Annotated in this window: 74 protein-coding genes, 3 tRNA genes and 1 pseudogene (1 of these 78 cut by a window edge); 40 read left to right on the forward strand and 38 right to left on the reverse strand. The window is 66.1% G+C overall.

Annotated elements, in window-relative coordinates:
• Nucleotides 1-332, reverse strand: the 5' portion of a protein-coding gene (locus CHB69_RS15005; RefSeq protein ID WP_089216904.1) for a CBS domain-containing protein. 94 nt of this gene lie to the left of the window's left edge; the window shows 332 of its 426 coding nt (coding positions 1-332); it begins with the start codon at nt 330-332; its stop codon lies beyond the left edge, outside the window.
• A 124-nt stretch (nt 333-456) separates the two neighbouring features.
• On the opposite strand from CHB69_RS15005, the gene CHB69_RS15010 reads away from it, so the two are divergent.
• Together CHB69_RS15010 and CHB69_RS15015 are read left to right on the forward strand one after the other, a co-directional pair.
• Entirely contained in the window at nt 457-759 is a 303-nt protein-coding gene (locus CHB69_RS15010) for a hypothetical protein (RefSeq protein ID WP_089216905.1), read from the forward strand.
• On the forward strand, nt 756-1151 hold the full coding sequence (locus tag CHB69_RS15015) for an acyl-CoA thioesterase (protein WP_089216833.1): 396 nt from the start codon (nt 756-758) through the stop codon (nt 1149-1151). The genes CHB69_RS15010 and CHB69_RS15015 overlap by 4 nt, the downstream gene beginning before the upstream one ends.
• Here the strand turns inward: CHB69_RS15015 and CHB69_RS15020 are convergent.
• The 6 genes and pseudogenes from CHB69_RS15020 to hisS form a co-directional block, all read right to left on the reverse strand.
• Nucleotides 1148-2707: a DUF4139 domain-containing protein gene (locus CHB69_RS15020; protein WP_089216834.1), complete on the reverse strand. Its 1560-nt coding sequence runs from the start codon at nt 2705-2707 to the stop codon at nt 1148-1150. The genes CHB69_RS15015 and CHB69_RS15020 overlap by 4 nt on opposite strands.
• Before the next feature lie 11 nt (nt 2708-2718).
• Nucleotides 2719-4127: pseudogene (locus CHB69_RS15025) on the reverse strand (DUF4139 domain-containing protein).
• A 340-nt stretch (nt 4128-4467) separates the two neighbouring features.
• Entirely contained in the window at nt 4468-5232 is a 765-nt protein-coding gene (locus tag CHB69_RS15030; protein WP_089216835.1) for a DUF4167 domain-containing protein, read from the reverse strand.
• A 269-nt stretch (nt 5233-5501) separates the two neighbouring features.
• Complete coding sequence (gene prmC, locus CHB69_RS15035; protein ID WP_089216836.1) at nt 5502-6380, reverse strand: peptide chain release factor N(5)-glutamine methyltransferase; 879 nt, start codon at nt 6378-6380, stop codon at nt 5502-5504.
• Between the two features lie 36 nt (nt 6381-6416).
• Complete coding sequence (prfA, locus tag CHB69_RS15040; RefSeq protein ID WP_425442436.1) at nt 6417-7484, reverse strand: peptide chain release factor 1; 1068 nt, start codon at nt 7482-7484, stop codon at nt 6417-6419.
• A gap of 119 nt (nt 7485-7603) precedes the next feature.
• A complete protein-coding gene (gene hisS / locus CHB69_RS15045) occupies nt 7604-8860 on the reverse strand; it encodes a histidine--tRNA ligase (protein WP_089216838.1) in 1257 nt (418 codons plus the stop codon).
• A 95-nt stretch (nt 8861-8955) separates the two neighbouring features.
• On the opposite strand from hisS, the gene CHB69_RS15050 reads away from it, so the two are divergent.
• Both CHB69_RS15050 and ppa read left to right on the forward strand, forming a co-directional pair.
• Nucleotides 8956-10899 (forward strand): M61 family metallopeptidase, encoded by a 1944-nt coding sequence (locus CHB69_RS15050; RefSeq protein WP_089216839.1) that lies wholly within the window; start codon nt 8956-8958, stop codon nt 10897-10899.
• A gap of 122 nt (nt 10900-11021) precedes the next feature.
• The gene (ppa, locus tag CHB69_RS15055) at nt 11022-11558 is read left to right on the forward strand and encodes an inorganic diphosphatase (protein ID WP_089216840.1); all 537 of its coding nucleotides are present in this window, start codon (nt 11022-11024) and stop codon (nt 11556-11558) included.
• A gap of 173 nt (nt 11559-11731) precedes the next feature.
• Here ppa and CHB69_RS15060 read toward each other — a convergent pair whose 3' ends face one another.
• The 5 genes from CHB69_RS15060 to CHB69_RS20215 all read right to left on the reverse strand — a co-directional run bounded on the left by CHB69_RS15060 (nt 11732) and on the right by CHB69_RS20215 (nt 17934).
• Nucleotides 11732-13051 carry a mechanosensitive ion channel family protein gene (locus CHB69_RS15060; RefSeq protein WP_089216841.1) on the reverse strand — a complete coding sequence of 440 codons (1320 nt, stop codon included), beginning with the start codon at nt 13049-13051 and terminating at the stop codon, nt 11732-11734.
• Entirely contained in the window at nt 13048-14259 is a 1212-nt protein-coding gene (gene metC / locus CHB69_RS15065) for a cystathionine beta-lyase (protein ID WP_089216842.1), read from the reverse strand. Before metC ends, CHB69_RS15060 begins: the two co-directional genes overlap by 4 nt.
• A 25-nt stretch (nt 14260-14284) precedes the next feature.
• A complete protein-coding gene (gene chrA, locus CHB69_RS15070; RefSeq protein ID WP_089216843.1) occupies nt 14285-15613 on the reverse strand; it encodes a chromate efflux transporter in 1329 nt (442 codons plus the stop codon).
• Nucleotides 15614-15629: 16 nt separating this feature from the next.
• A complete protein-coding gene (sseA, locus tag CHB69_RS15075) occupies nt 15630-16472 on the reverse strand; it encodes a 3-mercaptopyruvate sulfurtransferase (RefSeq protein WP_089216844.1) in 843 nt (280 codons plus the stop codon).
• 190 nt (nt 16473-16662) lie between these two features.
• Complete coding sequence (locus CHB69_RS20215; RefSeq protein WP_245836848.1) at nt 16663-17934, reverse strand: hypothetical protein; 1272 nt, start codon at nt 17932-17934, stop codon at nt 16663-16665.
• Between the two features lie 132 nt (nt 17935-18066).
• Between CHB69_RS20215 and queF the strand changes: the two genes are divergently transcribed.
• Both queF and CHB69_RS15090 read left to right on the forward strand, forming a co-directional pair.
• On the forward strand, nt 18067-18537 hold the full coding sequence (gene queF, locus CHB69_RS15085) for a preQ(1) synthase (RefSeq protein WP_089216846.1): 471 nt from the start codon (nt 18067-18069) through the stop codon (nt 18535-18537).
• Nucleotides 18538-18605: 68 nt separating this feature from the next.
• Nucleotides 18606-19016: an acyl-CoA thioesterase gene (locus tag CHB69_RS15090; protein WP_089216847.1), complete on the forward strand. Its 411-nt coding sequence runs from the start codon at nt 18606-18608 to the stop codon at nt 19014-19016.
• Nucleotides 19017-19205: 189 nt separating this feature from the next.
• On the opposite strand, the gene CHB69_RS15095 is transcribed toward CHB69_RS15090, so the two are convergent.
• On the reverse strand, nt 19206-19439 hold the full coding sequence (locus CHB69_RS15095) for a hypothetical protein (RefSeq protein ID WP_089216848.1): 234 nt from the start codon (nt 19437-19439) through the stop codon (nt 19206-19208).
• A gap of 77 nt (nt 19440-19516) precedes the next feature.
• Nucleotides 19517-20794 (reverse strand): cytochrome P450, encoded by a 1278-nt coding sequence (locus CHB69_RS15100; protein ID WP_089216849.1) that lies wholly within the window; start codon nt 20792-20794, stop codon nt 19517-19519.
• 137 nt (nt 20795-20931) lie between these two features.
• Between CHB69_RS15100 and CHB69_RS15105 the strand changes: the two genes are divergently transcribed.
• Entirely contained in the window at nt 20932-23622 is a 2691-nt protein-coding gene (locus tag CHB69_RS15105) for a M1 family metallopeptidase (protein ID WP_089216850.1), read from the forward strand.
• Between the two features lie 198 nt (nt 23623-23820).
• On the opposite strand, the gene CHB69_RS15110 is transcribed toward CHB69_RS15105, so the two are convergent.
• The 6 genes from CHB69_RS15110 to hflK form a co-directional block, all read right to left on the reverse strand.
• Nucleotides 23821-24270: a hypothetical protein gene (locus CHB69_RS15110; protein WP_089216851.1), complete on the reverse strand. Its 450-nt coding sequence runs from the start codon at nt 24268-24270 to the stop codon at nt 23821-23823.
• 10 nt (nt 24271-24280) lie between these two features.
• On the reverse strand, nt 24281-25876 hold the full coding sequence (locus CHB69_RS15115) for a helicase HerA-like domain-containing protein (RefSeq protein ID WP_425442434.1): 1596 nt from the start codon (nt 25874-25876) through the stop codon (nt 24281-24283).
• Nucleotides 25877-26522: 646 nt separating this feature from the next.
• The gene (locus CHB69_RS15120; RefSeq protein ID WP_089216907.1) at nt 26523-26891 is read right to left on the reverse strand and encodes a VOC family protein; all 369 of its coding nucleotides are present in this window, start codon (nt 26889-26891) and stop codon (nt 26523-26525) included.
• 120 nt (nt 26892-27011) lie between these two features.
• On the reverse strand, nt 27012-28511 hold the full coding sequence (locus tag CHB69_RS15125; RefSeq protein ID WP_089216852.1) for a trypsin-like peptidase domain-containing protein: 1500 nt from the start codon (nt 28509-28511) through the stop codon (nt 27012-27014).
• A gap of 127 nt (nt 28512-28638) precedes the next feature.
• Nucleotides 28639-29490, reverse strand: a complete 852-nt coding sequence (gene hflC / locus CHB69_RS15130; protein WP_089216853.1) for a protease modulator HflC — start codon at nt 29488-29490, stop codon at nt 28639-28641.
• Nucleotides 29490-30635, reverse strand: a complete 1146-nt coding sequence (hflK, locus tag CHB69_RS15135) for a protease modulator HflK (protein ID WP_089216854.1) — start codon at nt 30633-30635, stop codon at nt 29490-29492. The genes hflC and hflK overlap by 1 nt, the downstream gene beginning before the upstream one ends.
• Before the next feature lie 91 nt (nt 30636-30726).
• Here hflK and CHB69_RS15140 point away from each other — a divergent pair, with 91 nt between their 5' ends.
• The 7 genes from CHB69_RS15140 (at nt 30727) to CHB69_RS15170 (ending at nt 38470) form a co-directional block, all read left to right on the forward strand.
• Nucleotides 30727-31704, forward strand: a complete 978-nt coding sequence (locus tag CHB69_RS15140; RefSeq protein WP_089216855.1) for a P-loop NTPase — start codon at nt 30727-30729, stop codon at nt 31702-31704.
• A complete protein-coding gene (locus CHB69_RS15145; RefSeq protein WP_089216856.1) occupies nt 31705-32127 on the forward strand; it encodes a CoA-binding protein in 423 nt (140 codons plus the stop codon).
• A 136-nt stretch (nt 32128-32263) separates the two neighbouring features.
• Nucleotides 32264-34552 (forward strand): xanthine dehydrogenase family protein molybdopterin-binding subunit, encoded by a 2289-nt coding sequence (locus CHB69_RS15150; protein ID WP_089216857.1) that lies wholly within the window; start codon nt 32264-32266, stop codon nt 34550-34552.
• A complete protein-coding gene (gene hemH, locus CHB69_RS15155; RefSeq protein WP_089216858.1) occupies nt 34549-35544 on the forward strand; it encodes a ferrochelatase in 996 nt (331 codons plus the stop codon). The genes CHB69_RS15150 and hemH overlap by 4 nt, the downstream gene beginning before the upstream one ends.
• 125 nt (nt 35545-35669) lie before the next feature.
• Nucleotides 35670-37232: a DUF1963 domain-containing protein gene (locus CHB69_RS15160; protein WP_089216859.1), complete on the forward strand. Its 1563-nt coding sequence runs from the start codon at nt 35670-35672 to the stop codon at nt 37230-37232.
• Between the two features lie 91 nt (nt 37233-37323).
• Entirely contained in the window at nt 37324-38046 is a 723-nt protein-coding gene (gene phbB, locus CHB69_RS15165; RefSeq protein ID WP_089216860.1) for an acetoacetyl-CoA reductase, read from the forward strand.
• A gap of 130 nt (nt 38047-38176) precedes the next feature.
• Nucleotides 38177-38470 carry a ribbon-helix-helix domain-containing protein gene (locus tag CHB69_RS15170; protein WP_089216861.1) on the forward strand — a complete coding sequence of 98 codons (294 nt, stop codon included), beginning with the start codon at nt 38177-38179 and terminating at the stop codon, nt 38468-38470.
• Nucleotides 38471-38647: 177 nt separating this feature from the next.
• Here the strand turns inward: CHB69_RS15170 and CHB69_RS15175 are convergent, their stop codons facing one another.
• From CHB69_RS15175 to CHB69_RS15185, 3 genes are all read right to left on the reverse strand, one after another.
• Entirely contained in the window at nt 38648-39505 is an 858-nt protein-coding gene (locus tag CHB69_RS15175; protein ID WP_089216862.1) for an ATP-grasp domain-containing protein, read from the reverse strand.
• Nucleotides 39505-44205 (reverse strand): NAD-glutamate dehydrogenase, encoded by a 4701-nt coding sequence (locus CHB69_RS15180; RefSeq protein ID WP_089216863.1) that lies wholly within the window; start codon nt 44203-44205, stop codon nt 39505-39507. The genes CHB69_RS15175 and CHB69_RS15180 overlap by 1 nt, the downstream gene beginning before the upstream one ends.
• Before the next feature lie 166 nt (nt 44206-44371).
• Nucleotides 44372-45745, reverse strand: a complete 1374-nt coding sequence (locus tag CHB69_RS15185; protein ID WP_089216864.1) for a hypothetical protein — start codon at nt 45743-45745, stop codon at nt 44372-44374.
• 176 nt (nt 45746-45921) lie between these two features.
• Between CHB69_RS15185 and CHB69_RS15190 the strand changes: the two genes are divergently transcribed.
• Both CHB69_RS15190 and CHB69_RS19815 read left to right on the forward strand, forming a co-directional pair.
• On the forward strand, nt 45922-46101 hold the full coding sequence (locus CHB69_RS15190) for a hypothetical protein (protein ID WP_089216865.1): 180 nt from the start codon (nt 45922-45924) through the stop codon (nt 46099-46101).
• 216 nt (nt 46102-46317) lie between these two features.
• Complete coding sequence (locus CHB69_RS19815) at nt 46318-47346, forward strand: transglutaminase-like cysteine peptidase (RefSeq protein WP_170935584.1); 1029 nt, start codon at nt 46318-46320, stop codon at nt 47344-47346.
• Here CHB69_RS19815 and CHB69_RS15200 read toward each other — a convergent pair.
• The 9 genes from CHB69_RS15200 to CHB69_RS15240 all read right to left on the reverse strand — a co-directional run bounded on the left by CHB69_RS15200 (nt 47292) and on the right by CHB69_RS15240 (nt 66219).
• Complete coding sequence (locus tag CHB69_RS15200) at nt 47292-48542, reverse strand: HlyD family type I secretion periplasmic adaptor subunit (RefSeq protein WP_089216867.1); 1251 nt, start codon at nt 48540-48542, stop codon at nt 47292-47294. The two genes, CHB69_RS19815 and CHB69_RS15200, sit on opposite strands and share 55 nt — an antisense overlap.
• Nucleotides 48543-48577: 35 nt before the next feature.
• A complete protein-coding gene (locus CHB69_RS15205) occupies nt 48578-49657 on the reverse strand; it encodes a cell wall hydrolase (protein WP_245836853.1) in 1080 nt (359 codons plus the stop codon).
• Nucleotides 49654-51801 carry a type I secretion system permease/ATPase gene (locus CHB69_RS15210; protein ID WP_089216869.1) on the reverse strand — a complete coding sequence of 716 codons (2148 nt, stop codon included), beginning with the start codon at nt 51799-51801 and terminating at the stop codon, nt 49654-49656. The genes CHB69_RS15205 and CHB69_RS15210 overlap by 4 nt, the downstream gene beginning before the upstream one ends.
• A gap of 44 nt (nt 51802-51845) precedes the next feature.
• On the reverse strand, nt 51846-53240 hold the full coding sequence (locus CHB69_RS15215; RefSeq protein ID WP_089216870.1) for a TolC family protein: 1395 nt from the start codon (nt 53238-53240) through the stop codon (nt 51846-51848).
• Nucleotides 53240-53917 carry an OmpA family protein gene (locus CHB69_RS15220; RefSeq protein ID WP_170935585.1) on the reverse strand — a complete coding sequence of 226 codons (678 nt, stop codon included), beginning with the start codon at nt 53915-53917 and terminating at the stop codon, nt 53240-53242. The genes CHB69_RS15215 and CHB69_RS15220 overlap by 1 nt, the downstream gene beginning before the upstream one ends.
• A 94-nt stretch (nt 53918-54011) precedes the next feature.
• Nucleotides 54012-62735 (reverse strand): VCBS domain-containing protein, encoded by an 8724-nt coding sequence (locus tag CHB69_RS15225; RefSeq protein ID WP_170935586.1) that lies wholly within the window; start codon nt 62733-62735, stop codon nt 54012-54014.
• Nucleotides 62736-63106: 371 nt separating this feature from the next.
• Nucleotides 63107-64342, reverse strand: coding sequence for an O-antigen ligase family protein (locus CHB69_RS15230; RefSeq protein ID WP_089216873.1), 1236 nt, complete (start codon nt 64340-64342; stop codon nt 63107-63109).
• Complete coding sequence (locus CHB69_RS15235) at nt 64299-65402, reverse strand: phosphatase PAP2 family protein (protein ID WP_141134008.1); 1104 nt, start codon at nt 65400-65402, stop codon at nt 64299-64301. The genes CHB69_RS15230 and CHB69_RS15235 overlap by 44 nt, the downstream gene beginning before the upstream one ends.
• A gap of 25 nt (nt 65403-65427) precedes the next feature.
• On the reverse strand, nt 65428-66219 hold the full coding sequence (locus tag CHB69_RS15240) for a DUF2569 family protein (RefSeq protein WP_212541940.1): 792 nt from the start codon (nt 66217-66219) through the stop codon (nt 65428-65430).
• 435 nt (nt 66220-66654) lie between these two features.
• Between CHB69_RS15240 and CHB69_RS15245 the strand changes: the two genes are divergently transcribed.
• From CHB69_RS15245 to CHB69_RS15320, 16 genes are all read left to right on the forward strand, one after another.
• On the forward strand, nt 66655-66855 hold the full coding sequence (locus CHB69_RS15245) for a Flp family type IVb pilin (protein ID WP_089216876.1): 201 nt from the start codon (nt 66655-66657) through the stop codon (nt 66853-66855).
• A gap of 95 nt (nt 66856-66950) precedes the next feature.
• Nucleotides 66951-67856 (forward strand): Flp pilus assembly protein CpaB, encoded by a 906-nt coding sequence (gene cpaB / locus CHB69_RS15250; RefSeq protein WP_170935587.1) that lies wholly within the window; start codon nt 66951-66953, stop codon nt 67854-67856.
• Nucleotides 67846-69327 carry a type II and III secretion system protein family protein gene (locus tag CHB69_RS15255; protein WP_245836855.1) on the forward strand — a complete coding sequence of 494 codons (1482 nt, stop codon included), beginning with the start codon at nt 67846-67848 and terminating at the stop codon, nt 69325-69327. The genes cpaB and CHB69_RS15255 overlap by 11 nt, the downstream gene beginning before the upstream one ends.
• Nucleotides 69317-69583, forward strand: a complete 267-nt coding sequence (locus CHB69_RS15260; RefSeq protein ID WP_089216879.1) for a hypothetical protein — start codon at nt 69317-69319, stop codon at nt 69581-69583. The genes CHB69_RS15255 and CHB69_RS15260 overlap by 11 nt, the downstream gene beginning before the upstream one ends.
• Before the next feature lie 27 nt (nt 69584-69610).
• Nucleotides 69611-71173 (forward strand): pilus assembly protein TadG-related protein, encoded by a 1563-nt coding sequence (locus CHB69_RS15265; RefSeq protein ID WP_089216880.1) that lies wholly within the window; start codon nt 69611-69613, stop codon nt 71171-71173.
• A 7-nt stretch (nt 71174-71180) separates the two neighbouring features.
• A complete protein-coding gene (locus CHB69_RS15270; RefSeq protein WP_089216881.1) occupies nt 71181-71690 on the forward strand; it encodes a TadE/TadG family type IV pilus assembly protein in 510 nt (169 codons plus the stop codon).
• Nucleotides 71687-72292 (forward strand): TadE/TadG family type IV pilus assembly protein, encoded by a 606-nt coding sequence (locus tag CHB69_RS15275; protein ID WP_089216882.1) that lies wholly within the window; start codon nt 71687-71689, stop codon nt 72290-72292. Before CHB69_RS15270 ends, CHB69_RS15275 begins: the two co-directional genes overlap by 4 nt.
• 117 nt (nt 72293-72409) lie before the next feature.
• A complete protein-coding gene (locus CHB69_RS15280) occupies nt 72410-73498 on the forward strand; it encodes a CpaE/TadZ family protein (protein ID WP_170935588.1) in 1089 nt (362 codons plus the stop codon).
• An 8-nt stretch (nt 73499-73506) separates the two neighbouring features.
• The gene (locus CHB69_RS15285) at nt 73507-74886 is read left to right on the forward strand and encodes a TadA family conjugal transfer-associated ATPase (RefSeq protein WP_089216884.1); all 1380 of its coding nucleotides are present in this window, start codon (nt 73507-73509) and stop codon (nt 74884-74886) included.
• A 31-nt stretch (nt 74887-74917) separates the two neighbouring features.
• Nucleotides 74918-75889, forward strand: coding sequence for a type II secretion system F family protein (locus CHB69_RS15290; RefSeq protein WP_245836857.1), 972 nt, complete (start codon nt 74918-74920; stop codon nt 75887-75889).
• A 1-nt stretch (nt 75890) separates the two neighbouring features.
• On the forward strand, nt 75891-76871 hold the full coding sequence (locus tag CHB69_RS15295) for a type II secretion system F family protein (RefSeq protein WP_089216886.1): 981 nt from the start codon (nt 75891-75893) through the stop codon (nt 76869-76871).
• Between the two features lies 1 nt (nt 76872).
• On the forward strand, nt 76873-77760 hold the full coding sequence (locus tag CHB69_RS15300; protein ID WP_089216887.1) for a tetratricopeptide repeat protein: 888 nt from the start codon (nt 76873-76875) through the stop codon (nt 77758-77760).
• Nucleotide 77761: 1 nt separating this feature from the next.
• Nucleotides 77762-78643, forward strand: coding sequence for a tetratricopeptide repeat protein (locus tag CHB69_RS15305; RefSeq protein ID WP_089216888.1), 882 nt, complete (start codon nt 77762-77764; stop codon nt 78641-78643).
• Nucleotides 78615-79133 carry an A24 family peptidase gene (locus CHB69_RS15310; RefSeq protein ID WP_170935589.1) on the forward strand — a complete coding sequence of 173 codons (519 nt, stop codon included), beginning with the start codon at nt 78615-78617 and terminating at the stop codon, nt 79131-79133. Before CHB69_RS15305 ends, CHB69_RS15310 begins: the two co-directional genes overlap by 29 nt.
• Before the next feature lie 56 nt (nt 79134-79189).
• A complete protein-coding gene (locus CHB69_RS15315; RefSeq protein ID WP_170935590.1) occupies nt 79190-79684 on the forward strand; it encodes a PilZ domain-containing protein in 495 nt (164 codons plus the stop codon).
• Nucleotides 79685-79972: 288 nt separating this feature from the next.
• Entirely contained in the window at nt 79973-80632 is a 660-nt protein-coding gene (locus CHB69_RS15320) for a helix-turn-helix transcriptional regulator (RefSeq protein ID WP_089216890.1), read from the forward strand.
• 189 nt (nt 80633-80821) lie between these two features.
• Here CHB69_RS15320 and CHB69_RS15325 read toward each other — a convergent pair.
• Nucleotides 80822-80895 (reverse strand) — tRNA-Cys (locus CHB69_RS15325).
• A gap of 255 nt (nt 80896-81150) precedes the next feature.
• On the opposite strand from CHB69_RS15325, the gene CHB69_RS15330 reads away from it, so the two are divergent.
• From CHB69_RS15330 to CHB69_RS15365, 8 genes are all read left to right on the forward strand, one after another.
• Complete coding sequence (locus CHB69_RS15330) at nt 81151-81813, forward strand: protein-L-isoaspartate O-methyltransferase family protein (RefSeq protein WP_089216891.1); 663 nt, start codon at nt 81151-81153, stop codon at nt 81811-81813.
• 42 nt (nt 81814-81855) lie between these two features.
• Nucleotides 81856-83364 (forward strand): TolC family outer membrane protein, encoded by a 1509-nt coding sequence (locus CHB69_RS15335; protein WP_089216892.1) that lies wholly within the window; start codon nt 81856-81858, stop codon nt 83362-83364.
• Nucleotides 83365-83440: 76 nt separating this feature from the next.
• Nucleotides 83441-83863 carry a DUF2497 domain-containing protein gene (locus CHB69_RS15340; RefSeq protein WP_089216893.1) on the forward strand — a complete coding sequence of 141 codons (423 nt, stop codon included), beginning with the start codon at nt 83441-83443 and terminating at the stop codon, nt 83861-83863.
• Nucleotides 83864-83981: 118 nt separating this feature from the next.
• Nucleotides 83982-84512, forward strand: a complete 531-nt coding sequence (locus CHB69_RS15345) for a PH domain-containing protein (protein ID WP_089216894.1) — start codon at nt 83982-83984, stop codon at nt 84510-84512.
• Nucleotides 84509-86044, forward strand: a complete 1536-nt coding sequence (locus CHB69_RS15350; RefSeq protein WP_089216895.1) for a PH domain-containing protein — start codon at nt 84509-84511, stop codon at nt 86042-86044. Before CHB69_RS15345 ends, CHB69_RS15350 begins: the two co-directional genes overlap by 4 nt.
• Complete coding sequence (gene recJ, locus CHB69_RS15355; protein WP_089216896.1) at nt 86041-87810, forward strand: single-stranded-DNA-specific exonuclease RecJ; 1770 nt, start codon at nt 86041-86043, stop codon at nt 87808-87810. Before CHB69_RS15350 ends, recJ begins: the two co-directional genes overlap by 4 nt.
• 92 nt (nt 87811-87902) lie before the next feature.
• A tRNA-Glu gene (locus tag CHB69_RS15360) sits at nt 87903-87978 on the forward strand.
• Nucleotides 87979-87994: 16 nt separating this feature from the next.
• Nucleotides 87995-88070, forward strand: a tRNA-Glu gene (locus tag CHB69_RS15365).
• 154 nt (nt 88071-88224) lie between these two features.
• On the opposite strand, the gene CHB69_RS15370 is transcribed toward CHB69_RS15365, so the two are convergent.
• The 5 genes from CHB69_RS15370 to CHB69_RS15390 form a co-directional block, all read right to left on the reverse strand.
• Entirely contained in the window at nt 88225-90267 is a 2043-nt protein-coding gene (locus tag CHB69_RS15370; protein WP_089216897.1) for a glycoside hydrolase family 97 protein, read from the reverse strand.
• Nucleotides 90268-90272: 5 nt separating this feature from the next.
• On the reverse strand, nt 90273-91913 hold the full coding sequence (locus CHB69_RS15375; RefSeq protein ID WP_089216898.1) for an alpha-amylase family glycosyl hydrolase: 1641 nt from the start codon (nt 91911-91913) through the stop codon (nt 90273-90275).
• A 1-nt stretch (nt 91914) separates the two neighbouring features.
• Nucleotides 91915-93726, reverse strand: coding sequence for an alpha-amylase family glycosyl hydrolase (locus CHB69_RS15380; RefSeq protein WP_089216899.1), 1812 nt, complete (start codon nt 93724-93726; stop codon nt 91915-91917).
• A complete protein-coding gene (locus CHB69_RS15385; protein WP_089216900.1) occupies nt 93723-95231 on the reverse strand; it encodes a tryptophan halogenase family protein in 1509 nt (502 codons plus the stop codon). Before CHB69_RS15385 ends, CHB69_RS15380 begins: the two co-directional genes overlap by 4 nt.
• A gap of 233 nt (nt 95232-95464) precedes the next feature.
• Nucleotides 95465-96637, reverse strand: a complete 1173-nt coding sequence (locus CHB69_RS15390) for a TonB-dependent receptor domain-containing protein (protein ID WP_089216901.1) — start codon at nt 96635-96637, stop codon at nt 95465-95467.
• Nucleotides 96638-96769: the final 132 nt, after the last annotated feature.

The following is a 96769-nucleotide window of genomic DNA, read 5'->3' on the forward strand; positions in this document are numbered from 1 at the left end:
AGCCGGTCGCCGTCGACCACCGGCAGGTGGCGGATTCGCTTCTGCGTCATCTGCGACAGCGCCGCTATGACCGCCATCGACGCCTCACAGGTGACGGGCGATTTGGTCATCACATCGTCGATTCGCCGATCGAGCGCCTCGGGCCCATAGGAAGAGGTCAGCCGGACGAGGTCGCGCTCCGAAAAAATGCCGAGGATCGAATCGCCATCGACCACGGGGACGGCGCCGATCCGGTGCTGCGCGAGCAGATCGACGACCGCGCGCACCGTATCGGTCGGCCGCGCCGAGATGATCGGCCCCGTGCGCCCCTGCAAAATCGCTGCAATCGTCATATCGTCCCGCTCCCTTCGCTTCTCCGGCTTTGAAGCCATATTATCACGATTCGCGGCGATGCCGAAGCGCGGGCGCCAGCTTTCGCGCTTGGCCTTGCCGCCGGCATCGTCCATGACGGCGCCGATGGTCAAGCGCTCCCCCCTCGACGACAAGGGCACCTCGCAAATCGCGTGGGCGCGCTATCGTCGGCTGATGCGCGGCATGACCATTGTGTCCTTCCTCGCGGTCGTCGGGGCGCTGTCCTGGCTGCGCTGGTCGCTGGGCGACGCGCTGACCATCCACATGATCATCGCGACCGCCGCGGGCATCGGCCTGTCGGTGATGCTCGGCGCGGCGCTGATGGGCCTCGTCTTTCTGTCGAGCGGCAGCGGCCACGACGAATCGATCGAGGATCCGTTCGAAGACGACCCGGATTTGAAGCCATGACCGACGCCGTTCACAACCTCCCCTCGCGCCCCGACCCCATCCTGCGCGTCGTGCCGCGCCCCGCCGACATCAACGCCAACGGCCATATCTTCGGCGGCTGGGTCTTGAGCCAGATGGACATTGCGGGCGGCATCGTCGCGGGGCGAATCGCGCAGGGACCGACCGCGACGGTAGCGATCGAGGCGATGGAATTCATCGCGCCGATCCTGCTCGGCGACATCATCTCGGTCTATGCGCATCTCGAAAAGCGCGGGCGCACCTCGATGGGCATCCGCATCGAAGTCATCGCGACGCGCGATCGCGGCGAGACCGAGGTGACGGTGACGCAGGGCCTGTTCACCTTCGTCGCGCTCGACGAGAATCACCGCCCGCGGCCGCTGCCGGCGGATTAATCCGCTCCCTTCACGCGATAGTCGAAGCTGCGGCTGCCGTTCGCCGGGACCGCGACGGCCCAGGTCGGCAGCCCGTCGCGGCGCGGCAGCTTGCGGATGCGCCTGTCGAGCCCCGCGGTGTCATGGACCTCGAATCCCATTTCGAAATCGACCGCGAAGGGATTGGCGTTGGTCACGGTCAGCCGATAGTCCGCCTCGCTGTTTTTCGGCGCGACGTAATTTTCGATGCTGACGCGCACCTGGCTGCTGTCGCCGATCACCAGATTGACCGTCTCGCCGACCGCATGATCGCGCAGCTCACCCTGGCCCGCGAGCAGCGATTCGCCCTGCACGGTTTCGAACACCGCCACCTCGCCGCTCGGCAGCGGCACGCCGAGCGCCGCCGTCTTCCTATTCTCCATCCGCAGCACGATCTCGGCCTCGCGCGCGCCATCTTCGCAGCTCAGACAAGCGCGCAGCCGGTAGATGCGGCGGAACGGCACCGCATCCTTGACCAGCAGCGCGACCTGCTTTTGCCCGTTCGCAGCGACGGTAACCGGAATCGGCACGCGATAGAGCTTGAGATCGCCGAGATTCTCCTGCGCCGCGACGACCGCTGCACGCGACGCCATCGCCCGGTTGCGCGAGCCCGTCACCACAAGCGTATCGGCCATTTCGAGCGCGGGCGCGGGTGCGGGCGCGGGCGGGGCCGGTGGGGGCGGCGGCGGCGGCGGCCGGCCATAGCGGCCGCTTCCCGTCGGGAAGCAGGACAGGCGCAGATAGGGTTGCGGCGGCGCTTCGACGAGATCATCGAAATCGCTTTCGACATTGAGCGTCCCCGCGATCGCCGAAAGCGACGCATCGGCAAAGCTTTCGCCATTGCTGTTCGCGACGGTCAGCCAGGCGAAGAGGTCGAGCGTGCGGCCGTCGGGTGCGACGCGCGCGACATAATTGCTCGCCCAGTCGAAGCCGGTCGCGAGATAGGTCAGCGTCACCGTCGCCCGCTGCGCCGCCGGGCTGCGCGTCGTCACCGACAGCGTCGGCTTCGCGGTGAGTCCCGCCGGCACGCCGTCGTAGACGAGCGATTCGGGAAGCCCCGTGCAACGCAGCGATTCGAACCCGGCGGGCGTCTGCAGCACCACCGCACCGCCCGGCCCCGAACGGATGATCGCGTCTTCCTCGGTGACCTTGCCCGTCGCGCCGTCGGTGCGGCGGAGGTGGACGCGGTTGCCAAGCGACCCGTCGAGCAGGCTCGCGGGCGATAGCAGCGCCGCGTCGCGATTCTTTTGCACCACCCCGCCGGGAAGTCCGGTCACGATCGCGCTCACCGCGACCATGCCTTCGGCGACGCCTTCGAAGCGCAGCCGCACATCGCCTGCGGGCAGGTCGATCGTGCGCGTTTCGGAAATCAGCGCGAAGCCCTGAAGCCAGCGCAAGCCGATGCCGCCGCCCTCACCGCGCTCGGGATCGCGGAAGATGCTGACCGACACCGAATCGGGCGCCGCCGAGGTCACCACCGGCTGCGCGGCAGCGGGCGACGCCGCCGCGAGCAGGAGCAGGGGCAACAGGCGGCGCATCGCCGGTCCGTTCAGTAGCGCGTTTCGAAGGTGGCGGTGACGGTCGCCTCGCCGTTCGCGGGCACCGTCACGCTCCACTGCGCTCCGTCGCTGTCGAGCCGTTTGCTCTTCATGCTTTCGGTGATGATTCGTGTCTCGTCCCAATACCAGTCGAGCCCGCGCTGGGTGAGGTCGAGCGTCACCGGCTCCGCGCGCGCATTGGTCAGGCGGTACGACATCGACGTGCGCCAGACCGTCGACGAGCGCCGTTCGCGCGACACGACCGTCGCCTGCACCTTGACGTCGAATGCCTCGCCGGTCGCAAGGCCGAGTTCGCTGCCCATCGGCGTGTGGCCGATCCGGTTCTCGCCGATGAATTGCGGGTCGCCGCGCAGGTCGCGCTGATAGAAGCGCACCGTCCCCGCGGGCAGTGCGTCGCCGAGCCCGCCGTCGGCGCTCGAGGTGAATTTGATCACGCTCGCCGCGCTCGCGGGCTCGGTCATCGTCTGGAAGCCGCCCAGCGTAAATTCATAGACTTTGCGCGCCGGCACCTTCGACACGTCGAGGAAGCTCACCTGCTTCGTCTGCGCATTGGCGATCGTCGTGCGCTCGGGCAGCGGATAGAGATAATAATCGCCGAGTTGTTCGCGCGGTGCGCTCTCGGTCCCGGCGCTGCGGATATTGGCCTGCGGCCGCGGGCGATAGCGCGGCGTCGCGCCGCTGCCCGAAGGCGTGCCCGCGACGAGCAGGGTGCGCGCGTTGTCGAAGGTCGTGCCGGTGTTGTTGGTCAGCGTGACCCAGCCCTGCACGTCGATCGTCCCCGCCTTTTCGTCGTAGAGCGAGACATAGTCGGCGGACCAGCCGAGCCCGCTGGTCAGATAGGAGAGCGTCGCGGGACGCGTGCCCGCGCGGTCGCTGTCGACGGTGATCGACAGGGTCGGCTTGGCGCGCAGGTTCGGCGGGATCTTGTCGAAAATCACCCGCACCGGCAGCCCGTCGTCGCGCAGCACTTCGATCCGCGATCCGATCTGCAGCACGACGCCGCCGTTGACCGCGAGCACTTTGGCGCGCTCGCTCGTCTGCGCACCGGTCGCGGGGTTGATCCGCAGCAGCGTGATCGTTTCGCCCACTGCCTTTTGTCCATCAGCGCGTTCGGCGAGAGCAGGTCGTAGTCGAAATTCTGTTCGACGATCGCGGTATCGTCGGCGGCGAAGGAAACGGTCTGCGGGCGGATCTGCGCCGAGACGTCGGGAAACTCCTGCCGCGAGCGGCCAGCGGGGATCGCGAGCCGGCGCACGTCCTGAACGAGCGACTGGCCGCCATTATAGATGGTGACCGACAACTCGCCCTGCGCATTGCCCGCGTCCTGCGCGGCGGCGGGACATGCCGCCACCGCGCCGATCAGCATGACCGGTGCGCAAATCCCTGCCAAAGCGCGCATATTCGCCCTCCCCGAAGCTGTGCTCAGGAAAGTCTAGCGATGGGACGCGGAAAAACCAGCCGAAATCGAATGGTTTATACCAAGGTGCGGTGATCACGACCTATGAGGACAGCATTCTGGCGGTTCCCGGCGAGGAACGCGCGAAGGTGCGATGCGGTGCATCGTGCCGAGGGCGTGACGAAGTCCGGGGGCCGCCAGAATGCTGCCCAAAGGGTTGTCGGTCCCGTCCGCTGGACGTCGTCGCAGCGTCGCGACGATGAACCACATCGCCGCTTCCGCTGCTCCTCGCCAGCAAACGGGACCGACAATCCTCATAGGTCGTGATCACCGCACCTTGGTATTATTCGGCGGCTTCGACCCCCGCCGGGCGTGCGACGGTGCGGCGGGTGCGGCGCGGCTTGGGCGCGGGCGTTTCTTCGCCCTCGTCGCCCTCGCCGCCTTCGACGCGGCCGATCGCGGGCGGCAGCGCAGCGCTGTCGATCCCCGCCGCGCCCTCGTCGCCGTCCTGGCTGCGCGCGCGGCGCGGACGGCGCGCAGGGCGCGGAGCGGCTTCGGCGTCGCCCGACGCTTCGGCGCCTTCCTTGTCGCCGTCGCCCGCGTCGCGATCCGAACGTCCGGAATCGCGCTCACGATTGTTGCGGCGCCCGCGGCCCTGCTGGCGATTGCCGCGCGAATCATCCTCGTCGCGATCGCGGTCGCGGCCGCCTTGCGAACGGTTGTCGCTCTCTTCGCGGTCGGTCTCGCTGTCGCTGTCCGTCTCGTCGTGGCCGTCGAAATCCTCGACCCCGCGCACTTCACGGCTGCGGTCATGGCTGCGATCCTGTCCGCCGTGACCCTGTTTTTCTTCCTGACGCGCGCGGAAGTCGCTGTGGACGCGGAAATAGTGGTCGGCGAACTGGAGATAATATTCGGTCTGGACGCGATCCCCGGCAAGCTGCGCGTCGCGCGCCATATTCTTGTATTTCTCGATCATCTGGACGGCGTTGCCGCGCGCCCGGCTGTCGATGCGGTTCGCCTGGTCGACGCCCCCGCGTCCGCCCGATTGCGACCGATTGTTGTTGCTGTTGTTGCGGCCGCGCCGGCGGCCGCTCTGCCGGTTGTTCATGTTCAACTGAAAACTTCCTGTCGAAAAGCTATGCCAAACCCCTTTTGGCCGATCGCGCCGCTTGCGCCGATCGCATCCCGCGTCACCGCGGGTTCTTGCCCTTCACCGCCTCTGCGAAACCATGTCCGCCGGGGCGCTTCGGTTGGGAAGCAGGTCCGCCAGCCCCCTGCGGTGCGTCGTTGCACCGTCGGTGGGACCCCCATCGGGCCTGTGGCTGCCACCTAACGCGCTTTGCGGTCGAAACCAAGCGATTTCTGTCGCAGGCTGGATCAAAGCGTCAGGATCAGGGCACGATCGCGCCCGCCGAGATCGCGGCGGCAATCCACCGCAAAGCCGGCGTTGCGGGCCAGAGCTGCTACCAACATATGCTGACTTGCCCCGATTTCAAGCACCGCCGCCCCGCCGGGCGCGAGGAGGCGCGGCAGGTCTGGGATGATGCGGCGATAGTCGGCGAGCCCGTCGCTGCCGGCGAAAAGCGCGCCCGCGGGCTCGTGCGCCGCGACGTCGGGCATCAGCGCTTCGGTATCGGCGATATAAGGCGGGTTGCAGAGGATGAGATCGAACGGCCCTTCGACCCCGCGCGCCCAGTCGCCGCGCCGGAAATCAGCGCGGTCCTGCATCGCCAGCGCCGCAGCATTGGCGCGCGCATAGCCGAGCGCCTCCTCGCTCGCATCGACCCCGAGCCCCGACGCGGCCGGCCACTCGGCAAGCGCGGCGAGGAGCAAGGTGCCGGGACCGGTGCCGAGGTCGAGGATGGTGCGCGGCGCGGCCGCCGCGAAATGCGCGATCGCCGCCTCGATCAGCGTCTCGCTGTCGGGCCGCGGGATCAGCGCGCCGGGGCCGACGGCGAGGCGGATCGTCCAGAAGTCGCGATAGCCGAGGATATAGGCGACGGGTTCGTGCGCCAGCCGCCGCGCGACCAGCGCCTCGAAGCCATCGGGCACGTCGAAGCGCGCGGGATCGAGCAGCAGCCGATCGCGCTCGACCCCCAGCGCATGCGCCATCAGCAGCTCGGCATCGAGCCGCGGCGTGCCGGATACGGCGGCGAGGCGCGCGGCGGCGTTGCGGAGGGCTGCGCTTGCCTCCCCCTCCCGCTTGCGGGAGGGGGCCGGGGGGTGGGCGCGGTCAGAGTCGTCGGATGCGGACATGCCCACCCCTAGCCCCTCCCCCATGCGGGAGGGGAATCAATTGTCACCCAGCCCCGCCAGCCGCTGCGCCTCGTCCTCGGCGATCAGCGCGTCGATCAGTTCGCCCATCTCGCCTTCCAAAATCTCGGGCAGGCGGTGGAGCGTCAGGTTGATGCGGTGGTCGGTGACGCGGCCTTGCGGGAAATTATAGGTGCGGATGCGTTCGGAGCGGTCGCCCGATCCGACCATCGCCTTGCGCGCCGAGGCTTCGGCATCGTGGCGCTTGGTGCGTTCGAGGTCGAACAGCCGCGACCGCAGCACCTGCATCGCCTTGGCTCTGTTCTTGTGCTGGCTGCGCTCGTCCTGCTGGATGACGACGAGGCCGGTCGGGATATGGGTGATGCGGATCGCGCTATCGGTCGTGTTGACATGCTGCCCGCCCGCGCCCGACGCGCGATAGATGTCGATCTTGAGGTCGCTGTCGTTGATCGCGACGTCGACCTCTTCGGCCTCGGGCAGCACCGCGACGGTCGCGGCGCTGGTGTGGATGCGCCCGCCGCTTTCGGTGACGGGAACGCGCTGGACGCGGTGAACGCCGCTTTCGAACTTCAGCTTGGCGAAGACCCCCTGCCCCTTCACCGAAGCGACGACTTCCTTATAGCCGCCGACCTCGGCCTCGTTCGCCGAGATGATCTCGACCTTCCACCCCTGCATGTCGGCGTAGCGGCTGTACATGCGGAGCAGGTCGCCCGCGAACAGCGCCGCTTCGTCACCGCCGGTCCCGGCGCGGATTTCGAGCATCGCGGCGCGCTCGTCGGCGACGTCCTTCGGCAGCAGCCCAACCGCAAGCGCATGTTCGGCGGCCGGCAGCGCTTCCTCGACCGCTTCGATCTCTTCCTCGGCCATCGCCTTCATCTCGGGATCACCGAGCATCTCCTTCAGCGACACCAGCTCGCCGCGCAGCCGGATCACCTCGCGCGCCGCCTTCGCGACGGGTTCGAGCTCGGCGAACTCCTTCGACGCCGCGACGAAATCGGCGGGCGCCATATCCCCCGTCGCCATCCGCGCCTGAAGGGCGGCGTGACGCTCGATGATCGCGTCGATCTGCTTTTCGGGGATGGTCACCATAGGGCCTTCTCTACTTCGTCATTCCCGCGAAAGCGGGAATCCAGCTGCAACGGCCGTTGACCAAGCGAAGCCGGAAACTGGATCCCCGCCTTCGCGGGGATGACGAAGAATAGACATCAGTGATCTGCCAGCGCACGAATGGTCGCGTCCGCGACGACCGTCAGTTCGCTGTCACCGCGCATATTGAAGTAGGAAGCACCATCGCGCGTCCCAACGGCAATCAACGCGCGCGCGGGTATCTTCCCCGCCTTGTCGAAACGTTTGCGTGGCGAACCGCTCGCAACGATTTCGGTCGCAAAGCCGCGACCGCGCAACGCTGCAAGCGTCCTCATTGCCAGTGCCAGCAGGCCATCATCCTCAACCGCAATCACGAAGTCGATGCGGTTGTCGATCACATCGTCCCCCAACAACATCGCCAGCCGCTCGATCCCCGCCGCCCAGCCGACCGCCGCGGTCGGCGGCCCGCCGAGCATCTCGATCAGCCCGTCGTAGCGCCCGCCGCCGATCACCGTGCCCTGCGCGCCGAGCCGGTCGGTGACGAATTCGAATGCGGTGTGGCGATAATAGTCGAGCCCGCGCACCAGCCGCGCGTTGCGCTGCCACGCGACCCCCGCGGCGTCCAGACCGGCCGTCACCGCGCCGAAGAAATCCTGCGCCTCGCCCGTCAGAAAGGCGTCGATGTCGGGCGCGCTGTCGGCGACCGGGCGGTCGCGCGGGTCTTTGCTGTCGAGGATGCGCAGCGGATTCTTGTCGAGCCGCGCGAGGCTGTCATCGGACAGATCGCTGCGATGCGCCTCGAAATGCTCGACGAGTGCACCGCGCCACGCATCGCGGCTTGCCGCATCGCCGAGCGTGTTGAGCGTCAGCGTCACGCCCTCGGCGATCCCGAGCTCCTTCAAAAGCTGATCGGCGAACACCAGCAGTTCCGCATCGGCGAGCGGGCTGTCGCTGCCGATCACTTCGGCGTCGAGCTGGTGGAACTGGCGATAGCGGCCCTTTTGCGGGCGCTCGTAGCGGAACAAAGGCCCGTGCGTCGCCACTTTCAGCGGCGCGAACTGCTGCCAGCCGTTCGTGATATAGGCGCGCGCTATCCCTGCGGTGAATTCGGGGCGCAAGGTGATCGATTCGCCGCCGCGATCCTCGAACGAATACATTTCCTTCGACACGACATCGGTGGTTTCGCCGAGCGAGCGCGCGAACACCGCGGTCGGCTCGATCACCGGCACCTCGATACGCTTGAAGCCATAGAGGCGGCGCACGCGCTCGAACGTCTCGACGACATGGGCGAAACGGTCGGCGAAATCGCCTAGCATGTCCTGCGTGCCGCGCACGGGCTGCGGCGTCGGGATTCTGGCGGGCTTGTCCTTGCTCATGGCGGCGGCGTCTAAAGGCTTTTCGACGAAACGCAAAGAGTGCTCGCAGAGCCCGCGCTGGACCTCGCCGCCATTTCAAGGCAGTAACGCGCACCATGAAAAACGCACCGTTCGTCGCGGCCGCCCTTCTCGCCGCGCCCCTCGCCCTTCTTCCCGCCGCCACCGACGCCCAGACCGGCAACAGCGCCCCCGGCCTGTCGGTGCAGCCGCACATCGTCCCGCTGCCCGCCGACAAGCCCTATCCGGGCACGATGGTGCTGAAGGTCGATGCAACCGATGTCGCGCGTGGCATTTTCCACGTCCGCCAGACGATTCCGGTCGCAAAAGGAGGCAAGCTGACCTTGCTCTATCCCGAATGGCTGCCGGGCAAGCACGCACCGCGCGGGGCGATCGCCGAACTCGCGGGCTTCAAGGCCAGCGCCGGCGGCAAGACGCTGCGCTGGACGCGCCAGCCCACCGACGTCTATGCCTTCGACATCGACGTGCCCGAGGGGGCGACGAGCATCGACGTCGCCTTCGATTTCCTGTCGCCGACGCGCAGCAGCGAAGGCCGCATCGTCGTCACCCCGGCGATGATGAATCTGCAATGGGAACAGGTGAGCCTTTATCCCGCGGGCACTTTCACGCGGCAGATTCCGGTGCAGCTCGACGTCACGCTGCCGCAGGGGTGGACCGGCGCCGCGGCGCTCGACGGGCTGAAGATCGCGGGCAATCGCTACAGCTATGCACCGACGAGCTATGAAACGCTGGTCGACAGCCCGATGTTCGCGGGGCGCTATTTCCGCAAATGGGATCTCGGCCACAATGTCACGCTCAACGTCGTTGCCGACGAGCCGCAATATCTGGAGGCGAAGCCCGACCAGATCGCGACCCATGCGGCGCTCGTCGGCGAGGCGGTTGCGCTGTTCGGGTCGCGTCCTTTCGACCATTATGACTTCCTGCTCGCACTGACCGACGAGCTCGGCGGCATCGGGCTCGAACATCATCGCAGCAGCGAGAACAGCAGCAAGACCGACTATTTCACCAAATGGGACGATGGCGAAGTGCTGCGCGGGCTGTTGCCGCACGAGCTGACGCACAGCTGGAACGGCAAATATCGCCGCCCCGCAAAGCTGTGGACCCCCGACTATCGCACCCCGATGCAGGACAATCTGCTGTGGGTCTATGAAGGCCAGACGAGCTATTGGGACATTGTCCTCGCCGCGCGGTCGGGGATGCAGTCGAAGGACATGGCGCTCGCGCAATGGGCGACGAGCGCGGCCTGGTATAGTGCGCAGCCGGGGCGCAGTTGGCGCTCGGTCGAGGATACGACGCTCGACCCCGTGATCGCCGCGCGCAAGCCCAGGCCTTTCCCGAGCTGGTCGCGCACCGAGGATTATTACAACGAAGGCTCGCTCGTCTGGCTCGAGGCCGACATGCTGATCAGGGACGCGACCGGCGGCAAGAAGAGCCTCGACGATTTCGCGAAACTCTTCTTCGGCGGGCGCGAGGGCGACTGGGGCGAGGTCGTCTATGACTTCGACGACGTCGCAGCGGCGCTGAACAAGGTTTATCTCTATGACTGGGCGGGCTTCCTGCGCACCCGGCTGCAACAACCGGGCGCGCCGCCGCCGGTCGGCGGGATCGAGAAGGCGGGTTACAGGCTGGTGTGGCGCGACACGCCGAACGCCTATGACAAGGGGCGCATGGCGCTGTCGAAAAGCTATGACCTTACCCATTCGCTGGGCCTGACGATCGACAAGGACGGCGTGGCGGGGGGCATATTGTGGGACGGCCCCGCCTTTCGCGCCGACATCGTCAATGGGACGAAGATCGTCGCGGTGGGCGGCGTCGCCTATAGCAAGGAACGGATCGAGGCGGCGATCAAGGCCGCGGCCGGCGACGGCAAGGCGCCGATCACGCTGCTCGTCGAGCGCGGCGGGCGCTATCGGACGGTCGAGATCGACTATCACGGCGGGCTGCGCTGGCCGTGGCTCGAAAAGGCCGGCAGCGGCCCCGACCAGTTCGACCGGCTGTTCGCGCCGAAACGGGCGCTCTGACGCCCGCCTCATTTGGTCGATTTCGGAGCCTCGCGCGCGCAAAAAGCGCCGCGGGGCTCTCGACTTTGTGCGGTGCAGCGCGCTAAGGGGCGCCGCGATTACAAAAACGAAGGATTTCTCCCATGCGCATCGACCTCATCCCCGCCGGCGACAGCCCGCCCGACAGCCTGAATGTGCTGATCGAGGTGCCGATCGGCGGCGAGCCGGTGAAATATGAGTTCGACAAGGCGTCGGGCGCGCTGTTCGTCGACCGCTTCCTCCACACGCCGATGCGCTATCCCGCCAATTACGGCTTCATCCCGCACACGCTGGGCGATGACGGCGATCCGCTCGACGCCCTTGTCGTCGCGCGCTCGCCCGTCGTCGCCGGCGCGGTGGTCAAGTGCCGTCCGATCGGCGTGCTCAAGATGGAGGATAATGCCGGCGGCGACGAAAAGCTGCTGTGCGTCCCCGTCAACACGACCTTCCCCTATTATGCCGAAGTCGCGAGCTATCAGGACATGCCGCCGATCGTGCTCCAGCAGATCGAGCATTTCTTCGCGCATTACAAGGATCTGGAGCCCGGCAAATGGGTGAAGCTCGGCGGCTGGGGCGATGTCGACGAGGCGAAGGCGATCATCGTCGCGGGAATCGAGCGCGCGAAGGCCAAGGGATTCTGATCGCTTTCGCTGGCCAGAGGCTGATCGTCTTTGGATGAGCCAGACGCGTCAAAGATTGTGTGTCCCCGCGAAGGCGGGGACCCATCTCCGGCCGGTGCAAGATCGGACCGTCGGGAGATGGGCTCCCGCCTTCGCGGGAGCACACGGATTTACTCAGTCACGACGATCATGTGCTAGGATTCTTTGGGCGCCCGCTTCGACCTTGCCGCGGCGGGCGTTTCCTTTGCCGGCGCCTCGGGCAGCGTGCGGACATGCACGTCGCGCTGCGGATAGGGGATGACGATCCCCGCCTCCTTGAACTTGTCCCAGATGCGCAGGAACACCTCGCCCTGGACATTGCCGAGCCCGCTTTCGGGATCGGCGATCCAGATCCGCAGCTCATGGTTCACGCTGCTCTCGCCGAATTCGGTGATCCAGCAAACCGGCGCGGGCGACTTGAGCACGCGGGGCGATTCGGCCGCGGCGTCGAGCATCAGCTGCTGTGCGAGACGCAGGTCGGCGTCATAGCTGACCCCGACCTTCATCCGCACACGCACGTCGCGGTTCGAATAGCTCCAATTCTCGACCCGCTCGGTCATCAGCAGCTCGTTGGGAACGAGGTGCTCCTTGCCGTCGCGGGTGATCACCGACACCGCGCGCACCCCGATCTTGTTCACCCGCCCGACCGAATCGGCGACGACGATCACATCGCCCGGCTTGATCGAACGGTCCATCAGCAGGATGATTCCGGCGATCAGATTGCCGAAGGTCTTTTGCAGGCCGAAGCCGACCGCGAGCCCGAGCGCGCCCGAAAAAACCGCAAAGGCGGTGAGGTCGATGCCGAGCAGGTCGATGCCGATGAAGAAGGCGGCGATGACGATGACGACGCTCGCGATTTTCTCGACGAGCAATTGCTGCGTCGCATCGAGGTCGCGGCCGCCGCGCACCACGCGCCGCACGACGCGGTTGCCGATTCGGACGAGCAGGAAAAGGACGAGGAAGGTCAGCGCGACGTTGATGAGCGTCAGCAGCGAGACATGCATCTTGCCCGCCGAAAAGCCGACACTGTCGAGCCGGTCCTGCAAGAGCGCCAGTCCGCCGACCGCATGCGAAAGCAGGGCGGCGAGCGCGGCCGCCGCAATCAGCAGCGCCGGCACCTCGCCCAATCCGACGCCGAGGACCAGATTGCGCACCGCCGCGGCCGCCGTGAAGGCGACAACCGTGCCGAGCAGCAGCCCGGCATAAGGGTCCCACGGCCACGCGCCCCATCCCACCGCCGCGAGCAGCAGCGCGGTGGCCCAGCCGAGGAGAGCGGGAACATGCGCGGTCAGCGGGCTCTGCGCCTGAATATCGCGGCCATGCAGCCAGTCGGCGACACGCGGACCGAGCCTGCGGCGCGCGACCCAGCCCGCGATCAGCGCGAGTCCCGCGATCATCGCCGCTATGCCGATTTCGGCAATTTGCGCCTCCTCGACGCGCGGAAAGCCCATGCGGACGAGCAGGTCGTCGATCATCCGCCGCCGCCCATCGCGGCAAAGCCGCGTTCGAGATCGGCGATCAGGTCGGCGGGGTCCTCGAGTCCGATCGACAGGCGGACGAGCGCGTCGGGATCGGTCCACGCCGTCGCGCTGCGAATCGCCTGCGGGTCGGCGGGCACCGCGAGGCTTTCATAGCCGCCCCAGCTGAAGCCCAGCCCGAAATGGGCGAGCGCGTCGATGAAACGCGCGCGCGCCGCATCGCCGGCGCCTTTCAGCGTGAAGCCGAACAATCCGCTCGCCCCCGAAAAATCGCGCGACCACAGCCTATGCCCTGCATCGCCTGGCAAACCGGGGTGGAGCACGCGCCCGACCTCGGGCCGCGCGGCGAGCCACTCCGCGACCGCGAGCGCGTTCACGCCGTGGCGCTGAAGCCGCACGTCGAGCGTTCGGAGGCCGCGCAGCATCAGCGCGCAGTCGTCGGGCGAAACCGCCTGGCCGAGCTGATAGGTCGCCTTGCGCAGCCGCGGCCACAGCGCCGGCGTCGCGGTGAGCGACCCCATCATCGCGTCCGAATGGCCGCCGACATATTTGGTGAGACTCATCATCGCCACGTCGACGCCATGCGCGAGCGCCGGGAACAGCAGCGGCGTTGCCCAGGTGTTGTCGAGCATCGTCACGACACCACGCTCGCGCGCAACCCGCGTGATCGCGGGAACGTCCTGCACCTCGAAGGTAAGGCTGCCCGGCGATTCCAGAAAGATCAGCTTCGTTTCGGGGCGGATCAAGTCGCCGATGCCCGCGCCGATCAGCGGATCATAAAAGCTCGTCTCGACCCCGAAGCGCTTCAGCATCCCGTCGCAGAACTGCCGCGTCGGTTCATAGGCCGTGTCGACCATCAGCAGGTGATCGCCCGGCGACAGCAGCGCGAGCAGGCCCGAGGTGATCGCCGCCACCCCCGAGGGATAAAGCAATGTCCCCTCCGCGCCCGGCTCCATTCCGGTCAGCGCGTCGGCGAGCGCCCACACCGTCGGCGTGCCGCGCCGCCCGTAATAGAGCTTGTCGTGCGTCGCGTGCCCGCGCGCCTTCATCTCGGCGATCGAGTCGTAAAGGATCGTCGAGGCGCGCCACACCGGCGGATTGACGACGCCGCCGCCGAGCCGCGGATCGCTCGTCCACTCGGTCCGCCGCCCTGCTCGCACCAGTTCCGTCGCGGGGCGGAAGCGTTCGTCTTTCCGATCGTTCATCGTGCCATTGTTAGCCGACCGCCGGTCAAAATCCAGTGCCGCCCGCGAACCCGAACAGGAAGCCGGCGGCCGAACAGACGGCGAGCAGCGGAATGATGCGGAGGCGCAGCCCGAACAACAGCACGGCCGCGAGCAGCGCGAGCGCCATCGCGCCGAGGTCGGCGCTCGCCATGACGGGAAGCTCCACCGAGGCCCAACCCCAGTCGAAGCGCCGCAATTCGCCGAACAAGGTGTGCAGCGCAAACCATAGCGACAGATTGGCGATGACGCCGACGACCGCGGCGGTGACCGCGGCGAGCGCGCCTTTGGGGCCCGCCGCGCGCTCGAGGCGGTCGATCCACGGCGCCAGCGCGAAGATCCACAGGAAACAAGGGACAAAGGTCACCCACAGCGTCAGCCCCGCGCCGAGCAGGCCCGCGACGAATGGCGTGAACGGCCCCGCGTCGCGCCAGGCCGCGATGAAGCCGACGAATTGGGTGACGAGAATCAGGGGACCCGGCGTGGTTTCGGCGAGCCCTAGCCCGTCGACCATCTCGGCAGGACGCATCCAGCCGAAACCCGCCACCGCTTCCTGCGCCATATAGGCCAGCGCCGCATAGGCTCCCCCGAAGCTGACCAGCGCAAGCCGCGAGAAAAAAGCCCCAATCTCCCACAGCACATGCCCGCTCCCCAGCGTCGCGAGGACGAGCAGCAGCGGCGCCGCCCACGCCGCGCCGCCGACGATCAGCGCCATCGCGCTCTGTCGCCATGCGCGCCGTGCCGAGACCGCCGGCATGGTTGCCGCCGCGGGCGCGAGGGCCAACCACGCGGGCCGCCAGCGCCCCGCCGCCCAGCCGGTGACGAGCGCGATCACGACGACGAGCGGAAAGGGCAGCGCGAAAAGCGCGATCGCGATGAAAGCGGCTACGGCGATCGCGCGCTGGAGCGGTGTCCGGAGCGCCCGGCGCGCGATGCGCAGCAGTGCCTGCACGACGATCGCAAGCACCGCCGCCTTGATGCCGAGAAAGAGCGCCGCGAACCAGCCGAGGCCCGCCGCCGCGACATAGAGCAGCGACAGGCCCAGCATGACGAGCGCACCGGGAATTATGAACAATAACCCGGCGGCCAGCCCGCCGCGCACCCCGTGCTGCCGCCAGCCGATCCAGGTCGCGAGTTGTTGCGCTTCCGGCCCCGGAAGCAGGGTGCAGAAATTGAGCGCGTGAAGGAAGGCCGGCTCGTCGATCCAACGGCGTTCGTCGACGAATTCGCGGTGCATCAGCGCGATTTGCCCGGCGGGGCCGCCGAAGCTGAGCAAGCCGATCCGCGCATAGACGCGAATCGCCTCGATCAGCGTCGGGGTGGGCGGCGCGGACATTGGCGCGCCGGGCGAATCAGGCTGCGCCGGTCGCTTTCGGCGTTGCGGGGTCGGCGCCCCATTCGCTCCAGCTGCCGTCATAGACCGCGACATCCTCCTTGCCGAGCAGATGCGCGCCAAAGGCAAGCACGGTCGCGGTCATGCCGCTGCCGCAGGTCGCGACGAGCGGCTGGCCCAAGTCGACGCCCGCGGCGTCGAACGCCGCCTTCAACTCGTCGCCGCGCTTCCAGGTGCCGTCGGCGTTGAAGAGATTGCCGTGCGGCAGGCTGCGCGAGCCGGGAATATGCCCGGGTGCGACGCCGGGGCGCAGATCGCGCTCCTCGCCGGTGAAGCGCGCCACCGGGCGCGCATCGACGACCTGTTCGCCTTCGAGCCCGAGATTTTCGAGCATCTGCTCCTTGGTGCGCACCGCCTTGGCGTCGCGCCACACGGTGAAGTGGCGGTGGCGGAGCGTCTGCTTGCCCATTTCGAGCGGGCGTCCTTCGGCCTTCCACTTGGCGAGCCCGCCATCGAGGAGCGCGACATCGTGCGCGCCGAACAGCTTCAAGAGCCACCAGGCGCGCGCCGCGCTTTTCAGCGGGCTGTCGTCGTAGATCACGATCCGGCTGCCGTCGCCGAGCCCGAGCGATTGCATGCGGCTGGCGAATTTCTCCGCCGGCGGCGCCATATTCTCGACCTCGCTCGACGCGTCGGTCAGCTCGGCAAGATCCATGAAAACGGCGCCCGGAATATGCCCGGCCTCATATTCGGCGCGCGCGTCGCGCCCCGCATCGGCCAGAAATTTCGTCGCATCGACGACCCGCAGGTCCGATGCCCCCAGTTCGCGTTCCAACCAGTCGGTCGAGACCAAGGCGTCCATGTCATGCTCCTGTTACGACCCGCGGGGAAGCTTCTATCCTCTTCCTCCGCCGGCCATCCTGCTATGGCTCATTCTCTGGGGAAGACGATCAGCCTATGCCCCCACCTGCGCTTTTTCAAGCGCGCGCGAAGCTCTGCCCCAGCCGATGCTGCACTGCAACGAAAAAGGGGCGGGATGGTGCCGCCGGCCGCTATTGGGTGCGCCGCGCCGCGGTCGCGCGCGCCGCCGGGCGATCGAGCGAATAGACGGGGCGGTCGAGCGGCAGCGGCGCGAGCCGGTCGCCCGCCCCCGCCGCCGGCGCGCGGCCGAGCACATAGGCGCCGGCGGTCTGGCCGAAAGCGTCGGCGTCGCCGTCCCAATGATAGGTGACGTCGAGCACGAGCACCGGAACGAGCGCCGGCTTGCCGCCGATCATCAGCGGCTCGATGCTGCCGCGCGGCAAGCTCGCTTCGCTGTTCAGCGTCTCGGTCGCGCCGGGGGCGATGTCCATGCCGTCGCGCAGCACGCTGCCCCCCGCGCCGTCGAAGAAGCGCGCGATCACCGCTTCCTGCATCGCCGATCCCTGGCCGAGCGCGATGCGCACCATCAGCCCCGTCGCGGCGAGCGGCCCGTCGTTCCTGAGTTCGATCGTGAAACCGACCGCGACATGCTCGGCGGTCACGCGAATCGCCCGCACGCCGAGCGCCATCGCGATCTGAGCGCGGCGTTCAGCCGCCGGGCGGGTGACGAGCGGCGACGCGGAGCGCGGCGCGGCGGCCGCCGGCTGCGGCGCGCGAGCCGGCGGCGGGGGCGGTGTGACGGCGCGCGGGGCGGCCGCGCGGACCGGCGCGCGCGGCGGCGCCCCGACGGGCTCGTCGGGCGCGTCGCCCGCGAGCGCGGGGCGGCGGCGCCAGTACCAGAAACCCGCACCTGCGGCGGCGAGCAGCGCGAGAGCCCACGCCCAGAGCGGGGTGCCGCCCCGGTCGGGCGCTCCGGCCGCGGGCGCGACGTCGACAGGCGGCGGAGCGGTTTGCGCATCGTTCGCCGGAGCGTCCACATCGGTCGGCGTTTGGACCGGCTTGGGGGCGGCGGGCGAGGTTTCGGGCGTAGCGGCGGTGGGCGCCTGCGCCGCACCGCGAACTGGAGCGGGCGTGGGCGTCGTGCGGCGTTCGGGCGCCGGGGTCGGCGCAGGCGTCGGGCTCGGGGTGGGCTGCGTCGGCACGATGCGCGGCGCCACCGGCGGCGGTGCCGGGGTCGGCGCGGGGGTCGGGATCCCACGCTGTTCGCCGGGCGCGAGCGGCGGCAGGCCGTTGTCGGCCGGACCCTGCACACCCGACGCGCGCCCGTCATTCTGTTGCGGCAAACGGAAGTCGATCGTTCGGCCGGTCGACGGCGCGGGGGCCGGGGTCGGCGCGGGTGTCTCGTCCTGCTGTGCCCGCGCCGCCAGCGGCGCGCCCGCCAGCACCAACGCCAGCAGCGGCATCGCCGCGAGTCCTCTCGTCCGACCCTGAAGTGTCTTCGTCATCTCTCGTCCAAGCGCCCGGCGCTCTCTTTCGCTGAATCCCGCCGGCCATCGACGGATGACAGCGGCCGCGCGCCGCACTAGACGGTTTCCATGAGTGATTCCAGCCATCCGCCGCTCGCGCCCAAACATCTCGGCCAGACGAGCGAACTTCCTGCCTCACCCGAGCTTGCCGCGCTCGACTATGTGCCCAATCCGCGCGCCGGCGAGCTTTACCTCGTGCGCTTCGCCGCGCCCGAATTCACCTCGCTGTGCCCGGTGACGGGGCAGCCCGATTTCGCGCATCTCGTGATCGACTATGCCCCCGGCAAAACGATCGTCGAATCGAAAAGCCTCAAGCTCTTCCTCGGCTCGTTCCGCAACCATGCGGGCTTTCACGAGGATTGCACCGTCGGCATCGGCCGCCGCCTGTTCGACGAGATGCAGCCCCAATGGCTGCGCATCGGCGGCTATTGGTATCCGCGCGGCGGCATCCCGATCGACGTCTTCTGGCAGTCGGGGCCGCCCCCCGCCGGGCTGTGGCTCCCCGACCAGGGCGTCGCGCCCTATCGCGGACGGGGCTGAGCGATATTTCTACAAATTTTGTCGAATTTCACCTTTTCGTCATGCAAAGCTGACACTAATGTCAGCTTATGACCGCAGCCGCGCACCCGCACGACCATGACATCACCGTCGGTCCCGACGCGATCGACTTCATGGGGCATGTCAACAACGCCCATTATCTGAGCTGGGTGCAGGACGCGGTGCTCGCGCACTGGCGCAAGATCGCGCCGCCCGAGGCGGTCGCCCAGCATCTGTGGGTCGCGCTTAAGCACGAGATCACCTATCGCCGCCCTGCCTTCCTTGACGACCGCGTGATCGCGACGGTGATTCTCGAGAAAGTCCAGGGCGCGCGCGCCTTTTACGAAACGATCATCAGGCGCGGCGAGGACGTGCTCGCCGAGGTCAAGTCGAGCTGGTGCTGCGTCGATGCCGAAACGCTCCGCCCCGCGCGGCTGGCGAGCGAGGTGGTGGCGCGCTTCTTCCCGAACGAGAAAATCTAGAGACTGTCCCGATCAGGAGACATCGTTTCTCACCAAGCTGAACGCCGCTGGCAAAAAAACGTGCATCCCCGTGAAGGTGGAGAAGCATCTCCGGCAGGCAGCAGGAAATGGACTCTCCCCCTTCGCGGGAACACTCGATTCTCAGATGGTGGGCGCTCCACCCTTCGAAGCGCCGCGACCGGTCAGTGTTTACGGGCTTACCGGTTCGTCATTGTCGTCGTCGACCGCGATCCAGATGCCCCCGGCGACGATCGCGAGCGCAAGCACGATCGGCAGCCAGTTCGCGCCTTCCAGCTTGTTCTGACCGTCGGTGGCGGTCACCGCGCGCGTCGCCGTCTGAGCGGGCGCCGCCACGGCCGCGACCGAAGACAGCGATACCGAAACGGCCGCAAGCGCAACCGCGGACTTTTTCCAAAGATTCATCGTGGAGCTCCTTTTGCTAGCCGGACAGAAACGCCGCCGACGGGCAATTGTTCCCCTTTGCGATGATGCAGTCCGTGTCAGGCCGCCTCGAAGCGGATCGGCAGGCGCTTGAGGCCGCCGACGAAGACCGATTCGACCCGCGCCGGCTCGCCCGCGAGTTCGACCGACTTCAGCCGCGGCAACAGCTCTTCCATCAGGATTCGCATCTCCATCCGCGCGAGATGCTGCCCCAGGCACACATGCGCGCCAAAGCCGAAGGCGATCTGCTGATTCTTCGGGCGGTCGGGATCGAAGCGGTTGGGCGCGTCGAAAATATCCTCGTCGCGGTTCGCCGAGACATAGTTCAGCATCAGCCAGTCGCCTTCGCGAATCGTCTGCCCGCCGATCTCGACATCTTCCTTTGCGCTGCGCATGAAATGCTGCACCGGGGTCGTCCAGCGGATCGCTTCCTCGATCAATCCCGCCTTGTCGGCCTCGGCAGCGCGAAAGCGCTCGAACAGCGCCGGGTCCTTCGCGAGCTCCATCATCGCCCCCGCAGTCGACGCACTCGTCGTGTCGTGCCCCGCGGTCGCGACGATCATATAATAGCCCGCCAGCTCGCGGTCGGGGATCTGCCCGCCGTCTACGCTCGCGTTCGCGATCACCGTCGCAATATCCTCGCGCGGACCCGCGCGCCGGTCGGCGGTGAGGGTGCGGAAATAATTTTCGAAATCGGCGATCACGAAATTGAGCATTGCGATCGCCTGTTCGGCGTCCGTGATCGCCTCGCGGCTGCGGTTGAGTTCGGGGTCGGTCGATCCGAACAGCTGCTGCGTCAGCAGCGGCTCGTCTTCGGGCGGCACGCCCAAAATATCCATGATGACGCGCAGCGGATAATGCGCCGCGACATCGCGGGCAAAGTCGCACTCCCCATCAAAGCTCAGCAAATGCTCGACCGCGGCGCGCGCGTGGTGGCGGACACGGTCTTCGACGATCTTCAGATTCTTGGGCATGAACCAGCTCTGGGTGAGCAGGCGGTATTTCATATGATCGGGCGCATCCATCTGGACGAGCGAGCGGATCAGATGCCCGTCGTGGTTCGGCGTCGCGGCGCGCGCCAGCGCCTCGCCGTCGCGATTGGTCAGCACGGTCGGACGGATGCCGTTCGCAAAGCGCTGCGGGTCGCGGCTGATCGCCATCACGTCGGCGTGGCGGGTGACGAGCCAGAAGGGATCGAACGCCGCATTCTCGGCCACCGCGAGCGGCGCATTCGCGCGCGCCCAGGCGAGCTTCTCGTGCAGGTCGTTCCACTCGCCATAGGCTTCGGGTTCGACGACCGCGGCGGCTACCTCTCCGGGCAATATAGGTTTTGTCATTGGGGCGAAACTGCCGCAACGCCCGTCGTCTGTCGAGGGGGATCGTGCGCCCGTCGAATAGCGGCGTTGCCCTCGCCGTGCGCCGCGCCTAGCGCTGTAACTTTATTGCTTGAGTCTGAAATTCCGGGGATAGATCCATGAAAACCGCCACGCGCCACCTGCTGCTCGCCACCCTTTCGTCGCTCAGCCTCGCCGCGACGCCCGCGCTCGCGCAGCAGGCCCCCGACCCCGCGGCCCAGGCCGCCGCACCGCTGCCCGACAGCGTGCCGAGCCAGCTTCCGCGCATCGCGCGCCCGTCGCATTACGACATCGCGGTCACCCCCGACGCCAAGGCGCTGACCTTCACCGGCCGCGCTGCGATCGACCTCGACCTGTTCGCCGCCTCGAACGCCATCACGATGAACGCGCTCGACCTCGATTTCGCGAGCGCGAGCATCGCAAAGCCCGACGGGTCGGGTCGCACTGCGCTGACCGCGACGGTCGACCGCGACGCGCAGACCGTCACCTTCACCGCGCCCGCGTCGCTCGCGCCGGGCCAATATCGGCTGACCACCGATTATACGGGCAAGATCGGCACGCAGGCGAACGGGCTGTTCGCGCTCGACTATCCCGACAAGGTGACGGGCGAGGAGCGACGCGGCCTCTTCACCCAGTTCGAGGCGCCCGACGCGCGCCGCTTCGTGCCGAGCTTCGACGAGCCGAGCTACAAGGCGACCTTCCGCCTCACCGCGACCGTCCCGGCGGGCCAGCTCGCGGTGAGCAACATGCCGGTCGAAAAGGAGACGGCGACCGCGAACGGCATGAAGACCGTGACCTTCGGCACCTCGCCGAAAATGTCCTCCTATCTCCTCTTCTTCGGGCTCGGCGATTTCGAGCGGCTCGCGAAGAAGAGCGAAAGCGGTGCCGAGGTCGGCATCGTGTCGCCCAAGGGGTCGGGCGAACAGGCGCGCTTCGCGCTCGACAGCCTCGGCCCGCTGCTCACTTATTATGGCGATTATTTCGGCCAGCCCTATCCGCTGCCCAAGCTCGACAATATCGCCGGCCCCGGCCAGTCGCAATTCTTCGGCGCGATGGAAAATTGGGGCGCTATCTTCACCTTCGAGCGCATCCTGCTCGACGATCCCGCGATCACCAGCCAGGCGACGCGGCAGGCGATCTATGAGGTGCAGGCGCACGAGACCGCGCACCAGTGGTTCGGCGACCTCGTAACGATGGCGTGGTGGGACGATCTGTGGCTCAACGAAGGCTTCGCGAGCTGGATGGCGACGAAGGTCACCGACCATTTCCATCCCGAATGGCAACCTTTGCTGAGCCGCGTCGGGGGCCGCGAGCACGCGATGGCGCTCGACGCCTATAAAACGACGCACCCGATCCTCCAGACGATCCGCACCGTCGAGGACGCCAATCAGGCGTTCGACGCGATCACCTATCAAAAGGGCGAAGCGGTGATCTCGATGCTCGAGGCCTATGCCGGCGAGGATGTCTGGCAGGGCGGGCTCCGCCGCTACATGGCCGCGCATAAATATGGCAACAGCCGCACCGACGATCTGTGGAATGCGGTCGAGGCCGCGGGCGCCAAGGGACTCACCGGAATCGCGCACGACTTCACCGGTCAGCCGGGCATCCCGCTCATCCGCATGACGAGCTATGAATGCGACGGCGGCACCGGCGTGATCGGTGTCACGCAGGGCGAATTCTCGCGCGACCGGCGTGCGGGCGTCGACGGCGAGGGGCGCCGCTGGAAAGTGCCGATGCTCGTGCGCAGCGTCGGCGGCAAGGACCAGCGCGTCGTCGTCGAAGGCGGCAAGGCGACGATCCGCGTCCCCGGCACCTGCGGCGCGACGATCCTCAACGGCGGCCAGCTCGGCTATTTCCGCACCCTCTACACGGCGCAAGCGCTCGATGCGTTGCGCGCCGATTACAAGGCGATCGCGCCGATCGACCAGCTCGGCCTCCTGAGCGACAATTTCTCGCTTTCGGTCGCGGGCTATCAGCCGATGGGCGCGGCGCTCGACCTGCTCACGGCGGTCCCCACCGACGCCAACCCCTATGTGCTGACCGAGGCCGCCGACCGCTACGAGCAACTCCATGCGATCTTCGACGGCGACGCGGCGAGCCAGCAGGCGATCGCGGTGCGCGGCGCGGCGGCGCTGCGCCCGGCGCTCGCGCGGCTCGGCTTCGATCCGAAGGACGGCGAGCCCGCGCTCGACGCGGTGCTGCGCGCCGACGTGATCCGCGCGCTCGGCACGATGGGCGACGCCGCGGTGCTCGCGGAGGCGCGCCGCCGCTTCGCGCTGCTCGACAGCAATCCGAAGGCACTCGACGGCTCGTCGAAGGGTCTGTGGCTCGACATCGTCGCGACCAATGCGAGCGCCGCCGACTGGGACAAGCTCCACAAGCTCGCCAGTGCGAGCAAGTCGACGGTCGAACGCAGCACGCTCTACACGCTGCTCGGCGCGGCGAAGGACGACGCGCTCGCCAAGCGCGCGCTCGACCTGTCGCTGACCGGCGAGCCCGGCGAGACGACGAGCGCGGCGATCATCGGCCGCGTCGCGCGCAATCACGCCGACGCCGCGGTCGATTTCGTCGAGGCGAACCAGGCGCAGGTCGACAAGCTGATCGACGCCTCGGCGCGGGTGCGCTTCCTCGCGGGGCTCGCCATGGGGTCGGACGATCCGGCGATGATCGCGCGGCTCGAAACCAAGGCCGCCGGCCTGCCCGCCGACGTGCGCAAGCCCTATGAGCGCACGATCGCGGTGCTCAAGGAACGCGCCGAAAGCCGGCCGCGGATCAAGGCCGAAACCAAGGCCTGGCTCGCGGGTCAGTAGAGCATAATCAACTTTGAGTAAAACGCTCGCAAAGGTTCATGTGTCCCCGCGGAGGCGGGGCCCCATCTCCGATCGGTGCAAGATTGAGCCGCCGGGAGATGGGCTCCCGCGTTGGCGCTACGCGCCGCCTTCGGCTCCGCGGGGAGCACACATGCTTCGGAAACAGCTGACCGCGCTCCAGCCGGGCACGAAAGACGCTCAGGCGCGCGCGGCGCCCTCGGGCATCGCGCTCAGCCAGTCGGCGGCGGCGCGGCGCACCATGGCTTTCAGCGCAGCGCCCTGCCGCGCCCACGCCGCCGCGGCTTCGGCGGTCCAGCTTGCCCCCGCCGCCTGCCCCAGCGCGTCGATCGTCATGTCGATGAAGGCGTCATATTCGGCGATCGGCAGCGCGCCATAATTGCGGTGCGTCGCGACGAGTTCGGCGACCAGCGGCCAGACCCATGTCTCGCCCTGCGCAAGCCCATAGAGAATCTGCAACGTCTCGTCGGTCATCCGGCGCGAGGCGGCGTCGAGGTTGAGAAATGCCGCGCGGCGCGCGGGATGGGCGGCAAGGAAACGGTCGAACAGCGCGTGGCGGATGTCGATGCCGGCCTCGGCGACGGCGGCGAGGTTCGCCTCCATCGGCGCGGCATCGCCGCCCCCCGTCATTCGATCAGGCTCATTTGAACAGGCCGCCCAATATCCCGCGCATCAGCTGGCCGCCGAACTTGCCCGCGACCTGACGGCCGATGCTCGTCGCCGCCGAGCGCGCCGCCGACTGGAACATCTTCTCGGCCATGCTTGGCTTCGCGGCCTCGCGCGCCGCCGCCTTTTCCTGACGGATGCGCTCGCGTTCCTCAGCCGCCTTGCGCTTCGCCTCTTCCTTCGCGGCGAGCGCCGCCTGCTTGTCGGCCTCTTCCTGCGCCTTGGCCGCGATCGCCGCGGCCTGCGCCTGTTCGGCCTTGGCGGCGAGCAATTCTTCGGCGCTCTCGCGGTCGACGGCCGTGTCATATTTGCCCGCAACGGGCGAGATCGACTGGATGATTGCACGCTCCTTGGCATCGAGCGGGCCGGCGCGCGAGCATGGCGGCTTGACAAGCGTGCGCTCGACCGGCGACGGGGCGCCGTCGGCCATCAGCAGTGAGACCAGCGCCTCGCCGACGCGAAGTTCGGTGATCTCGCGCTCGACATCGACCTTCGGATTGGGACGAAAGGTTTCGGCGGCCGCCTTTACCGCCTTCTGGTCGCGCGGGGTGAAGGCGCGCAGCGCGTGCTGGACGCGGTTGCCGAGTTGCCCCGCGACCTCTTCGGGCACGTCGATCGGATTCTGCGTGACGAAATAGACGCCGACCCCCTTCGAACGGATCAGCCGCACGACTTGTTCGATCTTGTCGGTCAGTGCCTTGGGCGCGTCGTCGAACAGCAGATGCGCCTCGTCGAAGAAGAAGACGAGCTTCGGCTTGTCGGGGTCGCCGACTTCGGGCAGTGTTTCGAACATCTCGCTGAGCAGCCACAGCAGGAAGGTTGCGTAGAGCTTGGGGCTCGCCATCAGCTTGTCGGCGGCGAGGATGTTCACATAGCCGCGCCCCTTGTCGTCGCACCGGATCATGTCGGCGATGTCGAGCGCGGGCTCGCCGAAGAAATGGTCGCCACCCTGACTTTCGAGCGTCAGCAATTGCCGCTGGATCGCCCCGACGCTCGCCTTGGTGACATTGCCATATTGGCTCGACAGCTCGCCGGCATTTTCAGCGCACCAGGCCAGCATCGCCTGCAGATCGCCCAGGTCGAGAAGCAGCATATTCTGTTCGTCTGCGACCCGGAACGCGATCGCGAGCACCCCCTCCTGCGTCTCGTTCAAGCCCATCAGCCGCGCGAGCAGCAGCGGCCCCATTTCGGAGATGGTGGTGCGCACCGGATGCCCCTGCTCGCCGAACAGGTCCCAGAAGATCACGGGATTGTCGCGATAGGCCCAACCGGTGTCGCCGATTTCCGCCGCGCGCTTTGCAAAGGGCTCGTGCGTCTTCGCGGTCGGGCTGCCCGCCATCGCCATGCCCGACAGATCGCCCTTCACATCGGCAACGAACACCGGCACGCCGACCGTCGAAAAACTTTCGGCGAGGCCCTGCAAGGTCACCGTCTTGCCAGTGCCGGTCGCGCCCGCGATCAGCCCGTGGCGGTTCGCGCGCTTGAGGACGAGCGACTGGCGCGGCCCATCGGCCGCCCCGCCGCCGCCGAGCCCGATATAGATTTCGGTTGCTGCGCTGCCGTCGCTCACCCTTTGCCCTTTCGCTGTTCAGACCGCCTACCGGTCTAGAACGGGGGGTGAGGAAATCAAGCGAGCGAGGGTTTGGCTGCTAGCGACCGGTTGCTGCCGTCAGGTCACCACCAGATTCGCGCAGAGGCGCAGAGAGCGCAGAGGGCAAACGTGAAAATCTCTGCGTCTCTGCGCGAAATGTTTGGGAGGCGGCATCCGACTGGTTTCGGACTTTCTTAAGCCCCTCCTCTTCAGAGGAGGGGTTTGGGGTGGTGCGCTGGCTGGACGTTCGGTCGAGGCGACCACCCCGCTGCGACTAACGCGCAAGGCGCGTAAGTCTCGCTGCCCCTCCTCTGAAGAGGAGGGGTTGGGCGAATGTCTCGAATCCACCCCAAGTCGGACATCAGCCGCGAAAAAAAGGCTGTCCTACATAATTCGGCTGTGCCAGCCTTCGTCTCGGCTCTTTCATATGTGGACAAAAGCGGTGACGGCCCGATTTACAGATGCGGGCAGAAGCCGGCGCGGCAGCTTTGCCGAACGCCGACCAATCGGCGACCGCACAAGGCTGAACTTTGGTGAACTTTGAAACGACGAGGCGAACCCACCCCACGATAACCAAAGACGGCGATGGCAACCGGCCACCCCAAAGCCTCCACGCGCCGCGCCTTCACCCCATCACGAAGGCGTTCAATTTATTGCCATCGGGGTCGCGGAAATAGCCGGCGTAAAAGCCCTCGCCGCGCGGTCCCGGTGCGCCTTCGTCGGTCCCGCCATTGGCCAATGCGATGTCGTAGAGCCGCTGCACCTGTGCCTGGTCCTTCGCCTCGAGCGCGACCATCACGCCGTTGCCGACGCTCGCGGCCTTGCCGTCGAACGGCCTCGTCAAGCCGATCCCGGCTCCGCCGCCTTCCTTGCCCCACGCAATGAAACCGTCATATTCCATCATCCGCGGCACACCCAGTTCGGCCGCGATAGCATCATAGAAAATCGCCGCTTTGGCGAGGTCGTTCGTTCCCAGGGTCACATAGCCGATCATCATTCGTCTCCCGACTCGAAGGATGCGAACATAATAGGAACATTTGCCCGGCCGCGCAAAGAAAAAGGGCGCCGCGGCCAGCCAGCCGGGCGCCCTTCGTCAAGGCTTTGATCGACCGCCTTATTCGCCGTCGATGCGGATCGGGATGAACGCCGGCGGCTGGCCGCGGCGCAGGATTTCGAGCAGCACCGCGGTGCGCCCCGCCTTCTTGGCGTCGGCGACGCCCTTCGCGAGTCCCTCGGCGGTGGTCACCGGCGTGCGATTGATGCTCAGGATCACGTCGCCGCGGCGCAGGCCCTTCGAACCCGCGTCGCTGCTGCTGCCGACCGCGGCGATGACGAGGCCCTTGGTGCCGCGCTGGACGCCGATGCTGCCCGCGATTTCGGGGGTCAGCGTCTGCACCGCCATGCCGAGTTCGTCCTGCACCGCCTGGTCGGCGCTGCCCTTCGGATCCTCGGGCATCGTCTGTTCCTCTTCGGGATCGAAGCTCGATCCGGCGAGTTCCTCCTCGGTCGGGCGCGTGCCGACGACGGCGTTCAGCGTCATCGCCTTGCCGTCGCGGATGATCTCGATCGGGATGCGCGTCCCCGGTTTCACATTGGCGATGAGGTAGGACAAGGTCTGCTGCGGCGTCACTTCCTTGCCGTTTACGCTCGTCACGACGTCACCGCGCTTGAGGCCTGCCTTGTCGGCCGCCTCGCCTTCCTCGACGCGCTGGATCATCTCGCCGCGGTCCTTGGGCAGGCCGAGCGCCGCCGCATAATCTTCGGTGACCGGAACGATGCCGATACCCAGATAGCCGCGCTGCGGCCGCTCGCCGGCCTTGAGCGCCTCGATCACCGGGATCGCCGCATCGGCGGGGATCGCGAAATTGACGCCGATGTTCGCGCCGACCGGCGAGATCAGCATGTTGGTGATGCCGACGACATTGCCCTCGAGGTCGAACAGCGGACCGCCCGAATTGCCGCGGTTGATCGCGGTGTCGGTCTGGATATAGCGGTCATAGGGGCCGTTGTTGCCTATGTTGCGCTGCACCGCCGAGATGATCCCCGCGGTCACCGTCGAGCCGAGCCCGAGCGGGTTGCCGATCGCGACCACCCAGTCGCCGACGCGCGCCTTGTTGCTGTCGCCGAACTTGACGAAGGGCAGCCCCTTCGCGTCGATCTTCAAAAGCGCGAGGTCGGAGGTCGCGTCGCGACCGACGATCTTGGCGCGATATTCCTTCTGGTTGGTCAGCGTCACCGTGACCTCGTTCACCTGCTCGCCGCGCGGGCCGCCGGTGATGACATGATTGTTGGTGACGATATAGCCGTCGTCCGAGATCAGGAAGCCCGAGCCGCCGCCCTGCTGCTCCTGCGTGATCGGCTCGCGCGTCCCCGCGAAGGGGTTGAGCCGGACGCCGAGCGTCACTTCCTGCTTGGTCGAGATATTGACCACCGCGGGCTGGAGCTGCTCGACGAGGTCGGCGAAGCTTTCGGGCGCGCCCGAGCGCGGGACGACCTTGGCGATCTCGCTGCGCTCGTTCTGCGCCACCTGCGCGCCGACGGGCGACTGGGTGACCAGCGCCAGTGCGGTGCCGCCCACCAGCAGGGCCGAAGTGATGCCATATACATAACGCACGATTGCAATTCCTCTTCGTCAAATGGTCCCAGCGTTTCCCCGGCGGGGGCTCTCTGCCCCCCGACGGCTTAACCGCGTTTGAACATGAACGGCCCGGCCAGCCCCCGTTCATCCGCGGCTTTCGCCGTCAACCGCCGCTGAACTGCTTCAGATATTCATTGTCCGGCGACAGGATCACCGACGTCCCGCCCTGGTTCCCCTGGCCCATGAAGGTCTGGCGATAGCTCTGCATCGCCCGATAGAAATCATAGAAGCCGGGGTCCTTGCCATAGCTGGCGGCATAGATGCGCGCTGCTTCGCCGTCGGCGTTGCCGCGGATGATCTGCGCTTCCTTGTCGCCCTCGGCGCGGATCGCGGTCGCCTCCTGCTCGCGCGCCGAGCGCATGCGGTTGAAGGCGGCGAGCAGGGTCGCGCCTTCGGGCAGGTCGGCGCGCTTGATGCGCACGTCGATGATCTCGGCGCCATATTTCTGGGCCTCGCGATTGAGCGACACCTGGATATTGTCCATCACCGCGCCGCGCTCGGGCGAGAGCAAGGTGGCAAAGGTCCGCTTGCCGAGTTCGTTGCGCAGCGACGAGCCGAGGATCGTCGCGAGCTGCTGCTCGAGGCGGGTTTCGGTGCGGATCGCCGTATACATGCGCACCGGATTGGTGATGCGGAAGCGCGCGAATGCGTCGACCTGCAGCCGCTGCTGGTCGGTCGAAAGCACCTGCTGGCGCTCCATGTTGACGCCCAGGATGCGCTTGTCGATGAACTGGACGCCATCGACGAAGGGCATGCGGACGAGCAGGCCGGCGCCCGACCGGCCGAAGCGCTCACCCGGGCGATAGACATTTTTCGTCGCCTCGATCTCGCCGAAGCGCAGGACGAGTGCCTGCCTGTCCTCGGGCACGATCGCCAGCGTCTGCGACAGGATGACGAGCAGCGCGATGACCGCGACGAGCAGACGCATCGGGTGGCGGAACAGCGATTCGAACATCACTGGCCTCCCTTCGCGGCGCTGTCCTGCGCCGCATCGGCACGCTTGCGCACCTCGGGCAGCGGCAGATAGGGGGTCACCCCGCGCGCTTCGACAATCGTCTTGTCGACGTTCGACAACACGCTCTCCATCGTTTCATAGTAAAGCCGGCGCCGTGTCACCTCGGGTGCAAGGCGATATTGTTCGTATATCTGGTCGAACTGCGCGGTGTCGCCGCGCGCGCGTTCGAGGATGCGCTGTTCATAGGCGCGCGCCTGGTTGATCGACGATTCGCGTTCCTGCCGCGCCGCGGTCACTTCCTTGAACGCCTCGTCGACCTGCTTCGGCGGGTCGGCCTGGCGGATCGCGATGCCCTGGATCGCTACGCCGGCGCGATACTGGTCGAGCAGCGCCTGCATCCGGTTCTGAACCTGCGCCTCGATGTCGACGCGGCCGGGGCCGATCGCCTGGACGAGGTCGAAATTGGCGACCGTCGCGCGCATCGCGCTTTCGGCGACCTCGCGGATCGTGCCTTCGGGATCGGCGAGCTGGAAGATGAAGAGTTCGGGATCGCGCACCGACCAGCGCACCTCATAGGCGAGATCGACGATGCTCTGGTCGCGCGTCAGCACGAAATTCTCGTCGGTCGCGGTCGGCGATCCGACCTGCATCGTGCGGATCGCGCGCACATCCTCCATGCGCATCTGTTCGACCGGCGCGGGCCAGGTCCATTTGACGCCGGGGCCGACGGTGCGGACATAGCTGCCGAGCCGGGTGACGACGCCTTCCTTTTCGGGCGGCACGATGTGGATCATCGAAAAAATCGCCCAGATCGCAACGAGGAGCAGGGCGCCCCATTTCCACAGCTTCGCCGATTCGGGCAGGTTCATGCCGCCCCCGCCGCCCGAGCCGCCGCCGCCGAAGCTGCCGCGCCCCTTGCGCAGCAGCTCGTCGAGCGCCGAGGGGCCGCGCGGCCGGCGGCCGCGCCCGCCGTCGGCGGGATCGGGCGTCACCCATGGGTTGCGCGGGCCGCGCTTGCCGTCGTCGTCGCCGTCCTTCGGCCCATTGCCCCACGGGCTGTTCGCCATCAGACTGATCGAACCGAAAAATTGCCGCAGTCCCCCCGGGATGCGGCGTCCCACCGTGCCGTTGTTATCGTTGCTCATGCTGCATTTATAGGGGCGACTGGCGCGATTAACAGGGGGGCCACGCGAAAATCGCTGGCAATCGACCGCGACATGCCTATCTCGCCCGCACATGACCGAGATTGCCCCCCTAGCCGACATAGCCGCCGACCTGACCGGCGGCCGCACCTCCGGACTTCGCTTTCTCGACGACACGGGCACATTGGCCGTCGTGCTCGACGTGACCGGTCTCGCCGAGCCGGACCGCAAGCCGCTTGAGGACAAGCTGCGCGACGCGCTGCTCGCCCGACCCGGCGTCAGCTCGGTCCGCGTCGCGATGACCGCCGAAAAAAAGGCGCTGACGATCATCGCGGTCGGCAGCGGCAAGGGCGGGGTCGGCAAATCGACGCTCGCCGCGAATCTCGCGGTCGCGCTCCGCCGGCGCGGGGTCAAGGTCGGGCTCGTCGATGCCGACATCTATGGCCCCTCGCTCCCCAAGCTGATGAGCAGCGAAGGCGTGAAGCCCGAGGCGCAGGGATCGAAGCTCGCGCCCGTTCCCAACGCCTATGGCGTGCCGATGCTTTCGACCGGACAGATCGCGGCGCCCGGACAGGCGATCGCGTGGCGCGGCCCGATGGCGGGCAAGGCGCTCGAACAGCTGATCGACGCGCGCTGGGGCGACATCGACACGCTGATCGTCGACCTGCCCCCCGGCACCGGCGACGTCCAGATCACCATGATCCAGCGCCACAAGCCCGCCGGCGCGGTGATCGTCTCGACCCCGCAGGATCTCGCGCTGATCGACGCCGCGCGCGCGGTGTCGCTGTTCGAACAGGCCGAGGTGCCGATCATCGGGCTCGTCGAGAATATGGCGGGCTATGCCTGCCCGCATTGCGGCGAGGTCAGCGACCCCTTTGGCAGCGGCGGCGCCGAAGCCGCGGCGGCAGCAATGGGCATCGACTTCCTCGGCCGCGTCCCGCTCGCCATGGGCATCCGCCTCGCAAGCGACGGCGGCGTCCCGCCGGCGGCGGGAACCGACCCCGCGGGCGAGCCGTTCCACGCCGTGGCGGCGAAGGTCGCCGACTGGATCGAGGCACGAAAGGCAAGCTGAATGGCGATCAACGACGAAGGCGAAATCCGCGAACTTTTGAGCGAGCCGCGCCGTATCGCGGTCGTCGGCGCGTCCCCCAACCCGGCGCGCCCGTCGAACGGCGTCCTCGCCTTTCTGGTCGCGCAGGGCCATGACGTGGTCGCGGTGAACCCCGGCCATGCCGGCAAGACAATCCATGGCGCCCCGGTCGTCGCGACGCTCGCCGACGTCGAGCCCGCGGCCGAGATCGTCGACATCTTCCGCAACAGTGCCGACGCCGGCGCCGCGGTCGACGAGGCGATCGTCCACGGCGCCAAGGCGGTGTGGATGCAGATCGGCGTGATCGACGAAGCCGCGGCGAAGCGCGCCGACGAGGCCGGACTGGTCGTCGTCATGGACCGCTGCCCCAAGGTCGAGATTCCGCGGCTGGGGCTGCTGCGCTAAGAACGATCGTCGCCCCAGCGAAAGCCGGGGCCGCTGGCAATGTTGCGCAAGGCCGATGGCGGCCCCGGCTTTCGCTGGGGCGACGGCGCAATATAGGCTTTGCCTCGCCCCTGCCCCCCGACTATCAGCAAGCGCGATGGCGGGCATTCGCGACACGGTGGGGACAAGGGCACGAGGGACGCCGCGCGTCACGCGCCGCTCGCTGCTGATCGGTGCGACCGCCGCGGGCGGCCTTGCGGTCGCGTGGAGCGTCTGGCCGCGCGAATATCAGCCCAACCTGACCGCCGCCGAGGGCGAGCATATCTTCAACGCCTTTCTGAAGATCGGCGACGACGGTCATGTCAGCACCATCGTTCCGCAGTGCGAGATGGGCCAGGGCGTCTCGACATTGCTCCCGCAGATCATCGCCGACGAGATCGGCGCCGACTGGCGCACGATCGCGGTCGAAAGCGCGCCGATCAGCCCGCTCTATGCCAATACGCTCGTCGTCGACGAGGACAGCGCGGCCTTCATGCCGCGTGCCGGCGTTCCCGATTTCGTCGCCGATGTGCGAAGCTGGGTACGGCGCGAATGGGCGGTGCGCCATGCAGTGATGCTGACCGCCAACTCGTCGTCGGTGCGCATGTTCGAAGGGCCGTGCCGCGACGCCGCGGCGCAGGCGCGCGCGCTGCTGATGATGGAGGCCGCGCGGCGCTGGGATGCCGACTGGACGGAATGCGACACGCAGGACGGCTTCGTGCTCCACGGCGGCAAGCGGCTGCGCTTCGGCGACCTTGCCGCCGGCGCCGCGAAGCACGAGCCGCCCGCGCAGCCCGTCTATCGCGCTTCGAGCACCGATCCGCTCTACGGCAAGGAACTCACCCGGCTCGACCTGCCGGCAAAGGTCGACGGCTCGGCCAATTTCGCTGGCGACATCCGCCTTCCCGACATGGTCTATGCCTCGATCCGGCAGGGGCCGTTCGGCGCGACGCGGGTGAAGAGCATCGACAAGCGCGCCGGACTCGCCTCGCCCGGCATGCTCTATGTCGTGGAGCATGAGCGCTGGATCGCCGCGGTCGCGCGCAACTGGTGGGCGGCGAACCGCGCGCTCGACCGCTTCGCGCCGGTGTTCGAAACCGCCGGCGAGCCGATTTCGAGCGAGCGCATCGACGCCGCGCTGACGCGCGCGCTCGCCGCCGACGGCTGGCGCATCGCCAGGGCGGGCGACGTCGAAGGTGCGATGGAGGGCCGGACGCAGATCGCCGCCGAATATCTGGTCGCCCCCGCACTGCACGCACCCGTCGAGACGCGAACCGCCACCGCCGCGATAGAAGGCGACCGGCTGCGCGTCTGGGTCGCGACGCAGGCGCCCGCGCAATGCCGCGCCGCGATCGCGCGCGCGACCGGGCTCGCCGAACAGGCCGTGACGCTGTTCCCGATGATGGCGGGCGGCTCGTTCGACGCCTGCCTCGACCACAATGTCGCGGTGCAGGCTGCGATCATCGCGCGCGAGATCAAGCGCCCGGTGCATCTCGCCTGGTCGCGCGCCGAAGAGATCATGCGCGGGCCGCCGCGCGCGCCGGCGCGGGCCAAGATGATCGCGACACTGAACAGCGCGGGCGGCATCGACGCGCTCGTCAGCCGCATCGCCGTCCCCTCGACCAACCACGAGGTGCGCGCGCGATTGTTCGACAATATGCCGGGCGACGTCGCGCAGCGCGCATCGGTGGGCAAGCCCGACGCCGCTGCGGTCGAGGGCGCCGCGCCGACCTATGCGATCCCCCATTATGCGGTCGACCATTGCCCCGCCGATATCGGCCTGCCGACGGCGCGCTGGCGCGGCAATGCCGACAGCTACACCGCCTTCTTCACCGAATGCTTCGTCGACGAACTCGCGGCGCGCGCGGGATCGGACCCGCTCTCCTATCGCATGGCGATGCTCGGCGGGTCGCCGCTGCTCGCGCATTGCCTGCTCACCGCGACGACGCTCGGCGGGTGGGAGGGCGGCCTGCCCGGCAGCGCGCAGGGGCTCGCCTGCCACTCGATGCGCGGCAGCCATATCGCGCTGATGGCGACCGCGCGCCAGAGCGACAAGGGCTTGCAGGTCGAACAGCTGGTTGCGGTCGTCGACGCCGGGCGGCTCGTCAATCCGGCGATCGCGCGGCAGCAGATCGAGGGCGGGCTGATCTTCGGCCTCGCGGCGGCGGTCGGTGCGACCACCGACTATGAAGGCGGCGTCGCGACCGCGCGCAAGCTCCACCAGCTCGGCCTGCCCAAACTCTCGCAGAGCCCCGAGATATTGGTCGAGTTCGTCGACAGCGACCGCGACCCCGGCGGGATCGGCGAGATCGGGGTGCCCGTCGTCGCCCCGGCGATCGCCAATGCGATGTTCGCCGCGACCGGCCGCCGCATCCGCCGCCTGCCTTTGTCGGGACAGCCGCTGTGACGCGCCCCGCCGATCATCCCGCGCTTCCCGCGCCACGCATCGGCGTACTGCTCGTCAATCTCGGCACGCCCGACGCCCCCGAGCCGGGACCGGTGCGCCGCTATCTCGCCGAATTTCTCTCCGACCGCCGCGTCGTCGAAATCCCGCCGCTGCTCTGGCAGCCGATCCTGCGCGGTGCGATCCTGACGCGACGCCCCAGGCAATCGGCCCACGCCTATCGGCAGGTGTGGACCGACGAAGGCTCGCCGCTCGCCGCGATCACGCGTGCGCAAGCAGAGGCGCTGCAGGCCGAGTTCGGCGATGCGGTGCGGGTCGCCCATGCGATGCGCTATGGCGAGCCCGCGATCGGACGCACGATCGACGCGCTGGTCGCCGAGGGTTGCAATCGCATCCTGATCGCGCCGCTCTATCCGCAATATTGCGCCGCGACGACCGCGACCGTCGTCGATGCGGTCGGCGCCCACCTCAGGGCGCTGCGCTGGCAACCGAGCCTGCGTTTCCTGCCGCCCTATGCCGACGACGCAGCCTATATCGGCGCGCTCGCGGCGTCGGTCGAAGCGGGTCTGGCAGCGCTCGATTTCGCGCCCGACGTGCTGCTCGCGAGCTTCCACGGCATGCCCGAACGCACGCTGCACCTCGGCGATCCCTATCATTGCCAGTGCCGCAAGAGCGCGCGCCTGCTGTCCGAAGCGCTCGGCCGCCCGGTCGAGGTCGCCTTCCAGTCGCGCTTCGGGCGCGCCAAATGGCTCGAACCCGCGACCGATGCGCTGCTCGAACGGCTGGGGCGCGAAGGCAAAAGCGTCGCGGTGCTCGCGCCGGGTTTTTCCGCCGACTGCCTCGAAACGCTCGAAGAGCTGGCGATCCGCGGCAAGGCGCAGTTCGAAGCCGCGGGCGGGCGTGATTTCGCTTACCTCCCCTGCCTCAATGCGAGCCCGCCCGGGCTCGAAATGCTGAACGCGCTCATCCGCCGTGAATTGGCCGGCTGGATATAGAGCGCGATGACATCGCGCTCTAATCGCGCCGGCACGCCCTTACCGGCTTCTTAACTTCTCCTTCGCAAAATGGCGCCGCAACGGCACCGCCCTCGACTCGGTGCCCGGTCTGAAAGGTCGCCCCGATGAGCCAATTGGAGTCGGCAGCATTGACGCTCGCCGGCGTTTCTCTGCTCTTCCTGCTGATCGTCTTTCTCGTCTGGCGCATATGGCGCCAGCCGGCGGCGGCCGCCCCGATGGCGAGCCTTCGCGACCTGCGCCTGCCGGCCTTCTCCCGCGCGCACGGCGACGCCCCCGAAGTCGAGATCGCGCCCTCGCGCCTCGCCCGGATTCGCGGCGAAATGCCCGCCGCCGAACCCGAGATCGAGGGCTTCGACAACCCCGCTCCGAGCGAAACCTACACGCCCGTCGAGGCCGGGGCGATGGTTGCGGCGGCTTTCGCCGAGCCCGAACCCGCGATCGCGGCCGCACTCGCCGACGAGGCGCTGGCCGCCGAACGACGGGCCGACTTCGCTGCGCCCAACCGCGACACTGCGCTACAGGTCCGGCTCATGCCCCAGATTCCGCCGCGCGACGCGATCTTGACGCGTAGCCGCCTCGGCGGCCGCCCGCGGCTCCCCGCCGATATGGACTGGCCGCGCATCGACGGGGTAAAGGGCGACTTCCTCGCGCAGATCGCCTGTGCCGACCTGCCCGCCGATCTGTGGGACGGGCTCGGGCCGCGCACGGGCTGGCTTGCGATCTTCGCGCATCCCGAAACGGGCGTCGGATCGGCAATCCACGTCGCCGAAGAAGGCCCGCCGCGCGAGCCTCCGCAGGGTGCGGGCAACGCGCTGTTCGGTCCCTGGGGCGGGCTGCGCTTCGGCGACCTGGCGACGCTCGCGATCCGCGCCTTTCCCGAATGGCCGGTCGATGTCGTCGCCGGGGCCGAAGCGCCACCCGCGTTCGACGACACTCTCGCGAGCGACGCGGTCGAATATGACATCGCGGACCCCGCCTTCCATCCGTTCGACTGGGACAGCATGCGGATGCTGGGGGCGGTGCTCGACCGGCGCATCGCGCGGTTGCAAACGGGCACCGGAGCCCCCGCCGACGCCAGCGACGAATATCTTGCGGCACTCGCCGATGCGGCCGAGACCAACCGCGCGACCGCGGCCGGCGCCACCGAGATCGTGGCGATCATTCGCGACAGCGCGGGCCAGCACGAATTCACGCCGTCCGACGCGACCGCGGTGATGGCGGCGCTGCACGCGGTGCGCTGGAAGCATGTCCTCTGCTACCCCGATCCCGAGACAGGCGAAGATCGCATCGAAACGCTAACCCTGCCGCTCACCCGCCACGACCCGCGCGCGCCGCTGTGGGCGCACGACTATCGCGCGCTGCTGCTCGACGCCGCCAAGCACGCCTGGCTCGCCGACCCGGCGCGGCTGTCGGCACCCGCGCGTGCGTGGTTCGAGCCGCTGTGGCGGCAGCTCGCGGCTGCGGAGGCCGCGACGATGGGCGGCGCGCCGTCGCAGCCGCTCGTCGGTTTCGATCCCGACTATGAGGCGGTGCTCATCGAGCTGCCGACGAGCGGGCTGATGAGCCGGCTTGTCGGCGAAGGTGAAAATCTGGTGCTGACGATCCGCAAGGCCGACCTTGCGGCGGGCGATTTCTCGAAGGTCGCCACGCGCCGCACCCGCGCCTGACGCCTCCCATCGCGCTTGACGTTCCGGTAAACTTGCGAGCCGCTGCCGCCCCGCTTAGGTGTGGGCCGAACAATCTTGTGGGAGAGTTTTCATGGCACGCATCGCAATCGTCACCGGTGGCAGCCGCGGCATCGGAGAGGCGATCAGCCTCGCGCTGAAGGCACAGGGTGTCACCGTCGTCGCCAACTATGGCGGCAACGACGAAAAGGCGAAGGCCTTCACCGACCGCACCGGGATCAAGGCGTATAAATGGGACGTCGGCGACCATCAGGCGTGCCTCGACGGCTGCGCGCGGGTGACCGAAGAGGTCGGGCCGGTCGACATTGTCGTCAACAATGCCGGCATCACCCGCGACGGCACCCTCGCGCGGATGAGCTTCGACGACTGGAACGATGTGATGCGCATCAATCTCGGCGGCTGTTTCAACATGGCGAAGGCCTGCTTTCCCGGCATGGTCGAGCGCGGCTGGGGCCGCATCGTCAACATCGGCTCGATCAACGGCCAGGCGGGCCAGTACGGGCAGGTCAATTATGCCGCCGCCAAATCGGGCATCCACGGCTTCACCAAGGCGCTCGCGCAGGAAGGTGCGAAGAAGGGCGTGACCGTGAACGCGATCGCGCCGGGCTATATCGACACCGACATGGTCGCCGCGGTCCCGCCGCAGGTGCTCGAAAAAATCGTCGCCAAAATCCCGGTCGGCCGCCTCGGCCACGCCGAGGAAATCGCGCGCGGGGTCGTCTTCCTGTGCAGCGAGGACGCGGGGTTCGTCACCGGATCGACGATGAGCATCAACGGCGGCCAGCATATGTATTGACGGTGGCAGGCGCGTAACGCAGGCGTTCGCCGCGGCGGACGGCAAGTTAGGCGCCGGTGCCGACAGGCAGCCACCGGCACGGCCAGCGGGGCGGGCGGGCCCGTCAGGCCGGCCGAGCCCGTCTGACGTCATGGCGGCGGCTTTGCCGTCGCTCCTGGAGGTGCCGCCGATGGCCAACGCCTATCACCCCCCCGTCAAACGCTCGGTGACGATCGCCGGCCACCCGACGTCGATCAGCCTCGAGCCGCTCTTCTGGGACGCGCTCGAAGCCGAGGCTGGACGCCTGAAGCTCCCCGTCAACGCTCTCGTCGCGCGGATCGACGTCGAGCGGATGACCGCCGACGATCCGCCGAACCTGACCTCGGCGATCCGGCAATGGCTGTGGCGCAATCGCGAGAGCAGCCAGTGTCCCGATCGACCTTGACTGAGTAAGCCCGTGTCAAAGATCGTGTGTCCCCGCGGAGGCGGGGACCCATCTCCTGCCGGTTGGACATAGAGCCGTCGGGAGATGGGCTCCCGCCTCCGCGGGAGCACACGGTTTATTCAGCCAAAGATGATCTTGTTCTGGAGTCTGTCCCGTTCAGCTTGAACCGGACAAATTCTAGACGGCGGCGTAGATCGCCTGCCCGAAGGCCGCACCCCGGTCGGGTGCGAGGTGCAGGAACAGCTGCGGCTCGATCAGTTCGAGTTCCATGATCGCGAGCCCGCCGGCGCCGTTCCCGACCATGTCGATACGCGCATAGACCGGCGGCGCCGGCGCGGCGGCGAGGGCTGCGGCGGCGAGTTCGCGCGCGGGCCGGCTCGCGTCCCACGCCTCCTCGCGCCCGCCGAATTGCGGCTGGACGCGGAAGTCTCCGGCCGCGGGGCGCTTGACGATCGCGTGGCTGTAGCGGCCGGCGAAGAAGAAGAGCGAATATTCGCCCGCGGCGAGGATGCCCGGCATGAAGGGTTGAACGAGCCGCCGCTCGCCCAGCGCATCGGCGGGAACGCCCGCCCCCGCCGCGAGCCGGTGCGTGCCGTCCGATCCGGCCGAGATCGGCGGCTTGATCACCAGCTCGCCGGTGCCGAACGCCGCGCGTGCGTCGGCGAGCGCACCCTCGTCGAGCGCTGCGACCTCGATCGTCGGCACCACCGCGACGCCGTTGGTTCCCAGCTCGGCGAGATAGGCCTTGTCGCTGTTCCAGCGCAGCACCGGCACCGGGTTGATGACGCGCAGCCCCTCGGCCTCGAAGCGGTCGAGCAGCGCATACCAGCGCGCCGCCGCGCGCGGATAGCCCCATGCGATCAGCGGCAGTACGAGGTCGAAGCCCGACAGATCGCCGGGATCGGTCCACGCTCGCGTCTCGACCGCGAGCCCCGCCACGGTCAGCGCACCGGTCTTGCGCGCTAGCGCGGGGTGCCAGTGCTCGCCATAATCGGCGCCGGGGGTCAGAAGCGCGACGCGCGGCTGGAATGGCATCAGCGTGCCAGCAATCCGCGCGCCTGCCCCGCAATGTGCGACAGCATCGCGCCATTGGGGTTCGGGATCGTCCGCGCGCGGTCGACCGTCGCGCGGAACTGCGCGACGCGGGCGCCCTGTTCGCCCAGCCATGCGGTCACCGCACTGTCGAGATTCTGACCCGGCAGCCCCGCGAGAAAGACGAGCCGCATCTGCTGAAAATCGCGCGCCAGGCTGTTGACGAGCAAGCGTTCCCACGGGTCGCTCGGGCTCATATGCGCCGCGAGCGTCTGCGCCCAGTCGAGCCCGAGCGCCTCGCCGAGATGGGTGAAGGCGTGCGTCACCGCGACCTCGTCGTCGCCGCGCCGTTCGGCGAGGTCGACGATGCCGATCGCGCCGTCGAGCTTGAACAGGCGGACCACCGCATGCGTCAGGGCCTCGGGCGCGCCGGCATCGAGCAATTGCTGGCTCAGCGTCTCCCACTGGCGCCGCACCGATTCGCCGAGCAGGCTGTCCACACAGTCGCTCAGCCGCTCGACGCCGGGCGCGAGCCGCGCGACGATCGGCCCCGGCTGCGCGCCCGTCGGCGCGACGCGCAGCACATCGGCCATCTGCGACGCCATCGCGGCCGCGGCCTGGTTGAACAGCGACAGGCGGATGCTTTCGTCGATCGCCGCGGTGTCGAGCGCCGCCCAGATCGCGTCGAGACCAAGCAGCCGTTCGGCCGCAACAAAGGCGGCCGCGACGTCGCCGAGCGCGCAGCCTTCCTCTTCGACGAGCTCGAAGGGATGGACGATGCCGAGCCGGTTGACGATGCGGTTGGCGAGCTTGGTCGCGATGATCTCGCGGCGCAGCTGATGCTCTTCGATCGCCTTCGCATAGTCGCGCTGCATCTCTTCGGGGAAGGCAGCGCGCAGGTCGCGGTCGAGCGCCGGGTCGTCGGGCAGTTCGCTCGCCTCGATCGCATCCTGCAGAGCGAGTTTCGCGGTCGAGAGCAGCACCGCAAGCTCTGGCCGCGTCAGCCCGCGCCCTTCGGCCGAACGGCGCAGCAGTTCGTCGTTGACCGCGAGCCCTTCGACCTTGCGATCGAGCCGGCCGGCGGCCTCGAACGTCTCCATCGTGCGCACGAGCGACGGCACCGCGCCCGCGCCGCCCTTTTCGGCGATCGACAGCGCGAGCGCCTGAAGGCGGTTGTCCTCCAGCACCAGCGCAGCGACATCGTCGGTCATCCGCACGAGCAGCGCGTCGCGCGCCTCTTGCGACAGCCGCCCTTCGGCCATCTCGCGATTGAGGGCGATCTTGATATTGACCTCATTGTCCGAACAGTCGACGCCGGCGCTATTGTCGATGAAGTCGGTGTTGATCCGCCCGCCCTTGGCGGCAAAGGCGATGCGCGCCGCCTGCGTGACGCCCAGATTCGCGCCCTCGCCGACGGCGCGGACGCGCAGATCCTCGGCATCGACGCGCAGCGCATCGTTGGCGGGATCGCCAACCTCGGCATTATTCTGGCCCGCGGCCTTCACATAGGTGCCGATACCGCCGAACCAGAGCAGATCGGCGGGCGCCTTGAGGATCGCCGAGATCAGGCCCGACGGGTCGATTTCGGGCTGCGACAGGCCGAGCAGCGCCTGCGCTTCGGGGCTCAGGGGAATGCTCTTCTGGCTGCGCGGGAAGACCCCGCCGCCCTTCGAGATCAGCTTCTTGTCATAATCGTCCCAGCTCGATCGCGGCAGGTCGAACATCCGCTGCCGTTCCTGCCAGCTCTTCGCCGGATCGGGATCGGGGTCGAGGAAGATGTGGCGATGATCGAACGCCGCGACGAGCTTTATCGCCTTCGACAGCAGCATCCCGTTGCCGAACACGTCGCCCGACATGTCACCGCAGCCGACGACGCGGATGCTCTCGCTCTGCACGTCGACGCCCATCTCGGCGAAATGCCGCTGGACCGAGACCCACGCCCCCTTTGCGGTGATCCCCATCGCCTTGTGGTCATAGCCGTGCGAGCCGCCGCTCGCGAACGCATCGCCGAGCCAGAAGTCGCGCTCCATCGCCAGCCCGTTCGCGACGTCGGAGAAGGTCGCGGTGCCCTTGTCGGCGGCAACGACGAAATAGGGGTCCTCGCCGTCGCGGATCGTCACCCCTTTCGGATGCACGACCTTGCCGCCGACGATATTGTCGGTGATCGACAGCAGCGAGCGGATGAAGATGCGATAGCATTCGGTGCCTTCCGCGAACCAGGCGTCGCGGTCGAGCGCCGGGTCGGGGAGCGCCTTGGGATAAAAGCCGCCCTTCGCGCCGGTCGGCACGATCACCGCATTTTTGACGCGCTGCGCCTTCATCAGCCCGAGGATTTCGGTGCGGAAGTCGTCGCGCCGGTCGGACCATCGGAGGCCACCGCGCGCGACCGGGCCGGCGCGCAGGTGGATGCCCTCGACGCGCGGGCTATAGACGAACACCTCGCGCCACGGCAGCGGCTTGGGCAGCCCCGGAATCTGGCTCGAATCGATCTTGAAGGCGAGCGCTTCGGCGGCTGCGGGGGAAAAGGCGTTGGTGCGCAGCGTCGCGCCGATCACCGCGTTGAACAGCCGCAGGATGCGGTCGTCGTCGATCGACTTGATGCCGGCGAAATCGGCCTGAATGCCGTCCGCCAGCGCCTCTGCGCGCGCCGCATCGGTGCGCCCGGGATCGTGCAGCGCGCAGAAGCGCTCGATCATCGCATGGGTCAGATCGGGCGCGTGGCGCAGCGCCGCGACGACGGTGTCCATGCCATAGGCCGAGCCGCCCTGGCGCAGATAGCGGAACCAGGCGCGCAGCCACACGATCGCCTGCGGATCGGTCTGGGTGACGAGCACCAGCTCGTTGAAGGCGTCGTTTTCGGCGCGCCCCTCGAGCACCGCGGCGATCGCCCCCTCGATCACCGGGACGTGCGGCAGCAGCGCGGTCTCGTCGACCGCGGCGGGAAGGCCGAGCGTGAAGTCGTGGATGAAGGCGGGCGGCTCGTCGTCGGCGCCGGGCGCCGGGCGACCGTAATTCAGCGCGGTCGGAATTTCCTCGAGCACCTCGAAGCCGAAATGTTCGAGCGCCGGGACGACGTCGGACAAGGCGAGCGCGCCCGACGCGCTATAGACTTTGAGCCGCATCCGGTCGTCGCCGTCGAGGCTCTTGAGTGCGAGGCGCACGCCGCGCGGATGCTCGGCGTCGAGGTCGCGCAGCCGCAATATGTCGCGTGCCGCCTCTTCGGGGTCATAGAGGTTGCGGTAATTGGGCGGAAAGAGCGGTGCGAAGCGCGATGCCAGCGCCGCCGCGCGCCCCGCGTCGCCGCGCCGCGCGAGCGCCGCCTCGACCTCGGGCTGCCAGCCGCGCACCATCTGCTCGAGCATCGTGCCGAGCGCCTCCTCGTCGGGAATCACCCCGCCGCTTCTGAGGTCGAGCGTGTAGCGCAAGAGCGCCGCGCCGCCATCCTCGAGCACCATCGTCCAGCCGATCACCCCGGCGCGCGCCTCGCGCACCAGCATCGCCTCGATCGCAAGGCGGCGGCCGGTCGATACCTCGTCGCGCGGCAACCAGACGAAGACGAACAAATGCCGCCCGAGCGCGCTCCTGACCGTCACCAGTTTCGGCCGCGGCCGGTCGGTGATCGACATCGAGGTGAGCGCGAGCCGCTCGAGCGAAGCGGCGTCAAAGGCGATCAGCAGGTCGTGCGGCAGCGCGGTGAGCGCGTGGGCGAGCGCCTTGCCGGCGTGACCCGCGGGATCGAAATCGAACTTGTCCATCAGCGCCGCAAGCTGCGCGCGCAGGACGGGCACCTTCGCGGGCGGGGTGGAAAGCGCCTGACTCGTCCACAGCCCGGCGTGGATCGACAGCCGTTCGACCGCCTTGCCCTTCGTCTCGGGAACGATCACGAGGTCGAGCAGCACGCGGCGATGCACCGCCGACAGCCGGTTCGACTTGATCAGCAGCGGCCCCGCGCCGCCCGCGTCGAACCAGGCGAAGGCAGCGTCGAGCGCTTCGGGGGACAGGAGCGGGTTCTTGCTCGCGGCACAAATGCCGAGCGCATCCTCTGCGCCGCCCTTTCGCGTCCGCCATTCATGGCCGAGCTGGGTCATCGCGCCACCCTCGAACCAGCGGAGCAGCTCGGCGCTCTCGTCGTCGCAGCGCATCGCGGCGTCGGCGAGCATCGCGGCGCGCATCGCCTTCCAGTCGGCAACCGCGGCGCGGACGTCGGCGAGCGCCGCCTCGATCGCGTCGAGCAGCCGCCGCCGCGCCCGCGCGTCGCCGCGCTCGACCTCCATATAGATGACCGATTCGCGCGCCGCGCCCTTTTCGGGGGCGCCGGCTTCGGTCAGATGCCCCTTGGCGTCGCGCTTCGCCGACACGACGGGGTGCAGGATGCGGTGCACGACCAGCCCTTGCGCCGCCGCGACCTGCGAGGTCGAATCGACGAGGAAGGGCATGTCGTCGTTGACGATCGCGAGCCGCATCCGCCGGTCGGTGCCGTCGGCCGCGAGCGGTTCGAGCGCGAGCACCGGCGTGCCTTCGGGCCGGTCGAGCGCGGTGCGCGCGACGAAGGCGCTCGCTTCGGCAAGCGCGGCCTCGTCCATATCGTCGCCCTCGCCCGGAAGCGCGCTGCCGCGCAGCGCGGTCAGGAAGGCGGACTGGATTTTCTTGGGAAGCGCGGGAGCGGAGACGGTGGGGGCGTCCGATTCCGAATTTTCAGGCATAGGGTGCAGCATCCGAACCAAAGGCAGGCCTGTCGCCAGCGGGCGGCGGGCCCAGTCGCTTGCGCCCCTATGCGCCTGCCGCGCGCGCGGCTCAAGTCCCCCCGGCGCCCCTCGCGTAAAAATATTTCAAGGATTGGTTCTTCTGTTGCGCTGCAACACGAAAGGGTCAGCCGCCCGGCGTGATCGGAATCGCCTTCCTAGCGAGCTTGGCAACCAGCGCCGCGTCATCGGCCGCCTTGGCGACGAGGCCGATGTGGCCGCCCGGCATCGCGCGGGCGATCAGCACGACGAACTCGGCCTCGCCCGGATCATGTTCGAGGATCACCGCGGGATGCGCGGTGCGCAGGGCCTCGAGCGCCGGGTCCGCAGCGGTTTCGGCCGGCTTGTCGGGCTTGCGCCGCGCGCGCGCATCCTTAACGAGCCCCTTGAGCCCGCCCGGATAGCGATCGAGATAGGCCGCAAGCTCGCCGCGGCCGACCCCCGCTTCCTTCGCATGACCGAGCGCGCATGCATATTCGGCGAGCCGCGTCTTGTCGTAATTCGCGCCGAACACCAGCTTGACCACCGGGGTCATCGGCGCGCGCTCCTGCGCGCGGAGCCCCGCGTCGTCCAGCAGTTCGGCAAAGGCGCCCGGCTGCACCTCGGCGGCGAGCGCGAAATCCCAAGCCTTGCCGACCGCCTGATAGAGTGCGCTGCGGCTGCGGCTGTCGGCGGCGATGGCGCGCGCGGCGGTTTCGCGCGCGAGCGCGAGCCAGTCGGCGAGTTCGGCGTCGGCCGCGGGCTCGGCGGGTGCATCGTCTTCGACCGGCGCTGCGGCTGCGGCGCCACGCGGCACCAGCGGCCCATCCGGCGGCGCGGGCGCGTCGTCGAGCGCGGCGAAGCCCGGCGCCGGGCCGTCGCTTGCCGCCTCCTCGTCCATATGCCCCGAGTCGGGACCGTCGGCCCACACCGGCACCGGCGCGGTCAGCGGCGCGGCGGTGCGCAGCGCCTGATCGACCGACAGCTGAAGCTCGGCCGCCTGATCGGCGGGCGCGGCCTCCTTCCAGTTGATGACGCCGAGGATGAAGTCGATCGTGTCGTCGTCGGACGAGAAGGGTAACAGGATGCCGCGATACATGATCGTCACGCCGCGATCGCTTTCGAACTCGGCCTCGAAGCCGATCGGCGCGCGGTTGGCGATGATCTGCAGATAATGATCGGTCAGCCGCGACAGCAGTGAACGGCCCGGAATCTGGCTGATATAGTGGACCTCTGCGTCGATCCGCGATTCGTCGCGGATGCGCTCGCCGAGATAGGCGATCGCCGGATCTTCGATGCCTGCGGTAAAGTCGAGGAGGACCGAATAGGGGCCGAAGTCGCCCGCGCCCGCAAGATCGAGATCCTCGACCGACGGATAGGCGCGGTTGCCGAGCAGCGACGCCCAGTGATTATAGGCCCGAACCTGCATCCGCCGTTCGTCGACGCCGATGGCGGCCGGCGCGTCGATGCCGCCGTCCTCCCGGTCGTGGCTGCCCGAAAGCAGTCCGCGCATGCTGTCCATCATTCATCCCCACTGGCGAATATCGGGTCATGCCATGCGCCCGAAGTGGTAAAGGGCGCGTAAACGATGCGGCGGGGAAACGCGGACAAATGGCGAAAATGCAGGCGCTATCGGCGCTAATCACACCCGGAATGGTCAGGGGCGTCGCTTACCCTGTCACGGTATAAAAGGCGGCAATGGACCAGATTCGCGACGCAATCTATCACGAGCAGATGGCGCGGGTGGCGCGGCGCAAGGCCGAGCTGACCGACGACCCCTTCCTCGCGCGCCGCCTGCGCGAAGCGGCGATCCGGCACGAACGCACTGCGCGCCGCATGCGCCGCGAAGAAAGGGACACGCCGCCGCCCGCGGAGTGAGCCATCCTCGAATTCGACGACCCGCCTCCGATCGGCGGCAGATCCCGAATCGTCCGTTAACCATGACCATGAAGCCTATCCTCACACTGCTGTCCCATAGGTGGCAATATGAGGATAGGAACGCCCCTTGCCGCAAACAGTCTGCGTTGCTTGGCCGGCGCCACCGTGGCCAGCGCAGCTGTTGTCGGATTTGGGTCCGCACCTGCCGGGGCCGCTGTGAAGATCGACAATGTAAAACCGGCCTTGAGCGGCGAGTTTCCGTGCTCGGCTACCGGCCCGATTTCCGAGGTTTCACAAGACACGCTTTCGCGGCGGATATTGGGCGGATCGCCCAGTGCGCTCGACCGGATCAGGCTCAGTCAGACAGCCGGTGCTGTCCCGTCGGAAAAAGCGTTGCCGATCGGGCGTATCGCATCCGCCGGGCCCGAGGGCGCCGCGGGGAGAGGGCTTTTGGCGCCGGCAAGTCGGACGCGACGCCCTTTCAACCAGCCTTGGCATGACGGCGCGGCGGACGCCTGCGGAATCGGCGCAGAAGCGCCTTCCGGTAAAATCGACGCCGCTTCCGCATATATTCCCGCTCGGGCGCCGGAGTTCGATACTTCGATGGAACTCGGAACGAGGCCGATTGCCATCAAGCACACGCGGTTCGATGCGCGATGGGCGAGCGTCCGACGGGCGGCTCCGCCGCAGCTCATGCGAGCAGAGCTCGGCAAGGCCGATGTGCGTAGCGGACTGAACGAAGAGGAAATATTCGCGCGCGTCAATCGCTGGGTCAATCGTCGGATCGCGTATCGCGCCGACGATCAGAATTATCGTCAGCGGGACTTTTGGGCAACGGCGCAACAGACGATCGCGCGCGGTAGCGGCGACTGCGAGGATTTCGCAATTCTCAAGATGCACATGCTACGCGCCGCCGGAATTGCGCCCACGCGCATGAAGCTGGTATTGCTGCGCGATCTGGCAGCGAACGCCGATCATGCCTTCCTCCTGGTTCGGACTGACAAGGGGGATGTGGTTCTCGATAACACCACGGACCGTGTCTACAGCGGGCGCGAAGCGGTGGCCGTGAGGCCCGTGTTGTCGTTCGGCGCAACCGGGCAATGGGTCCATGGCTATCGAAACGAAGATCGACAGCCCGTCATCGCCTCGATTCCTGCTACCGGACAGCGGGTGGCTCTGGCGTCAGTCGATCAGCGTTCCGTGAGTGCCGTGCCGCTGATCTTCAAGACGGGCTTCAGCAGATAGCTGAGGACCGATTTTTTACCGGTCAGGATTTCGACGTCACAGAGCATGCCCGGCGTGATCGGAAGCTGCTTGCCGTTCGATACGAGAAACGCATCGCTCGTTTCCACAACAAGCGTGAAATAGGCCTGACGTTCGACTTCGTCATAGATGCTGTCGGGCGATACGCGGACGACTTTGCCCTTGAGCCCGCCGTAGATTGAAAAATCATAGGCGGTAACCTTGACGTTGGCCGGGTCGCTGACCTTGATGAAAGCAATGTCTCGCGGCGTGACCCGCGTTTCGACCAGAAGCTTTTCGCCCAAAGGCACGATCTGCATGATCTGCTCGCCGGCATTGACATAACCACCCAATGTGTTGACGAGCAGATCGTTCACGACCCCGCGGGCCGGCGAACGGATTTCCGAGCGGGCGAGACGGCCTTCTGCGCCCCTGATCGTTTCCTGGTTGACGGCCATCTTGGTCGTTACCTGGCTCCGCTCGTTCAACGCTTCCTGCTGGAAATCGTACCGCGCGCGCGCCATCTCGGCCTGAGCCTCGCGCACCGCCGCTTCGGACCTCGAGATCGCTTGTCGCGCTGCTGCCAGTCGCCCCTGCAAGTCGACCACCTCGCGTCGGGCGGACAGGAGCTCCGTCTGCGGCACGACCGATTTCGCCGCAAGCGGTTCGAGCATCTTCACCTCTTCGCGCGCGAGCTTGAGGCTGGATTCGAGCGAGTTGGCCGTGGCCTGCGCTTCTCCGAGGTCCCGTCTTCGCTGTTCGACCGCCGCAGACATGGCGGATAGCTGACTTTCGAGCGAAGATCGTCTTACATCGAGCAATTTTGCCTCGTCACCGCAGGCGTCTCCCGAACAGTTTCCGCCACCGGCTTCGCTGGCAAGCCGCGCTGCGCGCTGGGCAAGGCGTTCGTTCTCCGTCTCCAACTGGCCCAGCTCGGACTGCGACGATGTATTGTCGAGGCGGACGAGCAGTTGCCCCTTGTTGACGGTCTGCCCTGATCGCACGAGGATTTCCTTGATTGTCGACGGCTCCGCTGACTGGATGATCTGCACTTTCGATGACGGAATCACGCGCCCCTGACCGCGCGTCACCTCGTCGACGCGCGCGATGCTCGCCCAAAGCAGGAACAGGACGAACCCCGCCGCCGCGGCTACGATGATCTGTTCGGCCCCCCGCAAGCGTAGCCAGTATTTCAACATTGGATTCTGCCTCTTCGTAACCCTGGGTCCTGACCCTAGTCGCCGCTGCTGCTCGCGACGGGAGACGGCATGGCCTGCTGGCTGGCCATCGCCTCGAAACGCGATTCGGTTTGCGAGAGATCGGGCAGGCTGGGTGTCCAACCTTTTGTCGGATCAACGCGCCCGCCGACGTCATTGTCGGCGCGGCGATCGGTGGGGTCGCGCCTCAGCGCCGTCGTCGTCCCGTCCGCCGATGCGGAGACCACCGCAGAGGCGGCCGCGGACCCTCGATACAGCGTGTCGAGCGACGGTATCCATTCGGTTCCGCCATAGGGGGTTATGAAAGCCGCCCGCTTGCCCCAGCCTCCCGGCCAGCGATAAAAGATGTGGGTTCCCAACTGTTCGATTTTCGTCAGCTTCGGCGCCCACCGCGGAAGAACATAATTCGCATGATAGTGGGTGGCCATGCCCACGTCCGCTTCGACATGACCGGCAAGCGCGGCGCGGGCTATTTCCGCCGCGCGACGCCAAAGCGCCGGGACCGGTGCCCGTCGTATCGACCCGTCGCAAGTGAAGCTGAATTGGCATCCCGGTCGGGAACTGCCCTGATACACCACCCCGCAGACGGTGCGCGGGAAGGCGGGATGCCGCAGTCGATTGAGGATGACCTGCGCAACTGCCGCTTTGCCCGAATCCGATTCGGTCGCCGCTTCGTAATAAATCGCCTGGGTGAGACAACGCTCTGCGTTGGTTTCCTGAATCGCGGAGACCTTGGGCATGTAGAAGGGGCGTGCCGCCTCAACGGGCAATTTCGATGCGGGCAGCAATGCATTTCGCGCCACCGCGTCCTTTCCTTCGACGGCCGGCGCCGGCTCGTCGACCCCGGTGTCGGCGATCAGCTTGGCGATCGCCTCGGCCCTTTCTTCTTCCTCGGCCTTCACATTGTCGCCGCCGGCGAACGACAGGCCGATCAGGCGCTGCGCCCGCGGGTCGTTCGCAGCCGTCACCGCAAGTCCGGTCGCGGCAAGCAGGGAGACAATGATGCCGGCACGCGTTTGAGCGACTTTCGGCAGCAGGGGGGCGACGGACCCGAATGCGGGCATTCGAGGGGGCGAATCACCGACGGATGCGGTCATGGGGTCACCTCCCCTGGCTTCGCTTGCGTCAATATTTTCTCCCGGGGACCGTCCGCAACGATCTTGCCGCCATCGATCACGATGATGCGGTCACAAAGCTGCAGCACGGCCTCCCGATGGGTCGCGATCACCACGGTCTGCGACCGGTCGAGGCGCGTCGTCAGCGCCGAGAGAAAAAACCGTTCGCTTTGCGTGTCCATCGCCCCGGTAGGTTCGTCGAGGAACAGGAGGCGTGAGGGTGAGGCGAGCGCGCGGGCGATTGCCAGAAAGCTGCGTTGGCCGCCCGACAACAGGCTGCCGCGCTCGCCTGTGACGCGATCGAGGCCACCCCCGTCGCGGCTGAGAAACCGGTCCGCGCCGATCGCTTGCAGGGTCCGGAGCAGTTCTGCGTCCGACGTCGAGGTCCCGCACATCTTCAGATTCTGTTTGATCGAGCCGCTGAACAGGACCGAATCCTGGCCGACGAACCGCAGCTGCGACCGCAAATGGATCGGCGAATATTGCCGACTATCCAATCCATCGACGTAGAGGCTTCCGCGCGTCGGCGCATAAAGGCCGCAGATCAGTCGGCCGAGCGTCGATTTGCCCGACGCAACCCGTCCGACGATTGCGATCCGTTCGCCCGGCTCGATCTTGAGGTTGATGTCGCTGAGCGAGGGGACGGCCGCGCCGGGATAGGTGAAGGACATATCGTCCAGCGTCACCTGTCCGCGGCCAATGGCGATATCGAGCGAGCTGCTGCCCATCCGCCGCTCGTCGTCGGACTCGATCATCTGCTGGATGCTGGCCATAGTCGTCCAGGCCTGGCGCCCGCGGGTGATCAGAAACGCGAGCTGGCTCACCGGCGACATTGATCGACCGGCCAGCATCACGATCGCAATGATCGCGCCCATCGATATCTTGCCGGCATCGAACAGGTAGAAACCGCCGATTATAAGCGAGAGGCTCGAGAATTGCTGGCCCAGCGACGCGAGGTTGATCGCGGCGGCGCTGGAACGACGCAGTTTGGACTGCGTCCGCGCGCTCGCATCGACCATTTGGTGCCAGCGGCCCAGCATCTGGCCTTCCGCCGCACAGCTCTTCACCGTCTCTGCGCCGCCGATGCTCTCGACGAGCATCGAATGCTGAATGCTCGCATCGGCCTGGTTTTCGAGCGCCGCTACGGTCATTCGCCGTTGCAGAAAGAAACCCGCGACAATCATGGCCGAAATGATCGCAAGCGGAACGATTGCCAGCCAGCCGGCGAAGATGGCGATCATCGCGATGAAGAGAAACAGGAAGGCAAGATCGACGACAAGCACGATCGTCGTCGAGGCAAAAAAATCGCGTACTGTCTCGAATTCCGAGACCCGACGGGCCAGCATCCCGGTGCTGCCGCGACGATCCGCCAGCGGAATATTGAGCATTTTGGAGAATATCTTCTCCGACAATTTGATATCGAGCTCGCGGCCCAGATCGTCGAGCAGGGTCGCCCGCGCGAGGCGCAGCGCAAATTCCACCGCGAAAGCAAGCAGAGCGCCGATCGCCAAGACCCAGAGGCTCGCCACGGCCTTGTTCGGCATTACCCGGTCATAGACGTTCATCGTAAACAGAGGTAGCGCGAACCCGAGCAGGTTGATCATCAGCGCGGCGCCGAGCACCGGGTAGAAGGATCGCCTCATGCGATAGACTTCACCCCAGAACCAGTGACGCTTCGCCATCTCGTCCCACGGGCGCTCGTCGGCGCGGACCGAAGTGGGATCGGCGGCGACACCAATCGCCTCACCCGCATATATTTCCTCGACGGTCTTCTCGCCTGTCCAGACCGGATCGCCGTCACCCGGCCGCCAGAACAGATATTGATCGGCCCGGTGTTCGAGAAGCACGGCGCACCCGCCGTCGCGAGTACGCAGGATTGCCGGAAGCTTGCGCGCAAGCTTCCGGATCTGGCGACTCCAGAGCGTTTCATTGTTGATGAAGGCAAGATCGAGCGCGGCCTCCGCTTGATGGAAGGGAAGCCGCCCGCTTTCATCCCGGGCGAGTGCCGAAAGCGCTGTCCGCTGGAAGTTTTGCCCAAAATGTGTCGCGACAAATTGGATGCAAGCGATCAGCGGATCTTCCGCGGGCGCAGCACGCAGCTTGTCTTGCGGGATTTGATTTCGCATTTGCCCGTGTTTTCATTCTAGAGGAAATCAAATCTCACAATGCATTATCGAGGATAGCGGCGGCGTTGCAGTTCGGCGGGTGTCGGCGGACCATATCCCGCCTGTTCCCGTGCATAGACGCGTCGTGATTCCGGCGCGCTCAGGTTGAAGGCGTCGAGCAGGCTGTTGGTCGAAGCCAGAACCTGATAGTTGGCGAACATTTCGGAAAAGCGCGCTGTTTCGGCGCGGACTTGCACGTTGAAACGCGTATTTTGCGCATCGAGAACGTCGAGAAGCGAGCGGCGGCCAACGGAAAACTGCTCGCGATAGGAAATAATCAACTCGTCGGTCACCTTGCTCTGGTCGAGCAGGTCGCGCAGCACCGTTGCTTGCGTTTCCTTCCTGTTCCAGGCACGGCGAACATCGGCTTCGGCTTCGCGCGTCGTCTGGTGCATTTGGAATCGCGCTTCGCTCGCGCGCCGCACCATCTCCTGATATTTTGCGCGATTGATCCCCCCATCGAAGATGTTCCAGCGCATCACGACCCGACCGAGCAGATCGTTCGTCTCTCCGCGAAAGGCGTCGATGTCGTCGCCCACGCGTCCGCTGAGTTCAAGGCCGATCGTCGGATAGAAGTCGCCTTTGGCCTTGGCTGCGTCGGCGTTCGCCGCGTCGACGTCGGCCATCGCTTCGAGTACCTTGGGGTGTTTGGCGCGCGTAAGGCCCACGGCTTCGCTGAGGCTGCCCGGAACCTGGTCGGTCATCGGCGGTGGCATCTGCACGTCGTCGACTTCGAGACCGGTCAGGGCCAGAAGTTCGATCTTGGCATTGGCGAGCGCCTCTTTGGCCTCCGAGACGCGAACGCTGGCCGCTTCGGCACGCTCCTGAGCTTGCTGAAGATCGGCAACGCTGATCGAACCCGCCGAGACGCCGTTCGAGAGATCGGAAACCAGACTATTATGAAAAGTCAGATTATCCTCGGCCGCGGCTACGACGCGCTGCTGCAACAGGACATCGAGATACTGGCGCGCCGTCTGCAGCGCGATGAATTCCGAACGCTCGAGCACGCGAAGCGCTGCGCCGTCGACGCGGGCCGCCTGTCGGAGCTTTTCGCCCCGGCGCCGACCGAAATCGACCAGCGTCTGCTCGGCCTGGATCGAGGCTTCGAGCGGATAGAGTTCCTGATTTGAAATGCCAAGCGCACGCCGGGTAGCGTTTTCCAGGCGGCGCACACCCGCCGATGCCTCGAGCGTGACGCGCGGAAGATACAGGCCTTTCGCCTGCTCCATCTCGAATTCGATCGCTTCCTTGCTCATCTCCGCCTGGTTGATTTGCGGATTGGAATCAATGGCGACGGCCATCGCATTCTGCATGGTCACGGGTTGCGCGCCGGCGGGCGCCGCGAGAGCGCCAAGGGCAAGCGCGGACACCATGCCGGCGATCCTGTAGTTCGGTTTCATCAGCGTTCCCCCAACTCGTCCACGCGGACTTCCACACGCCGGTTTGCAGGCGTGCGCTCTCCGTCGATCGTTTCAACCTTCAGGTCGCGCTCGCCGTGGCCTGAAACGGCAATGATCGCTTCGGGAATGCCGCTCGCGACCATCATGTCGGCGATTGTCCGCGCTCGCCGGACCGAAAGCGCGTCGTTATAGGCGTCCGAACCCGAGCGATCGGTGTGCCCGACGACCGTAAAGGCCATCCATCCGCATCGTTCCCGATTGTCGGCCACGAAAGTGATGGCCCGTGCCGCGTCGGCCGGCGCAACCGTCGAATCCCAGTCGAAATAAAAGGTCGAAGCAACCTCCGGCGGACAATTGTCGACCGGTGGCGGAGGCGGCGGCGACAGCGGTTCGGCCGCCGGTTGCGGCGCGCGCGTCATCATCCCGTAGGCGAAATCGCACCGGCGCAGACTGTCATCGTCCTTGCTGCCCGATTTCAGGAAGCCGAGTGCTATTCCGCACTGAACCTTTGCTTCGCTCGCCCAGGTGTGGACATTGTTGTCGGCCGACACGACCGTTGGATCGGTCGACGTGGCCAACGCCGCATCATAACGAGTCCGGACTTCCCCGCGAAGCTGGTCGACCGAAAGATCGGTCAGCGCTTGCGCCGAAGCGCCATAGCAAGGAACGAGCGCCAATGCGGCAATCGCTCCTGCTATTCCAGTCATTCTTTGATTCGACATCGGTGATGCCCCCTCCCCTGTCCAATATGAGTCCGGTCCAGCCTGCCGGTCAGGCCGAAGCGAGCTGATGCAGGTCATGCTCGATCGGTTGATGCACGAACATTGCCATCTCGCTCGTCACATTCGCTTCGAGCATCTGCGCGAGATCGACCTTCGCGTCGCTTGCATGCGCATCATGCGCCTGCCCATCGACGATCGCGTCGATCAGCTTGTCGACGCTGCCGTGATCGATGGCTTCGGCGAGAACTCTGGCGGCCGCGGCTGGATCGGCGTCGGCGCCGGCAACCTTTGCCGCAATGTCAGGAGTCGCAGCGCGCAGCGCGATGAGGCCGTCCATCGCCGTCGATGGCAGGGCGATCCGCGGTGCAGCCATGTCGAATAGCGCATCGGATGCGTGATCGCCGGCGCTAGCCTGTGCGTCGACGCGCAGGCTCGCATCGCTCGCATTGTCTTCGATACCCCGATGGATCGGACCCTCGTCGCCAGCGGTGCGCAGCGCATGGTCGTTTGCGGGCGCCTCCCCCCTTGTTTCGATGCGCTCGAAGGCCGTGGCGAGCCTCGGCTGCAAAACGCCTTCCTGAGCTTCGGCAACCGGCGGGAGCGCCGGCAGCGGAGCGATCTGCGCAGGCTGATCATGCACAAGCGGTGCAGGCGCGCCATGTTCGGCCTGCCCGGCTGCTTGCACCATAGTAACGAGCGATGCCGCAACGAGGGCATCGGCGACCGGCGCTGTGCCACCCGTGCGTTCCGGGCTACGAGTCGCGGTTCCCTCGACGACGGGGGCCTTCGAATAGGCGAAGGCGCTATCGGCTGCGACACGAACGGTTCCGTCTTCGAGCGTGTAGCTGGTTTCGCCATAGACCCTGACATCGCCCTGCGCCGTCGTATAGCTTCTGCCATCCGATTCGAGGCTGATCGATACGATTCCGGCCTCGACGAGACTGCGGAATTCGCCTTCGTCGGTGACGCCGTTGCTGTTGGCATCCTGCCACACGCCGAAGCTCGGGAAGGCATCATCCTGGCGGTCCAGAACGCCGTCTTCATTCGAGTCATAGTGGACCGCGAGGCCTTCGAGGTCGGTCAGTCCATTACCGCCGAACACGATCTCCGATCCGCCGTCGACCATTCCGTTGCCGTTCGCGTCGATGGCAAGCAAGCCATCGTCGGGACCGACCCACGCCGTATTCTGACGTTCGCCGTCGCCGAAATAGTCGAAACTGATGCCCGCCGAACGCGAGACGAACTCGACCCCGTCTCCATCGAGGTCCAGCGCGAGCGGCGGAACCGAAGGTTCGTCGATGAAGACGCTGATCTGGAGCGGGTTGCTCGTGTCGCCGTCGCCATCGGTGCCCACGACCGTGAAATCATAGGTGACGTCGGGGGGCAATATCGTGCGCGCAACGGTGACGTCAGTTGCAAATCGAGCCGTGGCCTTCTCGTTTGTGTCGATGTTTTCGATCCTCAAGACGCTGAACTGGATCGACGGATCGATGGTGACCTGCCCGGCCGAATTCACCGCAAAGGTGCCGGTTTCGGTGGCCGCGACCGTCCCGTCGGGATTATAGCGCGTCGCCGTCCACTCGAAATCGACAGGTTCGAACTTCACCTGCTGGACGTTGAGCGTGATCGAATCGAGAAGGTCGGCGTTGGTCTGTGGTGCGTCGTTGACGCCGAAATTGCCGGGATCATGAAATTCGAGTTCGAACCACTCGCCATGATCGGTCCATTGATTGTTGACCCCGAAACCCTGGTCGCTGGCGTTTACCCCCGACCCGTTGGACTGGAACTCGACCCGACCGGCTTCATTGAGCGCCGTATTCGGATCGTCGTCGAGTTCGCGGAAGCTTGGGCCGCCTGCCGACAGATTGGCGAAGGAAATGCTTTCCTGCGTTGCCGCATTGGGCGTGATCAAATCGAATTCGTAGTTGCCGTCGGCGTGGACGGTCATCCTGAAGACATCGGTACCGTCCGAAGTTTCGGCCAAAAGCTCGGTGCGCAAAAAGTCGCCCGAACCGTCCACGATATTGGTCTCGGTGTAAGTGATGCCTTCGATCGTCGGACCGGTAATGTGGTAGTAGCTGGCTCCGTCGGCTCCGAATGCGGCATCGAAGGACCCGCTTGCCGAGCCGACCGCGTTGGTAAGGGTCAGCATTTCGGGACCGGCTGTCTCCGCCAGGGTCGGCGCATCGTCATCGAAGGTGATGGTGAGGCTGTTGCCGGGGACGGTGGAGCCGTCGGCGTCGGTGATGCTGTAGGCGATGGTCGCGGTGGCGTCGGTGCCCTCGTCGTTGGGGCCGCCGGCGTGCAGGACATTGTCGAGCAGCGTGACCTTGTAGGCGCCGGTCGCCGGATCGGTGATCTCGACCGTGAACAGCGCGGTGCCGACGCGGCCCGCATCGGGGCTCGCCGACACCGTCGCGGTCAGCACATTGCCGACGAGCGAGTAGGTGACCGTCTCGAGCCCGATCGTCGCGCTCGTGTTGGTGCCGAAGCCGAACCCATTGGCCCCCGCGCCGTCGCCGCCGACCGAGCCCCCGAGCGTGCCGGTGAAGCTCGCTTCGCTGGTGTCGCCGGGATCGTCGCCCGCATTGGCGTCGAGGTCCCCGGCCACGCTCGCGGGGTTGCCGCCGGCCAGCCCGTCGTCATCGACCGCCGCGCTCGCCGTCCCCCCCGTCGGCGCATTGGCATCGTCGATCTGGAAGCTGAAGCCGGCGCTCGCCGTGTCGCCGTCGCCGTCGGTGACGGTGAAGGTGCCCGCGATCGGAGCCACCGGGCTCAGCGTCGCGGCATCGGCCCTGAACTCGTAGGAACCGTCGGCCCGCACGCGCAGCTCGCCGTCGCCAAGGTCGATCCAGCCCGACCAGCCGTCGGGGTTGAACGACACCGCGCCGCCGTTGACATGGGTCAGGCTCGCCCCGTCGGCGCCCGCCGCAAAGTCGAACGTCCCCGTTAGCGTCGTCCCCTCGTCCAGCGACTGCAACGCTTCCGCCGTCGCGCTCGGCGCATCGTCATCGAAGGTGATGGTGAGGCTGTTGCCGGGGACGGTGGAGCCGTCGGCGTCGGTGATGCTGTAGGCGATGGTCGCGGTGGCGTCGGTGCCCTCGTCGTTGGGGCCGCCGGCGTGCAGGACATTGTCGAGCAGCGTGACCTTGTAGGCGCCGGTCGCCGGATCGGTGATCTCGACCGTGAACAGCGCGGTGCCGACGCGGCCCGCATCGGGGCTCGCCGACACCGTCGCGGTCAGCACATTGCCGACGAGCGAGTAGGTGACCGTCTCGAGCCCGATCGTCGCGCTCGTGTTGGTGCCGAAGCCGAACCCATTGGCCCCCGCGCCGTCGCCGCCGACCGAGCCCCCGAGCGTGCCGGTGAAGCTCGCTTCGCTGGTGTCGCCGGGATCGTCGCCCGCATTGGCGTCGAGGTCCCCGGCCACGCTCGCGGGGTTGCCGCCGGCCAGCCCGTCGTCATCGACCGCCGCGCTCGCCGTCCCCCCCGTCGGCGCATTGGCATCGTCGATCTGGAAGCTGAAGCCGGCGCTCGCCGTGTCGCCGTCGCCGTCGGTGACGGTGAAGGTGCCCGCGATCGGAGCCACCGGGCTCAGCGTCGCGGCATCGGCCCTGAACTCGTAGGAACCGTCGGCCCGCACGCGCAGCTCGCCGTCGCCAAGGTCGATCCAGCCCGACCAGCCGTCGGGGTTGAACGACACCGCGCCGCCGTTGACATGGGTCAGGCTCGCCCCGTCGGCGCCCGCCGCAAAGTCGAACGTCCCCGTTATCGTCGCCCCCTCGTCCAGCGACTGCAACGCTTCCGCCGTCGCCGTGGGAATATCATCGGCAACCTGGACGGTGACGGCGCCGGTCGCGATGTCGCCGTCGGTGTCCGAGCCCTGCACGGTGACCGAACCAAGGGCCTGTGTCTGCGCTGCCATTGCGAGTTCGTGGGGCAGATTGTCGGCGAGGGTTACGGTGACCGTGACCGCTTCGGTCGCGCCCGGAGCAATGCTGGCAGGCGCCGACAGGCTGATGGTGATCGCCGCAGGGCCGCCGCTGGTCAACGATCCGGTGATCGTCTGGCCGTCGGGGGAGAGTGACCAGAAAATATCGCTGCCGGCGCCGTCGAGATTGGCGACGAGGCCATCGACGCCGGTGAAGGCAAAGCCCGACAGCGTATCGGAGCCCGCGGTGAAGTCGAGCGTGCCGCTCGCCACCTCGGCATTGCTGAGCGGCGTGCTTCCTCCAGCGTCGAGCGCGGCCTCGTCGACGGTCAGGGTCAGGGTGTCGCCGCCCGAGGGGGCGGCGCCGTCGTCGATCAGGATCGTCAGCGTGTCGGATGTCGGGTCGCCGTCGCCATCAACCGCCGACAAGGTGAAGCTCGCTGCCGGATTCAGGCTGTTGTCCTGATCGCCAGCTGCCGCGAAACTGAACGTTCCATCGGCCCGCACGGTCAGGACGCCCGTGGACTGCCCGATCGTTACCGAGCTGCCCGGCGTGAGCGACAGCGCTGCCGAGCCGCTGCCGAAGGTCACGACGACCGATGATACGCCGTCGGCACCGGCGTCGAGCGACCAGCTACCGTCGACGGCGGGGCCGCCCTCGACCGCATGGGTGGGCGTGTCGGACACCAGAAGCGTGGGAATATCGTCGATGACGGTGACGTCGAACGATCCAGAACCCGACGATCCGTCGCTATCCGTCACCGTAAACCCGATGCCCGACAGAATGTCGCTGTCTTCGCTGCCGGGTGCGGCCTGATCGACGGCCTGGGCCAGGGTAACCGAATAGTTGTAGGTTACTTCGGTCGCGCCCGGGCCGGCGGTCGCGCCGGTCAGGCTGATACGGATGACCTCCGATCCGCCGACCGAACCGACGAGATCGGCGCCATCCTTGGCGAAAGTCACCGGATTGCCATCGACGGTCAGTTGCGTGTCGAGAGCTGCGGCGTCGTTCAAGACGATCGAACCCGTCAATGCCGGCGGGACGTCGCCGCCGAAATCGACCACGATCGTGCCAGTCGCGCTGTTGCTGCCCGTCGACGTGACCTCGCCGGGCAGGCCATCGTCGAGATTGGCTCCGACAAGCCCGTCCTCGTCGACCGTCACATTCGCGGCGCTGCGTATGATCGGCATCGAATCGGCGATGAGGGTGATCGTGGCCGTTGCTGTGGACGTATCGCCGTCGCCGTCGGTGATCTGGTACTGAAAGCTGACGTCGCCCACTTCTCCGGGCGCCTGGGTATAGGTGAAGCTTCCATCACCATTGTTCACAAGCACACCGCCGCCCGAAAGCGATCCGGCGACGATGGAAACCGCCGCCGGCTGGACACCGTCCGCACCCTGCACATCATTTGCCAGGACGTTGATTGTAACCGGCTGGTTCTCGACGCTCTGCACCAGAGCATCGTCGATCGCCGTCGGCACATCGTCGGTGACGACAATGTCAATCGTCGCACCGGCGTTCGAACCATCGCTGTCGGTGACCGTCACGCCTATGCTGTCGGCAAGGCTATCCTGTCCCGCTGACGCATGATCGAGCCGGTTGTCGCCAAGGATATAGCTATAGGTGAAAGTGCCGCCGATCACCGAGCCGTCGGCGCCGATCACCGGCGTAAAGCCGGTGATGGCAAGGCTGCCATAGCTTGTCGATACGGTCTGCGGGATGAAGCTGCCATCGGTATCGACAAGCGTCAGCGGCGTGATCGGCGATCCGTTGAAGCTGTCGAGCACCACGGTTCCCATGCCATCGGGTGTCGAAACCGAGAAAGCCCCGTCGCCATTTACGGCATCGGGCGTCGTGTCGGATCCCGCGGGTTCGCTGCCCCGCACCGCAAGGTCATCCTCGTCGAACGCGAGTTCGCCGCCCACCGCGTCGAGGCCGCTGATGGTGACGCCGTCGTCGGCACCGTTGATGGTGATCGTGAGCGTCGCGGTCGCGGTATCGCCGTCGCCGTCGGTGATGGTGTAGTCGAAGTTCTCGGTCAGCGTCTCGCCGGCCGAGAGGCCCTGGACCGGCTGCGCCGCATTGTCGAGGACATAGGTGTAGCTGCCGTCGGCATTGAGCGTGAGCGTGCCATAGGCGGTCGCGAAGCTCGTGCCCACGCTGCCGCCCGCTACCGCGGTGACGCTCGCGCCGTCGGCCCCCTGCGTGTCGGCGACGCCATCGGTTGCATTGGCGTCGCTGCCGCCCGTGCCGGTCAGCACATTGCCATCGGCAACGAGCGGTCCGTCCTCGGTCACGCTGTCCGCATCGTCGAACGCGATCGGAACATCGTCCACGATCGTGATGTCCAGACTGGCGTTGGCGGCGGACCCGTCGCTGTCGGTGACCACCACCGCAAAGCTGTCGGTCACGCCGTCTTCGCCGGCCGCACCGTGCATCAGCGTATTGTCGGAAAGCACATATTCGTAAGTGAAGCTGCCGCCGATCACCGATCCGTCGGCACCGGTGACCGGCGTAAAGCCTGTGATGTTCACCGTACCGAGCGAGCTCGTCACGGTCACCGCCGTGAAGACTCCGTTCGCGACGACCTGGACTCCGCCGATGGTGACGTCGCCGAGCCCGTCGGGCGTCGATACGTCGAAGCTGCCGCTTTGGGTCAGCGCCGCTGCATCGGGCGACGAGCCGCCGGGAAGATCATCCTCGTCGAACGCGAGTTCGCCGCCCGCCGCGTCGAGGCCGCTGATGGTGACGCCGTCGTCGGCACCGTTGATGGTGATCGTGAGCGTCGCGGTCGCGGTATCGCCGTCGCCGTCGGTGATGGTATAGTCGAAGTTCTCGGTCAGCGTCTCGCCGGCCGAGAGGCCCTGGACCGGCTGCGCCGCATTGTCGAGGACATAGGTGTAGCTGCCGTCGGCATTGAGCGTGAGCGTTCCGTAAGCGGTCGCGAAGCTCGTGCCCACGCTGCCGCCCGCTACCGCGGTGACGCTCGCGCCGTCGGCCCCCTGCGTGTCGGCGACGCCATCGGTTGCATTGGCGTCGCTGCCGCCCGTGCCGGTCAGCACATTGCCATCGGCAACGAGCGGTCCGTCCTCGGTCACGCTGTCCGCATCGTCGAAAGCAGTCGGAACATCGTCCACGATCGTGATGTCGAGCACGTCGCTCGCCATATCCCCGTCGAGGTCGGTAACGACGATGTCGAAGCTCACCGTGGTGCCGTCCGGATCGGCCGTATTGTCGCTGAGCGAATAGGTGTAGCTTATCGAACCTTTGCCGGTCGCCGGGTCATAGCTGTAGGCGTCGATTACCAGCGTGCCGGTGCCGTCGCTCGAAATCGTCTGCGGCAGCGATCCCGGCGTGACGACCACCCCGTTGATGGTCACGCTCGCAACGCCGTCGGGCGAGGTAAAGCCGATCGTGCCGGATGTCGTTTCGTCGGTGCCGTCGAATGCGGACCCTTGAGTCTCGCCGCCTCGGGGCGGCAGATGGGCTTCGTCGACGACGGTGCCGTCCCCTTGGCCAGGCACGAAATCGATGACGCTGGGGCTGTCCCCGATCGCGATGGTCAGTGTGGCCGTCGACGTATCGCCGTCGCCGTCGGTGAGCTGATAGGTGAATATGTCGCTCACGCCGCCCGGCGTATTGGTATCGCGGACATAGCTGTAATTGCCCTGCGCATCGATCGTCAAAGTGCCATATTGGCCGTGGATCGCCGTGCCGGGAGCCGAAAATGTCGTGCCCGTTCCCGCGGCGGCGCCGGTGAGCGACACGCCGTCGGCGCCCGGCGTGTCGGCACCCGCCGCGCCGCTGTCCGTGCCCTCGCCACTGATCACATTGCCCGTTTCGGCGGTGAAGGTCGCTGCCGCCACCGTATCGGTGTCGGCGCGCGCGACCGGCGCGTCGTCGATGATCGAAATGGTGAGATTGGCAGTTGCCGTGTCACCGTCGCTGTCGGTAACGACCACCGTGAACAGGTCCGCCGGGTTCGCCGCCGCATCGCTGTTGTCGAGCAATGTATAGCTGTAGTCGATGCTGCCGGCATTGATGGCGGTGATCACGAGCTGGCCGAACGGCGTCGAGAAGACCTGGCCGACCGCGGAGACCGCGACGCCGTTGATCGTGACCGACGACAGGCCGTCGGGCGCGTCGAACCGGATCGATCCCGAGGTCGTTTCGCCGTCGGCAGCGCTATTGCTGCCCGCAGGTTCCCCGTCGCGCGCCGGCAGACCGGCTTCGTCGACGCTTGCCGTCGCGTCCACCGAACCGGCAGGCTGATCGGGCGTGACGATGGAAATGGTCGGCTCTTCGTCGGAATCGGGAATGGCCGGAATGACCTCGCGGTCTTCCGGTTCCGGAAAGTTCAGCTCGGTATAGGGGAGCAGGTTTCCGATCGCATAGGGATCGCCGATCGTCCCCTCGTCCTCGGCGAAATTGCCGCCCGAACTGCGAACGCCCGCCTCGGGGTTGAAATCCTGAAGATTTTCGAGCAGCTGGGCAACGGTGCTGGCCGGCACGATATCGCCGTCCACGACGATTGCCGGAATGTCGATCGCGCCATTGGGAATGACCAGTATTTGCCCGTCGGGCAATGCGATGATCAGATCGGGCCCGGATACGCCGATATCGTCGATCGAGACCCCCGGGGGGAGAATGATCCGGCCGCCGGCATCCGGAACGAGCATCGCCTGGATGGCCAGCGGAATGGCCGCCGCGGTCGCGGTTACGCCTGCCGAAGCGGGATGAACCCCGTTGTCCGCGATCGCCTGGCTGCCCCGGGTGTCCGGCTCCGCGCCCGGCGCCGCCGGCCTGCCGCTCTTCGCCACATTGTCGAAAGCATCCATCATAGCATCCCCACAGTCCCACCCCCTGCACCGCAACGCGGCGCAGGCTCGATTCATCAGATTCGGTGCGACCCTTCCGTCCGAATCGACTCGGACATCTCCCTATGGGCGAGCAAACCACAGAGTCTTTCGAATCTGCAAGCATGTTAACTTTTAGTTAAGTCAGGCATGGACGAGCGGATCTGCGGCAAGCCGCCGCCCGCGCTCGATCGCTGAATTTCACATGAAATCAAATGATTGGATGCATGGATTCGGCCCGATACACCGCCGCTTCGGGGTCCGATTGTCGTCCCTTTTCGGCACGGCATCGAAAGGAAAGCGAAGTAAGATCCGTGCGTTTGGGAGCGAGCGGACGACCGGCTGCCGGTGCGCGCTCAGCCGGGCTGCGGCGCCCGGCAGCCGCCGGCGGCATCGCCGGACTTCGTGGCGAGAACGACAGCAATGCACAGGGCGAAGATCGAGACCGACTGGACATGATAGAGGCTGCCGTCGAACAGTGAAAATACCGCGATATTCATGGCAGCCAGCAAGAATGCCGCATTTTGCTCGTTGACCGCCCGATAGACTTTGCATCCCAGCCAGATCGACAGGATCGCGACAAGGCCCGCGCCAACGAAACCCCAGGACAAGAGGATTTGCAGAAAGACGTTATGCGGCTGGGCCACATGCGTATCGGGAAACAGCGTGGCAAACTGCGACTCGCCCCATCCGAACCAGGGGCGTTGCAGCGCCATCTCTAGAGTCCTGCCCCAAATGGCGATCCGGCCACTGTCCGAATCGTCGCCGATCAGACGCTGCGGCCCGAAGCGACCCAGCGGAACAAGGACAGTCAACGCGACCGAGAGCAATATTCCTGCACCAAGGACTGCCAGAAAACGGAGGACTCCCCTTCTCGCAAAGGGAAATAGCAAAAACGCGCCCGCATAACCTCCCGCTACCGCGGCCAATGTACCGCGCGATCCGGTCCAGAGCGCCGCGGCAAGGGCGAACGCCGCAACCACGCCGCTGATCTTGTCGCCAGCGATCCATTTCCAAAGGCAAAGGCCCGCAATGGCGGCAGCATAATAGCCGTATCCACGAATTTGATTGTAAGCCGGAAAATAGTATGCCCAGACATAGTCATCTTCTCTATGCAATAGAGCATATGAAATCGACAAAATTGTAAATATAAGGAATCCAATAGTCATATTTTTATACAGAATTTCTGTATAAAACATTCTCGATCTTGTGTATATAAGATATATGGCAATACCAAAACCAAGATGAATAAACAATATTGATATCTTTATGATGCTTATGCTCGGGTCCTTCGCGTTCAACGATGTGGCGACGGCGAGCAGCATCAGGGCTGCCATGGATATCGAAATCCATCGCGGGGGGACGGGGATGTGACCGGCGCGCCCGAGCAGCGATAGCGAAACGCCGATCTCGACGATGAGGACCGGTATTGCGAGCGTCTTCAATATAAACTGAAAGGCCGATATATGCTGTCCCATCGTCGTCAGGAACAGGATGACCGGTGCGAAGCCGATTGCAGGTGCCAGAAGACTGGCGAGCGGAAAGCTCTTAGCCGGGCCTATCCGCGGCGATGGCTCGAGACTTTCGTGCATAGCTGGAGTTCCCGTTCGCGGTTTGCACGATCCATCCCGCCAGATTCCAGAATCCAAAAACAAATACCACCGAAACAATACCGTCGGACAACCAGTGCCACCCCAAATGGACCGATCCGAAAAGAATAACCGCGAAATAGGCCAGCGCCAAATACCGGATTCCAGGATATTCCCGAGGCACCATGAGGAACCAAAGAAATGCCATACCGACGTGAAGCGACGGCATCGCGGATATCCCGCTTCCGAGCCGCAGGGTTCCATAATTGTCCAGCAGGAATTGCCGCGCTTTCATTGTCGCGCCGATTCCATATTCCGAAAGCCGCGCAAGTCGATCGAGCAGAGGAGCGAAAGCCGTTCCGCCGTAGAAGTGGTCAAACAGGATCGGACCTACCGATGAAAGGGCAATAGCCATTACGCTGCCCAGGAATATCCAGGACATGAGCATGGTTATCAAGGCACGGAGTTTCAGAACATAATTCTTACTGAATATAACCCACATGGCCGTATAAATATTGACAACATGCCATAAAGAGTAAAACCACTCTACCGCCAGCGTAGGATATGTTCCCACAAATTTGTGTGTATAATATACCAAGTCATTTCCGAATATTTTATATTCTAAATATCTTGCATCTATATCGAAATAGAAGTCCATAACAGATGGAATCAAAACCTTGATGGTCGTATATGATGCGAAAGCATAAAATAATATGACATATATGCATAACGACATGAAGAAGTGGAACTTATTTTTCAGTATGTCGTCGCGGATAAGCGCAGCGGGATTCGGTTGGCCCGAGCGATAGTGATGAAGCAGCCGTCGAAGAATCCAAAAGGGAAATGAAAAGATAAGGATAAGACCGCCGAGGCCTATCGACTCACTGATCCGGACTGGCGGAAGTCCGTATCGCTGCGCCAATATATTGGCGTAAATCAGTGCTGCGGCGCTGATTGTCGCGGCAAGGGCGAGGCAGATTACAACTGCCTTTGTGCTCAGCTTATTCTTCGTCGGGCCTGGCTGCGATCGAGAAGGTATCGGGAAGGCAGGTTGATCGAACACTCTCCCCCTCCCCTTCTCCGACCGGTCAAGCTGGCTGACGCCAGCGATAGGTCACATTCACCCGTTCCGACAGCAACAGATAGGGCAGCCAGATCGCGGCGCTGATGAAGACTTTCTTGATATTGCTGGTGAGGAGCGGCTGGATCGCTTCGCCAACCGCCGCCGGCAGGTGGGGTGCGCCGCTGATATAATGAGCGATCAGCAGTTGGAAGACGACGTCGATGCCCCAGGCCAGCAGCAGGACGCGCGGGAAATAGGGCATGCGGCGCAGCGCCATGAAGAAGCAGAGCGTGTAGAGGAAGTTCATGACGATCAGGTCGGCCGCCATCCCCAGATAGATCATCTGGCCCCACAAGGGCGCGGTGCTCGTCATCGCCGGAACGGCGGCCATGAATTCGGCGGTGCGCACGGGGACGTTCAACAGCATGCCGAGCAGCAGCGAGGCCATCAGGCCGGTCGGGCCGAATGCGCGATGGTCGCGCGCCGACAGCGCATCGAGCTTGCGCCATTTGCCGACAAGCGCCAGCCGTATCTCGGGCTGCGCGAAATCGACGCCGCGCGGAAAGGCGGCATTGGCGGCCCAATAGGCAAGAAAGGGGCTGGCCATGATCAGACCGTGCGGCACGACGAGGAGGAGCCATGAGGCGGTCCCGCCGCCGGGCACGACGGGAAACATCGTGCGCGTCAGGCAGGCGAGGGTCACCACGACGATCCAGCCGAGCAGGAGCGATCGGACCTTGTCCTCGAGAGGCGCGACGAACCGGACGCTCCTGGCGTAGAGGTTCGCCTGAATACGCGCAAATGCCGCGTTCGTCATGGCCATTACTTCCTCCAATTCCGATCTGCTGTAAACTCTCTTGGTTAAGGAACGGTATCCGGAAGTTGCGGTCACCGGTTCGTCGATCGGATTTTGGGCGGACCGGAACTTTTCGACTCAGGCTCGAATCAAGTTCAAGTCCTTGGGGGCATTAACCATTTTGCGGCCGTTTTGAACGGAATGGTTAACAGAAAATAAAAGTTAAGTTTTTGTGAATACAAGTTAATATTCTGTTGACGGTTGACACGGAATTGGGTTGAATCGGGCCGTTCCTTGCTGAGGACCGCATTGACAGGTTGAACCGGCGCCAGCCGGAGAGTTCAATACCGGGTCGCGTCGGTTCCTATGCACTCCTTCAGCTGGAATGTCTGGCCGACTCCATGGGGGGGGAGGGCAGACATCGCCGCCAGATGCGGTGTTTACAGGAGTCCGACCATGAAGAATTTTCTGAAAGATTTCGTCCGTGACGAAAGCGGCGCTTCGGCCGCGGAATATGCCCTGATCCTCGCGATCGTCGGCGTGGGTATCGCTGGGGCTGCCGTTTATCTGCGCAACAACATCGAGAACGCGATCATCGACGCTGCGAATGAGGTGGCTAACGCCGCGTCGGCTGCGCCCGATAGCACGCCGAATTAGTGACATGCCTCTCGACCGCGGCCGGACATTCCGTCCGGCCGCGGCCAAACAGCTCTTGTTCGGGGGGATGAGACATGTTTCGTGGGCGAAATAGCGTGATTATCGGCATAGCGGTCCTTCTGGGCATCTTTGTCGTATTCCTGACCAACGCCTATTTCAGCGGCATCGCAGAACGGCAACAACGCCAGGTCGAACAGCTCAAGCTGGTGCAGGTGCTGGTGGCCACGCAGCCGCTCGCCTTCGGCACCGTGCTGACGGCGCAGAACACGAAACTGGTCGGCTGGCCCGCCAGTTCGCTTCCGGCGGGGGTGTTCAGGACGTCGATCGGCGTCGTCGACAATCCGCGCGGCCCGCGCGTCGCGCTGCGGCCGATTGCGGTCGGCGAACCCATTCTTTCTTCGAAAATCAGCGGCAGCGATGGCCGCGCGAGCATTTCGGACCTGCTCCCCCAGGGCATGCGCGCCATCGCGGTGCGCGTCAACGATGTGACCGGCGTCGGGGGACTGGTGACGCCCGGCGACGTCGTCGACGTCCTGTTGACGCGGCAGATGGACGGCGACGGGGCGGGCCGCGACGACAAGACCACCGATATACTGCTCGAAAAGATCCGCGTGATCGCGATCGACCAGCGCGCCGACGAGAGCAAGACCGAACCCAAGGTCGCGAAGACCGCGACGCTCGAGGTCGACCCCGTCAGCGCACAAAAGCTGGCACTGGCACAATCCGTCGGCACGCTGTCGCTCGCGCTGCGCAACGTCACCAGCATCGAGGACGGTGCCAATATGACGATCACGCAAGGCGATCTCGGCAGCGGATGGCGGTCACGGCGCGCCCAGTCGCCGGCTTTGGCCGATCTGCCGCCCGGATTTTATTCCGAAGCGCCGGCGCCGCGTGCCCACGCATCGCGCCCTTCGCTTCCGCCGCGTCCTTCCGGTCCGACCGTGGAAATCGTCCGTGGCACCAAGCCCACCGTTTATGAGGTCAAACGCCATGGCTCGTAATCACCACCGCATCCTGATGCGTATGCTGGCGGCGCCCCCGGCGCTCGCGCTGGCCACTCTGGCGCTGCCTGCTCAGGCTCAGTTCAACAGCGCCGCGAACGGCGTCCATGCCGGTCAGCTCGACGTGCCGCTGAACAAGAGTCAGACCGTCACGCTCGACCGTCCCTTTGCCCGTGCGATGATCGGGTCGGATGAAATCGCCGACATCATGCCGATCTCGGATCGGTCGGTCTATGTCCTTGGCAAGAAGATGGGGACGACCAGCCTGACAATCTTCGACAAGGGCGGGCGCGTCATCACCATCGTCGACGTCGCGGTCGGCCCCGATGTCGTGACGCTGCGCCGCCAGCTCGCCGAGCTGATGCCCGGCGAAAATGTCGACGCGCGCATCTCGAACGATGCCGTGGTCCTCTCGGGTGTGGTCAGCAATGCCGCGGCGGCACAGAATGCGGTCCAGATTGCGGGCACCTATGCGGGCGACAAGGTCGTCAACATGATGGGTATCGGGTCGAGCCAGCAGATCATGCTGGAGGTCCGCTTTTCCGAGATCAATCGCCAGAGCGGCAAGGAGATCGGCGTCCGGAGCTTCTTCCGCAACGAATCGGGCAGCTGGGACGGCGTGCTGGGCAATGGCGCACAGCTTGTTCCCGACCCCGACACGGGCGAAGGCGTGCTCCGTCTGGGGGCCATTACCGACAGCTTCGGCATCGTCCGGCACGCCTTCAGCATCGGCGGCCTCGATATTCTCGGCGTGCTCGACAGCCTCGAAAGCAAGGGTCTGGCCAAGACGCTTGCCGAACCGACTCTCGTCGCGCTCTCGGGCGAGCGGGCTTCGTTCCTGGCGGGCGGGGAATTCCCGATTCCGGTCGTGCAGAGCGGCTCGGGAACCGGCGGCAGCAACGGGGGAAGCCAGGGGATCTCGATCGAGTTCAAGCCGTTCGGCGTCAGCCTGGGCTTCACTCCGACGATTCTTGCCGACGGGGTCATCAATCTCGTGGTCGAGCCCGAGGTCAGTTCGATCGACCCCAGCGCCTCGATCGTGCTCAACGACATTACCATTCCCGGGCTGCAGACGCGGCGCGCTTCGACCACGCTCGAGCTGCGCGACGGCGAATCCTTTGCGATCGCCGGGCTGATCCGACAGGATTTTTCGACGACGGTTCGCCAGGTGCCGCTGCTCGGCTCGATCCCGATCATCGGGTCGCTGTTCCGGTCGTCGGGGTTCAAACGCGGCGAAACCGAATTGCTGATCGTCGTCACGCCGCGGCTGGTGCAGCCGATCAAACCCGCGCAGGTCGCATTGCCGACCGACCGGGTCGGCGATCCGACCGAACTTGACCTCTTCCTTATGGGGCGCACCGATAACGCTGTGCCGCCGATTCCGCCGGTGCAGCAGCAGATGGACCCGGCGCCGAAACCGGCCGCTGCGCCCGCGCCGGCGCAAACGACGGGAGACGATTATGAATTTTAGGCGGCCATTGGCGGCGGGTGCCGCCCTTTCGCTGATCGCCGGCTGCACGCCGACCGACGTCACGCTTGGCAATGCCGTGCGGACGACGATGGCGGCACAGGTCGTCGACCCCGACCCGCAATATGACGATCCGATTCCAACCACCGACGGCGCCAAGGCGGGAGCCGCGGTCGAGCGCTATCGAACCGACAGGGTCAAAAAGCCGGTCGGCATTCGAACGACGTCGGGGCAATCGGGCTCGGGTTCGCCAAAGTGACGATGGAGCCGGTGGGGAGTTGGCATCATGCGGAGGGTGCGATCGAAGCGATTGCTGAAGGATGAAAGCGGAGCGACGGCTGCGGTATTCGGCCTGTCGCTCTTCGCCCTCGTCGCCATCGGCGGCCTCGGCTTCGATTATGCGCGCCTCGCGGGCATGGACAGCGAATTGCAGAATGCCGCCGACCAGGCGGCGCTGGCGGGCGCCTCGCAGCTCGACGGGCAAAATGGCGCCTGTTTGCGGGCATCGGCGGCAGCGACGACTTTGGTCGCCAATCTGACGCTGCTGGCGAACGACGGCGACGGAACCGCGGTGACGCTGCCACCCGAACCCGATTGCGATGCGGCGGGCCAGATCCGCTTTTGGCAGGACAGGGAAAAGACGACGGCCGCGACCGACGACGGCAACGCCCATTTCATCGAGGTCGAAATTGCGGCGCGCACAGCAAACTATGCCTTCACGCCGCTTGCAGGGGCCATGCGCGGCGATCTTGGCGCAATGGCGCTCGCGGGTCTCGGGTCCGCTATCTGCCGCGTTCCGCCGGTCATGTTCTGCAACCCGCTCGAAGCGATCGACCCCGATTTCAACGTCGGAAGCTATGTCGGCAAGGGTATCCGGTTGATCGCCAACGACGGCGGCGCCAATTATGCCCCCGGCAATTTCGGCTATCTGGAAACCAACGCCGGCAACGGCGCGCAGGCGACGGCCGAGACGCTGGGCCGCGACGCGATTCCGGGCGATTGCGTCGCGGCCGACGGCGTTACCACCAAGCCCGGCGTGCAACTGTCGGTGCTTGACGCGCTCAACACGCGCTTCGACATCTATGCGGGCAATACGAATAATCCCTGTGGAACCGACGGCTCCCTGTGTACGCCTTCGGCCAATACGCGCAAGGATGTTCTCCACCGGGGCAATCAGAACAATTGTTCCTATTCGACGGGCAATGGCGGTAACGGCTGGAAAGAGCCGGCCAATGCCTATCTGGCGCCCTCCGCCGCGGTTCCGATGACAGTCGCGCAGGCCGCTACGACGGCGCCCATGGGCTATCCGCGCGACATGTGTCACGCGATCAGCATCACGGGCAGTTGCGCCGATGGACGGATAGGCGACGGGAATTGGGATTATATGGCCTATTTCCGGACCAACTCCGCCAGCTATCCCACCGAACCGACAAGCGCCGACAGGATCGCGTGGTTCGGAACGGATACGCCGACGCGCTATGACGTGTACAAATATGAAATGGCCAATTCGGCGACGCGCCTCGTCAACCAAAGTTCCAATGGCCTGACGGCGCGGAGCACGCCCTATTGCTCCAGCAGTTCGGGGGTCGTGCCCGGAACCACGACGCCGGATCGACGGGTTCTGACCGTCGCGGTCGTGAACTGCCAGGCGGAAGGCGTCGGCGGCAGGACGGCCGATGTGCATGTGACGAAATGGATCGACATGTTTCTGGTCGAGCCGTCACTCTCGCGAACCCGCACCGAAGCCAGCGACGTCTATGGCGAGATCATCGGGGAGACCGAACTCGGCGGCGGCGGCGGCACCAGCGGGAACACGGTGAGGCGTGACGTTCCCTATCTGATCGAATGACAAAGCCATGCGGATAAACCGAACCCTGAAGTCGTGCAACGAAGCCGCCGCAGCGGCCGAATTGGCGCTGATCCTGCCCTTGTTGCTCACAATCCTGTTCGGCGGCTTCGAAGCAGGCGCGTATCTGTGGACCGAGCAAAAGGTGGTGAAAGCGGTTCGGGACGGCGCCCGATTTGCCGCGCGGCAACCGTTTTCGGCCTACAGCTGCGACAATCTCACCGACGCGACGATACTTGCGCAGGTCCAGAATCTGACCCGCACAGGCGAACTGAGCGGCGGGACACCCAAGATTGCGGGATGGGACGACAATAATCAGGTCACCGTCACCGTTCGATGCCTGCCGCGCGTGGATGACGAGTTCACGTCGAGCGGAGTCTATGCGACGCAGGCCGACGGATCGCTCGACGTCACGGTCGCCGCAACCGTCAACTATCCGTCCCTGTTCGGAATACTCGGTTTCGACACCACGGGTGTGGTTGTCCGGGCGAGTTCCAACGCCGCGGTGATGGGGACATGAAGGCGCTTCGGCCCCTCCTCTGCGACGAACGGGGCGGCCCGGCGGCCGAGTTCGCGCTCATCCTGCCGCTGATCCTGCTCTTTCTCCTCGGGATCATCGACGTGGGTCGCTATGCGTGGGAGATCAACCGGGCCGAGAAGGCGACGCAGACCGGCGCGCGCTGGGCGGCGGCGACCGACATGATTGCGAGCGGCCTCTACGACTACAGCTTTGCCACGGGAGCGGAACTCATTCCGGCGGGAACCCCGGTGCCGGAGACGGCATTCCCGGGGATCAGCTGCACATCGACGAGCTGTACCTGCGCGGCCGCATGCAATTTCCCGACCGCGATGGACAATGGAGCCTTCACGAACCTAGTCGACCGGATGAACGACATCATGCCGGGCATCGCGGCCGGCAACGTCGTCGTCGACTATCGCTATTCGGGGCTCGGTTTCGCCGGCGACCCCAATGGCCCGGACGTCGCCCCGATCATCTCGGTGCGCCTTCAGAACATGCAATTCGTCCCGATCACGCTGATCCTGTTCGGCGGTTCGATCGCTCTTCCCGACTTCAGCTATTCGCTGACGATGGAAGACGGCGACGGCGATTGGTCGAACTGAAAGGAACGATCGATGGGAAAAAATGAAAATTTCGGCTCTCTTGAGGGAAATGGATCCTTGGATTTGGACGGCAAAATCAAGCTCATCATTTCCGCGGACGAATTTTCCCGTTCGGCCATGTCGCAAAGCGATTATCCCGAACTGTCCGTCGGACTCGTCCTTCTCGATGCCGGCGAGCCGATCAGCGCGAACCAGATCGGCGACGCCGCGCTGCTGATCGTCGAATTGCGCGGCCACGACCCGCGTTCGATGCAGCGGTTGCAGGCGCTCCGCGCGCACGCGCCAAAGCTGCCGCTGATCGTCGCCATGCGCGATGCGGATCTGGCCACGACGCGCGCGCTGATCCGCCAGGGCGTCGACGATGTGATCGCGCTTCCCATCGATCGGGCCGAGTTCGGCGACGCGGTTACCAACCTGCTCGCTTCCACGACGAAATCGCATGTGCCGGCGCCGCGGTTGGCGCCGATCATTGCCGTGGCGCAAAGTGTTGGCGGCATCGGCGCGACCACGGTCGCCACGCATATCGCTCATTATCTGGGGCAGAAGGGCGGAGCACGCGGCTGCTGCCTCGTCGATCTCGATTTGCAGTTCGGCAATGCGGCGTCCTATCTCGGGGCGACCGCGACGCTGACGATGGACGATCTCCTGCTTGCCGGTCAGCGCGTTGACGGCCAGTTGCTGCGAACCGTCGCCGCGAGCAATGCGGGCGGCGTCGCCGTCGTGGCGGCGCCCGAGCGGATCGCGCCGCTGGAATCGATCGATACGGACCAGTTGCTTCGCGTGTTGCAGGTCGCTCGCGAGGAATATGATCATGTCGTTCTCGACTTGCCGGGCAATTGGGCGAACTGGACACTCTCGGCGATCGACAAGGCCGATCTGATCCTGCTGGTCGTCGATCTGTCGATCGGGAGCCTGCGGCAGGCCCGGCGGCGTATTCAGCTTTTCGAGGAAACGGGAATCGAACGCTCGCGGATCGCGATCGTCGCCAATCGCGTCGAAAAGCGGCTTTTCCGGACCATCAGTGTCAAGGATGCCGAAGATGCGCTCCGCTACCCGATCCTCGCCACCGTTCATAGCGATTACCCGGTGGTCCAATCCGCGCACGATCAAGGCGTTCTTGTCGGGGATGTCGCGCGCAAGAATCGTGTTGCGATCGACCTCGCCGCGCTGGCCGACGCGATCGGTGACCGTTTGGACAGGAATTGACCGTGGCAATGTGGCAGCTTCAAAAACAGAAGAGTTCGGGCGCCGTATCCGAACCGGCGCCCGAACCCGTCGAATTCGCCGCCGCGAGACATGGCGAGGTGCGGGATGATCGCCAGGCGGATCTGCTGTCGTTCAAGGTCCAGGTCCATCGCGAGCTGCTTGACGAAATCAATCTCGCGCAGCTCGAAAAACTTTCGCGAGCACAGATCGACGCCGAAGCCGGCGAACTCATCGCGGACATCATCAAGCGTCACCGGATGGCGCTCAATGCCAATGAACGGCGGGCGATGGTATCCGATGTACTCGACGAACTGCTCGGACTAGGCCCCCTCGAACCCCTGCTGCAGGACGAAACGATCACCGATATTCTGGTCAACGGCCATGACATCGTGTTCATCGAGCGCATGGGGCTGCTGGAAAGAGTCGAAACGCGCTTCAAGGACGAGAAGCATCTCTTTCGCATCATCCAGAAGATTGCGAGCGCCGTCGGGCGACGCATCGACGAAGCCTCGCCTTTCGTCGATGCGCGTCTTGCGGACGGTTCGCGCGTCAACGCCGTGGTGCCGCCGCTCGCGATCGACGGATCGCTGCTGTCGATCCGAAAATTCGCGCGCATTCCTATCGACATGGCGAAGCTGATCGCGCTCGGCAGCATTCCGGCAGCCGTGGCCGAGGTTCTCGAAGGCGTCGTCCAGGCCCGTCGCAATATCCTGATTTCGGGCGGCACCGGGTCAGGAAAGACCACGCTGCTCAACGCGGTCTCCTCGTTCATTGATGAGCGCGAGCGTATCGTCACGATCGAGGATTCGGCGGAATTGCAGCTGCAGCAGGAGCATGTGGCTCGCCTGGAAACGCGGCCGGCGAACATCGAAGGCCGGGGCGAAATATCGCAGCGCGACCTCGTCAAGAACGCGCTGCGCATGCGGCCCGACCGCATCATCGTCGGTGAGGTCCGCGCCGGCGAGGCCTTCGACATGCTTCAGGCCATGAACACGGGGCACGATGGATCGATGACGACGGTTCACGCCAACTCGGCGCGCGACGCCCTGTCGCGCATCGAGCAGATGATCGGGATGAGCGGCGTCGACATGCCGGCGCGCGCTGCGCGAGCTCAGATCGCCTCGGCGATCAATGTCGTCGTGCAGATCGGGCGCCTGTCCGATGGTCGGCGGCGATTGATGAGCCTCTCCGAAATCACGGGCATGGAAGGTGAGGTCGTCACCATGCAGGATATTTTCCGATTCCGCATGATGGGGCGCGACGCCGACAATAATGTGCTCGGACAGTTTGAGGCGACAGGGATCAGGCCGAAGTTCCTCGATACCTTGTCGGCCTATGGCATTGACCTTCCGGCGGACTTGTTCCGCCCCGACCGGAAGCTCGATTGACATGGGCGACGCTGTCCTTCGCCTCGCGACGATGCTCGCACTGTTCGCCTTTGTGGTGCTGATAACGCAGTTTCTGGTCGGCCGGTTCGTCGAGCGCAGCGGCAAGCGGCGCGCCGTCAACAAACGACTTCGACTGATCGAATCGGGCGTTGACCGCGACATGGTCGTCGCGATGCTGCGCAAGGAGGTGCCGCGCGGGCTGGCAAGCGCGCCGCCCTGGCTATCAAGGTGGATGAAATCTTTCCGCCGCACGCTCAATGCCGCCAATATCAGGGCATCCGAACTGCAGGTCGCCGCCTATATGGCGGTTGGTGCCGCCGCCGTGGCCTGCCTGATCATCGTGGGAGCGGCCCTTTCGGGCTTTCAGATCACGCTGGGGGTGGTCCAGCTCGCGTTCGCCATAGCCGTCGTTCTGGCGTTTCTTCTCCCGTGGATGGTCATCGGCAGGCTGGCCGATGCCCGACGACGGCGCATGGAAAGCCAGTTTCCGATCGCATTGGACATTTTCGTCCGGGGTCTGCGTTCAGGCCATCCTATTCCGACCGCGCTTCAACTGCTCACCGAAGAAATGGACGATCCGGTCGGATCGGAATTCGGGATCGTAAGCGACGAAATCGCCTTTGGTCTGGATCTCCGCGAAGCCTTGGCGCGCATGGCGGAGCGCTGGGGGCTGCCCGACATTCACATGTTCGTCGTTTCGGTTTCGGTGCAGATGGAGACCGGCGGAAATCTTGCCGAAATCCTCGAAAACCTCAGCAAAGTCATCCGCGAGCGTGCGAGCATGTTCATGAAGGTGCGGGCGCTCAGTTCCGAAGGACGCATGACCGCGATCATCCTGACTGCCCTGCCGATCCTGGCATTCGCCGGGCTCTTTCTTACCAATCCCGGCTTCTACCTGGAAGTGGCGACCGATCCGATCTTCTTCATCGGCTTTGGCGGTTTGATTCTTCTGTATGTGATCGGCTTCGTCTCGATCCGGCATATGATCGACCTGAAGGTTTGATATGACCGAGATTCTTGCCTCTTCACCCTTTTTGAAAACCGCTTTTCTGGCCTTTCTGTTCATTGGGGTCACCTCATTCTTCTTCGCGGTCATCCGCGTCTTTCAGGACCGGCGCCAAATTCTGGGACGTCTGGAGACAACGCCGGTTTCGGGCGGTGAAAGGGCGGGGCGCGAGGCTTTGCGTTCGGCCGACGCAATCCAGGGAAGCTGGGCGAAGATCGCCGAACGTATCGAAAGAGGCGGCCTCTCTCTCGCCGACTCCGATGCGAAAGGTCTGCGGCGGCGGATGTTGGCGGCCGGTTTTCGCTCGCCAAACGCACCGAAGATTTTCACCCTCGTTCGCATCGTCCTGATCTTCGCGCTGCCCAGCATCATCCTTCTGCCGCAGTTTGTTTCCGGCAAGCAGATTTCGCTTTTGAGCCTCTATCTCCAAGGTGCATTCTTTGCGCTGATGGGACTTGTTGTCCCCAACCTTTTCCTGACGGCAAAGGCCGATCGCCGTCAGCAAGAAATTCTGAATGGATTCCCGGATTGTCTTGACCTGATGCTCGTCTGCGTCGAGGCCGGAATGGGGCTGGAAGCCGCACTCGACCGGGTCGGGCGCGAGATGGCCCTGTCGCACCCGCTCGTTGCCGAGCAGATCTCGCACACGACGCTGGAACTCCGGGCCGGCGCGAGCCGCGAGGAAGCGCTGCGCAACATGGCGGACCGGACCGCGGCCGACGAGATCAGGGCATTTGCGACCCTGTTGATCCAGTCGGACAAGCTTGGCTCGAGCATCGCTGCGACATTGCGCGTCTACGCCGCCGAAATGAGGGAAAAACGGAAGATGCGCGCCGAAGAGAAAGCGCACCGCTTGCCCGTTCTCCTGTCGATACCGTTGGTGGCATGCATGTTACCGGTAATGATCGGCGTTCTGATGCTCCCGGCGGTCATTCGCGTAATCCGCGAAGTGGCGCCCGCTTTGGCAGGAGGCGGCTGACATGGCCTTGCGAAAATCTGCATTCTTCATTGTCTGCGCGGCCACGGCAGCAGGTTGTTCCTTTGGCCCGCGTCTGCATTCGGCGCTCCCGCAGGTGCGCGACGTGCCCGTGCTCGCCAATTTGTCGCCCGATGCATCGCTGACACGGGCGCGGGCATATCTGGCCGCGCGGCAATTCGGTTTGGCGATCGAATTGTTCAAGTCGGCAAGTCGCGACCCGGATTTGAAGCCCGAAAGCCTTAACGGCCTTGCGATCGCATATGATGGAATCGGTCGCCGCGACCTTGCCGAGCGCTATTTCGAAGAGGCGCTGGCGGCTCGGCCGGGGGATATGCGCACGCGCCGGAATCTGGCCAGACTCTATGAGCGTATCGGCCGTTCGTCGAAGCGACAGAGATTGATGGCCGAGGTCGAGGAAGCGGCTCCGGCGAACCGGCCCCAGGCCGCCGATCCGGACGACGGGCGGGGGCCGGCATCGACTGCCGCGCCTCGGGCTGCGTCCTTCGAGATCGTCGATACCGAAAGTCCGCTTGGCGGAACTTTGGGCCCTCTGCTCGTACAGGCCGGCTTGCCGTCCTCTGGACCAATGCCGGCGGCCTCGGTCGCGGAGGCGGCCTCGGTCCTTTGCCTGGACAGCGACTCCGGCGCGAAGGCCGCGCCGTCGACCAGAGAGCCTGTCAGGATGTTCCGCCTGAGCATCGGTGAAGTCTATATCAGCCGACAGCCGTTCAATACCATCTGTCGGATCGCCGACCCCGCGGCAGCGGCGCAGCCGATGTCGAATACCGAATATCTGGGACTGGTGGCTGCCTATCTCGACGAATTGAACCGAAACCCGCGGGCCGTCCAGATCGCAGCGCTTTGGCGGTCTGCGTTCAGGGTTGATTGATATGGACGGCGCGGATCTGGCAGCAACGCGTCGTCGGGCGGCGCGTGCGTTTGCGCCATTGCTCATGTTGCTGTCGGCGCCGGTCGGACCGGCCTTCGCCGCGTCTCAGCCCGCGATGACCGGCGATGCCGTGCAAGGCCATATGGATGTCCTCGAGGCTGCGGACGACGCGTTGCACGGCGGGCGTCTGGTCGAAGCCAAAGTGCTGCTCGACGGGCTGGGCGCGAACAATGACGGACGGGTGCTGCTCATGCGGGGCGAACTCCTGCTTTTCACAGGGCGTTCGGAAGATGCTGCCAAGCTCCTCGATCGGCTCCCGATCGAGGAGCGCATGTCCTGCCGAGGGACGATCGCTCTCGCCACGACGCAGTTTCGGTTGGGGAGGATCGAAGCCGGCCGAGACTATTTGGCCGGCCGGGAAGGCGATTGCCGCGACGATTCCTCCTATTGGCGCCTGTTCGGCAGGCTCGAACTGGAGGCAGGCCGCCCAGCGCTGGCGGTGGCCGCGCTACGCCGCGCGCATTCTTTGCGTCCGCACAGCAGCGATGTCGCCAATGACCTGGCGGTTGCCTTGCTGGCAAATGACGCTCCGGCGGAAGCGGCGGCGATATTTTCGACCATCGCGCCGCTACATCCCGACGACGCAGGAATCGCCCTGAATCTGGATTTCGCCAACGGCATGCTCGGACGCTTGCCCCGGCGCACCGAAGGCGACGACGATATGCAGTGGAGCCGGCGTCTGCAGTCGGCGGGGGCCGGCGCTCGCCGAGCCGGCCACGTCCAGCTGGCCGAAGCCCTCTATGCGCAGGCGCTTCTCGAACGTCCGCGCCACGACGAGCGGCTCTGGCGGCAATATGACGAAGCGGCGGGGCATCATGACTGATTTGCTCGCTTTCCAAGTCGCCTTTGTCGCCATCCTGCTGCTCGCGACCGCGAGTGACATTCATAGCCTGCGGATTCCGAATCTGCTTCCGGCGCTGATGATATTGCTTTTCCTCGCGGCCTGGGTTTGGGGTTTTCCGTTTCGCGACCCGATCTGGTCACATCTGGCCCATTTTGCGCTCGCGCTCGCGGCCGGCATGGCTCTTTTCCATTTCAGATGGTTCGGCGGCGGCGACGCCAAACTTTATGCGGCGGTGGCCCTGTGGTTCGGCCTGGGCGATGCCGTTTTGCTGCTCTTGCTTACGGCGCTCACGGGCGCGCTTGTCGTCGTGGTGCGAATGCTCTTTCACATCTTTCGTGCGCTCGCTTTCGACTCGGGGCCACCGGAGCATCGCCGCCGCTTGTTCGAACGCAAAATTCCTTATGGCATCGCCATAGCTGCCGGGGGAATCGTGACGCTCCTCCAGACCTACCCCTGGTCGCCATCCTGAATTCAATAACCCAAAATTAAGGCCCCCATGCCATTTTCCGGGCAAAGGAGCCCGGCTTGGCGTTGCTCGCTCATATCCTGACGCCCGAGAAGAGCGAAGAAAGACGGCGAAATGCGCGTCGCCTTGTGGCGCTGGACGGCACGGCGCGGCGCTCGCTCGATCGTTATTCCGCGGTGCGGATTTATAATCTTTCGCGCACCGGGCTTTTGATCGAGTCCGAAGCCTCGTTTGAAATCGGCGAGATATTCTGGCTCGAGCTTCCGGAGATCGGACCCACTCCCGCTCGTGCCAGGCGAAGCCAGGGCCGCATGTTCGGCTGTGAGTTTCTGTCGCCAGTAACGCAGGGGGCCCTGAGCGCCGCACTCCTCAAATCTTCGTTCGGGATCGACCAGCGCCAACAGGCCGAACGGGACACCGCAAGCCTCTCCGAAGATTTTCGCGCAGCAGGACCGCAGGGGAGCAGCTTGGCCGCGACCTATGCCATTACAATCCTGTTTTCCCTGTTCCTGGCGGCATTCGCTTTCATGTTGGCATTTTTGCCGTTCAGCTGATGACGTCCATAGGACTTCCGGCAGACCTGCCAAGGGACCGCCTCGCGCAGCTTTTGCGTTCAAATCGACGAGCGATCGCATACGCCGCTCGATCCGCGACCCGGGCGAAGAGGCCGGCGCATTCAGAAAGGAAAATGCGACCGTGCGAGCCCCCGGGAAGACCGGCTGTGCGCTCCGTCGCTGGTCTCGGCGCTAGAATGCAAGGATATGATGGCCGGGCCGTCTTCGCGTTGCAACCGGTGACCCCTGTTAATTCCTGGCCCGAATGATCGGTAATCGACGACCCTTATGCCCCTTGCAGCCTATCTCGAATCCGCGGCCCCCGCCAAACGCCGGCGCCATCCGAGGCGCACGTTGCGCCTGTCTTCGACGGGCGGAAAACCCGACGGCGACGCCATTCCGTTGACCATCCTCAACATATCCTCGGCGGGGATGCTGATCGCAGGAGAGGTCGAGTTCGCCAAAGGCGAAACCATCGACATCGACCTCCCGCAAGCGGGACGCGTTCGTGCGAAAATTGTGTGGTCGAGCGCAGGCCAGATGGGCTGCATCTTTGCCGCACCGATCTCGCAAGCGACGCTGAGCGCGGTCGAACTGCGTAGCGACGCGGGTGACATGCCCGAAAATCTGCTCCCGACGGCGCTGGCCACAGAGCGCTTCAGCGCAAGATTGAAGCGCCTGCGGAATCGAAAGGGTCTGACACAGGCCGATCTGGCGGAGGCTCTCGGTGTCAGCGAGCCTGCTGTCTGTGCTTGGGAACTCGGCAGATCGCGCCCTCGAATGGGCCGGATGGAAACCTTGAGCCGGCTCCTTGACGTGTCGATTGCTGACCTTGTGGGGAGCGACGCAAGGGCCGACGTACCGGACATTCTGGCGGAGGCGAAGCAGCATATTGCCAGGATTGTCGGCACGACGGCCGACAAGATTCACATCATGATCGAGATATAATCGCTCGGCCTGTCTTGCGTTCACGACCCGGCCTCGTGCATTTCGGGGCAGCGCCTGCCCCGAAAAAAGCCCCCAACGGGCTGCCATTGCGGACAATCAAAGACGATCGCCGGCAATCAGTGACTGCCTAATAAGCAGCAGAAAACCGGGGTCTTTTGGATCATCAGCAGTCGTCTGCCGACAGGATACTGGAGGCCCGAGCCGGAATCGAACCGGCGTATACGGATTTGCAGTCCGCTGCGTCACCACTCCGCCATCGGGCCTCTATCCCGCGTCCCGGCGCGCGGCCGGGGGAAGTGCGAGGCGCCGCTAGTGATGGGCTTTGCCGTGCTTGTCAAGGATTCGCCGCGCCGCGCCCAACGCCCCCGCCCATGCGATGCGGGGTTGGCGGGGCCGGGCTGCGCGGCTATGCGCGGCACCAGCGCGCGGGCAGGGCTGTATTACTATTGCAATACAGCATGGCTTCGGCTAGAAGCCCTCTCGCGAGATCGAAACTTGCAGGAACCGGATTGCGACCCATGGCAACCAGATACAGCGAAATCAGTGCGGCAGACATGCGCGCGGCGATGGTCGACAGCCAGCTGCGCACCAATGATGTGATCGACCCCGCGGTCGTCGCGGCGATGGGCGCCGCGCCGCGCGAAGCGCACGTGCCCGCGGCGCTCGCGAGCGTCGCCTATATGGACCGCGCGATCGACCTCGGCGGCGGGCGCTTCCTCAACCCGCCGCTCGTCGCGGGGCGCATGCTCGTCGCGGCGGCGATCCGGCCCGGCACGCGCGTGCTGCTGATCGGCAGCGCGACGGGCTATATGGCGGCGCTGCTCGCACGGCTCGGCGCCGAGGTGCATGCGGTCGAGGAAAATGCCGATCTGATGGCAGCGGCGCAGCAGGCGACGGCGAGCGATTCGATCCACTGGGTCGCGGGGCCGCTGGCCGCAGGCGATCCGGCCGATGCCCCCTTCGACCGCATCGTCATCGACGGCGCGATCGAGGTGCTTCCGCAAGCGATCGCCGCCCAGCTTGCCGAGGGCGGCCGCCTGGTCGCCGCGCGCCGCGACGGATCGGTGACGCGGCTCGTTCAGGGGGTAAAGACCGGCGGCGCGATCGCGCTGCGCAGCTTTGCCGACATGGACGTCGCGCCGCTTCCCGGCTTCGCCGCGCCGACGGGGTTTCGCTTCTGAAATCCCCTCTCCCCTTTTCCGACTTTCAGGCTGAACGCGACCATGCAGACCCGTGACAAGACCAAGACGCTTCGCCGTGGCCAATGGCTTGCCGGACTCGCGCTCGGCGCGCTGACGCTGGCGCCGCCGGCCGCCGCCGAAACGCTGCAGGGCGCGCTCGCCAAGGCCTATGAGAACAACCCGACGCTGGCAGCGGCGCGCGCGGGCCAGCGCGCGAACGACGAGAATGTGCCGATCCAGAAGGCGTCGGGACTTCCTTCGGTAGGGGCGCAGGCCGACTATCAGGAAAATCTCGTCGTTCCGGGCAACAGCTTCACCTCGCCGATGCGCTATGCTTCGGTCGGCGGGCAGGTGGCGGTGCCGATCTATCAGGGCGGTGCGGTGCGCAACGGGGTGAAGGCGGCGAAGTTCCGCGTCGAGGCGGGACAGGCCGACCTGCGCGCGACCGAGGCGAGCATCTTCGCACAGGTCGTCGGCGCCTATATGGACGTGCTGCGCGACCAGGCGATCGTCCAGCTCAACCGCAAGAATGTCTCGGTCCTGACGACCAACCTGCAGGCGACGAGCGACCGCTTCGAAATCGGCGACCTGACCCGCACCGACGTCGCGCAGTCGCAGGCGCGGCTCGCGCTCGCCGAGGGCGACCTGCGCACCGCCGAGGCGCAGCTGATCGCCAGCCGCGAACTCTATGCCCGCCTCGTCGGCGAAGCCCCGGTCGACCTGCAGCCGCCGCCGCAGTTGCCGAACCTGCCGGCGAGCGCCGACGAAGCCGTCGCCATCGCGCTCAACGACAATCCCGACATCGAGGCCGCCGACCAGCTGCTCAATGCCTCGCGCGCCGACATCGGCGTCGCACGCGCGTCGCGTATGCCAAAGCTGTCGGGCACTGTTTCGGGCAGCTACAATAATTTCCTGAACTCGATCTCCAGTCAGGTCGTCGATGCGCAGAACACCACGACGAGCGCCGCCGCGGGCGTGACGCTGACCCTGCCGATCTTTCAGGGCGGGCGCCCCTCGGCGCAGGTGCGCCAGGCCCAGGCGCGCACCAGCCAGGCGATCGAAACCTATGTCGCGACCGAGCGGCAGGTGATCGCGCAGACGCGCGGCGCCTATGCCGCGTGGAAGGCGAACCAGCAGATCATCTCCGCGACCGAGCAGGCGGTCGGCGCCAACGCGCTGTCGCTCGAGGGTGTGCGCGCCGAAAACAGCGTCGGCACGCGCTCGATCCTCGACATATTGAACGCCGAGCAGGAATATCTGAACGCGCAGGTCCAGCTCGTCTCGGCAAAGCGCAACAGCTATGTCGCCGCCTTTTCGGTGCTCGCCGCGATGGGCAAGGCCGAGGCGCGCGACCTCGGGATCGAGGGTGGAGCGCTCTATGACCCCGAAGCCAATTACGAGCGCGTGAAGGGGCAGATCTGGGATTGGGCCGACGATCCGGCCCCGCAGCAGCAGACGACCTCGACGCGCAATGTCCCCGCCGCCGACGCCAGCGTCCCCGCCGGCGACAACCCGCTGATCGGCCCGATCGACCGCGAGAACGGACAATAGGGCTTGGCAAGCCCTGCCCTGCCCCGGTAAGACGTGGTTAATCGCCCGATTTTGGGCGGGTTCGAAGGGGGCTGTTATGGGCGACATGTCGCGAGAGCCGTCGATGGAAGATATTTTGTCGTCGATCCGGCGCGTGATCGCGCGCGATGACGCACCCGGCGCCGCGCGCGACGATCGCGCCGCCGACGATGTCCTCGACCTGCAGGACGAGCAGCCCGCCGGATCGCCGGACGATTCGCAGCCCGAGGCGGACGAACTCGTCTCGGCCGCAAGCGCCGATGCCGCGCGTCAGTCGCTCGAGGCGCTGACCGCCGCGATCGCGCCGCCGCCCGCCGCGAGCGCACCAGCCCCGGCGGTTCCTGGTAGCCGCACGATCGAGGATGTCGTCGTCGACGCGCTGCGTCCGATGCTGAAGGAGTGGCTCGACGCCCACCTGCCCGCGATGGTCGAAACGATGGTCGCGAAGGAAATCGGGCGGATCACGGGCCGGCAGTCCTAGCCTCCAACCGAAAACCCGAAAACATCGAAGCAGCGCGCGCCATTTCCGCGCCTATCGACATGTGCGGCGTTCTGATTGAGTATGGACCGCGGGGGTGCAGCGGGACTATCGAAGGGCGATGACCGAGACCATCGCCGCTCACCCGATCGACCCCTTCGCGGCCGACGCGCTCAACGCCGGCGAGGGGCTCGATCCCGTCGACCCCGCCTATTCGCATGTGCTGCGCATCGCGACCTTGCTCAAGGCGCTGCCGGTCGCGATCGCCGCCACCCTTGTCGACATGCTCGCGATCCGGCCGGAGGGCGGTCCCTATGGCCTGCTCACCGTCGCGGCGTGGCTGCTCGGCACGATCATCGTCGTCACCTTCCCCTCGCGCCGCGCGCAGCGCTGGGGGTTCAAGATTGGCGACGGGCAGCTGCGCGTCGCGCGCGGCTGGCTGTTCCGCGTCGACACGATCGTCCCCTTCGTGCGCGTCCAGCATATCGACGTCGGGCAGGGGCCGATCGAGCGCTGGTTCGGCCTGTCGCACCTCGTCGTCCACACCTCGGGCACGCACAACAGCACGGTGACCTTGCCGGGGCTCCATTCGGACCTTGCCGCGGCGATGCGCGAGACGATCCGCCGGCACATCCAGACCGACTTCGCATGAACGAAGCCGCCGCCGCCCTGCCCGCCGACGACGCGGTCGCCGAGACCGACTGGCAGCGGCTGCACCCCGCGACGCTGCTGCTCGCGATCGTCAAGCTCGGCCCGCGCTCGGTCAATTTCCTGCCCGCGCTCGCGGCGATCGGCATCGCAGGCAAATGGATCTATGTCATCCCCGCGCTTGGCCTGTTCCTGCTCCTCTCGCTGGTCTTCGCCTGGCTCGCGTGGCTGCGGTTCCGCTTTGCCGTCGGCGCCGACGAGATCGTGATCGAAAGCGGCGTCCTCGCGCGCCAGCACCGCACCATCCCCTTCGACCGCATCCAGGACGTGAGCATCGAACAGGGGCTGGTCGCGCGCGCGCTCGGCATCGCCACGGTCGGGTTCGAGACGGGTGCGGGCGGCGGCAAGAAGGACGACGCGCGGCTCGACGCGATCGGGCTCGGCGCGGCGCAGGCGCTGCGCGCGACGATCCGCGCGCACCGCGGGACGGCGGTTCCGGTGGTCGCGACCGGCGCCGGCGGCGGGGCCGAAGCGGCCGCGCCGGCGACCGAGGACCGGCTGCTCTTCGCGATGTCGCCGAAGCGGCTGCTGGTCGCCGGGCTGTTCAACTTCTCGCTCGCCGCGCTCGCGGTGGTCGGCGCGGCGATGCAATTGTTCGACAATGTGCTGCCGTTCGACTTCAACATCTTCAATCCGCTCGACTGGATCGACATCGCCGAGCAATATGGGCTCGACCAATGGGTCGTCGCGCACCGCTGGGTCGCGGGGGTCGGCGCGGCGATCTCGCTGCTCTTCATCGGCTTTGCGAGCGGCATCGCGATGACCTTCCTCGCCAATTGGGATTTCCGCCTGACGCGCGAGCCGCGCGCGCTGCGCCGCACGCGCGGCCTGACGACGCGCACCGACGTCGCCTTGCCGGTGCGCCGCGTGCAGGCTGCGATCATCGTCACCGGCTGGCTGCGGCGCCGCTTCGGCTGGCACGAGCTGCGTCTGCAAAGCCTCGCGAGCGACGGCGAGAAGGAGAAGGACCATCAGGTCGTCCCCTTCGGCCGGCTCGATGAAATCGACGCCGTGCTTGCCGAGATCGGTATCGCTAGGCCGGGTGCGGACCGGCCCTGGGCGCACAGCCACCGCATCGTCGCGCTGGGGGGCTTCGTGGGCGCGGGGATCGCGGCGCTCGGCGGCGTCATCGCACTCGCGGTCGGACAGCCCACCGGATGGATTCCGCTGGCGATCGCACCGCTGATCGCCGCCGGCGCATGGATCAGCGCGCATTTTCACGGCTGGGCCGAGGTCGGCGAGATGGTCGCGATCCGCAGCGGCTGGATCAAGCCCAAGACGACGCTGCTCCCCTTCGCCTCGGTGCAGAGCGTCGACCTTGCGACCGATTTCATCCTGCGCCCGCTGGGCCTCGCCACGCTGCGGTTCGGCGTGCCGGGCGGCAGCGCGCTCGGCAGCCACGAGATTCCGGCGATCCCGCTCGACATCGCGAAGGCGCTGCGCGCGCGCATCCTCGGCGAAAGGGGCGTAGCATGAGCAGCACCGCGCTCGGCATCGACCGCTCGATCCTCGGCCAGCCGTGGCACTGGCGCCGCGCGAGCGCCGACATGGGCGGCGACAGCCTCGTCCCCGACGATCTCGTCACCCAATTGCTGCTCGCTCGCGGAGTGGCGCGCGAGGATGTCGATCGCCAGCGCGTGCCGACCCTGCGCGGTTTCATGCCCGACCCGTCGATTTTCCGGGACATGGACGCCGCCGCCGCGCGCCTCGCCAACGCGGTCGAAGCAAAGGAAGCAATCACCATCTTCGGCGACTATGACGTCGACGGCGCGACCTCGGCGGCGCTGCTCGTCCGGCTGCTGCGCGCGCTCGACGTGCCCGTCGGCGCCTATATCCCCGACCGTCTGATGGAGGGCTATGGCCCTTCGGGCGCCGCGTTGGTCAGGATCGGCGAGGCGGGGTCGCGGCTCGTCGTCACGGTCGATTGCGGCGCACAGGCGTTCGACGCGATCGCCGAGGCAAAGGCGGCGGGGGTCGAGGTGATCGTCGTCGATCATCACCAATGCGCGACCACCCTTCCGCAAGCCTTCGCCGTGGTGAACCCCAACCGGCTCGACGAAGCGCCCGACGCCGCGATCCACGGCAATCTCGCCGCGGTCGGGGTCGCCTTCTTGCTCGGCGCGGCGCTGCTCCGCACCTTGCGCGCGCGCGGCTTTTTCGCATCGCGCGCCGAACCGGCGCTGATCGAGCTGCTCGACCTCGTCGCGCTCGGCACCGTCGCCGACGTCGCGCGGCTCACCGGCTTCAACCGCGCGCTCGTCACGCAGGGGCTGAAGGTGATGGCACGGCGCGGCAATATCGGTCTGTCGGCGCTGATGGACGCCGCGCGGCTGACCAAGCCGCCGGGCGCGAGCGACATGGGCTTCGCGCTCGGCCCGCGGATCAACGCCGGCGGGCGCGTCGGCAAGTCCGACCTCGGCGTGCGGCTGCTGACGACGAGCGACCCGCAGGAGGCCGCCGACATCGCCGCCGAGCTCAACCGGCTGAACGAGGAACGCCGCGCGATCGAAGCCGCGGTGCTCGAAGCGGCGATCGAGGCGAGCACCGCGTGCGCCAATGCGCCGGTCGCGATCGTCGCCGCGCCGGGCTGGCATCCCGGGGTGATCGGCATCGTCGCGGGGCGGCTCAAGGAAAAGCTCCACCGCCCGGCAATCGTCATTGCACTCGACGAAGACGGCGTCGGCAAGGGATCGGGGCGCTCGATCGGCGGCGTCGACCTCGGCGCCGCGATCCTCGCCGCGAAGGAGACGGGGCTGCTCGTCGCGGGCGGCGGCCATGCGATGGCGGCAGGGCTGACCGTCGCCGCCGACCGGATCGACGCGCTCGGCGCCTTTCTGAACGATCGCCTCGCCGCCGACGTCGAGCGCGCGAGCGGCGGCAAGTCGCTGCTGATCGACGCGGTGCTCGCGCCCAGGGGGATCAATCCGCTGTGGTGCGAAGCGATCGAGAGCGCTGGCCCTTACGGCGCCGGCTGGCCCGCGCCGCGCGTCGCGACGGGGCCGGTGCGGATCGTCGAATCGGGGATCGTCGGCACCGATCATGTCCGCCTGATCGTCGCGGGCGACGACGGCGCACGCTTCAAGGCGATCGCCTTCCGCAGCGCCGGGAGCGACCTTGGCCAGACGCTGCTCCACGCACGCGGCGGACGGCGGCTGTGGCTTGCAGGGCGCGCGAAACGCGACGATTGGGGCAGCCGCCCCGCGGCCGAACTCCACCTCGAGGATGCCGCCTGGGCCGACTGATCCGCGGCCGCGCAATATTTTTGCGCAGAGGCCGCCTTCATGCGCTTGACCCCGCGCGAATGGCCGTCTAAGGCGCCGCTTCACCGATTGACGGCCCCTTCGTCTAGCGGTCTAGGACGCGGCCCTTTCACGGCTGAAACACGGGTTCGAGTCCCGTAGGGGTCACCATCGCAATCGGCCGAACGGCCCCTTCGTCTAGCGGTCCAGGACGCGGCCCTCTCACGGCTGAAACACGGGTTCGAGTCCCGTAGGGGTCACCATCCCGCCAGACGCGGCGGGCGCACACTACCCAATTCTTCTCGACAGCAGAGCCGCGGCGAAGCGCTGCTCAGCGCGCGCCTCGACCCGCCGCCCGCAGCAAAGGCGCTGCGGGCTCGGCGTTCCGTGAACGAAGGGCCAAGCCCGGTTACGGCCTCATCGGGTTTCAACCAGCCGCATCGCGGCGCCGCCGCCGGGCGCCAGCCACAGCTTGTATGTATCGCCCTTTTTGACGCGGATGGTTTCATAGGCGATCCGGTGCCGCGCGTCGGTCAGATAGGTCGCGCCCTCACCATCCTTGTAGATCGTCGCGGTATAGGTCTTGCCGGGATCGAGGCAGTCGAAGGTCAGCGTCAGCGTCCGGTCGGTCGCGTCGTTGACGCCGCCGACATACCAGTCCGTGCTGTTCCGGTCCTTGCGCGCGAAGATCGCATAGTCGCCGACCTCGCCCGCGATCAGATGGCTTTCGGACCAGTCGGCCGGCACCTTGGTTATGAAATCGAGCTCGCGCGGGTGCGCCTCGAGATTCTCGATGAAATCGGCCGCCATCTGGATCGGCGAATAGATGGCGAGATAGAGGCCGAGCTGCTTGGCCAGCGTCGAGGCCAGCGGCACGTCCTCGGCGCCCTTCAGGCTGAGCACACCGGGGGTATAGTCCATCGGCCCCGACAGCATCCGCGTATAGACGAGCGTGGGTTCATGATCGGGGCCGTTCGCGAAGGCGCCCCACGCATTATATTCCATTCCGCGGGCGCCCTCGCGCGCGACCCAGTTGGGGTAAGTGCGGCGCAGCCCGGTGTCCTTGACCGGCTCGTGCGCGTCGACCGCGATATGATATTTCGCCGCGGTCTCGACGACCTTCTGATGATGCTCGACCTGCCTTTGGCCGTCGTGCCATTCCATCGCGGTCGTCCCCGGCGTCGCGCCCGGCGCGATGATCCCGCCGGCGTCGGCCACATAGCCGGTTTTCACCGCCTTGACGCCAAGCTGGCCATAAAGCTTCATCGCATCGACCAACTGCGCTTCATAATTGGCGATATTGCCGCCGGTTTCGTGGTGGCCGATCAGCGTCACGCCCTTTTTGCGCGCATAGTCGGTGATCGCCTTCAGGTCGAAATCGGGGGTCGCCTCGGTAAAGCTGAATTCGTCGCCATGGCCGAACCAGTTGCCGTTCCAGCCCTTGTTCCAGCCCTCGACGAGCACGCCGCCGAACCCGTGCTTCGCGGCGAAGTCGATATATTGCCTGGTGCGCTCGGTCGTCGCGCCATGGTTCGGCCCCTCGGCCCAGCTCCACGGTCCGCGGATCATGCCCCACCAGATGCCGATATATTTCATCGGCTTGAACCAGCTGACGTCGCCGAGCTTGTTCGGCTCGTTGAGGTTGAGCTCGAGGTCGTTCTCGACCAGCCCCGCCGCATCGTCGGCGATGCGCATCGTGCGCCACGGCGTCGCGAAGGGCAGGTCGCGCACGACGCGCGCACCGCGCGAAGAGGGGGCGAGCGTTGCGCGGAACTTCTGCCCCTCGACGCGCTTGAACCACATGCCGGCATAGTCGACGAGCGCCGCCTCGTGGAACGCAAGGTGGGTGCCGTCCTCCAGCCGCATCGTGATCGGCGTGTGCGCGGTCGATACCGCGTCGATCGGCGTCTTTTGATAAAATTGCTCGTAGCGGTTCCACTCGCCACCGGTGATCCACCAGGCGGTGCCCTTCGGCGCGATGTCGAATTCGGTGATCTCGTCGGCGATCTTCGCCGTCTTCAGCCCCGCCTGCTCGGGCAGTTCATAGCGAAAGCCGATGCCATTATCGAACAGGCGGAAGCGCAGGTTCATCGCATGGCCGCCCCAGCTTTCATTCTGGCGGAAGCGGATGAGGAGTTCGTTGTAATGGTCGCGGACATAGCGGCGTTCGCCCCACGGCTGTTCCCATATGTCGTCGCCGCTCGACCGTTCGCTGCCCTCGATCGCGAAACCGCGCTGAAGCGCGATGCCGTCGGTGAGCAGAAAGCCGAGCTTCGACGGCGCGATGAGCAGCTTGCCCTTGCGCGACAGCGACCAGGTCGGCCGCGCATCATTGTCGACCCCGATGGAGAGCGTGAGGCTGCCGTCGGGCGAGGTCGCAGTCAGCGGCGCCGGCGTTTCCTGCGCGGCGACGGGAGCGGCGATCGCGCCGAGCAGCGCGAGGGGGGCATAGCGGAACATCGAAATCATCCTTCCATCTGGAGCCAGAGCGCGCCGCACGGCGGCAGCATGGCGGTATCGGCGCCGTTGAGCGCGACGAGCGGCGTGCCGCCGGCGGCAAGCGCCTCCACCGCGATCGGTGCGGTGCCGAGGTTGAACAGGCAGCGCACGATTTCGCCTTCGCCGATCCGGTCGAAGGCGAGCAGGTCGCCCTCGGCGACCCAATGGGCATTACGCCCGCGCCGCAGCGCCGGATGCGCGGCGCGAAGGCCGACGAGGCGGCGGGTGAGCGACAGCATCGATTCGGGGTCGGCGTGCTGGCGATCGACCGCGAGCGCGCCGTGGTCGGCGCCGAGCGGCAGCCACGGTTCGGCGTCGGAGAAGCCGGCATGAACCCCGTCGGCCACCCACGGCAGCGGCGTGCGCGCGCCGTCGCGCGACAGCGTAAGCGGCCAGTTCTTGAGCGCTTCGGGGTCCTTGACCAGCTCGAGCGGGATATCGACCTGATCGAGCCCCAGCTCCTCGCCATTATAGAGGATGATATTGCCGCGCAGCGCACAGAGCAGCGCCATCTTCATCCGCGCAAAGTCCGCGCGATCCACGCCTTCGGGGGTCCAGCGCGACACCGCGCGCGGCGCGTCGTGATTTTCGAACGCCCAGCTCGGCCAGCCGACGCCGGGCGCATCGGGCCAGCCCTCGGCCGCCTCGCGCACGAGCTGCGGCGTCAGCCGGTCGGCATAGAGGAAGTCGAAGCCATAGGCGCTGTTGAGCCGCCGCTCGCCTTCGGTGAACAGCTTCATCTCGCGCATCGCATTCTCGCCGCCGACTTCGGCGACGGTGAAGCGGCCCTCATATTGGTCGGTGAGCGCGCGAATCCGCTCGAGGAAGAGCGCGATGTCGGGGTGCGACTGATTGTAGATCTTCTGCTGGAAATCGAACGGCCGCGTCCGCACCTTGTTCGACGGCGGCGCGGGCGGATTATCGCGCAGGTCGGGGTCGTGCATCGAGAAGTTGATCGCATCGATGCGAAAGCCGTCGACGCCGCGATCGAGCCAGAAGCGCACCACGTCGAGCAGCGCATCCTGCACGTCGCGATTATGGACGTTGAGCTGCGGCTGCGAGGCGAGGAAATTGTGCATATAATATTGGCCGCGGCGCGCGTCCCACGTCCACGCCGGGCCGCCGAACACCGACTGCCAGTTGGTCGGCGGCGACCCGTCGGGCTTTGCGTCGGCCCAGACATACCAGTCGGCCTTGTCATTGTCGCGGCTCGCCCGGCTCTCCGCGAACCAGGCGTGGCGATCGGAGGTGTGCGCGAAGACGAGGTCGGTCGTGACCTTGAGCCCGAGCGCATGGGCGCACGCGACGAGCGCGTCGAAATCGGCGAGCGAGCCGAAGATCGGATCGACGTCCCGATAGTCGGCGATGTCGTAACCGAAATCGTCCATCGGCGACGGATAGAAGGGCGACAGCCAGATCGCATCGGCGCCGAGGCTTGCGACATGATCGAGCCGCGCGGTGATGCCGGCGAGATCGCCGATGCCGTCGCCGTTCGAATCGGCGAAGCTGCGCGGATAGATCTGATAGATGACCGCGCCCTTCCACCACGGCTCGGCGGCCGCGGACGCGCGGGGGGCAGCATCGGCGAGGATCGGCTTCGTCGTCACACTATCGTTCCATTTTATCGACGGCTCGGCAGATCAGGGTGCCGAAGGCGGGGAGGTTGATGGTCAGGCTGCCCGGGGCATCGGGCGCCGCCGGGCAATCGCCGTAGAGCGGCGTAAAGGCGGCGCTGCGCATGTCGATGGCGATGCGCGCGGTGAGCGGCGTTGCAGACGTATTATAGGCGAGCACGACCTCGCGCCCGGTCGCGGGATCGAAGCGCGACACGGCGAGTAGCCCCGGCTTGTCCGAAAAGGCGCGCAGCGCGGTGCTGCCGTGGAGCAGCGCGGGGGCCCTGCGCCGGATCGCCGCGAGCGCCGCGATCTCGCGGTAGAGCGGCTGCGCGGGGTCGAAATTGGCCGCGGCGGTCGTTGCGTCCGTGCCGATCAGGTCATTGTCGTTATAGTCGGCTACGCGCGAGGCGAACATATCCTCGCGCGCGAGCTGATCGCCGTCGTCGGAGACGAATCCCTGCTCGTCGCCATAATAGATCGTCGGCACCCCGCGCAGCGTCAGCAGCATCGCGTGGCCGAGCATCACGCGTTTGAGCAGCTCCGCCTCGCTCGCGTCCGGATTGGCCTTGCGCACGAACATCGCGAAGCGGCCCATGTCGTGATTGCCGCCGAAGGTCGGCAGCTGCAGCGCGGCGGGAGCGCCGCCGCGATAGAGGACGTCGCCGTCGAACAGCCGCGCGAAGACGTCGGTGCCCTTCGTCCCGCCCACGGCGTCGATCAGCGCATGTGCGAAGCTGAAATCGAGCACCGCCGGCAGCCCGTCGCGCCGCGTATAGGCGGCGAGCGCGCCGGGATCGACGCCGCCGAGCGCGACTTCGCCGAAGATGTGGAAATTGGGGATGCCGCGCGCCTTGGCGCGGGCGAGCATCGCGGGGACGAACGCCTGCCAGAATTCGGGATTCACGTGCCGCGCGGTGTCGATGCGGAAGCCGTCGATGCCGAAATCGTCGATCCACTTGCCATAGATGTCGATGAAGCCCTGCACGACGCGCGGATTTTCGGTCGCAAGGTCGTCGAGCCCCGAAAAATCGCCATAGAGCGAGGATTCGCCGACCCAGTCGCTGTTGCCGCGGTTGTGATAATAGATCGGATCGTTGAGCCACGCGGGCCGCTTCACCCGCTCCTCGCCCTGCGGCACGACGGGGGTGTAGGCGAAGCGCGGATCGGCCATCTTCGCCCAATTGTCCGCCGACGCGATGCCGTCGCCCGCGAAGCCGGGGTTGATCGGCGCGCCATCGACCCCGCCGCGGCGCGAAAAGGGATAGTCGGCGAGGCTGCGGTAGCGAAATCCACCCTCCGCGCCTTCCTTGTAGGTGATGACGTCGGCGGTGTGGTTGGCGATGATGTCCATATAGACCTTCATCCCGCGCGCGTGCGCCGCGTCAACGAACGCCTTGAACTCGTCGTTGGTGCCGAAATGCGGATCGACGCGCGTGAAGTCGGTCACCCAATAGCCGTGATAGCCTGCGCTCTCTTGCCCCTTCGGCCCCTGCACCGGCTTGTTCTTGAAGATCGGCGCGAGCCAGATCGCGGTGGCGCCGAGCCCCTGGATATAGTCGAGCCGCCGCGTCAGGCCGGCGAGGTCGCCGCCGTGGAAGAAACCCTTGGCAGCGGGGTCGTAGCCGGTCGCCAGCCGATCGCCGGTCAAGCCGCCGCGATCGTTCGAAGGATCGCCATTTTCGAAGCGGTCGGGAAGGACGAAATAGATGATCTCGTCGCTCGCGGGGCGTTCGCGATAATCCGCGGGCGGTGCGAGCGCGGCCGCGGCGGCCGCCAGCGCGGCGAGCGATGCAAAGAGGCTCATGCGCTTCCTCCTGCGGCGCAATGCTGCGCGATGAAATCGGCGTGCGACGGCAGCCGCGATGCGGTGTTCGCGACGATTTTTCCGATGTCGGAGAAGAAGCCCGCCAGCTCGTCATGAGTCAGCGCGTCGGCCAGCGGATGATAGCTCTGCGGCGCGATATTCTGGCCCGTCAGCACCTGGAACCACGCGATTTCGATGAACAGTTCGTCTTCCTCGCGGAAGATGCGGCCGTGGCTTCGAAACAGCTCGACCTTCCGTGCCAGCGTGTCGGGGATCGCCATCTCGCGGCACCGCACCCAGAAGGGCGAGTCGGTGCGCTGATTGGCGCAATAATGGAGGATGATGAAGTCGCGGATGCGTTCATAGTCGAAGGCGACGCGCCGGTTGTAGGCGTCGATGTTGACGGCGGCGAAATCGCGGTCGGGGAAGTGCGAGAGCAGCTTGGCGATGCCGTTCTGGATCAGGTGGATGCTCGTCGATTCGAGCGGCTCGAGGAAGCCCGACGCGAGGCCGAGCGCGACGACATTGCCGGTCCACGCCCGCTTGCGCATCCCGGCGCGGAAGCGCAGCGTTCGCGGCTCGGCGAGCGGACGCCCCTCGATATTGGCGAGCAGGGTCGCGGTCGCCTCGTCCTCGCTGATGAATTCGCTGCAAAAGACATGGCCGTTGCCGGTGCGGTGCTGGAGCGGGATGCGCCATTGCCAGCCGCAGCGCTGCGCGATCGCCTGCGTATAGGGGCGCGGCGGGCCGGCATTTTCGCTCGGCACCGCGACCGCGCGATCGCAGGGGAGCCAGTGCGACCAGTCCTCGAATCCGGTTTCGAGCGCCTCCTCGATCAGCAGGCCGCGAAAGCCCGAGCAGTCGATGAAGAGTTCCCCGCCGATTTCCTCGCCACTTTCGAGGATGACCGCCTCGACATGGCCGGTTTCGCCGTTTCGCCGGACGCCCTCTATCCGGCCTTCGGTGCGCCGGGCGCCTGCGCGCTCGGCGATCCGGCGCAGATGCGCGGCATAGAGCGCCGCGTCGAACTGAAAGGCATAGGTGATGCCGTCGAGGCTCGTGTTCGGAATCCGGGGCAGCCGCGCAAAGCGGTTCCGGCGCGCCGCGGTTTCGGTCAGCGAATAGTCGGCGAGCGGCCCCGCGACGCCCTCGCGCCGGCCGCGCAGCCAATATTGCGGAAATTGCAGGATGCCGAGGCTGCGCCCGATCTGGCCGAAAGCGTGCATATAGGCATCGCCGATCCGGCCCCAGTCGCGAAATTCGATCCCCAGCTTGAACGTCCCCTGCGTTTCGCGGATGAATTCATCCTCGTCGAGGTCGATCAGCGCGTTGAACAGGCGGATGGCGGGAATGGTCGCTTCACCGACGCCGACCGTGCCGATCGCATCGCTTTCGACCAGCCGGATCGAAAGATGGCCCATCATGCGCGACAGTGCGGCGGCGGCCATCCAGCCCGCCGTTCCGCCCCCGACGATCACCACCTTCGTGACGCGATTGTCGCCCACCTTAGAGCAACTCTGAGTAAAAGGGCCGTGTGCTCCCGCGAAGGCGGGAGCCCATCTCCGATCGGCGCAATGGGGAACCGGCGAGCGATGGATCCCCGCCTTCGCGGGGATACACGAACCATTTAACGCTCCAGTCGGAACCGATCATGTTCTGCCCATTTCCTCCCGTCCGGCGCGGCCAAAGCGGGCCGGAAACAAGCGGGCCGGTCGTACCGGCCGGCCCGCCCTTGCCGTCAGAACTTGTAGGTGATGCCGGCCATGAAGTTGCGACCATAATTCTGATAGTCGCGGATCTGGCGCGGATCGTCATTATAATAGGTGACGAAAGGCTCGTTGGTGAGATTCGACCCCTGGAGCAGGATGCCGAGCCCTTCGAGCGGGCCGCTCTGGAAGGTGTAGCCGATCTGCGCATCGACCACGAGTTCGCTCTTGGCCATGAACATGTCGCGCGCGAGGCTGAGCCCCGACACTTCGGCGAGGAATTTCGAGCGATAGCGGCCCGACGCCCGCGCCTGAAAACCGTCCTTCTCGAAATAGGCGGTGCCGTTCACGACCCAGCGCGACAGGCCGGGGAGCGAAATCGGGTCGGCATTGCCTTCGCGAACGCGGCTCTTGGTAAAGGACCCGCTGGCCAGAATGCCGAAGCCGTCGAGCGATTGCGAGAAGGTCGCGAAGGGCAGCGAGAGCGAGGCCTCGGCGCCATAGACATGGCCGCCGTTCCCGTTCAGCCATTGCTTGGCGATCCCTTCATAGGTCGCCACCGAACCGCCGTCGGGAACCTCGAAGCCCGTGAAGTCGAATGCGCTGTTCTGGCGATAGATGTAATTTTCGAGATATTTGTAGAAGCCGGCGACCGAGACATAGGCGCCCTGGCCGAAATATTTCTCGAGCGCGATGTCGACCGTGTCGGCCATCAACGGTCGCAGCTTCGCATTTCCGAGGTCGAGCGACCAGGGCGACGCATTGATGTCGGTATTGTTGCGCTTCGAGGCGTCGAAATTGACGCCGCCGCCCGGCTTCAGCTGGTCCATGCGCGCACGCGCCAGCACGCGCGCCGCACCAAAGCGCAGGAAGGTGTTGTCGGCGAACTCGACCGTCAGGTTCAGGCTGGGCAGTATCTCGGTATAGGTCGCGCCGTCGGTGACGGGGGTCGACTGGGTCCGGCCGCCGACGACCTGCGCATAATAGCTCGATCCCGTCTGGTCCGAATGGACGATCTGCATGCCGATATTGCCGCGCACCGGCGCATTGCCCGCAGCGGTGTCGAAATCGGCCTGAACGAAGCCGGTCAGCACCTTTTCGTGGATCATATAGTCGTTGAAGATACGCCCGGGAGTCCAGCCCGCCTCGTCGGTCAGCGTATAATTATCGTCGTTGTAATAGCGCCAGCTGTCGAACGAGACCATGCCGGGGATGCCGATGAAATCGAGCGAAACCGGATCATAGAGCCTGATCCGAAATTAAGTTGAGTGGTGTCAGCGGGTTAGCTTGACGCGCGCCCAAGTCGTTGATTCAGCGGTTTTGCAACGAACCAAAGG

The sequence above is a fragment of the Sphingopyxis indica genome (assembly GCF_900188185.1).
GTDB lineage: Bacteria > Pseudomonadota > Alphaproteobacteria > Sphingomonadales > Sphingomonadaceae > Sphingopyxis > Sphingopyxis indica.

What these genes read in the sequence shown, in the direction of transcription:
- CHB69_RS15010 (WP_089216905.1), top strand. Translation starts at nt 457, where the DNA reads ATGGTCAAGCGCTCCCCCCTCGACGACAAGGGCACCTCGCAAATCGCG.
- CHB69_RS15015 (WP_089216833.1), top strand. Translation starts at nt 756, where the DNA reads ATGACCGACGCCGTTCACAACCTCCCCTCGCGCCCCGACCCCATCCTG.
- CHB69_RS15020 (WP_089216834.1), bottom strand. Translation starts at nt 2,707, where the DNA reads ATGCGCCGCCTGTTGCCCCTGCTCCTGCTCGCGGCGGCGTCGCCCGCT.
- CHB69_RS15030 (WP_089216835.1), bottom strand. Translation starts at nt 5,232, where the DNA reads ATGAACAACCGGCAGAGCGGCCGCCGGCGCGGCCGCAACAACAGCAAC.
- prmC (WP_089216836.1), bottom strand. Translation starts at nt 6,380, where the DNA reads ATGTCCGCATCCGACGACTCTGACCGCGCCCACCCCCCGGCCCCCTCC.
- hisS (WP_089216838.1), bottom strand. Translation starts at nt 8,860, where the DNA reads ATGAGCAAGGACAAGCCCGCCAGAATCCCGACGCCGCAGCCCGTGCGC.
- CHB69_RS15050 (WP_089216839.1), top strand. Translation starts at nt 8,956, where the DNA reads ATGAAAAACGCACCGTTCGTCGCGGCCGCCCTTCTCGCCGCGCCCCTC.
- ppa (WP_089216840.1), top strand. Translation starts at nt 11,022, where the DNA reads ATGCGCATCGACCTCATCCCCGCCGGCGACAGCCCGCCCGACAGCCTG.
- CHB69_RS15060 (WP_089216841.1), bottom strand. Translation starts at nt 13,051, where the DNA reads ATGATCGACGACCTGCTCGTCCGCATGGGCTTTCCGCGCGTCGAGGAG.
- metC (WP_089216842.1), bottom strand. Translation starts at nt 14,259, where the DNA reads ATGAACGATCGGAAAGACGAACGCTTCCGCCCCGCGACGGAACTGGTG.
- chrA (WP_089216843.1), bottom strand. Translation starts at nt 15,613, where the DNA reads ATGTCCGCGCCGCCCACCCCGACGCTGATCGAGGCGATTCGCGTCTAT.
- sseA (WP_089216844.1), bottom strand. Translation starts at nt 16,472, where the DNA reads ATGGACGCCTTGGTCTCGACCGACTGGTTGGAACGCGAACTGGGGGCA.
- CHB69_RS20215 (WP_245836848.1), bottom strand. Translation starts at nt 17,934, where the DNA reads ATGCCGCTGCTGGCGTTGGTGCTGGCGGGCGCGCCGCTGGCGGCGCGG.
- queF (WP_089216846.1), top strand. Translation starts at nt 18,067, where the DNA reads ATGAGTGATTCCAGCCATCCGCCGCTCGCGCCCAAACATCTCGGCCAG.
- CHB69_RS15090 (WP_089216847.1), top strand. Translation starts at nt 18,606, where the DNA reads ATGACCGCAGCCGCGCACCCGCACGACCATGACATCACCGTCGGTCCC.
- CHB69_RS15095 (WP_089216848.1), bottom strand. Translation starts at nt 19,439, where the DNA reads ATGAATCTTTGGAAAAAGTCCGCGGTTGCGCTTGCGGCCGTTTCGGTA.
- CHB69_RS15100 (WP_089216849.1), bottom strand. Translation starts at nt 20,794, where the DNA reads ATGACAAAACCTATATTGCCCGGAGAGGTAGCCGCCGCGGTCGTCGAA.
- CHB69_RS15105 (WP_089216850.1), top strand. Translation starts at nt 20,932, where the DNA reads ATGAAAACCGCCACGCGCCACCTGCTGCTCGCCACCCTTTCGTCGCTC.
- CHB69_RS15110 (WP_089216851.1), bottom strand. Translation starts at nt 24,270, where the DNA reads ATGACGGGGGGCGGCGATGCCGCGCCGATGGAGGCGAACCTCGCCGCC.
- CHB69_RS15120 (WP_089216907.1), bottom strand. Translation starts at nt 26,891, where the DNA reads ATGATCGGCTATGTGACCCTGGGAACGAACGACCTCGCCAAAGCGGCG.
- hflC (WP_089216853.1), bottom strand. Translation starts at nt 29,490, where the DNA reads ATGTTCGAATCGCTGTTCCGCCACCCGATGCGTCTGCTCGTCGCGGTC.
- hflK (WP_089216854.1), bottom strand. Translation starts at nt 30,635, where the DNA reads ATGAGCAACGATAACAACGGCACGGTGGGACGCCGCATCCCGGGGGGA.
- CHB69_RS15140 (WP_089216855.1), top strand. Translation starts at nt 30,727, where the DNA reads ATGACCGAGATTGCCCCCCTAGCCGACATAGCCGCCGACCTGACCGGC.
- CHB69_RS15145 (WP_089216856.1), top strand. Translation starts at nt 31,705, where the DNA reads ATGGCGATCAACGACGAAGGCGAAATCCGCGAACTTTTGAGCGAGCCG.
- CHB69_RS15150 (WP_089216857.1), top strand. Translation starts at nt 32,264, where the DNA reads ATGGCGGGCATTCGCGACACGGTGGGGACAAGGGCACGAGGGACGCCG.
- CHB69_RS15160 (WP_089216859.1), top strand. Translation starts at nt 35,670, where the DNA reads ATGAGCCAATTGGAGTCGGCAGCATTGACGCTCGCCGGCGTTTCTCTG.
- phbB (WP_089216860.1), top strand. Translation starts at nt 37,324, where the DNA reads ATGGCACGCATCGCAATCGTCACCGGTGGCAGCCGCGGCATCGGAGAG.
- CHB69_RS15170 (WP_089216861.1), top strand. Translation starts at nt 38,177, where the DNA reads ATGGCGGCGGCTTTGCCGTCGCTCCTGGAGGTGCCGCCGATGGCCAAC.
- CHB69_RS15175 (WP_089216862.1), bottom strand. Translation starts at nt 39,505, where the DNA reads ATGCCATTCCAGCCGCGCGTCGCGCTTCTGACCCCCGGCGCCGATTAT.
- CHB69_RS15180 (WP_089216863.1), bottom strand. Translation starts at nt 44,205, where the DNA reads ATGCCTGAAAATTCGGAATCGGACGCCCCCACCGTCTCCGCTCCCGCG.
- CHB69_RS15185 (WP_089216864.1), bottom strand. Translation starts at nt 45,745, where the DNA reads ATGGACAGCATGCGCGGACTGCTTTCGGGCAGCCACGACCGGGAGGAC.
- CHB69_RS15190 (WP_089216865.1), top strand. Translation starts at nt 45,922, where the DNA reads ATGGACCAGATTCGCGACGCAATCTATCACGAGCAGATGGCGCGGGTG.
- CHB69_RS15200 (WP_089216867.1), bottom strand. Translation starts at nt 48,542, where the DNA reads ATGTTGAAATACTGGCTACGCTTGCGGGGGGCCGAACAGATCATCGTA.
- CHB69_RS15205 (WP_245836853.1), bottom strand. Translation starts at nt 49,657, where the DNA reads ATGACCGCATCCGTCGGTGATTCGCCCCCTCGAATGCCCGCATTCGGG.
- CHB69_RS15210 (WP_089216869.1), bottom strand. Translation starts at nt 51,801, where the DNA reads ATGCGAAATCAAATCCCGCAAGACAAGCTGCGTGCTGCGCCCGCGGAA.
- CHB69_RS15215 (WP_089216870.1), bottom strand. Translation starts at nt 53,240, where the DNA reads ATGAAACCGAACTACAGGATCGCCGGCATGGTGTCCGCGCTTGCCCTT.
- CHB69_RS15225 (WP_170935586.1), bottom strand. Translation starts at nt 62,735, where the DNA reads ATGATGGATGCTTTCGACAATGTGGCGAAGAGCGGCAGGCCGGCGGCG.
- CHB69_RS15230 (WP_089216873.1), bottom strand. Translation starts at nt 64,342, where the DNA reads ATGCACGAAAGTCTCGAGCCATCGCCGCGGATAGGCCCGGCTAAGAGC.
- CHB69_RS15240 (WP_212541940.1), bottom strand. Translation starts at nt 66,219, where the DNA reads ATGACGAACGCGGCATTTGCGCGTATTCAGGCGAACCTCTACGCCAGG.
- CHB69_RS15245 (WP_089216876.1), top strand. Translation starts at nt 66,655, where the DNA reads ATGAAGAATTTTCTGAAAGATTTCGTCCGTGACGAAAGCGGCGCTTCG.
- CHB69_RS15255 (WP_245836855.1), top strand. Translation starts at nt 67,846, where the DNA reads ATGGCTCGTAATCACCACCGCATCCTGATGCGTATGCTGGCGGCGCCC.
- CHB69_RS15260 (WP_089216879.1), top strand. Translation starts at nt 69,317, where the DNA reads ATGAATTTTAGGCGGCCATTGGCGGCGGGTGCCGCCCTTTCGCTGATC.
- CHB69_RS15265 (WP_089216880.1), top strand. Translation starts at nt 69,611, where the DNA reads ATGCGGAGGGTGCGATCGAAGCGATTGCTGAAGGATGAAAGCGGAGCG.
- CHB69_RS15270 (WP_089216881.1), top strand. Translation starts at nt 71,181, where the DNA reads ATGCGGATAAACCGAACCCTGAAGTCGTGCAACGAAGCCGCCGCAGCG.
- CHB69_RS15275 (WP_089216882.1), top strand. Translation starts at nt 71,687, where the DNA reads ATGAAGGCGCTTCGGCCCCTCCTCTGCGACGAACGGGGCGGCCCGGCG.
- CHB69_RS15280 (WP_170935588.1), top strand. Translation starts at nt 72,410, where the DNA reads ATGTCGCAAAGCGATTATCCCGAACTGTCCGTCGGACTCGTCCTTCTC.
- CHB69_RS15285 (WP_089216884.1), top strand. Translation starts at nt 73,507, where the DNA reads ATGTGGCAGCTTCAAAAACAGAAGAGTTCGGGCGCCGTATCCGAACCG.
- CHB69_RS15290 (WP_245836857.1), top strand. Translation starts at nt 74,918, where the DNA reads ATGCTCGCACTGTTCGCCTTTGTGGTGCTGATAACGCAGTTTCTGGTC.
- CHB69_RS15295 (WP_089216886.1), top strand. Translation starts at nt 75,891, where the DNA reads ATGACCGAGATTCTTGCCTCTTCACCCTTTTTGAAAACCGCTTTTCTG.
- CHB69_RS15300 (WP_089216887.1), top strand. Translation starts at nt 76,873, where the DNA reads ATGGCCTTGCGAAAATCTGCATTCTTCATTGTCTGCGCGGCCACGGCA.
- CHB69_RS15305 (WP_089216888.1), top strand. Translation starts at nt 77,762, where the DNA reads ATGGACGGCGCGGATCTGGCAGCAACGCGTCGTCGGGCGGCGCGTGCG.
- CHB69_RS15310 (WP_170935589.1), top strand. Translation starts at nt 78,615, where the DNA reads ATGACGAAGCGGCGGGGCATCATGACTGATTTGCTCGCTTTCCAAGTC.
- CHB69_RS15320 (WP_089216890.1), top strand. Translation starts at nt 79,973, where the DNA reads ATGCCCCTTGCAGCCTATCTCGAATCCGCGGCCCCCGCCAAACGCCGG.
- CHB69_RS15330 (WP_089216891.1), top strand. Translation starts at nt 81,151, where the DNA reads ATGGCAACCAGATACAGCGAAATCAGTGCGGCAGACATGCGCGCGGCG.
- CHB69_RS15335 (WP_089216892.1), top strand. Translation starts at nt 81,856, where the DNA reads ATGCAGACCCGTGACAAGACCAAGACGCTTCGCCGTGGCCAATGGCTT.
- CHB69_RS15340 (WP_089216893.1), top strand. Translation starts at nt 83,441, where the DNA reads ATGGGCGACATGTCGCGAGAGCCGTCGATGGAAGATATTTTGTCGTCG.
- CHB69_RS15345 (WP_089216894.1), top strand. Translation starts at nt 83,982, where the DNA reads ATGACCGAGACCATCGCCGCTCACCCGATCGACCCCTTCGCGGCCGAC.
- CHB69_RS15350 (WP_089216895.1), top strand. Translation starts at nt 84,509, where the DNA reads ATGAACGAAGCCGCCGCCGCCCTGCCCGCCGACGACGCGGTCGCCGAG.
- recJ (WP_089216896.1), top strand. Translation starts at nt 86,041, where the DNA reads ATGAGCAGCACCGCGCTCGGCATCGACCGCTCGATCCTCGGCCAGCCG.
- CHB69_RS15370 (WP_089216897.1), bottom strand. Translation starts at nt 90,267, where the DNA reads ATGTTCCGCTATGCCCCCCTCGCGCTGCTCGGCGCGATCGCCGCTCCC.
- CHB69_RS15380 (WP_089216899.1), bottom strand. Translation starts at nt 93,726, where the DNA reads ATGAGCCTCTTTGCATCGCTCGCCGCGCTGGCGGCCGCCGCGGCCGCG.
- CHB69_RS15390 (WP_089216901.1), bottom strand. Translation starts at nt 96,637, where the DNA reads ATGGTCTCGTTCGACAGCTGGCGCTATTACAACGACGATAATTATACG.